The organism is Halomonas sp. LC1 (genome assembly GCF_030247125.1).
Taxonomy (GTDB): Bacteria; Pseudomonadota; Gammaproteobacteria; order Pseudomonadales; family Halomonadaceae; genus Vreelandella.
Genome location: NZ_JASSPG010000009.1, coordinates 1 through 115,343 on the forward strand (window position 1 = coordinate 1; position 115,343 = coordinate 115,343).

General features: G+C 58.1%; 104 protein-coding genes, 2 tRNA genes and 1 pseudogene (1 of these 107 running past the window's edge). 39 read left to right on the top strand and 68 right to left on the bottom strand.

Going from position 1 to position 115,343, the window contains the following annotated elements; genetic code table 11:
* Positions 1-202: 202 nt before the first annotated feature.
* The 6 genes and pseudogenes from QIT27_RS14785 to QIT27_RS14810 form a co-directional block, all read right to left on the bottom strand.
* A pseudogene (locus QIT27_RS14785) lies at positions 203-1,197 on the bottom strand (adenosine deaminase).
* Positions 1,190-2,929, bottom strand: a complete 1,740-nt coding sequence (gene cydC / locus QIT27_RS14790; RefSeq protein WP_285264248.1) for a thiol reductant ABC exporter subunit CydC — start codon at positions 2,927-2,929, stop codon at positions 1,190-1,192. The pseudogene QIT27_RS14785 and the gene cydC overlap by 8 nt, the downstream one beginning before the upstream one ends.
* Positions 2,926-4,611 carry a thiol reductant ABC exporter subunit CydD gene (gene cydD / locus QIT27_RS14795; RefSeq protein WP_285264249.1) on the bottom strand — a complete coding sequence of 562 codons (1,686 nt, stop codon included), beginning with the start codon at positions 4,609-4,611 and terminating at the stop codon, positions 2,926-2,928. Before cydD ends, cydC begins: the two co-directional genes overlap by 4 nt.
* Before the next feature lie 4 nt (positions 4,612-4,615).
* Entirely contained in the window at positions 4,616-5,617 is a 1,002-nt protein-coding gene (cydB, locus tag QIT27_RS14800) for a cytochrome d ubiquinol oxidase subunit II (RefSeq protein WP_285264250.1), read from the bottom strand.
* Between the two features lie 2 nt (positions 5,618-5,619).
* The gene (locus tag QIT27_RS14805) at positions 5,620-7,035 is read right to left on the bottom strand and encodes a cytochrome ubiquinol oxidase subunit I (protein WP_253018801.1); all 1,416 of its coding nucleotides are present in this window, start codon (positions 7,033-7,035) and stop codon (positions 5,620-5,622) included.
* A 213-nt stretch (positions 7,036-7,248) separates the two neighbouring features.
* Positions 7,249-8,223 (bottom strand): calcium/sodium antiporter, encoded by a 975-nt coding sequence (locus tag QIT27_RS14810; protein ID WP_253018802.1) that lies wholly within the window; start codon positions 8,221-8,223, stop codon positions 7,249-7,251.
* Between the two features lie 185 nt (positions 8,224-8,408).
* On the opposite strand from QIT27_RS14810, the gene QIT27_RS14815 reads away from it, so the two are divergent.
* The 8 genes from QIT27_RS14815 (at position 8,409) to QIT27_RS14850 (ending at position 16,780) form a co-directional block, all read left to right on the top strand.
* The gene (locus QIT27_RS14815) at positions 8,409-9,752 is read left to right on the top strand and encodes a paraquat-inducible protein A (protein ID WP_253018994.1); all 1,344 of its coding nucleotides are present in this window, start codon (positions 8,409-8,411) and stop codon (positions 9,750-9,752) included.
* A complete protein-coding gene (pqiB, locus tag QIT27_RS14820; RefSeq protein WP_159342008.1) occupies positions 9,745-11,427 on the top strand; it encodes an intermembrane transport protein PqiB in 1,683 nt (560 codons plus the stop codon). The genes QIT27_RS14815 and pqiB overlap by 8 nt, the downstream gene beginning before the upstream one ends.
* A gap of 15 nt (positions 11,428-11,442) precedes the next feature.
* The gene (locus tag QIT27_RS14825; RefSeq protein WP_159342007.1) at positions 11,443-12,030 is read left to right on the top strand and encodes a PqiC family protein; all 588 of its coding nucleotides are present in this window, start codon (positions 11,443-11,445) and stop codon (positions 12,028-12,030) included.
* 270 nt (positions 12,031-12,300) lie between these two features.
* The gene (locus QIT27_RS14830; RefSeq protein ID WP_159342006.1) at positions 12,301-13,554 is read left to right on the top strand and encodes a DEAD/DEAH box helicase; all 1,254 of its coding nucleotides are present in this window, start codon (positions 12,301-12,303) and stop codon (positions 13,552-13,554) included.
* A gap of 76 nt (positions 13,555-13,630) precedes the next feature.
* Complete coding sequence (locus QIT27_RS14835) at positions 13,631-14,131, top strand: hypothetical protein (RefSeq protein WP_285264252.1); 501 nt, start codon at positions 13,631-13,633, stop codon at positions 14,129-14,131.
* A 9-nt stretch (positions 14,132-14,140) separates the two neighbouring features.
* Positions 14,141-15,343, top strand: a complete 1,203-nt coding sequence (locus tag QIT27_RS14840; protein WP_285264253.1) for an MFS transporter — start codon at positions 14,141-14,143, stop codon at positions 15,341-15,343.
* A 27-nt stretch (positions 15,344-15,370) separates the two neighbouring features.
* Positions 15,371-16,441, top strand: a complete 1,071-nt coding sequence (locus QIT27_RS14845; RefSeq protein WP_285264254.1) for an asparaginase — start codon at positions 15,371-15,373, stop codon at positions 16,439-16,441.
* Between the two features lie 99 nt (positions 16,442-16,540).
* Positions 16,541-16,780, top strand: coding sequence for a DUF2789 domain-containing protein (locus QIT27_RS14850; protein ID WP_159342002.1), 240 nt, complete (start codon positions 16,541-16,543; stop codon positions 16,778-16,780).
* Positions 16,781-16,810: 30 nt separating this feature from the next.
* Here the strand turns inward: QIT27_RS14850 and QIT27_RS14855 are convergent, their stop codons facing one another.
* Positions 16,811-17,227 (bottom strand): SRPBCC family protein, encoded by a 417-nt coding sequence (locus QIT27_RS14855; RefSeq protein WP_285264255.1) that lies wholly within the window; start codon positions 17,225-17,227, stop codon positions 16,811-16,813.
* Between the two features lie 192 nt (positions 17,228-17,419).
* Between QIT27_RS14855 and queC the strand changes: the two genes are divergently transcribed.
* The 4 genes from queC to QIT27_RS14875 are packed head-to-tail and all read left to right on the top strand — an operon-like array spanning position 17,420 to position 19,897.
* Positions 17,420-18,130, top strand: a complete 711-nt coding sequence (gene queC / locus QIT27_RS14860; RefSeq protein WP_285264256.1) for a 7-cyano-7-deazaguanine synthase QueC — start codon at positions 17,420-17,422, stop codon at positions 18,128-18,130.
* Complete coding sequence (gene queE / locus QIT27_RS14865) at positions 18,130-18,792, top strand: 7-carboxy-7-deazaguanine synthase (protein ID WP_285264257.1); 663 nt, start codon at positions 18,130-18,132, stop codon at positions 18,790-18,792. Before queC ends, queE begins: the two co-directional genes overlap by 1 nt.
* Positions 18,792-19,619: a 6-carboxytetrahydropterin synthase gene (locus QIT27_RS14870; RefSeq protein WP_285264258.1), complete on the top strand. Its 828-nt coding sequence runs from the start codon at positions 18,792-18,794 to the stop codon at positions 19,617-19,619. Before queE ends, QIT27_RS14870 begins: the two co-directional genes overlap by 1 nt.
* Positions 19,616-19,897 carry a YkgJ family cysteine cluster protein gene (locus QIT27_RS14875; RefSeq protein ID WP_285264259.1) on the top strand — a complete coding sequence of 94 codons (282 nt, stop codon included), beginning with the start codon at positions 19,616-19,618 and terminating at the stop codon, positions 19,895-19,897. Before QIT27_RS14870 ends, QIT27_RS14875 begins: the two co-directional genes overlap by 4 nt.
* A gap of 3 nt (positions 19,898-19,900) precedes the next feature.
* Here the strand turns inward: QIT27_RS14875 and QIT27_RS14880 are convergent, their stop codons facing one another.
* Complete coding sequence (locus tag QIT27_RS14880) at positions 19,901-23,806, bottom strand: ATP-binding protein (RefSeq protein WP_285264260.1); 3,906 nt, start codon at positions 23,804-23,806, stop codon at positions 19,901-19,903.
* Between the two features lie 29 nt (positions 23,807-23,835).
* Complete coding sequence (locus QIT27_RS14885; RefSeq protein WP_159341995.1) at positions 23,836-24,492, bottom strand: MiaE family protein; 657 nt, start codon at positions 24,490-24,492, stop codon at positions 23,836-23,838.
* Positions 24,493-25,014: 522 nt separating this feature from the next.
* On the opposite strand from QIT27_RS14885, the gene acnB reads away from it, so the two are divergent.
* From acnB to QIT27_RS14900, 3 genes are all read left to right on the top strand, one after another.
* Positions 25,015-27,618 (top strand): bifunctional aconitate hydratase 2/2-methylisocitrate dehydratase, encoded by a 2,604-nt coding sequence (acnB, locus tag QIT27_RS14890; protein WP_253018813.1) that lies wholly within the window; start codon positions 25,015-25,017, stop codon positions 27,616-27,618.
* 151 nt (positions 27,619-27,769) lie between these two features.
* Positions 27,770-28,264: a ribonuclease E activity regulator RraA gene (gene rraA, locus QIT27_RS14895; protein ID WP_285264261.1), complete on the top strand. Its 495-nt coding sequence runs from the start codon at positions 27,770-27,772 to the stop codon at positions 28,262-28,264.
* 63 nt (positions 28,265-28,327) lie between these two features.
* Positions 28,328-30,214, top strand: coding sequence for a glycerophosphodiester phosphodiesterase family protein (locus tag QIT27_RS14900; RefSeq protein WP_285264340.1), 1,887 nt, complete (start codon positions 28,328-28,330; stop codon positions 30,212-30,214).
* A gap of 9 nt (positions 30,215-30,223) precedes the next feature.
* On the opposite strand, the gene ggt is transcribed toward QIT27_RS14900, so the two are convergent.
* Positions 30,224-32,011, bottom strand: coding sequence for a gamma-glutamyltransferase (gene ggt / locus QIT27_RS14905; protein WP_285264262.1), 1,788 nt, complete (start codon positions 32,009-32,011; stop codon positions 30,224-30,226).
* A 153-nt stretch (positions 32,012-32,164) separates the two neighbouring features.
* Complete coding sequence (gene ppsA / locus QIT27_RS14910) at positions 32,165-34,549, bottom strand: phosphoenolpyruvate synthase (RefSeq protein ID WP_285264263.1); 2,385 nt, start codon at positions 34,547-34,549, stop codon at positions 32,165-32,167.
* 234 nt (positions 34,550-34,783) lie between these two features.
* Between ppsA and ppsR the strand changes: the two genes are divergently transcribed.
* A complete protein-coding gene (ppsR, locus tag QIT27_RS14915; protein WP_253018817.1) occupies positions 34,784-35,617 on the top strand; it encodes a posphoenolpyruvate synthetase regulatory kinase/phosphorylase PpsR in 834 nt (277 codons plus the stop codon).
* 13 nt (positions 35,618-35,630) lie between these two features.
* Here ppsR and QIT27_RS14920 read toward each other — a convergent pair whose 3' ends face one another.
* From QIT27_RS14920 to QIT27_RS14935, 4 genes are all read right to left on the bottom strand, one after another.
* A complete protein-coding gene (locus QIT27_RS14920) occupies positions 35,631-36,209 on the bottom strand; it encodes a hypoxanthine-guanine phosphoribosyltransferase (RefSeq protein ID WP_159341990.1) in 579 nt (192 codons plus the stop codon).
* 43 nt (positions 36,210-36,252) lie between these two features.
* Positions 36,253-37,263, bottom strand: coding sequence for a beta-N-acetylhexosaminidase (nagZ, locus tag QIT27_RS14925; protein WP_285264264.1), 1,011 nt, complete (start codon positions 37,261-37,263; stop codon positions 36,253-36,255).
* Positions 37,264-37,348: 85 nt separating this feature from the next.
* Positions 37,349-37,864: a L,D-transpeptidase gene (locus QIT27_RS14930; RefSeq protein ID WP_285264265.1), complete on the bottom strand. Its 516-nt coding sequence runs from the start codon at positions 37,862-37,864 to the stop codon at positions 37,349-37,351.
* The gene (locus QIT27_RS14935) at positions 37,842-38,519 is read right to left on the bottom strand and encodes a TetR/AcrR family transcriptional regulator (protein WP_159341987.1); all 678 of its coding nucleotides are present in this window, start codon (positions 38,517-38,519) and stop codon (positions 37,842-37,844) included. Before QIT27_RS14935 ends, QIT27_RS14930 begins: the two co-directional genes overlap by 23 nt.
* A gap of 226 nt (positions 38,520-38,745) precedes the next feature.
* Here QIT27_RS14935 and lexA point away from each other — a divergent pair, with 226 nt between their 5' ends.
* Positions 38,746-39,426 (top strand): transcriptional repressor LexA, encoded by a 681-nt coding sequence (gene lexA, locus QIT27_RS14940; protein ID WP_159341986.1) that lies wholly within the window; start codon positions 38,746-38,748, stop codon positions 39,424-39,426.
* 33 nt (positions 39,427-39,459) lie between these two features.
* On the opposite strand, the gene QIT27_RS14945 is transcribed toward lexA, so the two are convergent.
* Both QIT27_RS14945 and purU read right to left on the bottom strand, forming a co-directional pair.
* Positions 39,460-40,131: an energy-coupling factor ABC transporter permease gene (locus tag QIT27_RS14945; protein WP_253018820.1), complete on the bottom strand. Its 672-nt coding sequence runs from the start codon at positions 40,129-40,131 to the stop codon at positions 39,460-39,462.
* Positions 40,132-40,148: 17 nt separating this feature from the next.
* On the bottom strand, positions 40,149-41,003 hold the full coding sequence (gene purU, locus QIT27_RS14950; protein WP_253018821.1) for a formyltetrahydrofolate deformylase: 855 nt from the start codon (positions 41,001-41,003) through the stop codon (positions 40,149-40,151).
* 273 nt (positions 41,004-41,276) lie between these two features.
* On the opposite strand from purU, the gene QIT27_RS14955 reads away from it, so the two are divergent.
* The gene (locus QIT27_RS14955; protein ID WP_285264341.1) at positions 41,277-42,878 is read left to right on the top strand and encodes a ribonuclease J; all 1,602 of its coding nucleotides are present in this window, start codon (positions 41,277-41,279) and stop codon (positions 42,876-42,878) included.
* 3 nt (positions 42,879-42,881) lie between these two features.
* Here the strand turns inward: QIT27_RS14955 and moaE are convergent, their stop codons facing one another.
* From moaE to QIT27_RS15005, 10 genes are all read right to left on the bottom strand, one after another.
* Positions 42,882-43,358, bottom strand: a complete 477-nt coding sequence (gene moaE / locus QIT27_RS14960; protein ID WP_285264266.1) for a molybdopterin synthase catalytic subunit MoaE — start codon at positions 43,356-43,358, stop codon at positions 42,882-42,884.
* A gap of 3 nt (positions 43,359-43,361) precedes the next feature.
* Positions 43,362-44,156, bottom strand: coding sequence for a cyclic pyranopterin monophosphate synthase MoaC (gene moaC, locus QIT27_RS14965; protein WP_285264267.1), 795 nt, complete (start codon positions 44,154-44,156; stop codon positions 43,362-43,364).
* An 18-nt stretch (positions 44,157-44,174) separates the two neighbouring features.
* A complete protein-coding gene (gene mobB, locus QIT27_RS14970; protein ID WP_159341981.1) occupies positions 44,175-44,723 on the bottom strand; it encodes a molybdopterin-guanine dinucleotide biosynthesis protein B in 549 nt (182 codons plus the stop codon).
* Positions 44,724-44,745: 22 nt separating this feature from the next.
* Positions 44,746-45,975 (bottom strand): uracil-xanthine permease family protein, encoded by a 1,230-nt coding sequence (locus tag QIT27_RS14975; RefSeq protein WP_285264268.1) that lies wholly within the window; start codon positions 45,973-45,975, stop codon positions 44,746-44,748.
* A gap of 86 nt (positions 45,976-46,061) precedes the next feature.
* Positions 46,062-46,691 carry a uracil phosphoribosyltransferase gene (gene upp, locus QIT27_RS14980; RefSeq protein WP_044628300.1) on the bottom strand — a complete coding sequence of 210 codons (630 nt, stop codon included), beginning with the start codon at positions 46,689-46,691 and terminating at the stop codon, positions 46,062-46,064.
* Between the two features lie 98 nt (positions 46,692-46,789).
* Positions 46,790-47,473 (bottom strand): uracil-DNA glycosylase, encoded by a 684-nt coding sequence (gene ung, locus QIT27_RS14985; protein ID WP_285264269.1) that lies wholly within the window; start codon positions 47,471-47,473, stop codon positions 46,790-46,792.
* A 1-nt stretch (position 47,474) separates the two neighbouring features.
* Positions 47,475-47,954 carry a xanthine phosphoribosyltransferase gene (gpt, locus tag QIT27_RS14990; protein ID WP_139528052.1) on the bottom strand — a complete coding sequence of 160 codons (480 nt, stop codon included), beginning with the start codon at positions 47,952-47,954 and terminating at the stop codon, positions 47,475-47,477.
* A 6-nt stretch (positions 47,955-47,960) separates the two neighbouring features.
* Complete coding sequence (locus QIT27_RS14995) at positions 47,961-48,506, bottom strand: adenine phosphoribosyltransferase (RefSeq protein ID WP_139528053.1); 546 nt, start codon at positions 48,504-48,506, stop codon at positions 47,961-47,963.
* 34 nt (positions 48,507-48,540) lie between these two features.
* On the bottom strand, positions 48,541-49,839 hold the full coding sequence (locus QIT27_RS15000) for an NCS2 family permease (RefSeq protein ID WP_159341978.1): 1,299 nt from the start codon (positions 49,837-49,839) through the stop codon (positions 48,541-48,543).
* 204 nt (positions 49,840-50,043) lie between these two features.
* Positions 50,044-50,673, bottom strand: coding sequence for a riboflavin synthase subunit alpha (locus QIT27_RS15005; protein WP_159341977.1), 630 nt, complete (start codon positions 50,671-50,673; stop codon positions 50,044-50,046).
* A gap of 459 nt (positions 50,674-51,132) precedes the next feature.
* On the opposite strand from QIT27_RS15005, the gene QIT27_RS15010 reads away from it, so the two are divergent.
* From QIT27_RS15010 to msrC, 4 genes are all read left to right on the top strand, one after another.
* Positions 51,133-52,176 carry a methionine ABC transporter ATP-binding protein gene (locus tag QIT27_RS15010; protein WP_159341976.1) on the top strand — a complete coding sequence of 348 codons (1,044 nt, stop codon included), beginning with the start codon at positions 51,133-51,135 and terminating at the stop codon, positions 52,174-52,176.
* A complete protein-coding gene (locus QIT27_RS15015; RefSeq protein ID WP_159341975.1) occupies positions 52,157-52,810 on the top strand; it encodes a methionine ABC transporter permease in 654 nt (217 codons plus the stop codon). The genes QIT27_RS15010 and QIT27_RS15015 overlap by 20 nt, the downstream gene beginning before the upstream one ends.
* 113 nt (positions 52,811-52,923) lie before the next feature.
* A complete protein-coding gene (locus tag QIT27_RS15020) occupies positions 52,924-53,718 on the top strand; it encodes a MetQ/NlpA family ABC transporter substrate-binding protein (RefSeq protein WP_054640841.1) in 795 nt (264 codons plus the stop codon).
* Positions 53,719-53,790: 72 nt separating this feature from the next.
* Positions 53,791-54,261, top strand: coding sequence for a free L-methionine (R)-S-oxide reductase MsrC (gene msrC / locus QIT27_RS15025; RefSeq protein WP_253018825.1), 471 nt, complete (start codon positions 53,791-53,793; stop codon positions 54,259-54,261).
* A gap of 53 nt (positions 54,262-54,314) precedes the next feature.
* On the opposite strand, the gene QIT27_RS15030 is transcribed toward msrC, so the two are convergent.
* Together QIT27_RS15030 and QIT27_RS15035 are read right to left on the bottom strand one after the other, a co-directional pair.
* A tRNA-Val gene (locus QIT27_RS15030) sits at positions 54,315-54,391 on the bottom strand.
* Between the two features lie 21 nt (positions 54,392-54,412).
* A tRNA-Val gene (locus QIT27_RS15035) sits at positions 54,413-54,489 on the bottom strand.
* Positions 54,490-54,668: 179 nt separating this feature from the next.
* On the opposite strand from QIT27_RS15035, the gene QIT27_RS15040 reads away from it, so the two are divergent.
* On the top strand, positions 54,669-55,739 hold the full coding sequence (locus tag QIT27_RS15040) for an endonuclease/exonuclease/phosphatase family protein (RefSeq protein ID WP_285264270.1): 1,071 nt from the start codon (positions 54,669-54,671) through the stop codon (positions 55,737-55,739).
* A gap of 29 nt (positions 55,740-55,768) precedes the next feature.
* On the opposite strand, the gene QIT27_RS15045 is transcribed toward QIT27_RS15040, so the two are convergent.
* The gene (locus QIT27_RS15045) at positions 55,769-57,145 is read right to left on the bottom strand and encodes a class II fumarate hydratase (RefSeq protein WP_285264271.1); all 1,377 of its coding nucleotides are present in this window, start codon (positions 57,143-57,145) and stop codon (positions 55,769-55,771) included.
* 324 nt (positions 57,146-57,469) lie between these two features.
* Here QIT27_RS15045 and QIT27_RS15050 point away from each other — a divergent pair, with 324 nt between their 5' ends.
* Positions 57,470-57,844, top strand: coding sequence for a phasin family protein (locus tag QIT27_RS15050; protein ID WP_159343734.1), 375 nt, complete (start codon positions 57,470-57,472; stop codon positions 57,842-57,844).
* A 67-nt stretch (positions 57,845-57,911) separates the two neighbouring features.
* On the opposite strand, the gene hda is transcribed toward QIT27_RS15050, so the two are convergent.
* Together hda and QIT27_RS15060 are read right to left on the bottom strand one after the other, a co-directional pair.
* Positions 57,912-58,616: a DnaA regulatory inactivator Hda gene (gene hda, locus QIT27_RS15055; protein WP_159341971.1), complete on the bottom strand. Its 705-nt coding sequence runs from the start codon at positions 58,614-58,616 to the stop codon at positions 57,912-57,914.
* Complete coding sequence (locus QIT27_RS15060) at positions 58,613-59,725, bottom strand: AI-2E family transporter (protein WP_159341970.1); 1,113 nt, start codon at positions 59,723-59,725, stop codon at positions 58,613-58,615. Before QIT27_RS15060 ends, hda begins: the two co-directional genes overlap by 4 nt.
* Positions 59,726-59,924: 199 nt before the next feature.
* Between QIT27_RS15060 and purM the strand changes: the two genes are divergently transcribed.
* Both purM and purN read left to right on the top strand, forming a co-directional pair.
* Entirely contained in the window at positions 59,925-61,004 is a 1,080-nt protein-coding gene (purM, locus tag QIT27_RS15065; protein WP_253018829.1) for a phosphoribosylformylglycinamidine cyclo-ligase, read from the top strand.
* Complete coding sequence (purN, locus tag QIT27_RS15070; protein ID WP_253018830.1) at positions 61,001-61,744, top strand: phosphoribosylglycinamide formyltransferase; 744 nt, start codon at positions 61,001-61,003, stop codon at positions 61,742-61,744. Before purM ends, purN begins: the two co-directional genes overlap by 4 nt.
* A gap of 77 nt (positions 61,745-61,821) precedes the next feature.
* Here the strand turns inward: purN and dcd are convergent, their stop codons facing one another.
* From dcd to cobA, 4 genes are all read right to left on the bottom strand, one after another.
* The gene (gene dcd / locus QIT27_RS15075) at positions 61,822-62,388 is read right to left on the bottom strand and encodes a dCTP deaminase (protein ID WP_044628317.1); all 567 of its coding nucleotides are present in this window, start codon (positions 62,386-62,388) and stop codon (positions 61,822-61,824) included.
* 11 nt (positions 62,389-62,399) lie between these two features.
* Positions 62,400-63,200: an iron-sulfur cluster carrier protein ApbC gene (gene apbC / locus QIT27_RS15080; RefSeq protein ID WP_253018831.1), complete on the bottom strand. Its 801-nt coding sequence runs from the start codon at positions 63,198-63,200 to the stop codon at positions 62,400-62,402.
* 144 nt (positions 63,201-63,344) lie between these two features.
* Positions 63,345-64,478, bottom strand: a complete 1,134-nt coding sequence (locus tag QIT27_RS15085) for a coiled-coil domain-containing protein (protein WP_285264272.1) — start codon at positions 64,476-64,478, stop codon at positions 63,345-63,347.
* Positions 64,479-64,627: 149 nt separating this feature from the next.
* Positions 64,628-65,488: a uroporphyrinogen-III C-methyltransferase gene (gene cobA / locus QIT27_RS15090; protein WP_290441499.1), complete on the bottom strand. Its 861-nt coding sequence runs from the start codon at positions 65,486-65,488 to the stop codon at positions 64,628-64,630.
* A gap of 241 nt (positions 65,489-65,729) precedes the next feature.
* On the opposite strand from cobA, the gene QIT27_RS15095 reads away from it, so the two are divergent.
* From QIT27_RS15095 to QIT27_RS15110, 4 genes are all read left to right on the top strand, one after another.
* Positions 65,730-66,641: a GGDEF domain-containing protein gene (locus QIT27_RS15095; RefSeq protein WP_285264273.1), complete on the top strand. Its 912-nt coding sequence runs from the start codon at positions 65,730-65,732 to the stop codon at positions 66,639-66,641.
* Positions 66,642-66,670: 29 nt separating this feature from the next.
* Entirely contained in the window at positions 66,671-67,009 is a 339-nt protein-coding gene (locus QIT27_RS15100) for a 4a-hydroxytetrahydrobiopterin dehydratase (RefSeq protein ID WP_285264274.1), read from the top strand.
* Positions 67,010-68,200, top strand: a complete 1,191-nt coding sequence (locus QIT27_RS15105) for an amino acid aminotransferase (protein WP_253018833.1) — start codon at positions 67,010-67,012, stop codon at positions 68,198-68,200. It begins immediately after the preceding gene.
* A gap of 239 nt (positions 68,201-68,439) precedes the next feature.
* Positions 68,440-69,924, top strand: a complete 1,485-nt coding sequence (locus QIT27_RS15110; protein ID WP_159341961.1) for an NCS2 family permease — start codon at positions 68,440-68,442, stop codon at positions 69,922-69,924.
* A gap of 1 nt (position 69,925) precedes the next feature.
* Here the strand turns inward: QIT27_RS15110 and QIT27_RS15115 are convergent, their stop codons facing one another.
* From QIT27_RS15115 to QIT27_RS15125, 3 genes are all read right to left on the bottom strand, one after another.
* Positions 69,926-71,260 (bottom strand): MATE family efflux transporter, encoded by a 1,335-nt coding sequence (locus QIT27_RS15115; RefSeq protein WP_285264275.1) that lies wholly within the window; start codon positions 71,258-71,260, stop codon positions 69,926-69,928.
* A gap of 103 nt (positions 71,261-71,363) precedes the next feature.
* Entirely contained in the window at positions 71,364-71,948 is a 585-nt protein-coding gene (locus QIT27_RS15120; protein ID WP_285264276.1) for a YceI family protein, read from the bottom strand.
* Between the two features lie 84 nt (positions 71,949-72,032).
* On the bottom strand, positions 72,033-72,590 hold the full coding sequence (locus QIT27_RS15125; RefSeq protein ID WP_285264277.1) for a cytochrome b: 558 nt from the start codon (positions 72,588-72,590) through the stop codon (positions 72,033-72,035).
* A 334-nt stretch (positions 72,591-72,924) separates the two neighbouring features.
* Here QIT27_RS15125 and QIT27_RS15130 point away from each other — a divergent pair, with 334 nt between their 5' ends.
* Positions 72,925-73,203 carry a hypothetical protein gene (locus tag QIT27_RS15130; protein ID WP_285264278.1) on the top strand — a complete coding sequence of 93 codons (279 nt, stop codon included), beginning with the start codon at positions 72,925-72,927 and terminating at the stop codon, positions 73,201-73,203.
* Between the two features lie 73 nt (positions 73,204-73,276).
* Here QIT27_RS15130 and QIT27_RS15135 read toward each other — a convergent pair whose 3' ends face one another.
* From QIT27_RS15135 to leuC, 15 genes are all read right to left on the bottom strand, one after another.
* Entirely contained in the window at positions 73,277-74,476 is a 1,200-nt protein-coding gene (locus QIT27_RS15135) for an O-succinylhomoserine sulfhydrylase (RefSeq protein ID WP_159341957.1), read from the bottom strand.
* 105 nt (positions 74,477-74,581) lie between these two features.
* The gene (purF, locus tag QIT27_RS15140) at positions 74,582-76,102 is read right to left on the bottom strand and encodes an amidophosphoribosyltransferase (RefSeq protein ID WP_159341956.1); all 1,521 of its coding nucleotides are present in this window, start codon (positions 76,100-76,102) and stop codon (positions 74,582-74,584) included.
* Between the two features lie 113 nt (positions 76,103-76,215).
* On the bottom strand, positions 76,216-76,806 hold the full coding sequence (locus QIT27_RS15145) for a CvpA family protein (protein WP_159341955.1): 591 nt from the start codon (positions 76,804-76,806) through the stop codon (positions 76,216-76,218).
* Between the two features lie 2 nt (positions 76,807-76,808).
* Complete coding sequence (locus tag QIT27_RS15150) at positions 76,809-77,507, bottom strand: SPOR domain-containing protein (protein WP_285264279.1); 699 nt, start codon at positions 77,505-77,507, stop codon at positions 76,809-76,811.
* A 17-nt stretch (positions 77,508-77,524) separates the two neighbouring features.
* The gene (folC, locus tag QIT27_RS15155) at positions 77,525-78,817 is read right to left on the bottom strand and encodes a bifunctional tetrahydrofolate synthase/dihydrofolate synthase (RefSeq protein WP_285264280.1); all 1,293 of its coding nucleotides are present in this window, start codon (positions 78,815-78,817) and stop codon (positions 77,525-77,527) included.
* Complete coding sequence (accD, locus tag QIT27_RS15160) at positions 78,810-79,820, bottom strand: acetyl-CoA carboxylase, carboxyltransferase subunit beta (protein ID WP_159341952.1); 1,011 nt, start codon at positions 79,818-79,820, stop codon at positions 78,810-78,812. The genes folC and accD overlap by 8 nt, the downstream gene beginning before the upstream one ends.
* Before the next feature lie 92 nt (positions 79,821-79,912).
* Positions 79,913-80,716, bottom strand: coding sequence for a tryptophan synthase subunit alpha (gene trpA, locus QIT27_RS15165; protein ID WP_159341951.1), 804 nt, complete (start codon positions 80,714-80,716; stop codon positions 79,913-79,915).
* Positions 80,717-80,724: 8 nt separating this feature from the next.
* Positions 80,725-81,963, bottom strand: coding sequence for a tryptophan synthase subunit beta (trpB, locus tag QIT27_RS15170; protein WP_159341950.1), 1,239 nt, complete (start codon positions 81,961-81,963; stop codon positions 80,725-80,727).
* Positions 81,964-82,064: 101 nt separating this feature from the next.
* Positions 82,065-82,700, bottom strand: coding sequence for a phosphoribosylanthranilate isomerase (locus tag QIT27_RS15175; RefSeq protein WP_159341949.1), 636 nt, complete (start codon positions 82,698-82,700; stop codon positions 82,065-82,067).
* Positions 82,697-83,635, bottom strand: a complete 939-nt coding sequence (truA, locus tag QIT27_RS15180; RefSeq protein ID WP_159341948.1) for a tRNA pseudouridine(38-40) synthase TruA — start codon at positions 83,633-83,635, stop codon at positions 82,697-82,699. The genes QIT27_RS15175 and truA overlap by 4 nt, the downstream gene beginning before the upstream one ends.
* Before the next feature lie 9 nt (positions 83,636-83,644).
* On the bottom strand, positions 83,645-85,717 hold the full coding sequence (locus tag QIT27_RS15185; RefSeq protein ID WP_285264281.1) for a FimV/HubP family polar landmark protein: 2,073 nt from the start codon (positions 85,715-85,717) through the stop codon (positions 83,645-83,647).
* Between the two features lie 245 nt (positions 85,718-85,962).
* Positions 85,963-87,075 carry an aspartate-semialdehyde dehydrogenase gene (asd, locus tag QIT27_RS15190; RefSeq protein ID WP_285264282.1) on the bottom strand — a complete coding sequence of 371 codons (1,113 nt, stop codon included), beginning with the start codon at positions 87,073-87,075 and terminating at the stop codon, positions 85,963-85,965.
* Between the two features lie 137 nt (positions 87,076-87,212).
* Positions 87,213-88,295 carry a 3-isopropylmalate dehydrogenase gene (gene leuB / locus QIT27_RS15195; RefSeq protein WP_253018842.1) on the bottom strand — a complete coding sequence of 361 codons (1,083 nt, stop codon included), beginning with the start codon at positions 88,293-88,295 and terminating at the stop codon, positions 87,213-87,215.
* 59 nt (positions 88,296-88,354) lie between these two features.
* Positions 88,355-89,002, bottom strand: a complete 648-nt coding sequence (gene leuD / locus QIT27_RS15200; protein WP_159341944.1) for a 3-isopropylmalate dehydratase small subunit — start codon at positions 89,000-89,002, stop codon at positions 88,355-88,357.
* A gap of 3 nt (positions 89,003-89,005) precedes the next feature.
* On the bottom strand, positions 89,006-90,457 hold the full coding sequence (gene leuC / locus QIT27_RS15205) for a 3-isopropylmalate dehydratase large subunit (RefSeq protein WP_159341943.1): 1,452 nt from the start codon (positions 90,455-90,457) through the stop codon (positions 89,006-89,008).
* Positions 90,458-90,613: 156 nt separating this feature from the next.
* Here leuC and QIT27_RS15210 point away from each other — a divergent pair, with 156 nt between their 5' ends.
* Positions 90,614-91,516 (top strand): LysR family transcriptional regulator, encoded by a 903-nt coding sequence (locus tag QIT27_RS15210; RefSeq protein WP_285264283.1) that lies wholly within the window; start codon positions 90,614-90,616, stop codon positions 91,514-91,516.
* On the opposite strand, the gene QIT27_RS15215 is transcribed toward QIT27_RS15210, so the two are convergent.
* The 4 genes from QIT27_RS15215 to QIT27_RS15230 all read right to left on the bottom strand — a co-directional run bounded on the left by QIT27_RS15215 (position 91,513) and on the right by QIT27_RS15230 (position 94,050).
* On the bottom strand, positions 91,513-92,202 hold the full coding sequence (locus QIT27_RS15215) for an NAD(P)H-binding protein (RefSeq protein WP_285264284.1): 690 nt from the start codon (positions 92,200-92,202) through the stop codon (positions 91,513-91,515). The genes QIT27_RS15210 and QIT27_RS15215 overlap by 4 nt on opposite strands.
* Before the next feature lie 496 nt (positions 92,203-92,698).
* Positions 92,699-93,109, bottom strand: coding sequence for a thiol-disulfide oxidoreductase DCC family protein (locus QIT27_RS15220; protein WP_285264285.1), 411 nt, complete (start codon positions 93,107-93,109; stop codon positions 92,699-92,701).
* Positions 93,110-93,207: 98 nt separating this feature from the next.
* A complete protein-coding gene (locus QIT27_RS15225; RefSeq protein WP_285264286.1) occupies positions 93,208-93,414 on the bottom strand; it encodes a Txe/YoeB family addiction module toxin in 207 nt (68 codons plus the stop codon).
* 156 nt (positions 93,415-93,570) lie between these two features.
* The gene (locus QIT27_RS15230; protein ID WP_285264287.1) at positions 93,571-94,050 is read right to left on the bottom strand and encodes a hypothetical protein; all 480 of its coding nucleotides are present in this window, start codon (positions 94,048-94,050) and stop codon (positions 93,571-93,573) included.
* A gap of 349 nt (positions 94,051-94,399) precedes the next feature.
* On the opposite strand from QIT27_RS15230, the gene QIT27_RS15235 reads away from it, so the two are divergent.
* On the top strand, positions 94,400-95,713 hold the full coding sequence (locus QIT27_RS15235) for a hypothetical protein (protein ID WP_285264288.1): 1,314 nt from the start codon (positions 94,400-94,402) through the stop codon (positions 95,711-95,713).
* 3 nt (positions 95,714-95,716) lie between these two features.
* Here QIT27_RS15235 and QIT27_RS15240 read toward each other — a convergent pair whose 3' ends face one another.
* Positions 95,717-96,235, bottom strand: a complete 519-nt coding sequence (locus QIT27_RS15240) for a zinc ribbon-containing protein (protein WP_159341934.1) — start codon at positions 96,233-96,235, stop codon at positions 95,717-95,719.
* A 162-nt stretch (positions 96,236-96,397) separates the two neighbouring features.
* Here QIT27_RS15240 and leuS point away from each other — a divergent pair, with 162 nt between their 5' ends.
* The 5 genes from leuS to QIT27_RS15265 all read left to right on the top strand — a co-directional run bounded on the left by leuS (position 96,398) and on the right by QIT27_RS15265 (position 101,984).
* A complete protein-coding gene (leuS, locus tag QIT27_RS15245; RefSeq protein WP_285264289.1) occupies positions 96,398-98,983 on the top strand; it encodes a leucine--tRNA ligase in 2,586 nt (861 codons plus the stop codon).
* A complete protein-coding gene (locus tag QIT27_RS15250; RefSeq protein WP_253018858.1) occupies positions 98,980-99,474 on the top strand; it encodes an LPS-assembly lipoprotein LptE in 495 nt (164 codons plus the stop codon). Before leuS ends, QIT27_RS15250 begins: the two co-directional genes overlap by 4 nt.
* A complete protein-coding gene (gene holA / locus QIT27_RS15255) occupies positions 99,471-100,538 on the top strand; it encodes a DNA polymerase III subunit delta (protein ID WP_285264290.1) in 1,068 nt (355 codons plus the stop codon). The genes QIT27_RS15250 and holA overlap by 4 nt, the downstream gene beginning before the upstream one ends.
* Before the next feature lie 98 nt (positions 100,539-100,636).
* The gene (locus QIT27_RS15260) at positions 100,637-101,035 is read left to right on the top strand and encodes a PA2779 family protein (protein WP_159341930.1); all 399 of its coding nucleotides are present in this window, start codon (positions 100,637-100,639) and stop codon (positions 101,033-101,035) included.
* Entirely contained in the window at positions 101,013-101,984 is a 972-nt protein-coding gene (locus QIT27_RS15265) for a PA2778 family cysteine peptidase (RefSeq protein ID WP_285264291.1), read from the top strand. Before QIT27_RS15260 ends, QIT27_RS15265 begins: the two co-directional genes overlap by 23 nt.
* Before the next feature lie 70 nt (positions 101,985-102,054).
* Here QIT27_RS15265 and sthA read toward each other — a convergent pair whose 3' ends face one another.
* The 9 genes from sthA to QIT27_RS15310 form a co-directional block, all read right to left on the bottom strand.
* A complete protein-coding gene (sthA, locus tag QIT27_RS15270; RefSeq protein WP_159341928.1) occupies positions 102,055-103,446 on the bottom strand; it encodes a Si-specific NAD(P)(+) transhydrogenase in 1,392 nt (463 codons plus the stop codon).
* 121 nt (positions 103,447-103,567) lie between these two features.
* Positions 103,568-103,822 carry a (Na+)-NQR maturation NqrM gene (gene nqrM, locus QIT27_RS15275; protein ID WP_159341927.1) on the bottom strand — a complete coding sequence of 85 codons (255 nt, stop codon included), beginning with the start codon at positions 103,820-103,822 and terminating at the stop codon, positions 103,568-103,570.
* 210 nt (positions 103,823-104,032) lie between these two features.
* The gene (nqrF, locus tag QIT27_RS15280) at positions 104,033-105,265 is read right to left on the bottom strand and encodes an NADH:ubiquinone reductase (Na(+)-transporting) subunit F (protein WP_159341926.1); all 1,233 of its coding nucleotides are present in this window, start codon (positions 105,263-105,265) and stop codon (positions 104,033-104,035) included.
* 68 nt (positions 105,266-105,333) lie between these two features.
* Entirely contained in the window at positions 105,334-105,951 is a 618-nt protein-coding gene (gene nqrE, locus QIT27_RS15285) for an NADH:ubiquinone reductase (Na(+)-transporting) subunit E (RefSeq protein ID WP_044628064.1), read from the bottom strand.
* Between the two features lies 1 nt (position 105,952).
* Complete coding sequence (locus QIT27_RS15290; RefSeq protein WP_120387062.1) at positions 105,953-106,621, bottom strand: NADH:ubiquinone reductase (Na(+)-transporting) subunit D; 669 nt, start codon at positions 106,619-106,621, stop codon at positions 105,953-105,955.
* Positions 106,622-106,623: 2 nt separating this feature from the next.
* Positions 106,624-107,445 (bottom strand): Na(+)-translocating NADH-quinone reductase subunit C, encoded by an 822-nt coding sequence (locus QIT27_RS15295; RefSeq protein ID WP_159341925.1) that lies wholly within the window; start codon positions 107,443-107,445, stop codon positions 106,624-106,626.
* The gene (locus QIT27_RS15300) at positions 107,445-108,671 is read right to left on the bottom strand and encodes an NADH:ubiquinone reductase (Na(+)-transporting) subunit B (protein WP_285264292.1); all 1,227 of its coding nucleotides are present in this window, start codon (positions 108,669-108,671) and stop codon (positions 107,445-107,447) included. The genes QIT27_RS15295 and QIT27_RS15300 overlap by 1 nt, the downstream gene beginning before the upstream one ends.
* Positions 108,671-110,020 carry a Na(+)-translocating NADH-quinone reductase subunit A gene (locus QIT27_RS15305; protein WP_159341923.1) on the bottom strand — a complete coding sequence of 450 codons (1,350 nt, stop codon included), beginning with the start codon at positions 110,018-110,020 and terminating at the stop codon, positions 108,671-108,673. Before QIT27_RS15305 ends, QIT27_RS15300 begins: the two co-directional genes overlap by 1 nt.
* Before the next feature lie 316 nt (positions 110,021-110,336).
* Complete coding sequence (locus QIT27_RS15310) at positions 110,337-111,791, bottom strand: glyceraldehyde-3-phosphate dehydrogenase (protein ID WP_159341922.1); 1,455 nt, start codon at positions 111,789-111,791, stop codon at positions 110,337-110,339.
* 243 nt (positions 111,792-112,034) lie between these two features.
* Here QIT27_RS15310 and mfd point away from each other — a divergent pair, with 243 nt between their 5' ends.
* Positions 112,035-115,343: the 5' portion of a transcription-repair coupling factor gene (gene mfd, locus QIT27_RS15315; protein WP_285264293.1), read on the top strand. 141 nt of this gene lie beyond the right edge of the window; the window shows 3,309 of its 3,450 coding nt (coding positions 1-3,309); the start codon lies at positions 112,035-112,037; its stop codon lies off the right edge, out of view.

A 115,343-nucleotide genomic window follows, 5' to 3' on the forward strand; every position in this document is an offset into this window, starting at 1 on the left:
AACGAATTCATTCATTAGGCCGAAGCCTATTTGACGAGTCGCTTGCCTTGATAATAGGTGATGATTCACCCTCATCGGCAAGCGCCCACATGAATTACCTGATCAAATTATTAAAGAGCTTTCGAATGGCGTTGCCGTTCGATGTGGTGCGTATTTTACGCATATAACGTCGCGCGTCAACACCTTTTTTTCAAAGCATCCGTTACGCAGCCGCTAATCGCTTGAGAAGCTCTTCACGACGCTGTTCGCTGACAAAAGCTTCTTCAATCGCATTACGATTGAGCATACGAAACGTGTCTTCTTTCCAACCAAACGCCTGAGCACATGCCATGTGGTTTTCCAACAGACCACCACCAAAGTAAGCAGGATCGTCGGAGCTAATGGTGACTTTCAGCCCTTCTGCCAATAGCTGGGGTAACGGATGATCACTTAATTGATCAAAACGACTTTCAAGCTGACGTTGGACAACGGGCACACCGTCAAGACCGTTTGCTGATCACGCAGGCGCTTGACTACATCGTTACTTTCCAAGCAGCGAACGCCGTGATCGATACGCTGCACGTCCAGCAGGTCGAGAGCGTCTGCGATGTATTCGGCGGGGCCCTCTTCACCGGCATGAGCAACGCGCACTAGCCCCAATTCCTTGGCACGGGCGAAAAGGGCCTGGAATTTAGCAGGAGGATGATCGCGCTCCGCGCTATCCAGCCCAATGGCGTCAAGGAACTTCCAGTAAGGAGAGGCCTGCTCGAGTACATGCAACGCCTCTTCGGCGGGACGATCACGCAAAAATGCCATGATCATTCCAACCGTCAAGTCCAGCGTAGCTTCGGCATCCTCTTTCGCACGAAGCAGGCCAGCCATGACGACTTCTAGCGGGACGCCACGCTGTAGGTGCGCCTGTGGGTCGAAATGCATGTCGATATGCATGACACCTTCGCTACGGGCGCGCTTGAAATAATCTATAGCAAGGTCATAAAAGTCCTGTTCGTTACGCAGCACGTTCATGCCTTGATAGTACAGATCTAAAAACCCCTGAAGATCTTGAAAGTCGTAAGCAGCTTTTGCTTCCTCGACAGAGGCATAAGGGAGCTCGATACCGTTACGAGCCGCCAAGGTAAACATGAGCTCAGGCTCAAGGGAACCTTCGATATGCAAGTGGAGCTCGACTTTGGGAAGTTGGCGTAAAAACTCATTCATACTGCGCTCCTGCTTGCGGATAGGTTGACGAGGTAGTATCGATAAATAGCCGCCCTCCATCAAGGTGCCAGCACGCTTCCACCCCTGGTAAAAGCGCGGCGTCATCTACTTGATGGACAAAGAAAATCACCGTCCGACCTACGAGCCAGTGATCTAACGCCGTCGCCAAATGCCTGGCGGTGCGCGCATCCACGCCCGCAAACGGTTCATCCAATAGCACAACCGACGGGTCACGTAGCAGTAACCTGGCTAACGCCACTCTTCGCGCTTGACCGCCAGAAAGCTGCTGACCTTTCTCTCCTACGTGGGTCAACAATCCTTTGGGCTGCTGCCTCACCCAATCCTCCAGGGCAACCATAGCCAGCACATGCCACAACTCATCATCGGTTGCGCTGGGTTTCGCCATACGCAAATTCGCTTCTAACGTGCCATCGAATAGATCCGTTTGCTGGGTTAAAAGAGCGAAATGCTCTGCCCTGCTCTCTACGGAAACACGATGAGGGGAGATACCGGCCATACTGACCGTACCTTGCGTCGGGGCTATGCGCCCCATCAACATGCTGGCTAACGTCGACTTACCGGACCCCGACACGCCGGTAATCACAACACGCGATTGTGGGCGAAGTGTGGCATGGACGCCCGACAGCGCGGGATAGGCCGCGCCAGGGTAAACGTAATGCACTGAGTCGAGCTGGATGGCGTACTCGCCAGCATTTGATGGCAAACGCTGCACGCCCTGCCCAGGCGCCTCCTTTTTGAGCGCATTTAAACGCTGAACAGCAGCATAACTCGCGCCGAGCTTCAAGAACGCAGAAGGAAGCAGTGCAAACACTTCGTTAATGCCTAGTACGGCAATAACTGCCATCACGGCAATAGGCCCAACGACCGCTTCTGCTGAGAGTGCTAGGCTGCCCAGCCACAGCGTCGCTATGAGTAAAAGACCAGTGACCGCGGAAACAAATGCATTACCCAGGGCTGATTTCAAGACGAGACGGCGCTGATTCGTCATGGCCTCCACTTCATGCGAGTGCACTTTCTGACGGTGCCAAGCGACCGTCTGATAACTCAGCAGCTCCGCAGATGCTTGTATCTGATCCAGTACCAGCCGGCGCAGCTCTTCCTGATCACTGACTTGCTGGTAACTATTGGCGAAGCCGAGCCAACCAAAGCCAAAAGTCCCCCCCCCCCAAAGAAGCGTCAATACGAACGCTATCGCGATGCCGGCAGCGGGCAGCCATATCGCAATGAATCCCGAGACCATCAAGATCGTGAGCAGCGCGGCTACCGGTGGAATCAAGCACCGTAGGTAGAGATTGTCGAGCTGATCGATATCAGCCGTGAGGCGACTCAACCACTCGCTGACTCGGCGACGCTTGAGGGTTGCATCATTCAACCCCGTCAAGTCGCCAAACACGCGATAGCGCAAATCAGCCAGCAGCGTAAGCACGGTGTTATGGTTATGAAGCCGCTCGATGTAGCGCGCCACGGTTCTCAGCAACGCAAAAAAACGAATACCCCCACCAGGGACGTAGACATCCAACGACGAGGGCAGGCCCGCTGCCAAAGCGATGCCCGCTAGGGCACAGGAGACAATGAACCACCCGGAAAGCCCTAGCAGCGACAACCCCGCGAGCAAGGTAATCCATACCAGCAGCGCCCCCAGCCAAAACGCCTGACGACGGCGAAGCAGCAGGCTGAGCCAGGGCGCAACGTCACGATACAGTTGCTTCATGGAGTCACCTCCACTAGCTGACCAGAGCGGCACACAAAATGACGATTGGCCACTGACACCACTGCGGGATGATGCGTCGCCATGACCAGCGTACGCCCCTCTTTTGCCCACTCCAGCAGCGCCCGAATGACTGCGCCTTCCGTTTCTGCATCCAAACTCGCTGTCGGCTCATCGAGCAAAATGAGCTGGGCATGGCTAAGATAAACACGCGCCAGCGCAAGCCGTTGCGCTTGACCACCGGAAAGGCCAACGCCGCGCTCACCCACCGTGGTAGCCAGGCCATGGGGCAAGCTAGCCAAGAGATCACCAAGCCCGGCCCGCTCTAACGCTTCGATGAGTCGAGCATCGTCTGCATCAGGCGAGGCCATGCGTAGATTATCCGCCAGGGAACCTTGCAAAATGCAGGGTGATTGGTCCAGCCAAGCAATGGGTATCGAAGTGTCGATACGGCACTCCCCACGATCTGGTGCCATGAACCCCGCCATGAGCGCCAGCAACGAGGACTTACCGCTCCCCGACTCACCGGTCAATACCGCCACGTCGCCAGCCCGCAGCGTCATGCTGACACGGCTTAAAACCGTCGAACGTTCTACATAACGAATATCGACACCCTCGAGCGCCACAATCACCCCCACCTCTGTAGGCGGCTTCGACGGTGATGCGACGCGACTAGGTTCGTTTAGGATGGCCACCAAACTTTCGGCTGAACCGAGGGCAGCAGCACGATCGTGATAATGCTGTGAAAGCGTTCTCAAGGGCTGAAAAAACTCTGGCGCTAGAAGAAGCACCGCCAACCCGCTGAAGAGTGTCAACTGGGGCGACGGCCCGTAATCGATATACCCCAGCAGACCGAAGCCGACGTACATGGCCACGACGGCAATGGCCACGGAAGCAAAAAACTCCAGCACGGCCGATGACAAGAACGCCAAACGCAGCGTCCGCATACTGAGCCTTCGGTAGTGATCGGTGGCGTACCATACGTCTTGCTGGGCCGCCTTGGTATGCCCGAACAGCTGAAGCGTTGTCATTCCACGCACACGGTCGATGAAGTGCGCCGATAGACGAGAAACGGCCATGAATTGATCGCGATTCATACGCTCGGCCCCCATACCGACCAACGCCATGAACAGCGGGATCAGCGGTGCAGATAGCAATAAGAAAGCGGCGACCAAGTAATCCAGCCCAACGACGACCCCTAGGATAATCAGTGGCAAAACCACCACGATTCTTAGCTGCGGGTAGAAACGGGCGAAGTAGCCATCCAAGGCCTCGATATGCTCAACCGACTGAGTAGCCAACGCACCGCTTTGCTGACGCGTCAGACACACCGGACCAAGCGCCGAGATTTTATCGAGAAGGGTTTGCCTGGCGTACTGGCGAATGCGAAGGCTTGCTTTGGCGCTGCACATTTCCTGCAGCGCCTGGAACAAAGAGCGAAGTAAGACAACGGCCACGAGGCCTGCCAATGGGGTGATCAGTGACCAAGGGGAGCGGCCTGCAATGACCAATTGATCGATAAGCCAAGCAAGCCCCACCACCAGCAGGACCGTTTGTACGCCTGCCAACACTCCCCACATTGCCGCCCACGTCAGTTGATTCCGCTCGCGCTTGGCAAGCTGATTGAGCCAATGGCGCGGCGTCATGACCTCCACCGTTTCTACTTCGGGAGGATGGTCTGTCATAGCGTTAGTGGTACCCCTCGCCAACACGCACCTTGCCGCGGAACACCCAATAGGTCCATGCGGTGTAGGCCAGGATGATCGGAATGACGAACAGCACGCCAATTAGCAAAAATAGCTGTGATTCTGGCGCTGACGCAGCATCCCAAAGCGTGTAATTGGGCGGCACGATGACCGGCCACTTACTGACGATCAGCCCCAAGTAGGTAAACACGTAGATACCGATCGTCGCGACGAAAGGAATGCCCTCATCACGGCGTTTGACGGACCGATACACCATAAAGGCCGAAAAGAGCGCAAGCGCCGGGAAAATCCAGATCAGTTGAAGGTTGCCAAACCAACGCTCCCACACCACCGGATTCACAAACGGCGTCCAAATGCTAATGATCGCGAACACACCCAGCACCAGCGCCAGCAGCATAGGAGTGATCTTATAGGCCCAATCTTGAATGTGCCCTTCCGACTTAAGGATCAACCAGGTCGCACCAAGCAGCGCATAGCCCGCCATCAAACCCAGTCCCGTGAGCACTGAGAACGGCGTCAACCAGTCGAAAGCACCACCCACGAAGGCAAAGTTTTCGACGCGGAAGCCTTGAATGTACGCCCCTACGACGGCCCCTTGGGCAAACGCCGCCACGCCAGACCCCCAGCTGAAGGCACGGTTCCACCAGCGGCGGTTACGACGCGACTTGAAGCGAAACTCAAATGCGACGCCGCGAAAAATCAGCCCGGCCAGCATCAAGAAAACACCGATATAGAGCGCTGGCAAAAAGACCGAATACACCAGCGGGAAGGCGCCGAGCAGGCCAGCGCCCCCCAGTACTAGCCACGTTTCGTTGCCGTCCCATACGGGGGCCACCGAGTTCATCATGACATCACGAGAATCTTCATCCGGGGCGAAGGGGAACAGTATCCCCAAGCCCAGATCGAAACCATCCATCAACACGTACATCATGATGCCGAAGCCAATGATGCCCGCCCAAATTAGCGTTAAATCAAACATTTCCATGTTTAGCTCCTTACCGGATCGACATCATCGTCAAAAGGCGTATGCGCAGCAGAGAACGGACGCATGGGACGCTTGAAGTTCTCGCTGGTAGTGTCTTGTTCCTCTTCGGGCAGCATGCCGTTGCGCACCACACGCGTGAGGTAGTAGATACCGGCGTAAAACACGACCGCGTATACCGCCACGTAACCAATCAGAGTGAACAGTGCCATCGGCCCGGTTAGCGAAGGCGTCAGACCTTCGGCATGGGTCATCATGCCGTAAACCAACCACGGTGCACGGCCAGATTCAGTGACGATCCAACCTGCCAACACGGCGGCAAACGGCATCGGAATCATGCACACCAGCGCTTTCAAGTAACCATTATGTTCATACACCTTGCCTTTGCGCCGCATCAATAAACCGACGAAGGCCGTGGCAATCATCAATAAGCCGATCCCCACCATCACACGGAAAGCCCAGAAAACGATGATCACCGGCGGCTGCTCGTCGGGCGCTGCTTCGCTGACACCTGGAATCACACCATCGGGGGAGTGAGTCAGGATCATGCTCGCCAAATTCGGGATACCAATCTCAAAATGGTTGGTTTGTGCCTCTTGGTCGGGAATGGCAAACAGCAGCAACGGGACGTTGCCAGACGTTTCCCAATGCCCTTCCATTGCTGCCACCTTAGTGGGCTGATGCTCCAGCGTGTTGAGGCCATGGAAGTCCCCCACCACTGCTTGAGCAGGCGCCAGGAACAGCAACAGCCACAAACACATGGAGAGCGCGCGACGGTTGGCTTCCGGGTCGCGTCCACGCAGCAGGAACCAAGCGCTGACCCCGGCCACCACGAAACCACCGGTCAAGAACGACGCCATGGCCATGTGAGCAAAGCGGTACGGGAAAGAAGGGTTGAAGATGGCCTCAGACCAAGAGAGCACGTGGAAGCGATTATCGATCAGCTCCACGCCTGCCGGGGTATGCATCCAGCTGTTAGCGGACAAAATCCAGAAGGAAGAGATAAACGTGCCAACAGCCACCATGATAGCCGCAAACAAGTGCACTCCTTGCGGGACCTTACCGCGACCAAAGAGAAGCACACCAAGGAAGGCCGCTTCCAAGAAGAACGCGGTCACGACTTCATAGCTCAGCACTGGCCCCAAGAAGTTGGAGGCGGCCTGAGAGAAATTGCTCCAGTTGGTGCCGAACTGGAAGGACATTACGATGCCCGAGACGACGCCCATACCGAAGACCACGGCAAACACCTTGGTCCAGAACAGCGATAGGCGGTCCCACGCAGGATTGCCGGTCTTGAAGTACAGCCCGTGGAGCAGCGCAATGTAAGACGCTAGGCCAATGGTAAAGACTGGAAAGATCGCATGAAACGATACAACGAAGGCGAACTGTATTCGCGATAGTACTAAGGGGTCGAGTTCCATCACACTCTCCTAAGACCTGAGTTGGTATCCCGTCAATGGGTGTCACAAGCTTAGTTGAGCCTTAATGGCGCTGCATTTTAGTTATAAGCACTAAGCTTATTCTTTACATGAGTTGTAGTTTACCGCTTCGACCATCGTTATACAGCGATAGTTTGCCTGAAAAGCTGTGTCGCATTGACGCACACTCTCCAGGCAACTTCCGTTATTCGACACTTAAGACATGACTACGACGCTGACCATATAGGCGGTGTAGGCAATGAACATGGAAAACAGCACACCTCCCTCAACACGATTGATGCGCCGCGGGCGACCACGCCAAGAGAACGCAAACAGCACCATGATGAGCGTCATGACCGTCATCACGCCCCAATCACGCACCAGCACTTCCCGCCCCGCTTCGATCGGTACGATGACCCCTGCCAAGCCGACCACAGCCATACTGTTGAACAGGTTCGAGCCCACTACGTTACCCAACACCATATCGTGTTCGTTACGGCGCAGCGCACTGATTGACGAGGCCAGCTCCGGTAGCGATGTACCCACCGCGACGACGGTCAAACCGATGATCAAATCACTGACCCCAAACCCTACCGCGATTTCGACGGCGCCCCACACCAGCAGGCGAGAGCTGGCAATCAACAGCACCAAACCAATCAGCGTCCACATGATGGATTTACCACGGGACATCGGTTTGCTATCCAGGCTTTCGGTCACTTCTGCCATCAGCGGGTCATCCTGCTGACCGCGCGAGCTGATGATGCTGGCCGTGATGAAGACGCCCAACCCCACTAGCAGCAAGGCCGCTTCGATGCGCGATATCCAGCCGTCCAGCAGCATGTAACCCGTTACCAGCATGACGATGACGAGTAGCGGCATCTCTTTGCGAATAACGCTCGAATGAACGGCCAAAGGTGCCATCAGCGCGACGAAACCGAGTACCAGCCCCATATTGGCAATGTTGGAACCGTAAGCATTACCCACCGCCAAGCCCGGGTTGCCTTGCATGGCCGCCAACACCGACACCATCATTTCCGGTGCCGACGTACCAAAGCCGATCACTAGCATGCCTATCAGCAGAGGCGATAACCCCAACCAGCGAGACGTCGCCGCAGCGCCATCGATGAATTTCTCTGCACTCCATATCAGCAGGACCAAGCCCGCGACCACAGCAAGAAAGGCGAGTAACATTTCAGTTCCTTAATGTCATAATGTTAGGCACTATCGCGGCTGCATCCTTGTCTAACTAGCCTCTTCGGTCAAGCGCTGTTTACATGCGCCCTTCCCGTTTCCTAGGTTGACATAAGCAACGCCCCATCGTATTGGTTCTAACCGCATTATGCACAGAGAGTTTGCTGTTGCCCCATTACTCCTTTATAAAACGGCCATCGCTGCCGGTTAAGACGCCCGAGGTGGATTGTTTCCCGCCTGAGACCCGCACTCAGCGACGGCGTCTGCGCGCTTGTCATGAGTGTGACTGGGTGTCTGCCCTGCCGCCGCTCAATTCGGGTGAGAAAGCTACCTGCCCGCGCTGCTCGCATGTATTGGTCAAGCGTCACCGCTATCCCGCCCAGCGCAGCATGGCGCTGGCGTTGGCCTCATTGATCGCACTGATGGTGGCGATCTCGTTTCCATTCGTCAGCTTCAGTGTCAGCGGAGTAGGCAATCGAATCGAACTGTCGCAAACCGCCACGACGCTCATCGAATTTCACCAACCCATCGTCGCCATCGCGGTGATGATGACGATCATCGTCCTGCCCGCCGTCTATCTGGTGGGGGTGGTATGGTTACAGTTTGGCCTTTTGCGGGCACGCCCCATGCCGTTTAGCCGCGACATCGCCCGCTCATTGGCTCACCTGAACCCGTGGATGATGGCGGATGTTTTCATCATTGGCGCATTGGTCAGTCTGATCAAAGTAGCGGGCATGGCGCAAATCGAGCTGGGCATTTCGTTTTGGGCGTTCTGTCTGTTTGGAATTTTGCTGTTGATGACGGTGCAGTCCATCGATGGCGATTGGATGTGGTTCTCCCTCGAAGGTGAGCCACTCGCCCCCGAGGGAACGCTAACTGGTACGACCGCTGCCAGCCAAGGCGTCACTGGCTGCCCCACCTGTGGTTTGATCAATCGCACCGAACACGGTAAGAAGCGCTGTTTGCGCTGCCATGAAAAACTGCATACGCGGTTGCCTCACAGCTTGCAGCGCACGTGGGCACTGCTGTTCGCTGCCACGGTCATGTATCTGCCGGCTAACCTGTACCCCATCATGACCACCACGAGCTTGGGTAACGCCACGCCGTCCACGATCATCGGCGGGGTGGTACAACTCATCCAAATGGGGTCATGGCCGGTGGCCGCTGTCATATTCGTGGCCAGCGTCATCGTTCCAGTGGGCAAACTGGTGGCTCTGGCTTGGCTCTGCCTGATGCTGAAACGCAGCAATGACCTCAATGCCCAGAGCCGCACCCGTCTTTACCGATTGACGGAATTCATTGGACGCTGGTCTATGGTTGACGTATTTGTCGTAGCCATTTTGGTTGCCCTCATTCGTGCCGGGTCGTTGATGTCGATTACGCCAGGGCCTGCTGCCCTTGCGTTTGGTGCAGTCGTCGTGCTCACGATGCTGGCGGCCATGACGTTCGACCCCCGTTTGATATGGGACACTCATACTCCACGCCCTCTTCGCCGTAAAACGGCCACCAAGGAACCTGTTGATGGCTAACGATTCAACGCCTCAGAACACACCTGACACCGACAATGGCGAATTACACAAAGCGAAATCCTCGCCACAAACGCGCCTATCCCCCATTTGGATCGTGCCGCTGGTCGCCGTCATCATCGGCCTATGGCTGGTGTACGATAATTACTCGAGTCGCGGCACGCTGGTCACACTTACCATGGAAAGTGCCGAAGGAATCGAAGCGGGCAGCACCCTCATCCGCAGTCGAAACGTGGAAATCGGTCGCGTGCAAAGCGTCCGTCTCTCCGACGACCTTTCGCATGCGGTCATGGTGGCGCGCATTCAGCCCGAAGCGGAAGCCATGTTGAGGGAAGATAGTCGCTTTTGGGTCGTCAAACCGCGTATTGGCCGTGAAGGCATCAGCGGCTTGGGCACGGTACTGTCGGGGGCGTACATTCAACTGGAACCCGGCCAATCCGACGAACCGAAACGCGAATTTGAAGTCAGCGATGTCCCTCCCGTTGCGCCCGCCGGTCAAGCAGGCCTGCAAATCAACCTGGTAAGCCAGCTGGGTAACTCGCTGCGCATTGGCGATCCGGTCTCTTATCAGGGCTACACGGTAGGTCGCGTCGAAGACACGCGCTTCGAGCCAGAAACCCGCACCATGCACCATCAAGTCTTCATCGAAGAGCCCTACGCCCAGCTCGTCACCGACAGCACCCGGTTTTGGACGGCCAGCGGCATCGACTTCCGCCTGGATGCCGATGGCGTACGGGTGAACGTAGAGTCTCTCGAAGCGCTGCTTGGCGGCGGCGTCACCTTTGGCGTACCGGAAGACCTCCCCATGGGCAAGCCGGTTGAAGCCAATACGCGCTTTAACCTCTATGCCGATGAAGACACCGCCCGGGAAGGCACCTTCAATCGCTACCTGGAGTATGTCCTGCTGGTGGATGACACGGTGCGTGGCTTGTCTCGGGGCGCACCGGTGGAGTTTCGCGGCGTAAGAATCGGCACCGTAGCCGCCGTCCCCTGGAACTTCACGGCGCCGCAGCCGGATTCACGCGCGCGTTTCGCGATTCCAGTCCTCATTCGCATCGAGCCTCAGCGCCTGGGCATCGAAAATACCGATATCGATTTGGAGGAGTGGGATAACCGCTTCAAGCGCATGTTCGGCCTGGGCCTGCGCGCGTCGCTCAAAAACGGTAGCCTGCTGACAGGGGCACTGTTCGTCGATCTTAACTTCCAGCGCGATTTGGCCGACGAATACGTGGCAGAGAGGTTTGCCGATCGAACCGTTTTCCCAACGGTGGCCGGTGGGTTTGCACAGATACAGGCGCAGGTAACGAGCCTATTGGAAAAACTCAACGACCTCGAAGTGGAGCCACTGCTGGCGGGATTGGATCGTAACCTGCAAGCCTCTGAAAGCGTGCTCAACGAAGTGCGCGAGGTCAGCGCATCCATCAATCAGCTGCTGAACGATCCCGACACCCAAGCGATCGGTGGCAACCTGAACGGCACATTGGAAGAGCTGCGCAGCACGCTGGAAGGCGTATCGCCCTCTTCGCCGGCGTATCAGGAACTGACCGGCGCTATCGAGCGCTTGGACAGGCTGATGCGTGACCTTCAGCCGCTCACCCGAACGCTCAACGAGAACCCTCGGGCGCTGCTGTTCGACAATTTGGATACCCAGGACCCGATTCCTCGCGCTCCTCGCTAATTAAGGATGACCGTTATGCTACGTCGATTACCCTTGTTATGGCTGGCAGCTGCCATGAGCCTGCTCTTGTCCGCCTGTGCCAGCAGCGTCTCTCCGCCCACGCGCTACATGTTGCCTGCAAGCCCGGCAGTCAGCGCATCCAGCAGCGCCGAGGCGACGCTTCAAGTCAGCGCGCCCCGCCTCGCCCACTATTTAGACGTGGATGGCATCGTGATGCAGTTAGACGACATCACCTTGAATGAAGCCCGCGAACATCAATGGGCAGAGAGCATCGGCCGCCAGCTAGAGCGTGCATTACGTGCTGAATTAGCTGACCAGCTCCCCAGCGTGCAAGTCGTGCGGGCAGAGGGAAGCCGTCCCGGTACCCTGACGCTCTCCATGGAAGTGGATCAATTCCAGGGTCGCTACGATGGCGTCGCCGTGGCCAGCGGCCAGTGGCAACTGCGCGATAGCGACGGCGAGATGCTCGCCCTCAAGAGCTTTACCGCTGAAACGACCCTCGACCAGGATGGCTACCCTGCCCTGGTGCGCTCGTTGGGAGAGAGCTGGCAGGCAGTGGCCGAGCAAATTGCCGACCAGCTGCGCCAAGGCGGCCACTTGTAATCCTCTAAGCATGATCGCTACGGGTAGCGCGTTGACGTGAGACTTTCGTGTTACACTCACGGCCACTAACGACGTCACTGTCAGCGCCACCCTGTCTCCCTCTTGTGACACCCTGAGGTATCACAAGACGTTTTAACGCCCGTCGCGGCACAGCGTGCTATCTGTCAAACTTCGCTGCCGCGACGGTGTACTATCCTCGCTTTTTGAACATGACGCCTAGCAGCGCCGCCCAGTTGGTGGCGCCGACTGCTATGCGACTGCGGAGAACGCATGAGCTTTTCTGATCTTGGTCTGCACGACGATTTACTGCGCGCGGTGAATGCGCAGGGCTACACACAGCCGACGCCTATTCAACAAAAGGCCATTCCCGTCGTTCTAGAAGGACGCGATCTTCTTGCCAGCGCGCAAACCGGTACGGGCAAAACGGCAGGCTTCACGCTGCCGATGCTACAGCGCCTGGCAAACGGCAAACGCCCGGGCAAACGTCAGGTGCGTGCACTCGTTCTTACCCCCACCCGTGAGCTGGCGGCTCAAGTGGGTGAGAGCGTTGCCGCTTACGGACAACACCTATCGCTGCGCTCTCACATTATTTTTGGCGGCGTCGGCCAACAGCCCCAAGTCGATGCCCTGCGGCATGGCCTGGATGTCCTGGTAGCGACCCCTGGGCGGCTGCTCGACCTGCACCAGCAAGGGCATGTCGACCTGGCCGCCGTTGAGATTCTGGTTCTGGATGAAGCCGACCGCATGCTCGACATGGGGTTCATTCACGATATCAAGCGACTGCTGCGTCTAGTACCCAAGCAGCGGCAGAACCTGCTGTTTTCGGCCACGTTCTCCAACGAGATCCAGACCCTGGCCAAACAACTGCTCAACGACCCTGCGCTGATTGAAGTCGCCCCGCGTAACACCACAGCAGAAAAGATCGAACAGGCTATCTACCGTGTGGACCGTGATAAGAAACGCGACTTGTTGGCGCATCTGATTCTGCGGCACAACTGGTTCCAAGTACTGGTATTCACACGCACCAAGCATGGCGCTAACCGGCTAGCCGAGCAGCTCTCGAAACAAGACATACCGGCCATGGCGATCCATGGCAACAAAAGCCAAGGCGCACGCACCCGAGCGCTGGGCGCGTTCAAGAGCGGCGACCTGCAGGTGCTAGTGGCCACCGATATTGCCGCGCGTGGCCTGGACATCAACGAACTGCCCCACGTGGTGAATTTCGACCTACCCAATGTGGCTGAAGATTACGTTCACCGCATTGGCCGTACGGGTCGCGCGGGCAGCAATGGTGAAGCCGTCTCGTTGGTATGCGTCGATGAGCATGGCTTGCTCAAAAACATCGAGCGACTGATCAATCAGACGCTGCCCAAGCACATCGAACCTGGCTTCGAACCTGACCCGAATGCCAAACCAGAGCCCATCGAAAATGGCCGCCGCGGCCAGCGTTCACCGCGCCAGCGCAAGCCGGAAGGACAGGCAGCCAACGCCGGTGGCGAGCGCCGTCGTCGTAGCCGCCGCTAGCCCGAATGCCCGGAATATGCGAAGGTAGCGCCTCGCCTATTCCGGCGTTTTTGCTGAATTAATTCATGGAGTGACTATGGCGTCTTCACAACTCATGGCCGATTACCGCCAATGGCTGACCTTTCAGCGTCAGGAGCAACTCAGCCGCGAACATCAGGGCATTGCGCAACGCCTAGAGGACGCCCGCGCCTCGGCCAATCAAGTCGTCCAGGCATATCGCAGCATGGCCGAAAAAGCGTCCACCGAAGGGGCCTGCTACCGTACGCTCTTTCTTCGTGAGCGCGACAATGCGTCTTTGCCCTGTGAAGGCTGGCTGTTCGTGCGCCGCGTCTTGAGCGAAGGCAACAGCACCCGTGTACGCGTCACTCTGCTGGAAACCTTTACCCTGAAAGAGGGCATCATTGCCCCAGGGGATAAGCCCGCTAGCAAATTGACGCTCGAGATTTACGACAAGCTCGATATCAACAAGGGCATGCGAACTCAAGTACGTGTCGACTGCCTGGACACCCCTCAAGACTTCCACTTCATTACCTTGCTCGACGCGGTCCGCGGCGACCTTCGCCCTCACCTGAAATAAGCTCGCGTCATGGTCTCACGCCACGCTTGTCGCTTCATTGTGCTGATGTTCATGGTAGGGCTCAATTTACGCCCTGCCATGTCATCGGTAGCCCCGCTACTTAATCGGCTGCAAGAGAACGCGGGGCTGTCTGCTTCTGCGGCTGGAGTATTGACTACCCTTCCCGTGCTGTTTTTGGGCTTGACGGCCCCACTGGCCCCCATGATCGGGCGCCGCATTGGAAGCGAACGTGCACTAAGCGCTGCCCTGCTGCTGCTGGCCACCGGCTTATGGGTGCGAGTGTTACCGTTTCCAGGATTGCTCTACGTCGGTACCGCCATGGCTGGCAGTGCCATCGGGCTGGCTGGCACGCTGTTGCCCGCCCTGGTCAAGCGCGAGCTTCCCGCCAGTGCCGACCTGCTGACGGGCCTATATACCATGGCGCTCTGCTTGGGTGGTGCTCTAGGTGCAGGGCTCAGCGTCCCTTTCATGCAGTGGCTGGGGGACTGGCAAGCCAGTCTAGTGAGCTGGGCACTCTTGGCGCTCACCACGCTCATCGTGTGGATGCGCTATGCGCCTGCCCCAAACAACGCAAGCGTTCTTCAACGGCCCGCTGTGCAGCCTCTTAGTGCATTACTTAAGCAGCCACTAACGTGGCAGGTGATGCTCTTCATGGGCATCCAATCTTCCATGGCCTATATCGTTTTTGGCTGGCTACCGACGCTGCTCATCGCGCGGGGTTACACCGAGGCCACCGCAGGCTGGACGATGGCCGTTTCCATCATGTGCCAACTGATCTCCGCGTTGAGCGCCCCCTGGTTCGCACGCTTATACCGAGATCAGCGACCGGCGCTCTTACTGGTCTTACTATGCACTGCACTGGGGCTCGTCTTCCTGCTGGCGGCCCCCTTGGGCTGGCGTTGGCCTGGCGCTGTCCTGCTTGGGTTCGGGCAAGGCGGAAGCTTTAGCCTTGCGTTAAGCTTGTTGGTGCTACGTACCGCCAACGAGCGTTTGGCAGGCCAACTCTCCGGTCTGGTACAAGGAGGTGGTTATACGCTGGCCGCCCTGGGCCCCTTCGGCGTCGGTCTGCTGCTGCAAGCTGGCGCCAGCACGCAGCATATCGCTTGGCTGCTGCTCGGCCTGATTGGCATTTGCTGTGGCTTTGCGCTCTTGGCAGGACGCCAGCGGCAACTCGACGACCACAATGGCCAACTGCAGGTCCACCACCGATAACCCTTTTAGCTCTCACAGGATACAGCGATGAGCCAAGCTCCTCTCCTTGCCGACACACCCCATAGCCATGAGCGGCTTCTGGTCATTTACACCGGCGGCACGATAGGCATGCAGCCCCAGGCCAACGGCTTAGCACCGGCCGGGGATTTTGCTGAACGCTTGGCCAAGGCGTTAAGCCAGCTTCCGTTGCGGGATCAGCCGCTGCTCCCAGCGTACGACATCATCAGCTATTCGCCGCTGATCGACTCCAGCGCAGCAACGCCCCTAACATGGCAGCAGCTGGCCACCGACATCGCCGAGCGCTTCGATCAATATCGCGGTTTCGTCGTGATCCATGGAACCGACACGTTGAGCTGGACTGCCGCCAGCCTGGCATATCAGCTACAGGGCTTGGATCGTCCCGTCGTCTTGACGGGTGCGATGGCGCCGCTCGAAGCACCCAACAGCGACGCCTTGGACAACCTCTATGGCGCGTTGCGGTTTGCCGCCCATCCAGCGCTGCAGGAAGTGGCCATTTATTTTGCCAACCGGTTATTGCGGGGCACGCGTGCCATCAAGCAGCACAGTGAAGCCGCAGATGCCTTCACCTCACCGAACTATCCCTACTTGGGAGAGCGCATTGGAGACGATTTCATTCTGTTTCCAAGCCGTGGATTAGCGTATCAGCAGCGCGGTGCGCCGCGTTTCGAACGAGTGGATTATCGGCCCGTGGCCCAGGGCGAGGTGGTCCGCATTACTCTTTGGCCAGGAATGGCCGCTTGGCAGTTGGACGCATGGCTTAGCCACCCAAGCATCAAAGGAGCCCTGTTACAGCTCTGGGGAGCGGGCAATCTGCCTGACGACCCCGCCCTGCTTGCCGTCATTGCCAAAGCGAGCGGTGAAGGCAAGCTGATCGCTGCCATCAGCCAATGCTCACAGGGGCGGGTGCACATGGGTGCTTACGCGGCGGGAGACGGCCTAACCGACGCAGGAGTGCTCTCAGGCGATGACATGACGCCCGAGGCCGCCTACACCAAGCTGGTCCACCTCATCGCTCAACCCATTTCTCTCGAGGACCGGCGGCGGCGCTTTTTGATGCCACTTGTGGGCGAGCGATAACGCAGCACCCGCTCCTGGACTGGCGTACTGGCTGATAACCGCTATGGTTAAACAACGCATTTAACATGTATTGACCACCGACGGGATAGGACGCCATCTATGGATCAGCCGGTACATCACTTTAGTGAACTGTTCGAGCAGCTTGGCTTACGTTCGGATGCGGATTCTATCGAGCGCTTCATTCAGCGCCATTCTCCGCTCCCCAAAGAGATGCCGCTGGCAGACGCTCCCTGCTGGAACGAGGGTCAAGCGGATTTTCTCAGAGAGGCCGTACAGGAAGACGCCGATTGGGCGGAAGTGGTCGACCACCTCGATGCCTCCATGCACAAAACGACTTGACCGAAGAAGCGCCGCTCTGAAGAGCGGCGCTTAGCCATTCAGGCGCGCCTCGACCCGTTCGAGAATTTGTCGGCTAACTTTGCCCACCAAGGGTTTTGCGGCTTTATTGACGGCTTTTTCCATCAGACGATTACGAATGTCGTACTGCAACTTCAAGGCCACCTCCGTGCCTTCGGGCACCGCGCGAAGCTGGTAACGCCCTTGATTTTTGACGCCTTCCAACGACTCCCAAGCCAGCACGTGGGGCGGCTGAATCTCGGTGACCGCAACATCGAATGCCCAATCCATTCCCACCGCGCGAACGTGCCAGCGGTAGCGATTCTCCCCCAAACTATCGATGGAACGGATAAGATCCGAGTAATCGGCAAAATCTTCGACTCGGCGCAGAAGATCGAACACTCGCTCCGGGGAGGCTTTAACGATTTCACTATGTTCTATCGTGGCCATACGTGTCTTCCTAACGGCTTGGACGATAAGCTTAACATGGCAAACCGCTCCCACACACCGAATGAAACGTCAGCCGGTGCTGGTCAGATTCCTTGCTATTGCGTAAACTGCCGCCCTTCCGGACCGGACCCCGGAACACTGTCTTGCCAACCTGGCAAGGACGCATAAATTCTCCGACGATGAGCATTTCGTATGTCCCCTATCGCTTCATCTGACGCTAACGCGTCAGCCACCGTCGTGATTTACTCCGGCGGTATGGACTCCTTCACGGTCTTGCACCGCGCCATTCGTGAAGGGCTGACGGTCCACGCACTCTCCTTCGATTATGGTCAGCGCCACCGCCGAGAACTCGACACCGCCCGCCAAGTATGTGGCTCTCTTGATATTCCTCACCAAGTCGTCGATATTCGCGCAATCCATGGGTTGATCGATAATTCGGCGCTGACCAACAGCGCCATCGACATGCCCACCGGCGACTATGACGCGAACAATCTGAGCGCGACGGTGGTGCCTAATCGCAATATGATTTTGCTGTCATTGGCCATCGCCAAAGCGGTCAACATTGGCGCCGAACGCGTGGATTACGGCGCGCACGGTGGCGACCACATCCTTTACCCAGACTGTCGCCCCGAGTTCGTCGATGCCATGAACCACGTCGCAGGCATTGCCAACTTCGAGCCGGTGGCACTGCATGCCCCATACTTGCACGCTCGGAAAGAGGACATCCTGCGTGATGGTTTAGCCATGGGCTTGGACTATCGCCAGACATGGACCTGCTATGAAGGCCGCGAGCTTGCCTGCGGCCAGTGCGGCAGCTGCCGTGAGCGGTTAGCCGCCTTCGCAGCCAACCAGAGTGTCGACCCTCTCGACTATGCCATCGACACGGCACAAGGTGGCCGCTGATGTATCACGTCAAAGAGGCTTTCTACACTCTGCAAGGGGAAGGCGCCCAGGCAGGACGCGCCAGCGTCTTCTGTCGCTTTGCGGGCTGCAACCTGTGGTCAGGACGAGAGGCGGATCGCGAAAGCGCCAAATGCACCTTTTGCGATACCGACTTCATCGGCACGAACGGCATCAACGGCGGTCGGTTCGATACCGCTCAAGCGCTGGCCGACCACATCACAGCGCTGTGGCCCCAAGGAGCCAACCATGCCGTGCCGTATGTGGTATTTACCGGTGGCGAACCGCTGTTACAGCTCGATAGCGATCTGATTGCCGCGCTACACAGCAAAGGCTTTGAAGTGGCAGTCGAGACCAATGGCACGGTGCCCGCCCCTGAAGGTATCGATTGGCTCTGCGTGAGCCCGAAGGGCAACAACCCGCTTGCGATCACCCAGGGCGATGAGCTGAAACTGGTCTACCCCCAACCCGATGCACCACCGGAACGGTTCGCTCACCTCGCCTTTCGCCACTTTTTCTTACAGCCGATGGATCTCAGTGCCGTGGCGATAAAGCACATTGCCACCGATGGCGCAGAGACGGTGAACGCCACGACGGCCTATTGCATGGCCCACCCTCAGTGGCGATTGTCACTACAAACGCACAAAATCGCAGGATTCGAGTAATGGCACTATTCGTTAACCATCTGACCCACATCGACGTTTCCCTCTGGTGCCCCACGAAGGGTCTGGTTGGCTGTAGCTGGCAGGTAGATGCCCAACTCGAGGGGGAATTGGGTGAAGATGGTATGCTATTTGATTTCGGTGAAGTGAAGCCGTGGATCAAACGTACTTTGGACAACGGTCTGGATCACACGCTGCTGGTGCCCACTCAGGCGCCAGGGGTGGAGGTCAGTGAGTGCGAAGAGGGCCTCTGCCTTCGTACCACCACGCCTTATGCCATGGAGGTTCGCGGGCCAAAAGAAGCCTTTACGCTCCTCCCCTGGGAATCGATCACGCTACAGCGCGTGACCCGTCATCTCAGCGATCAGCTCACCGAGCAGCGGCCAGTCAATGTGGAGCGCGTCACGCTGCTACTCAGCGATGAACACATTGATGGTGCGGCCTACGGCTACAGCCATGGGCTGAAGCGCCATGCTGGGAACTGCCAGCGAATTGCCCATGGGCACCGCTCCCGCTTACATATTTTCCAGGAGCAGCAGAGACAGCCGCAGCTTGAGCAGACATGGAGCGCGTGGCTGGACAATCGGTATCTGCTGGAAGAGGCGGATATTGCCGAGCTGAGTGACACGCGGCTGACCTGCCGATATGAGGCGGCCCAAGGACGCTTCTCGATCACCCTGCCCGCCGAGCGCTGCAGCGTGCTCCCTAAACCGACTACGGTCGAAAACATCGCCCAGTGGCTAGCCGACCAAATTGCCCAGCAAACGGCCACCGCAACCACCGTCCACGCGTTCGAAGGCATCGACAAAGGTGCCACGGCACACGCATGAGCGACTTGATCACCAGCGACACGTCAGGGGGCTGCCGAGCAGGCTGCGGCGCTTGCTGCATAGCACCGTCCATCAGCTCCCCTATTCCAGGTATGCCTAACGGCAAACCCGCAGGCGAGCGCTGCGTCCAGCTCGATGCCAATAACTTGTGCAAACTGTTTGGCAGCCCTCAGCGCCCCCGGGTGTGCGGGCAGTTCGATTACGACCCGTTGGTGTGTGGCGAGTACCGAGATGAGGCGCTCGCCACGCTGACGTGGCTAGAAGAGAACACACGCTAACGCTCAAACCTCGCTTTCGACACTCAATGAGTGAGGTAAACGGCGGTCCAGCAGGCTCACCCAGCGGACCAAGACCGGCGCATCACTGTGGCTCACCTCGCTCAACAGCCGACGGAAGGCCTCTTTGGCCGCCTGATCGTTGGGCGCAATTCGGGTTAGCCAAAGCTCCAGGGCCGCCAGCTCCTGATGGCGATTACCATGTTCCCGTGACTGGACGATCGCCATCTCGGCCAATGCCCTCACTTCACTGGCGGGGTGCCCCAGCAAATCACGCACTCTCGCCAATTGAGTCGCCAGCTCGGGTAAAAAGAGCGTGGTGCGCTCGCGGGCTATGACCAGACACTGATCCAGATACTCCTCGGCAGCCTTTAGTTCGCCCAGTTCGATACAGGCGTCCGAGTACCATAGGACAGGGCGCTGGAAGCGGTCTCGCCCGTTTAACTCGGCCATTTGATCCAGGCTGTCTCTCAACTGCACCAGCCCTGCGTGATCCCCTGCCATGGCCTTCTGCCAACCCAGCACGCCCTGGGCAGAAATTTGCCATAGCTGTAGATCCGGGGTGCCGGTCATGGCGGCAGCACGCTCGGCGTGACGCGCCGCGAGATGCACGTGCCCCAACTGACGATACAGGGCAGCGGCAAACATCAGCGCCATGGCCAGCGTGCCCGGATGACCGATTTTCTCGGCCAGCCGAATGGCTGACGATACGTGTCGCTCGGCGCGCTGGTAGTCGCCACGCAAACAGAGCGCCCAGCCCTGGAAACAGGCCGCCGTGACCTGGGGATGATCCGAGAACGGCAGCCATTCGATCATCATTTGTGCATTGAGCGGATCGATCTCATCCAGATGATCGTGAGCCTGCTGAATGCGCCCGGCCCAGTACTCACAGTGCGCTCGCGCGTAGTCAGCCAAGCGACGATAGCGAGGGTCTTCCAGGCGCTCGGCGATGTCCGCCAGCGTCGACGCGAGGGCAAAAGCATCCGCATGGGCGTACCGCTGGCTGCGGCCGACCCATAGCCCCCACTTCACGAGGAAAATTTGCTCCAAATCTTCCGGGTCGTCCAGGGTGTCACCTCCGGACTGACGCAAAAGCTCCCGCGCGCGCACGAAGCTCTCGTGAGCGGTGGGCGAACCGTGGCCTTCCAGCGCAAAAGCCGCTTGGCCTCGCACAGTCAGCAAGCTGACTTCGCGCTCTACCTCATGTTCGACATGGCGCAGGCTCGCCAAACCGAAGTCGGCCATTCGCAGCGCTGTACGGTTGGCACTCACTTTCAGAGCCTCACGGGCAGACAGCTCGAAATAGCGCGCCCCCCGGGCGTAATGACCGCTGCGGCGTAGGTGCGTCGCGAAATCGCCAGGATGGCGGCTGATCCACACCGGGAAACGCTCTTCGATCAAGGTGACGACCTGCTGGTGCAACTTCACCCGCACGTCTCGTGGGCAGGAGAGGTACGCCGCTTCTTGCAGAAGCTGATGGCTGAACTGGTACTCATGCTCACCACTCTCTTTGTCCACCGGCTCGATGATCTCCAAAAGGCGCATATGCTCCACCGCCTGGGAGAGCCGCGTCTTATCCCATCCGCTACACTCGGCCAAGAAATCCAGACGGAAGCGCTTGCCCAGCACGGCAGCGATATGGGCGATCTCGCGATCTCCTTCCAACTGATCGATACGGCTGGCCAGTAGACCCAGCAACCCTTTCGGCAACTCATCGAACTGAACGCTGCGCCCTTCGCGGCGATCCATGTCTAGACGGCGACAAATCTCCTGCATATAGAGCGGCACACCGTCGCATCGCTCGATGATTTGGTTGCGCAAACGGGGGCTCAAATGCATTCGATACCGGCGGGAGAGTTGTGACAGCAGTCGCGACGACTGCAGCGCATCGAGTTTACCCAAGGTAATTTGCTGATCCCAATGCAGCTTCACCGGCAGCGATTCACGACCATGATGGCTCGCGACCAGCATGAATGCAGTATTGATGGGCAGACGCGCTTGTAACCCGGCAAGGACTTTGAAGGAGGGCTCGTCCAGCCACTGCAAATCATCGACCATCAAGACGAGGGTTTGGGTGCCTGCGCGCTGGTCGATCAGACGGTGCAGCAGTTTCACGACCAGCTCTACCGCTTCTCCGTTTTGTGTGAGCTGGGTGATTTCCTGAACGTCTCTAACGCCCAGCGCCTCTTCTAACAGCTGCTGTCGCGCATCGTCCAATGGCGTCTCGCCCAGCGATGACTGCAACTGATGCAGCGCTGCCAGCGTCGGCGTTGTATCGAGATGCCAAGCTAAGAGCGTGCGCGCGACGCCATACGGCTCTAACACCGATAGGCGTGTGGTGGGCTGCCAGCAGATGGCGGCATCGCGACTCAGTTCAAGCTGACGAAACCCCACCATCAACGCCGATTTCCCCATCCCAGACGCCCCGCGTACCAAAACGCTTTGGCGTAAACCAATGCCGGCCCTTGCCAGGGCATCCCGCAGGGTACGCAGCGACGTTTCGCGGCCGACCAGACTCGGCGGCAGCGCGTCACGGCCACCCTCGTTCTGACCCAATACCAGTGCGCGCAAGCGAACGCGACCGTCGCTGGCCACTAGCCGCGAGACCAAGCGCGGCTGCAGATCCAGTGCGGGGGGCATGTGCTGGCTGGCTTCTTGCGAAATCACCAGTTCACTGCCTTCGGCAGCGCTCATCAATTCAAGCGATACCTGGGTGACTTGGCCCAGCGGGTCCGCCAACTGGCGCTCGGGCAGATAAACTACGCGGCCACTGTTGAGCCCCGCCGCCAGTTCAAAGGAGGGAGCCTCGCCGTCGCCGCTCCAGTGGCGCTGGGTTTCCTGGGGGAGCGCTTGGCGACAATGTTCGTAAAGCGCGACCAGCTCGGCGAGCTGGTGTGCTGGGCCATGCGTACCAAAGCATGCCAAGCCCAAGCCGCCGGTCGCCCCTGGAAGCCAGAAACCGCCCAAATGGTGGCATTGCTGTTCCAGCCAGCGCATCAGCTCTAGTTGAAGCGCAAGACAGTTGCGGGTAGCGGCGCGATCTTGCCAATCCCCCTTCAAACGCAAACGAATCGCCATGACCGATAACTGGCGCAGCTCGATTTCATCTTCACGCAGCGGCTTGCTATCGGCGGCCAACGCGCGAGAAAAGGCCCCTTGGGGTGACATGGCGCGCGGGTCGTGGTGGCCGTCTGACCAGTAGCTCGCCAGCTGCAAAAAGCTGGGTTCCGGCTGCTGACCCGACAGCGCCAACAGCTGTAAATAGCTGTTGTACTGTTCGTGAGCGGCGGCCATTTGGTTCTTTTCTGCCAGTTGACGCACCAGCCGCTCATGGAAAGGCCCGTACCCTGAAAAGCGACTGACCAGCCCTTCCAGCATGCCGTCCGGCGTTTCGTCATGGGTCTCCAGCACCTGCTCGGCAAAGCGGATCACCCGTTGGCGCCACTCGTTGCGCACCTGAACGAGCCAGCGTTGGAATTCACTGCAGCTGGCGAGTTGAAGCTCTTCGATGAGATCGCCTTGGTAGCAGGCCATGACGTCTTCGAGAGTGTCTAGATCCTTAGGGCCTTCCAGTAGCTGCTGCAGATCGTGTAGATCGACCTGCCAGTGGGCCGGCAAGTGAAACGCAATCGTCTGACGAGAGACATTCAGCACTTGGTCGGCGTTGTCACCCATGGACTGGCGCAGGCAGTGCAAGGCGTGGCGCAAGTTGGTGCGCCCCGACGATAGCCCCTGGTCTGGCCAAAGCAACTCCGCCAGCGCTGCCCGATTGACCGGCTGGCGATGCAACAGCAGATACACCAACAGGGCTTTCACTTTGTCGTAACTGAAATGAGTGAGTACGTCCTCCCCCTGCGTTAAGGAGAAGTGACCAAACAAGGTCAGTTGATCTGTCTGTTGAGCATCGCGCATGGAATACATCCTGCCTGGCTAGCGGCGGCTTAGGCGGGCACGCCGCTATGAAAACGAAACGCCGTATCGGGAGTCGTGATCAACTCCGCTTCACGTGCAACGAAGAAGGCAATGCGATCGTCGATCGGCTCATCGGTCTGTTGGCGGGCCAACAGCAGATAATCTTCGAAATGGCGTCCCTCTGACTTCACCAGCGTGCGGTAAAACTTTGCCAACTCTTCGTCTAGGTAAGGAATGAGCCGAGCAAAGCGCTCACAGCTTCGCGCTTCGATCAAAGCACCGATGATCAGCACATCGATCAAACGCTCGGGGTCATTGCTGCGTAAGTGTTGGCGCAGTCCTTCGGCATAGCGCGATGCCGTCAGGTGATGGTACGCCACCCCGCGCTTCTCCATGAGGCCGACGACCTGCTCAAAGTGGAGCAGCTCTTCACGAGCAAGCTGTGACATTTTACTGAGCAACAGCGGCTGATCTACGTAGCGATATAACAAGCTCATGGCCGTGGACGCCGCTTTTTTCTCGCACTGGGCATGATCGATCAGCAGTGTTTCAGGATTGGCAAGCGCCCATTGAAGCCAGGTATCCGGCGTGGGGCAGGCAAGAAATTGATGAAGACTTTCAGGCAGCAGATCGTCCGCTTGAAGGGAGTGCTCTGCCGTTTTGAGTTCGACTAATTGTATAGACATAATACCGCTACCGAGCGTTTATCACACTATTGTACAATATATAAACGCCGTTGGCGTTTGTTCCCTAATAACCGAAGGCCGCTTATTAAATGACGGCTCAATTCTCATATAGCATATCGCTAATATATAAGCCCGATTTATTTGGTGCTCCACACACCCCATAAACCGTGTAATGACGCGCGATCCATCGTTATAAATCAGTGGCTATGGTAACGCGGCATCACAATAATCACACCCGCCCTTACCGTAAAACACCCCGATTGGTAAAAAACTTTCAGATATAAGGCACATTAACGAAAAAAACGGCTTGGAAGGAGCCGAATATCAGCGCCTCAACATAAAGTACAAGCAAGCACTTAGCTTGGCTTCTTAACATTGTCGACAGTTTCCCGTAGAATCTCGCTCATCCACCAGACGCTGTTTGTCAAGCGTATGTCACGTGTCCGAACGCCTCACCCACCGTGCTAGCAGTCGTTCGGCACCACTGAGTCATCACTACCAAGAAGATGAGAGGGCCCCAACGTGCTTGAAGCTTACCGCCAACATGTCGAGGAACGCGCCGCAGAGGGCGTCCCACCCAAGCCCCTGACTGCCGAGCAAGTCGCGGCCTTGATCGAATTGCTCAAAGCGCCCCCGGCCGGTGAAGAGGAGTTCATCCTCGACTTGATCACCAACCGCGTGCCCCCCGGTGTCGACGAAGCGGCTTACGTCAAAGCCGGCTTTTTGACCGCAATTGCCAAAGGGGAAGCAACCTCTCCTCTGATCGACAAAATTCACGCCGTCAAGCTGCTCGGCACCATGCAGGGCGGTTACAACATCGTCTCTATGGTGGAGCTGTTGGATAACGAAGAACTGGCCCGCGAAGCCGGTGAACAGCTCAAGCACACTCTGCTGATGTTCGATGCTTTCCACGATGTGGAAGAGCGCGCCAAACAAGGCAATGCCGTCGCCAAAGACGTGATCCAATCCTGGGCCGATGCCGAGTGGTTCCTCTCCAAGCCGGCGCTGGAAGAGAAAATCACCCTCACCGTATTCAAAGTACCCGGTGAAACCAACACCGACGATCTCTCACCCGCCCCGGACGCTTGGTCACGCCCCGATATCCCGCTGCATGCCAACGCCATGCTCAAAAACGAGCGCGAAGGCATCGAGCCTGAAGTACCGGGTACCACGGGCCCGCTCAAGCAGATCGAAGACGTCAAAGCCAAAGGCTTTCCAGTGGCCTATGTCGGCGACGTCGTCGGCACCGGCTCTTCACGTAAATCCGCCACCAACTCCGTACTGTGGTTCTTCGGTGACGACATTCCTTATGTCCCGAACAAGCGTGCTGGCGGTTTCTGCTTTGGCGGCAAAATCGCACCGATCTTTTTCAACACCATGGAAGACTCCGGTGCACTGCCCGTAGAAATGGACGTTTCCAAACTGGAAATGGGCGACGTCATCGACGTTTACCCCTATGAAGGCAAAGTGTGCAAACACGGCACCGATGACGTGCTGACCACCTTCGAACTGAAAACTCAGCTCATTCTTGATGAGGTGCGTGCTGGCGGCCGCATTCCGTTGATCATTGGCCGAGGCCTGACCGGCAAAGCGCGTGAGTCGTTGGGCTTAGCGCCCTCTGATGTCTTCCGCCTGCCAGATCAGCCGGCCGATACCGGCAAAGGCTTTACGCTAGCGCAGAAGATGGTGGGTAAGGCTTGCGGCATGGACGGCGTTCGTCCCGGCATGTACTGCGAACCGAAGATGACCACTGTGGGCTCCCAGGATACCACGGGGCCGATGACCCGTGACGAGCTGAAAGATCTGGCATGTCTTGGTTTCCAAGCCGATCTGGTCATGCAGTCGTTCTGCCACACGGCGGCATATCCGAAGCCGGTGGACGTGGACACTCACCACACCCTGCCGGACTTCATCATGAACCGTGGTGGCGTTTCGCTGCGCCCCGGCGACGGCATCATCCACAGCTGGCTCAACCGCATGCTGCTGCCGGACACCGTGGGCACTGGCGGTGACTCCCACACCCGCTTCCCCCTGGGCATCTCGTTCCCTGCCGGTTCTGGCCTGGTGGCCTTCGCCGCCGCGACCGGCGTCATGCCGCTGGACATGCCGGAATCCGTGCTGGTGCGCTTCAAAGGCAAGCGCCAGCCGGGCGTCACGCTGCGCGACCTAGTTCATGCCATTCCGCTGTACGCCATCAAGCAGGGCCTGCTGACCGTCGAGAAATCCGGCAAGAAAAACGCCTTCTCCGGTCGCGTGCTGGAGATCGAAGGCCTGGAAGACCTCACCGTCGAGCAGGCATTCGAGCTTTCCGACGCCTCCGCTGAGCGCAGCGCCGCTGGCTGTACCATCACGCTGTCCGAAGAGAGCGTGACCGAGTACCTGAAATCCAACATCACGCTGCTGAAGTGGATGATTGCCAACGGTTACGGTGATGAGCGTACTATTAGCCGCCGTATCGAAGGCATGGAAGCATGGCTGGCGAACCCGAGCCTGATGCGTGCCGACAAAGACGCCGAATACGCCGAAGTTATCGAGATCGATCTCTCTGACATCAAAGAGCCGGTTCTTTGCGCCCCGAACGACCCGGACGACGCCCGCTTACTGTCTGACGTTGCCGGCGAAAAAATCGACGAGGTGTTTATCGGTTCGTGCATGACCAACATTGGTCACTTCCGCGCGGCAGGTAAATTGCTCGAGAAACAGCCTGCGGGCAGTCTGAAAACCCGTCTGTGGCTCGCGCCGCCGACCAAAATGGATCAGCACCAGCTGACCGAAGAGGGTTACTACGGCATCTACGGCCGTGCAGGCGCTCGCATGGAAATGCCGGGATGTTCACTGTGTATGGGTAACCAGGCACGCGTTGCCGCGAAGAGCACCGTGGTGTCCACGTCTACACGTAACTTCCCGAACCGCCTGGGCGATGGTGCCAATGTCTACCTCGCCTCAGCAGAGCTGGCAGCGGTTGCCGCTGTAGAAGGTCGCCTGCCCACCGTTGATGAGTATCAGCGTTACATGGGCGAGTTTGACGCCATGGCAGGCGAGATCTATCGTTACATGAACTTCCACGAAATCGAGGAGTATCAAAAAATCGCCTCGAACGTGATTCCGGTTGCTCAAGAAGCGTAAATGCTTCGTGGCACCGACCCATCGCCGATGCTCGCAACATCGCAGCCAGGGTAATGCCTCGCTGAGCCGATGACAGAACGCCCCTTCCTTTCAAGGACGGGGCGTTTTTTATGCCGCTGTGAACATAGTGCCGTCAACACAGGAGTCAACGATGACAACGACAACTCAAGTGGTTACCCCCGATCTGTGCGACGCTTACCCCGATGTCGAGGTGCTCGAGCCTCTCTTTACGAACTTCGGCGGTGTCGACAGCTTTTATGGTCCCATTCGTACGGTAAAGTGCTTCGAAGACAACTCCCTAGTGAAGCAGGCCGTGGCGGAGCCCGGTGAAGGCGCCGTGCTGGTAGTGGATGCTGGTGGGTCGCATCGCTGCGCCATGCTCGGCGACATGCTAGCGGAGCAGGCCGCACAAAACGGCTGGGCCGGGGTCGTCATGTATGGCTGTGTCCGAGATGTCGATATCCTGGCCACCCTTCCACTAGGTGTCCAGGCACTGGGCAGCCACCCACGTAAGAGTGATAAACGCGGCGAGGGCCAGCGAGACGTTGCGGTCACGTTTGCGGGTGTCACGCTGCGCGTTGGTCAATGGCTCTATGCCGACAACAACGGCATTCTCATAGCCGAGCAGCCGTTAAAGCTCTCTTGAACCCACTTGCCAGGGGTGGCAGAGAGTGCCACCCTGAGGCTTCACTCTGACACTTTTGTGACCATGCAGCCGCTCACCTCATTAGGCCATGCCCTCCTTCGCACCCTGCGAGACCATCTCCGTCCACTGATTGCTTATCACCTGCTGTTTACCCTGCTGGCCTCTGCCTTATTGCTTCCAGCCGTTGCTTGGCTGTTCCAGCGCTTGCTAGCGCAGCTCAATCGCACGGTGGTTACGACGGACGCGCTCTTGGCGCTGCTTTTCAGCCCTACAGGGTTACTGGTCATGCTGGTCGGCCTTGGCCTGACGTTTTTACTGATCTACTGGCAGCAGGCGGGCATGTTGCACGTTGCGGTGAGGCCGAAAGACCACCACTACCGACTGGCATTCGAGGCGTTGTGGCTAAGCACTCGACGACTTCCGGCGCTGGCGCTGCTGGTCATCCTGCAAGTGGGCAGCCACCTGCTGCTCATGGCCCCCTTTATGTTGGCGCTGACGTGGCTGTATGAGCTGTGGCTGAGCGGCATCGATCCTTACTATCTTCAGCGCGTCCGCCCACCGGTGCTGTGGTATTTTCTGGCGTGCGCGCTTCCGCTCGTCACGCTGTGGATGCTGCTAGCCGCATGGCTGTACTTACGCTGGCTGTTGGCACTGCCGCTCGTGGCTTTGGAAACCTGCTCGCCTTTACAAGCGCTAAAACGAAGCGTTCGCTTGACCCGCGGCTGGCATCGTTCGATTGGCGGCGCGGTACTTACTCTGTTAGTGATCATCATCAGCCTACCCATCGTCATTACATGGCTGTTCGACAGCATAGTCACGCCGCTACTGTGGTGGCTCCCCGAGCATAACGCCTTGTTGATACCGGCGATGCTGGCCTACTTGACTGGCTACGTATTAATCACCCTGACCCTCACCTTTCTGGGTATTGCCACTAACGCTCTGCTGTCGGCTTGTCTATACGTACAACTGGCCCATCAAGAACCCCGCCCAGCGCCACCGTCGGCCGATGCACACTCTGGACGCATGGCATGGGCACTGGAGCTCAGTGTCCTGCTTTTGGCAGGTCTGCAAGCATGGTGGATTCTCAACAGCTTCGAGATCCGCGACAGCGTAACCATCATTGCCCATCGCGGCAGCTCCATGGTGGCACCGGAGAATACGCTGGCGGCCGTCTCGCAGGCACTGGAAGATGGAGCCCACGCCGTTGAGCTGGATGTTCGTTTGAGCGCCGATCAACAGGTCATGCTGTATCACGACCGCACGCTTGCTCGGCTCACCGGCGATCCACGGGAATTTGGTGACCTAACACGTCGAGAGTTGAACGACATCGATGTAGGCAGTTGGTTTGGCGACGCGTTCCAGAACGAGCGCATCGCTGGGCTGGATGACGCCTTGCGCACCGTTCGCGGTCGGGCGTCACTGATGATCGATATGAAAGCGCTACCGGGCCAAGAGCAAGCGCTCGCACACGCGGTCATCGAGACGCTGAATCAGGAGAGTGACATGCGCTATCGCTGCTGGGCGACGCAGCAGAGCGCACTGACCGGCATGGCCGCTTGCGGTTTTCCCAATGCGCTGATGGAGATGCGCATGGCGACCATGTCACCTGACTTGGTACGCTTCATCAAAGCGCAGGCGCCCGAACTACGGGTGACACTGCTGGCGCAGCTAATACTGCCGGGCACGCTGGATCGTCGCCGGTTTGACGCGCTGGGGCTGCGTCATAACCGTATTAGCGGACAGGAAGTTCGTTTGGCGGCTCGTTTTGGGTACGAAATTCATGCCTGGACGGTCAATGACCGAGCACGCATGTCGGCGCTGATCGACTTAGGGGTCGATGCCATCATCACCGACTACCCAGATCGGCTGCGTGCTCTCATCGAAGACCGCCGTGCTCTCAGCGACGGCGGCCTCATGTTGGTCAAGCTACGTAACTGGCTACGCCAGTGACAGCGAGTCTTACTCGCCCATGACGACGCCTTCGCGACGAGGGTCGGCACCGCCGTACAGGGTGCCATCTTCCAAACGCTGGATGGCTTGCAAGCCGCTCGTCAACTCACGCTCACTGACGGTATGGCCACGCTCACGCAGTGATTCGATCGTCGATTCGGGAAAACGCCCCTCTTCCAGGTAAACATCCCCCCCTAGGGTAATCGCGTGGGGGAGATTCAACGCCTCTTGAGCGTTCAACCCCCAATCGCGCATGGCCGCCAGCGTGCGCGCCGTGTAGTGAATGATGGCCGCTCCCCCCGGGGAGCCTAGGCTCGCCACCAGGTCACCGGTTTCCTGGTCGAACACCAAGGTCGGGCTCATGCTAGAGCGGGGTCGCTTACCCGGCTCGACGCGGTTGGCCACTGGCTGGCCATCGATCTCTGGGGTAAACGAGAAATCCGTTAGCTCATTGTTGAGCAAGTAACCGCCGGGCAGGTCGGTCCCGCCGTCCGCCAGCAGTCGCGATCCAAAGGCCTGTTCGATCGTCGTGGTCATAGCGATGGCATTGCCGTCGGCATCAACGATGCTGATGTGGCTCGTGCCATACTCGGGCTGCTCCGGCTGGCTGGCAAAGCTAACGGTGAGTTCGCCTGGGTTACCAGGCTCGGCGCTTTCTCCCATGCTCTCGTCGCCGATGAGCTGGCTACGCTTGTCCAGGTAATCGGGCGCCAGCATCAGAGACCAGTCGCCGCCGGGTGCATCGACGAAGTCAGGATCGGCGATGTAGCGACCACGGTCAGCAAAGGCCAGTCGAGAGGCTTCCAAGAACTGATGCAACCAACCGCTGCTGGTCACGCCATCCTCCAGCGGCGCTTCGAGCAGCGGCTGCTGGTCCATCATGCCTAGAATCTGCATGACGGTAAGATGACCCGACGAGGGGGGAGGAAAACCACACACCTCCCACTGCTGCCAGGAAGTACACAGCGGCTCACGCTCTAACGACTGATAACCGCTGATATCCTCCAGCGTGATGGTACCTGGCCGGACGGGGTGTGACTGCACTTGCTCGACCAAATCCTCCGCGACCGCTCCTTCATAAAATGCGGCGCTGCCTTCCTCCGCGATAAGGCGCAAAATGGCAGCCAACGCAGGATTTTTTAGGGAGGAACCCACCTCAAGCGGTTCGCCATCGGCTGTGTAGTAAAATGCCCGGGCACGCTCGTTCTGACGCAAGGCCTCGTCGTTGGCAAGGCTGGTATGCAGTCGCTGACTGACGGCAAACCCCTCCTCTGCCAACGTGATCGCAGGCTCGAAGAGCGCTTCCCAAGGGAGCTGTCCGTGCTCGGCGTGGGCTTGCTCCAACATGCGTACCGTACCGGGCACACCCACTGAGAGACCGCTGGCCACGGCATCCATAAAGGGCAGCGGCTCACCGTTTTCCATGAACAGCTCCCCAGTGGCTGCGGCAGGCGCCGTTTCGCGGCCATCGTAGGCTTGCACCTTCGCTCCGTCGAAGTGCATTAAAAAAGCGCCACCGCCGATACCGCTGGACTGCGGTTCGACCAGCGTCAATACCATTTGTACGGCTACTGCCGCATCGATGGCATTGCCACCCGCTTTGAGCACTTGGTAGCCTGCATCGGTGGCTAGCGGGTTCGCTGCCGCCACGGCAAAGGTGTCAGCCGCCCAACCGGGCTTCTCTTCGAAACCTGATCCCACTTCCGGTGTAATGGAGGGTGTCTCGTAACTAAACCCCCAGCTCACCATTGGCACCAGCAGTAAACCAGTCAGTGAGAGTGCCCTTGTTGGCCGCATCGCTTTTCTCCTTGAAACCTTCGCGCTGACGTTAACATCCTAGGCGGAATCGCCCGGTCGTCGTTCAAACAACAGCGTAGCCTATAAAACGACTGCGCCCGACACAATGGTCGGGCGCAAAATAGCAAGCACGCTAAGCGTATGAACAATGCGTTAGGCGATGGTTTCACCTGCCAGCATGAACCAAGTTTCCAGGACCGCATCAGGGTTGAGCGACACCGAATCGATACCCTGCTCCATCAACCACTTAGCAAGATCCGGGTGGTCGGACGGCCCCTGGCCGCAAATGCCCACGTACTTACCCTTCTCTTTACAGGCTTTGATCGCCATGGCGAGCAGCTTTTTCACTGCGGGATTACGTTCATCGAACAGATGCGCCACGATGCCGGAATCCCGATCCAAGCCCAGCGTTAGCTGGGTAAGATCGTTCGACCCGATCGAGAAGCCGTCGAAGTGCTCGAGGAACTCATCCGCCAGCAGCGCATTGGCTGGCAGCTCGCACATCATGATGACTTTCAAGCCGTCTGGATGTTCGTCCCCGCCACGCGGCAAGCCGTTAGCGGCTAGCAGGTCCACTACTTCGCGTGCCTCGTCGGTGGTGCGAACGAATGGCACCATGATTTCGACGTTCGTGAAGCCCATCTCGTCACGCACGCGCTTCAACGCGCGACACTCGAGCTCGAAGCAAGGGCGAAATGCGTCCGAAATATAGCGGGAAGCACCACGGAAGCCCAGCATCGGGTTCTCTTCGCCCGGCTCATAGAGTTTGCCGCCAATCAGGTTTTCATACTCGTTGGATTTGAAATCCGACAGGCGGACGATCACTCGTTGCGGGTAGAATGCTGCTGCCAGCGTGGAGATCCCTTCGACCAGCTTATCGACGTAGAAGCTCACCGGGTCGGCATAGCCAGCAGTACGCAGGTCGATCACCTGTTGAAGATCGGCAGGCAGCGTATCGTATTCCAGCAGCGCTTTCGGGTGCACACCGATCATACGGTTGATGATGAACTCCAGTCGCGCGAGGCCAACCCCAGCATGGGGTAAGCTTGCAAAGCCGAACGCACGATCTGGGTTACCCACGTTCATCATGATTTTAAAGGGGATTTCCGGCATCGAATCGACGCTGGACACGTTGCAGTCAAAGGCCAATAGCCCTTCATACACGTGACCAGTGTCGCCTTCTGCACAGGACACCGTTACGTCGGTACCTTCCTGAAGCTGCGTTGTGGCATCGCCACAGCCCACCACCGCCGGAATACCCAGCTCACGGGCAATGATGGCCGCGTGGCAGGTGCGGCCACCACGGTTCGTCACGATGGCCGAAGCGCGCTTCATGATCGGCTCCCAGTCGGGGTCCGTCATATCGGTGACCAGGATGTCGCCTTCCTGAATGTTGTCCATTTCATCGGGACTCAAGACGATCTTGACCGCTCCACGTCCAATACGCTGACCGATGGCGCGACCGGTAATCAGGGTGCGGCCCTTTTCGCGTAGCTGGAAGCGTTCGAGCTTCCCGCCCTCCTGCTGAGACACCACGGTTTCCGGACGCGCCTGTACGATGTAGAGCTTGCCATCGTCGCCATCCAGCGCCCACTCGATGTCCATCGGGCGCTGGTAGTGTTGCTCGATGGTCACCGCCTGACGGGCGAGGTCCATCACCTGCTCATCGTTGATACAGAAGCGACCGCGATCTTTGAAAGGCACATCGACGGTGTCGACGGACTTACCGGCGCTAGCATCTTGCCCATAAACCATCTTGATCAGCTTGGACCCCAGCGTGCGGCGAAGCACCGCCGGGCGACCTGCGGCCAAGGTGGGCTTGTGCACATAGAACTCGTCGGGATTGACAGCCCCCTGTACCACGGTTTCACCCAACCCCCATGAGGCCGTGACGAAGACGGCATCGCGGTAGCCTGACTCCGTATCGAGGGTAAACATTACGCCGGAAGCACCGGTTTCAGAGCGCACCATCTTCTGGACGCCTGCTGATAGCGCCACGTTTTCGTGAGCGTAGCCACGGTGAACGCGGTAGGAAATGGCGCGATCGTTGAACAGCGAAGCAAACACTTCATGCACGGCGTGTTTGATATTGGCAAACCCTTCGATGTTCAAGAAGGTCTCTTGCTGCCCTGCAAAAGAGGCATCCGGCAGATCTTCTGCAGTGGCAGAGCTGCGAACGGCGACTTTCAGACTGGGGTGCTGAGCCTGGAGCTTTTCGTAAGCATCGCGCAGCGCGGCCTCGAAAGCGGGTGGCAGTGGCGTATCGATGATCCACTGACGAATCGTCTTACCGGCTTCGGCCAGGGCTTTGACATCGTCAACGTCCAAGCGAGCGAGCGTGTCATTAATGCGATCGTTCAGCCCCTCATGGGAGAGAAACTCGCGATACGCGTGGGCAGTGGTCGCGAAGCCGCCGGGCACCGTCACGCCAACCCCCGACAGATTGGAAATCATCTCGCCCAGCGAGGCGTTTTTACCACCCACGCGTTCGACGTCTGCCATACCTAGCTGATCGAACCACAGAATGTACTCTTCCACGCAACCCCCTCGCTTTCAGACTTTGTTGCAACCCCATAGGGCGACACTGTTAGACGCTGTCACCCTAGCACCACGCGCTCCTATTCGCCATTGGTCTAACAGCGAAGGGAGTGGAGGATTTTTACAACAACTCACTGATATAGCCGTTTTATGTAGTGACGGTGAAGCGTTGTGCTGACGGCAGACGCAGCCCACAATAGACGCATCATGCACCCTTAGCTGGCGGAACAGTCTATGAAGCGAACGGCCTTTTTCATTTCCGATGGTACCGGCATCACTGCAGAGAGTTTGGGACGCAGCCTGCTGGCCCAATTCAGCGATGTCGAGATCAACATGCTGACCAAACCCTATATCGATACGGTGGAGAAAGCCCAAGCACTGGCCGAGATCATCGAGTCCACCGCTATCCGCGACGGTCACCGCCCCATCATCATCGATACCATCGTGGATCAAAACATCCGGAACGTCATTCGTCAGGCATCAGGATTCAAAGTGGATATTTTTTCGACGTTCCTGGAGCCGCTCGAACAGGAGCTGGAAACCCACTCCTCCTACAGCGTCGGTCGCACTCACTCCATCGGGAGTGACGATGTCTACATGGATCGCATCCATTCGGTCCACTTTGCACTGGATAACGACGATGGTGCACGCACGCACCAATACGACAAAGCCGACATCATTCTGGTAGGCGTTTCTCGCTGCGGAAAAACCCCCACGTCGCTGTATCTCGCGCTGCAATTCGGTATTCGTGCAGCCAACTACCCGCTGACCGAGGACGATCTGGACGAAGACGGCCACCTCAAGCTGCCCAAAGCATTGGCACCCCATCGACACAAGCTGTTTGGTTTGACCATCGATGCCCGTCGGCTATCGGCCATTCGCAATGAGCGCAGACCCAACAGCCGCTATAGCTCGATGGATCAATGCTTGCAGGAGGTAGAGCAGGCGGAATCGCTGTATCGAACGATGCACATTCCTTACATCGATACGACGCGGTTTTCCGTGGAGGAGATTTCGACCCGCATGATCGCGGAGACGGGCCTAGCGAGGCGCTTCTCTCCCCGCTAGACAACGCTTTGTATTACATGCCCTTAGGCGCAAAAATCCCTGGGGCGTTACGCCAATAGCCTTTGTAATCCATACCAAAACCGAAAACGTAACGGTCGGCCACTTCCAGACTGCAGTAGTCGGCCTTCAGACCCGGCACTGCTTTACGGTCGTGCTGCTTGTCGACCAGTACGGCGGTCGTGACACTGGCGGCCTGCGCCTCTTTGCAGTATTCGAGGATGGCGGCCAGCGTCGCCCCTTCGTCCAGAATGTCATCGACGATGACCACATGACGTCCCGCCATGGGCACTTCAGGCGAGACGCGCCAGAAAAGCTCACCACCGCGCAGTTCGTTCCGATACCGCGTGGCGTGCAGGTAATCGACCTCTAGCGGGAACCCCAGACGTGTCAACAAGTGCCCCGTCGTGATGAGCCCACCGTTCATGACGCAATAAAACACCGGCAGCTTGTCGCCCAAGTCACGCGTGATCTCCTCTGCCATGCGATCCAGCGCCCGCTCTACCTGTTCTTGCGAAATCAGGCAGTCGGCGTTATCCATCAACTCACGCATGGAATCCAGCGATTCAAGCGCTTCTGTATCCAACTTGGACATGCTACTTCTCCACAAAGCCTTCAAAAAGATAACGGTATAAAAATCAGTGTGCCAACGCGTCGAGTTTGGCATGGGTGCGCCGCCAGCGACCAAGCGCAGCCAAAGCATCGAGCTCTGGCCTTGCGCGACCGTAACGTAATTTGGCAGGACGTTTGTTCAACACCCCGTCACAGGCGTGAACGACTTCAAGAGCCGCCGCACGATCATTACATATCAGCAGCATGTCACAGCCAGCCGCCAGGGCTGCCTTGGCGCGCTCCGCGGGGCCACCGGCTTCGTGCGCACCGGCCATGCTCAAATCATCCGAGAAAATACACCCTTTGAACCCGAGCGATTCACGCAGCATGCCCAGCCATGTTGGCGAAAATCCGGCGGGACGTTTGTCAAAAGCCGAATAGATCACATGGGCCGGCATGACGCCATTCAAGACGCTCGCCAACTCGCGAAACGGCACGAGGTCGCGGGCTTTCAATTCCGCCAGCGTTCGGTCATCAACGGGTAGCGCCACGTGGGAGTCTGCCGCCACGCCCCCATGGCCGGGAAAGTGCTTACCCACGGCGGCCATGCCGGCATCATGCAAGCCCTCGACAAACGCATGGCCAAGTTTGGCCACGTGAAGCGGGTCACTGCTGAAGCTGCGCTCACCAATCACGCTGGACACGCCACTTTCCACGTCCAATACGGGAGCGAAGCTAATATCCAGACCGCAGGCGGCCATTTCCATGCCTAACAGCCAGCCGGTATCTTTGGCGAGGTTCAAACCTGCTACTGGGTCGCTGGAGAACAGCTCTCCAAGACGCGCCATGGCGGGCAACCGGGTAACGCCCTGCTTAATTCGCTGGACACGTCCCCCCTCTTGATCGATCCCCAGTAGCAAATCGCCTCTCACACGACGAATGCTCTCGCACAGCTTGCGAACTTGATACGCGTCTTCGACGTTACGGGCAAATAGAATCACACCGCCCACGGCGGGATCTTTTAACAGGCGCTTTTCCGCGTTGGATAACTGTGGCCCTTCTAGGTCAAGCATGACCGGGCCGATGGGTTGCGTCATGGTGGTGAGTCCAACAAAAAAGGGCGCCATTCTAGACTAACCGCTTAGCGTGTCAAAATTCTGGCAGGACGCCGCATCAATGGGCTTAATGAAGCCAAACCGGCGTACCGGGCTGGGCATGGTCGAATAAGAAGTGTAAATCGTCATTGCGCAGGCGTATGCAACCGTGAGAAGCGGCCTCGCCCATGGGCTGGTCCTCGGGAGTACCGTGCAGATAAATATAGCGCCGCTGGGAATCCACGCTCCCTCCGCGGTTCACACCCCGCTCCAACCCGCACAGCCATAGAATGCGCGTCAAAATCCAGTCGCGCGAGGGGTGCGCGGCCGCAAGCTCTGGCGAAAAGACTTCGCCTGTCCAGCGGCGACCACGAAACACGGCATTATCCGGACAACCGCGGCCAATCGACGCTCGCACATAGTGCCAGCCAAGCGGTGTTTGACCGCTACCCTCTTCCTGCCCCACGCCTGCCAGCCCCGTCGAAATCGCACACTCATGCTGAATGTCGTTCCCTTGCCACCAGCACAGCCTCTGGCGCTGGGTATCGATCTCTATCCAACCCCCGCTTGTCGGCGGCAGCTCAGCTAGCTTGGGCGTTACCATGGTGACCCTCTTCAACCACAGCGGGTAACGGTGCATTCATGGCCGCCACTACGACAGGACGCAGCCGTCGCACCAAATCACGCACCGTGACCTGCTCTTGATAATCCTTGGCAGCAATATCGCGCAGTGCATCCAGCCCTGACAGCGTGAATATTACCGTTCCTAACATAAAGTGTAGCCGCCAGAAGCGCTCGGCGTCCGGCAGATCCGGCGTCGCTTTGCGCACTAGCTCCGTAAAACGGGTGAACACATCACCATACTGCTGCTGGATGTAACGCCGCAAATGTCCCTGCGCTTGGCTGTAGGCCAACCCTAGCAGTCGCATGAACACTTTTAAGCTATTGCGCTCGGCTGGAACGGCGAGCACCGTGGTCGCCATGGTTTCCAGCAACACTTCTAGGGGAATCGGCTGGCCCTGGTAGCGCGCCTCTAGTTCATCCAGTGCGGTATGAAAGCGCGCCGAGAACGGATCAAGATAGCGGGCGAACACCGCTTGAATCAGCGCCTTTTTGGACCCAAAGTGGTAATTCACGGCGGCCAAATTGACCCGCGCCTTGCTAGTGATATTGCGCAGCGACGTCTCGGCAAAGCCTCGCTCTGCAAATAGCACCTCTGCCGTATCCAAAATACGCGTTACCGTATCCGACTGGGCCATAACGCCCTCCAAAAAACAGGTGTTTTAAACAACGCTGAATACTATGCCATTCGCTTTGCTGGCTCAATCTCTTATCCAATTCGTGCCTAGTCATTGACGGGTTTCATGTTTGTCTAGCTTTCGTGGTCCTCGCCATGTACTGGACAGAGCAACATACTGTATACTTAACCACATACTGATTAAGCCGACATGTAGCTACTGTCTTTTCACTGTTTTGGAGTTTGGTATGTCGCGTCCACTCACAGCACGTCAGCAGCACGTATTTGATTTCATCGTTAAGACCATGGGTGAGCTGGGTTATCCGCCAACGCGCGCCGAAATCGCCAAAGCGCTTGGCTTCCGCTCTCCCAATGCAGCGGAAGAGCACCTGCGCGCGTTAGAGCGCAAGGGGGCCATTCGCATTATTCGTAATACGTCCCGTGGGATCCGTCTGCCTAATCAAGAGCCGCTGGAACCTGCCGATACGCCAGCCCCTGCCACAGCATCGGTCGCCGCTGACCCTCTCCCCAACGGATTGCCCGTGATTGGTGAAGTGGCCGCTGGCAGCCCGATTCTGGCCGCCGAGCACATTGACCGTTACTGCCCGTTGCCTGCCGAGTACTTCACGCCCAAGGCCGATTATTTATTGCGGGTACGCGGCCTCTCCATGAAAGATGTCGGCATTTTGGAAGGCGACTTACTGGCCGTTCACCGTACCGACCGCGTGCGGGATGGTCAGATCGTGGTAGCACGACTAGAAGACGAAGTCACGGTCAAGCGTTTTAAACGCCAGGGGCATCAAGTGACGTTGATTGCCGAGAACGCCGACTTTGCCCCCATCGAGATCGATCTGCGCACGCAGCAACTGGATATCGAAGGCGTCGGCGTTGGGGTAATTCGTGGAGGCAACGGTCAGGCACTGGGCTGATCCTCACCGACGCTCTGCACACACTCGCCTGCGTTACTGGGAGTCGATATAACGGTGGTCATTGAACGTGGCCACCCAGTTCGGATGGTAGACCAGCAGGATGCTGAGCAGCATCCCCGTAATGAAGGCCTCGGAAGGCATCAGCAGCGGTAAAAAGCGGGCATACTCTTGAGCCAGATACACGGCTTCAGGGTCAGTGCCCGCCATGAGGATGAGCGCCACCGCCGACAGTCCCCCCCCCAATGTCGACAGCGCCGCACCAAAAAAGCCGCAGGCAAACAGAAAGACCATCAAATTATCCGGCAGCCGGCGATCAACCAGCCGCCACACTACGCCTGTCACCATGGCAGGTACGATGCCGGTGACCAGCACGTTTGCCCCCAGCAGGGCCCAGTCGTTTCGTCCAATCGCCACCATGGCAACGTTGATCATCAGGTTGCTGATGAGCGCTAACGGCATTTTGAATACCAGCGTCATCAGCACCGTAAAGACCAAATGCAGCGTCAGCCAATCCACCGCTTGCGCGCGTAGCTGCCAAAACAGCATGACGATCAGGGTTGCGGCCAGCCAGCGGTGCTGAAGCGCCGGATCATCCAGAAGAGGTTGCCAGGGGCGCAGCCAAACGCACCAGCCCATCACACCCAGTGACAACAACCCACTCATCACGAGCGCCCACGGTGCCAATACGCTTTGTGCAAAGGACATAGCGCCCCCAGAATCGATTAACTAAAGACGACCGTCTTATTGCCGTGGATGAGTACGCGATCTTCCAAGTGCCAACGCAAGCCGCGAGCCAGCACCGCTTTCTCCACGTCGCGACCAAACCGAACGAGGTCGGTAGGCGTATGACAGTGGCTGACCCGATGAATGTCTTGCTCGATGATCGGCCCGGCGTCCAGCTCTTCGGTCACGTAGTGGCATGTCGCACCAATCAGCTTCACGCCCCGCTCATAGGCTTGATGGTAGGGCTTGGCACCGGCAAACGACGGCAGGAAGCTGTGGTGGATGTTGATGACTCGACCTGCATAGCGCTCGCACAGCGAGGGCGGCAGTATTTGCATATAGCGGGCCAGCACAACACAGTCTGCACGGGCCGCGTCGATCCGCTCTTGCACCTGATCGAACGCCAGCTGTTTGTTGGCAGGATCGACCGGCACATGATGGTAGGGAATACCGTACCACTCGGTGAGCGAACGCATATCGTCATGGTTGGAAATCACGCCGACGATATCGCAATCCAACTCCCCTGCCTGCCAGCGGTAGAGCAAGTCGACCAAACAGTGAGACTCTCGGGATACCATCAACACCACGCGGCGGCGTTTCTCGGTATCCACCAGCGACCACTGCATATCGAACTCCGCAGCGACGGGTTCGAACGCGGTACGCAGCGCCTCTGCCGACATGCCGAGTGAGTCCGCCAGAATTTCATAACGCATGAAAAAGCGGCCAGTCTCTAAATCCGAGTGCTGGCTTGCCTCGGTAATGGAACCACCCTGCTGAGCAATAAAGCTTGAGACACGCGCCACAATGCCCACTTGGTCTGGGCAGGAAACAACTAACCGGTAATAATGAGACATCACAAACACTCTTAACGTATTTAACGGCACGCTCGCCAAGCACCTGCCGGGCGGCAGGTAAACTCTGTAGCGACCTTAGTGTAACGTAAGCCGGATGATGAAGCACCGTGGTCAGGTGCCGCGATGATTGTTACCCGCCCCCCGCATCCCGTATAGTTAAGGGATTACTTTCTAGGCTTTTCATAACTGATGCATCCATCACGCGTTCAACTTCGTCCCCGTCGCCGCCCGCCTCTGCGCCTACTGCCGCTAGGTGGCTGTGGCGAAATTGGAATGAACCTTACGCTGTATGGATACGACGATCAGTGGATCGCCGTCGATTGCGGCATGATGATTCGCCAAGACCTGCCTAACTCCCCGCTTCAAGTACCCAACACGGATACCTTGGAAGCGCTCAAGATCGTACCTAAGGCGCTGTTCATTACGCACGGCCATGAAGACCATATCGGTGCCGTAGCGTGGCTGTGGCCTAAATGGGGCTGCCCGATCTTTGCCACGCCACTGGCGGCGGGACTACTTCGCTACAAGTTTGCCGAACACCAGCTCAGTAGCGCAGCGATTCAGATCATCGAACCAGGGGACGCGGTGGAGAGCGGTCCATTCACCCTTCGCTATCTCAGCGTTACCCACTCCATCCCCGAAAGCTGCGCCATCATGATGCAAGCGGGAGATTACCGCATCCTGCACACGGGAGACTGGAAACTCGATCCAACGCCGCTCATCGGTGCGCCGGTCAGTGCGGCACAGTTTCGAGCCTTGGCGCCGGTGGATCTGGTGGTGGGTGACTCTACCAATGCCCCCATGCCGGGACAGTCGGCGAGCGAAGGAGACGTCGCCAAGGCACTGGCCACCACGCTGAAAGCCTGCAAAGGCCGCGTAGTGGTGTCCTGCTTTGCCAGTAATTTGGCGCGGGTGTTGGCCATCGGCTTAGCGGCCCAGGCATGTGGCCGCCGGGTTAGCCTGATGGGCCGCTCGATGGAGCGCATGGTCAGTGTGGCCCGAGGCCTTGGCTACTTGGACGACTTTCCGCCCCTAGTGCCCGCCCACGACCTGGGTTACCTCCCCCCCGAAGAGGTCGTGATCATTGCCACCGGCAGCCAGGGCGAACCGCGCGCCGCTTTACAGCGTTTGGCCCAGCGACGCCATCCGTTCGTCGACTTGGAGCCAGGCGATAGCGTCATTTTTTCTGCCAAAGCCATTCCGGGCAATGAGCGCCCCATTGAGCAGCTTAAAAAACGTTTGTTGCAACTCGATGTCACGCTCTTCGATGAAACGAATCATCCCGAGCTTCACGCCACCGGCCACCCCGCTCAGGAAGAGCTCAAAAAGCTCTATCAGTGGGTCAGACCCAAAATGCTACTGCCGGTGCACGGCGAGGCTCGCCACCAAGCGGCGCATCAGGCGCTGGCCGAGGAGCTAGGTATTCAAGCACCGCTGGCACCCGTAAATGGCGACATGCTCATGCTCGACCACCAGGGATTGCGCTGCGAGACGCGCTATCCGCAGCCCCCTTGCATCGTCAATCAAAATAGCGTGGTGCCCCACCCCGGCTTGGATATTGGCCAGCCCTCTTCCCGCCGGGGCAGCCTCTTTCTGGCTCTGCCGGTCGCTGCCACAGAGACCGGCTGGTGCCGGATCGGGCGCTTGATGCTAGATGCCAGCGGCGCCAGCCCCATGGACGAAGATAGCTTCAGCGAGTGGCTGGATGACCAGCTCGACGAGATCCCGGCAGATACGTTGGCCGATTTGCGTCATGCGCTTCAGCCAAGGCTGGTGCACTGGCTAGCGAACCACTTACAGCATATGCCGGACGTGCACCTGCAGATCATGGCCGCCGAAATGCCGACCATCGAAGAGCTGAACGACGAGCCTTGAGTACTACCACCGAGCAGCATCCTGCTGGTCGGTGTCGCGCTCTTTCACCCAGTAAGCTCCCTGTTTAGAGTGCTCTTTCTTCCAAAAGGGTGCCTGCGTTTTCAAATAATCCATGATGAAATCACACGCCTCGAACGCATCACGGCGGTGCGCGCTGGCGACCAGTACCCGCACGATGGGATCCCCAGGGGACAAATCACCCACCCGGTGAATGACCCGCACCGCTTGCAGTGACCAGCGCTGCCAAGCTTGCTCGGCAATCTGTGTCAAGGTGCGCTCGGTCATGCCTGGGTAGTGTTCCAGGGTCAAGCCGGTGACATCAGGCGTTTCGTTGAAATCTCGCACTAACCCGGTAAAGGTAACGATCGCGCCAATATCAGTACGCTGGCGCAACGCACTTTCATAGCCATAATCCATGGAAAATGGCGCGGGCTGTACCGCTACCGCAATGTCTGGCGCTGTCGGTTCGTGAACGGACACGGCTTAGCCTCCGGTGACCGGCGGAAAAAAGGCCACTTCGTCTTCATCGGTAATGCGTGCGCTGTCATTAGCCATTACCTGGTTGATGGCACATAGCGTCCGCTGATCGGCAAGTACGGCAAAACGCGTGTCTTGAGCGCTGAGCGCCGCTTTCAAGCCAGCGACATCGCGACTTGGCAGCTTGTCCAAGCCAATGGCCAGATCGCTCTCACCGATACGCTCACGCAGCTCGGCCAGAAACTTGACCCGCACACAGGGGGAGGCGCAGCGCTCGCCGAGACTCACCTCGCCCGCAGTCCCTTCACCGGTGACGATGGGCGCGGTCATTTCCCGGCGGTAATCGCCGCGCTGACCGCCCTGCTTGCTATCCAGCTGTATTGCCTCGATACGCATCTCTTTGTCGACCGCTTTACACATGTCATATAGCGTCAAACATGCGACCGACACCGCGGTCAGCGCTTCCATTTCGACGCCAGTGCGGCCGTTCAAGCGGCACATGGCCGACACGTTCACACACCCTTGGTCATGGTCGATATCGAACGCTACCGCCACTTTGGATAGCGCCAGTGAGTGGCAAAGCGGAATGAGCTCATGGGTTCGCTTGGCCGCTTGGATACCGGCGATGCGCGCCGTGGCCAGCACATCGCCTTTAGGCAGCGCCCCATCACTCAGCAACTTCAAGGTGGCGGGCTGCATGACGATACGCCCGGAGGCGACCGCCTCTCGACGGGTTTCTTGCTTATCGCCGACGTCAACCATATTTGCTTCGCCGTGCGCATTCAGGTGGGTTAACTGCATGGTGTCACCTTTTCATCATCAAGCCAAAGAGCGGCGTTGTTGGTCGACCCACTCGCTTACCCAGCGAGCAATCTCTTCATGTTGATTCAAATTCAAGCGCGTAACGGAGGGCGCCAGCGCCACGGGCGGCTCACCGCTCAGCGCGACGGCCTGGGCCCACGGATCGGACAAAATCGCCGGATCACCGATACCGTCGCGGTAGAGCACCAGTTTGGGAATGGGCCAAGCCTTGAACCCTTCCACTATCACCAAATCAGGCGCGTGGGGGGTCATCAACGTCAACAGGTAGGCAAGATCGGGCTCCTCTTGCCCGGGCGTTTCCTGCATGAGCGCAAAACGCTGGCGCGATGCAATCAGCATGGGCGCTGCGCCAGCACTGCGCAATTTGTAGCTATCTTTCCCGGGCTGATCCACATCGAACTGGTGATGGGCGTGTTTGATCACCGCCACCGAAAGGCCCTGTTCACGCAGCTTAGGCAAAAGCTTCTCTAGCAGCGTGGTTTTGCCGGTTCCGCTCCAGGCTGCCACCCCCAATACGGGAAACGGGCAGTGTAGGGTATCACTCATAATTCACCATTAGCGCCACGGGTCATTCACCCTCTTTTTCAGCAGGCAACAGCCAGTTTAACGCAATGCCCACCAGCGCCGCCAAGCTGACACCCTGGAGCGTGAACTGCCCACCGCCAAACTGCATGCCGCCAATCCCGAACACCAAGATCAGCGACACCACCACCAAGTTACGCGCCGCCGTCAACGACTGCCCCGCGCGCACCAGGGTGTTCATTCCCACCACGGCAATCGAACCAAACAGCAGCGTCATGATGCCCCCCATGACCGGGCCAGGAATGGTTTGCAGCAGCGCCCCTAGCTTACCCACGAACGCCAGCACGATCGCGATGACCGCCGCTACCATCATGTAGGCGGGATTGAACGCTTTGGTCAGCGTCACGGCGCCGGTCACTTCCGAGTAAGTCGTGTTGGGCGGCCCGCCAAATAGCGCCGCAGCCGTGGTGGCCAAACCGTCGCCCAGCAGCGTTCGGTGCAAGCCGGGCTTTTCCAGGTAGTTGGTGCGCGTGACCGAACCAATGGCCACCATGTCCCCAATGTGCTCGACGGCGGGTGCAATCGCTACAGGAATCATGAAGAGAATGGCCGCCCAATGAAAACTAGGGGCCGTAAAATTGGGTAACGAGAGCCAGGCAGCCTCCCGCACCGGCGTGAAGTCGATCACTCCCATGATGAGTGCCAGGGCATAGCCTGTCGCGATGCCCCCCATGATAGGCACCAGGCGCAGAATGCCGCGCCCAAACACCGCTAGCACTAGAGTGACCAGCAGGCTCGCCATGGAAAGAAAAATCGCCTGACCGTAGCCAATCTGGTCACTGGTTTCCCCGGTGGCCATGCTGACGGCGACCGGCGCGAGGGCTAAGCCGATCACCATGATAACGGGACCAACCACCACGGCAGGCAGCAAGCGATGCAGCCAAGCAGTGCCTTTCAACCGCACCGCCTGGGAAATCGCCACATACACCAGGCCTGCTGCCATCAATCCACCCAAGGTGGCCGACACGCCAAAGCTGGCAATGGAACCCTGTATCGGGGCAATGAAGGCAAACGATGAGGCCAAAAAGACCGGCACGCTCTGCTTGGTCACACCATGGAACACCAGCGTACCTAGCCCGGCGGTAAAGAGCGCAACGCTGGGATCTAGCCCGGTCAATAGAGGCACCAGCACCAGCGCACCGAAGGCGACGAATAGCATCTGCGCGCCGGTCAGCAGCATTTTTGGCCAAGACTCTTGTCTCGCACTCGTTGTCATCACACCACTCCTGGGTCTGTTATTCATCACGGAGGCAAAAAAATGCCCCCAACGCGATGCGTAAGGGGCCTTTAGAGGCGGAGCGCTTAACGCGTTCCGAAAATCTTATCGCCGGCATCTCCCAAGCCGGGGACGATGTAGCCGTTCTCATCGAGTCGGTCATCCACCGACGCGGTGTAGATTTCTACATCAGGATAAGCATCTTGCACCCGTTTAATCCCTTCAGGGGCAGCCACCAAAACGATGACTTTCATATGCTCACAGCCGCGCTCACGCAGCATGTCCAACGTGGCCACCATGGAACCGCCGGTCGCCAGCATCGGGTCTATCACGATCGCCATCCGCTCTTCGATGTCGTTGGCGAACTTCGCAAAATACGGCACCGGCTGCAGTGTCTCTTCGTCGCGGTACAAGCCGACGACGCTCACGCGCGCGCTGGGAATCAAATCCGTCACGCCTTCGAGCATGCCCAAGCCTGCACGCAGAATCGGGACGATGGTGACCTTCTTACCTTTCAGACGACGCGTCGCAATGGGCTCGCCGTTCCAGCCTTGAATCTCATGATCCTCAAGCTCCAGACCTTTGGTGGCTTCGTAGGTCAGAAGCTTAGCCACTTCACCTGCCAGTTCACGAAAGCTCTTGGTGCTCAAATCAGCTTCGCGCATCAGTCCCAGCTTATGTTGAACAAGCGGATGGTTAATGGCGTAGACACTCATGGGACTTCCTCACTGCAGGGGATTCAGGATGGCGACATAGGCCGCCATCGACATGCTTACAAAATTGCGCGCCATTCTACCCGCAACTGACCATCAGGTTAAGGGGTTTCCGGTAATTGCCACGCAATTGGTGCACGCCCCTGTGCTTCCAAGAACTGGTTCGCCTTGGAAAAGTGACGATTGCCAAAAAAACCGCGGTGAGCCGATAGCGGCGAGGGGTGTGGCGACTCCAACACCAAATGGCGAGAAGTATCGATCAGCGACTTCTTTTGACGCGCATGGCTACCCCACAGAAGAAACACACTAGGTTCGGCGTGTCGGCTTACGGTCTCAATGGCCCGATCGGTGAAATGCTCCCACCCTTTACCACGATGCGACGCGGCATTGCCCTGCTCTACCGTCAGCGCCGTGTTCAATAGCAGCACCCCTTGCTTGGCCCACGACTCCAAAAAACCGTGACGCACCGGAGTAAAACCCACGTCGCTCGCCAACTCCTTATAAATGTTGACGAGCGACGGGGGCACCGGCACCCCCGGCTGTACCGAAAAGCAGAGCCCGTGCGCTTGGTTAGGCCCGTGATAGGGGTCTTGCCCCAGAATCACCACTTTCACCGAAGCGAGAGGCGTAAGCTCGAAAGCACGAAACCAGTTCGACGAGTGAGGGTAGATAACTTTCTTGGCCGCTTTTTCATCGGCCAAAAACGCCTTCAGGGCGTACATGTACTCCGCCTGAAACTCTTGCCCTAGCCACTGGCTCCAATCATCGGGTAGCGGGTTAGCCATATTACTTCTTCATTTGATCGGCGAGTGGCTCGACGTAAGCAATGCCCATATCCCAAGGGAACTGGATCCAGCACTGCTGAGCCACTTCGGTCAGGTATTGATCCACCAAAGGACGCCCCTCTGGTTTGGCGTAGATCGTGACAAAATGTGCTTTAGGCAGCATTTCACGCACGGCACGGGCCGTTTTGCCGGTATCGACGAGATCGTCGACCAACAGCCAGCCATCACCATCGTGGTCGACGCCTTTCATGATGTCCAAGCCGCCCTGCTCCATGTGGTCATAGCTTTTGATGCACACGGTGTCGATCAGGCGAATGTTCAGCTCGCGGGCAATCAGGGCCGCCGGAATCAGGCCGCCACGGGTAATCGCCACGATGCCTTTGAAATCCCGCTCGATGAGCAGGTGGCACAGCTGGCGCACGTCGCGATGAATTTGGTCCCAAGAAACGGTGAAGTGTTGATGATAGCGTTCGCTGCTCATGGGACGTTACTCGTCTTCGTTGAAGGAACAGACCGCGAATACGCTGTAACCCGCATCGCGAATTTTCTGAGAACCACCCAGTTCGGGCAGATCGATGATCGTTGCTGTCTCGACGACGTGACCACCGCAGCGCTGAATCAGGTTGGCCGCTGCCAGCATCGTGCCGCCCGTGGCGATCAGATCATCCATGAGCAAAATCCGATCACCTTCCTGGAACGCATCGGCATGAAGCTCGACTTCCGAATGACCGTACTCCAGCGTGTAGGTTTCGCTGATGGTTTTGAACGGCAGCTTGCCCTTCTTACGCACGGGAACGAAGCTGCAGCCCAGCTCGTACGCCAACGGTGCGCCGATGATAAAGCCACGGGCATCGATGGCCGCGATGGCATCCAGATTCATTTCCTGGTAGCGGTGCACGAAACTGTCGATCAGCTTACGAAAGGCAGCGCTGTTTTGCAGCAAGGGAGTAATGTCACGGAAATTCACCCCCTGCTCTGGCCAGTCAGGAACCGTGCGAATAACGGACTTAATGTAATCGCCGTAGATGCTCATCGCGTCTCTCATTGATTAGTCGAAGATTGGGTGGTTAACCCATGAATAGAAACTTTGCTGCAAATAGCAGCGCTAACACCACTACCGCCGGGTTGAGGTCCGCAAAGCGGCCCGACAGCGTTTTGATCGCAACGTAGCTGATGAAGCCCAGGGCGATACCTTCCGCAATGGAGAAAGTCAGCGGCATGGCGATCGCCGCAATGAGGACCGGGGCAGCGTCGGTGGGATCTTCCCAATTCGCATGCGCCAAACTTCCCGCCATCAATACAGCGACATAGAGAAGTGCACCGGCGGTCGCATAGGCAGGGATAGAGCCTGCCAGCGGCGCGAAAAACAGGCTGATCAAGAACAGCACACCAACCACGACTGCCGTCAGCCCCGTGCGCCCACCGGAAACGATGCCCGCCGTGGATTCAATATAGCTGGTGGTGGTGGAGGTACCCAGCGCGGCACCGGCCATCGACGCCGTACTATCGGCCATCATGGCGCGACCGATGCGCGGCAGCTTGCCATCTTCGTCCAGCAGCTTGCCTCGGTGGGCCACCCCTACCAGCGTGCCGGACGTATCGAACAGGTCGACGAACAGGAAGGCGAAGATGACGCTGAGCATGGCCACGTCCAGCGCGCCCATCAGATCCATGGCCATAAAAGTTGGCGCAATGGAGGGCGGCATGGACATGATGCCACCGTACTGGTTATGCCCCAGCACCATGGCCAAGACGGTCACCCCGATAATGCCGATCATGACTGCGCCAGTCACGCGCAGGTAGGCCAAGGCCGTGATCACGAAGAAGCCCAGCAGTGCATAAAGAGGAGCTGGCTCGGACAAGTCTCCAAGAGAGACGAACGTTGCCGGGTTAGCGACCACGATGCCTGCGTTTTTTAAAGCAATCATCGCCAGAAACAGGCCGATCCCCGCAGCAATACCCAAACGTAGCGAAAGCGGAATGGAGTTGATGATCCATTCGCGGATTTTGAAAATACTCAGCAAGAAAAACGTCAAACCGGAGAAGAAGACGGCCCCTAGCGCCGCTTCCCAGGTATAGCCCATGCCCAGCACGACGCCATAGGTAAAGAAGGCGTTCAGCCCCATGCCGGGTGCTTGTGCAATAGGGTAGTTCGCCCATAGCCCCATGACGAAACAGCCAATGGCCGCAGCCACGCAGGTGGCAACAAAGACAGCGCCGTAATCCATTCCCGCTTCCGAGAGGATGCTCGGATTGACGAAGATGATGTAGGCCATGGTTAAGAACGTCGTGACCCCAGCGATCACTTCCGTCTTGACGTTGGTCTTCTGCTCTGTGAGCTTGAAGTAGTTGTCCAGAAATTTCATGTAGTTTTTATCCTTCGCGCTTACGCCGAATGCGTCCCTTGGTGCGAGAAAAGCCGCACATACTACCGAAAGGCACCGCGTGATGCGAGTGCCTCACGTGCAGCCGTTGATCGAGGGCATGTCCCCTCACCTACTGTTTAGCAAACTTTAGGCCATCAGCTAACCGATCGGTCAACAAAAACCCAAAACGATACCGTCACATGGCTACATGGACCGGCTCGCCAACACCCGCTCTACCGTCTCCACAATGACCTGTGTTTGCGGATCGATCTCGATATTGACCCAGTCGCCCATTAAGCGACTACCCAATACCGTACGGGACAGCGTCTCGGGAATCAGGTTAACACTGAACTCGGCCCCTGCCCCATCCGCCGAAGGACGCACGTCACCCACGGTGAGACTAATCCCATCAACGCCAATGTAGCCTTTTTCAAATACGAACTTGGCGGCTTTTTCGGGTAGCGCGAACCAGAGACGGCGATTATTGGGCGCCTCCTCGATGGCGACTACCTGCGCCATACAAATGATGTGACCGGACATGGAGTGCCCACCGATCTCGTCCCCGAAGCGGGCCGCACGCTCTATGTTGACGCATTGCCCTGGCGTAATTGCACCAAGATTGGTCAGCCGGAGCGTTTCTCGCATCAGGTCGAAACTGACACGCTCGCCCTCGATGGCCGTCACCGTCAAGCACACACCGTTATGCGCGACGGACGCGCCTATCTCCAGTCCGCTACGCAGACTCTCTGGCAAGGCCACCACATGCGTGCGGAACTCCTCTAGCTCGCGCACTTCGACAACCTCAGCAGTACCTTGAACGATACCCGTAAACATGATCCCTTCCTTTCAAAACAGGTGAACAGGGTGGCGTAGGCCATAAAAACTTGCGCAAGCTTACTACTAATGACCCAACCTTGTGCAGCCAGTCGGCAACCCCGCGTGATCGATCATGGTTTTTTGCTACCAACACCCAGCCAAACCCGCCGCCAACAGCAATAACCACCAAATAAAAACACTTAAAAAGTAAATCACCCTGTTTAACAACTTAAAAACATGAAATAGAACGGTTTTCGTTGACAACACCCTGGCCGCTCTTTAGACTTTCGCCGCAAATGTAATGACGCCGATTTGTACCCAGATTGCGGGCGTCCACCTGGCCTTTGGCGGGGTGAAGTGCAGCTAAAAGGGTGTGTCCAGCGTTGATGGCCACCCGCAAGGGTGGCCTTTTTTTGTTCCCCGCCCTACGCTTGCCCCCTCGCACTCCGTCTTCGGCCTACCATTAAGGCAGACGCTATGATTGAACTTAGCAACGTTAGTAAAACCTATGGCAACGGCGACAGTGCCGTTCACGCCCTTCAAAATGTCAATTTAACGATCCCCAAAGGCACCATCCACGGGGTCATCGGCCTCTCAGGCGCGGGCAAATCCACGCTCATCCGTTGCGTCAATCTGCTCGAGCGCCCTACGAGCGGCAGCGTCGTTGTGGACGGGCAGGAAATGACCGAGCTTGGCCGCAACGAGCTCAACCAAGCTCGTCACCGTATCGGCATGATTTTTCAACACTTCAACCTGCTTACCACGCGGACCGTTTTTGACAATGTCGCCCTCCCCCTGGAACTCATGGGTGAGAAGCGCAGCGCGATCAAAAACCGCGTACTGCCACTGCTAGAGATGGTCGGCCTCGCCGATAAAGCGAAGCAGTATCCCGCTCAGCTCTCCGGCGGCCAGAAACAGCGTGTCGCCATTGCCCGCGCCCTTGCCAGCAAACCCAACGTGCTGCTATGCGACGAAGCGACCTCGGCACTGGACCCACAGACGACCAGCTCGATCCTTGAGCTGCTGCGGGACATCAACCACCAATTGGGCATTACCATCTTGCTCATAACCCATGAAATGGAAGTAGTGAAATCGATCTGCCATCGGGTCAGCTTGATTTCTGACGGCAAGCTGGTGGAAGACGCGGAAGTGGGCGACTTCTTTACCGCGCCCGCAACGCAGCTTGGCCGCGACTTTTTGAACGACTTCTTACAGCTCAGCCCCCCGAAAGAGCTACTGGAGCGTCTGCAAGAGAGCCCCAGTGAACATACGCACCCGGTGGTGCGCCTGACGTTTTCGGGCGACGCCGTCTCCACGCCGCTCATCTCTCGTCTAGCGCGAGAGTGCAGCGTGGATGTCAGCATCCTGCAAGCCAAAGTCGAGTCCATTCAAGACCGCACGCTGGGCCTGATGATTGCCGAGCTGCTGGGCAGCCACGAGCAAACCCAGCAAGCCATGTCCTATCTAGAAGCGCATCAACTACAGGTGGAGGTACTTGGTCATGTCCAGCGCAATGTTTGATCTCATTTTACAGGCCACGCTGGATACCCTTTATATGGTGGCCGTGTCGGGCGTGATCGCCACCCTACTGGGACTCCCCCTGGGCGTGATGCTTTACGTGACCCGCCCGCGGCAAATCATGGCGATGCCCGTCCTCAACCAGGCACTGGGCATCATCACCAATATCGGGCGTTCGATTCCGTTCATCATTTTGATGGTCGCCATTATCCCCTTCACCCGCATGCTGGTCGGGACCTCCATCGGCATCAACGCTGCATCGGTCCCGCTGACAATTGCTGCGATTCCATTCGTGGCACGCCTTATCGAGGGCGCGCTGAACGAGATCTCGCCAGGGCTGATCGAATCTGCACAATCCATGGGGGCGACACCCTGGCAAATCATTACCAAGGTGCTGATTCCTGAAGCGCGCGGCGGCATCATTACGGGCCTCACCATTACGCTCGTCACCCTAGTGAGCTATTCGGCCATGGCGGGCGCCGTAGGCGGTGGCGGACTGGGCGACCTGGGTATTCGCTACGGCTACAACCGCTTCAACCCCACGATCATGCTGATCACCGTGGTGATCCTGGTCGTACTGGTACAGGGGTTTCAAAGCCTGGGCGACTACTTGGTGCGCAAAAGCGACCGCAAATAGTCATAGCCAGCCTTTGTTATGGGCATAGCTAAATATAACAAAAACGCATTAGACTTGCGCTTCTTATTCCCGCATCATTGCAACACGATGCACAACGACACTGGAGTAACGCCATGCAAAAAGTCATTATCGGCAGCCTGACCGCACTGGCTCTGGCCATCAACGTGGCCAATGCGGAAACCCGTACCATCAAAATGGGCACCGTCGCCGGCCCCGAAACCGAAGTCATGGAAGTGGCCGCGCGCATTGCCAAAGAAGAGTACGACCTGAACGTCGAAATCATTGAGTTCACCGACTACGTCACACCGAACGCAGCGCTGGCCGATGGCAGCTTGGATGCCAACGCCTACCAGCACGAGCCCTATATGCAGGCGATGGTCAATGACCGTGGCTACGACTTCGCCATTGCTGGCTACACCTTCGTTTACCCCATCGGCGCGTATTCTGAGAAGTACGATAGCATTGATGAGCTGCCGGACGGCGCACAAATCGCCCTGCCCAACGACCCTTCCAACGAAGGGCGTGCGCTGATTCTGATGCACAACGAAGGCCTGATCACGCTCAACGATCCGACGTTCCTGGAAGCCACGCCGATCGATATCGCAGAAAACCCGCGCGGCTTCCGCTTCCGTGAAATCGAAGCGGCGCAGCTGCCCCGCGTACTGCCTGACGTAGACATGGCCTTCATCAACAACACTTTCGCCCAACCGGCTGGCCTGAGCCTGGACGATGCGCTGATCAAGGAAGGCCCTGAGTCTCCCTACGTCAACCTGATCGCAGTTCGCGGTGGCGATGAAGATCGCGAAGAGATTCGCCAGTTGGTCGACGCTTATCAGCGTGACGAAGTGATCGAGAAAGCCGACGAGCTGTTCAAAGGCGCGGCGGTACCGGGCTGGACCGACGAGTAACTCTCATCCGTTCGTCATTCATTATCAGGCCAGCCGAAAGGCTGGCCTGATGCGTTTCACCAAGGAGATGGTATGTCGACCACCGATTACACCCTGCTCAACCGCCAGCTAGAGGCCTTGCTAGACACACGCGACTGGCTGACCAACAGCGCCCAAACCTGCGCCTTCATTCAGCAAACGCTAGAAGCGCTGAACTGGGTTGGCTTTTATTTGCAGCGCGAACCGCAGCTACTGTGCCTTGGGCCATTCCAGGGCAAACCCGCCTGCCACCCCATCCCTTTTAGCAAAGGCGTTTGTGGGGCTGCGGCCCGTGAACAGGCAACGCAACGGGTCGATGACGTTCACGCGGTGGCTGACCACATCGCTTGCGACGCCGATTCACGTTCCGAGCTGGTCGTCCCCATCGTACACGACGGTTTCGTATGGGGCGTTCTGGATATCGACAGCCCCCAGCACGCGCGCTTTAGCCAAGCAGACCAGGCTGGCATCGAGGCGCTGGTGGCCACTTTCGTGCGGCAAACAGACCTTCCCCGCTTCGTTTGATGGCGCATTAAACAACAAAAAGCCCCGCTCAATGAGCGGGGCTTTTTAGAATCTGGTAGGACCAGGCGGATTTGAACCGCCGACCTCCACGATGTCAACGTGGCGCTCTAACCAACTGAGCTATGGTCCTAAACATGTACACCAACAAACTTGGTAGGACCAGGCGGATTTGAACCGCCGACCTCCACGATGTCAACGTGGCGCTCTAACCAACTGAGCTATGGTCCTGCTGTGCAACGGATGCGTATTCTACGGCTTCATGGCTGAATTGCAAGTCATTTTTGCGTCTTCCGCTACATTAGCGCCTTCCTCTGCCCGCTACCGCAAATTACATCGACACTTATCAAAGCTAACGGCTAAGCTGCACATAGATTAATCATAATCGCTTGCGGATAAGGAGGTAAATTTTGCTAGGGCCTTTGCTGGGATGCGTCGCCGGTTTGTTATTACTATCAACGCTCATCGCGCGGGTAAGACTCCGCTGGTGGTGGGTACGCAGTTTTGAGTTTCCCCGCCTGCAAATTGCGGTACTTGCGGGGCTCTGCGCCGCCGTTGGCATACTGCTTTTGGAACCCAGCGGATGGCAAACAGCGACGATAGGGCTTGCGCTACTCACCTGCATACTTCAGCTGCGCTACGTTCTTCCCTGGACACGGCTGTGGCCCGTACAAGTGCAATCGTCTCACGACGCGCCAGACGACCAAAAAATCACGCTGCTGATTGCCAACGTACTTACCCCCAACCGCAAGGCAGACACGCTGCTGGCCATGATAGAGCAGCACCAGCCCGACATCGTGATCACGTTAGAGTCCGACCAGTGGTGGCAAGATCAGCTCGATCAGGCCCTTGCGGACCGCTGGCCGCACAATGTAAAAATCCCACTCGATAACCTCTACGGCATGCATCTGTACTCTCGACTTACGCTCAGTGAGACGGAAGTAAAATGGTTGATCCAGGATGACATTCCCTCCATCCACACCTATGTCACTCTGGCAAGCGGCGACAATATTCGCCTACACGCGCTGCACCCTCGCCCCCCGGCTCCCAGTGAAAGCGAAAAATCGCTATGGCGAGACGCCGAACTGCTCTTGGTGGGTAAAGAGATACATCAAAACCCATCGGCCACGCTCGTCGCAGGTGACCTCAACGATGTCGCCTGGTCACGCACCACGCGTCGATTTTGCCGTATCAGCGGCATGCTCGACCCTCGCCGCGGGCGCGGTATGTTTAGTACGTTTCATGCAAATTATCCGTTTCTGCGCTGGCCACTGGATCACGTATTCGTGAGCGAACACTTTACGCTGGACAGCATGCAACGCCTGGACGCCTTCGGCTCCGACCACTTCCCGATCCTCGCGACGCTCTGCTATCGCCCCTCCCGTCAAGATGAGCACGACAACCCAGAGGCGAGCCGAGAGGAGCGCCAAGAAGCCAGCGAAACCATTCAAAAAGGCAAAACGGAACGTCAAGAAACGTAGCCATTTTGCCCGTGCATCGAGGCGCCCCGTTACTCTGGGACGCCGCCCTTCGTCAATACCGTGGGATCGAGCAGCCGCTCCAAGGTCGCTCGGTCCAGCTCGGTCTCTTCTTCCGCCACATCGATGATTGGTCGGCCTGCTTGGTAGGCCTTTTTGGCAATCGCGGCGGCGGCGTTGTAGCCAATCACGCTATTGAGTGCGGTGACGAGAATAGGATTGCGCGCTAGCGGGCCTTGCAGATTGTCTTCACGGACTTTGAAGGTGGCGATGGCACGCTCGCCCAGCAGCTTGGCGGTACTGCTCATCAAAGTGATTGAGGTGAGCAGGTTCGAGGCCACGAGGGGCAACATGACATTGAGCTGGAAATTGCCGCTTTGCCCGGCCACCGTGATGGCAGCATCCAAGCCAATCACTTGAGCGGCCGCTTGCGCCGCCGACTCGGGGATGACGGGATTGACCTTACCCGGCATGATCGAGCTGCCCGGCTGCAGCGCCTCCAGTTCGATTTCCCCCAACCCCGCCAGCGGGCCCGAGTTCATCCAGCGCAGGTCGTTGGCAATCTTCATGACGACACATGCCAACCCCTTCAACTGACCAGATAGTTCTACCGCGGCATCCTGCGACGCCAAGCTAGCAAAGAAGCTGTCGTTAGGCGCAAAGGAGAGGCCCGTTTGCTGGCTTAGATCGTTGGCCATCAAGTCGGCAAACTCTGGCGGCGCATTGATGCCTGTGCCCACGGCGGTACCGCCTTGGGCGAGGCGGCATAGCCGCGTCATGGCACTGTCGAATCGTTCGATGGCTTGCCCCACCTGACTGGACCACGCGCCTAGCTCTTGGTCCATACGGAGCGGCATGGCGTCCATCAAGTGGGTACGGCCGGTTTTGACGATATGGCTAAGCTCACTGGCACGGCGATCAATCGTTGCCTTGAGCTCGATTAGCGCCGGGCGTAGCGACTCATGCACGGCAATGGCGGCGGAGAGGTGGATCGCCGTGGGGATTACATCGTTACTGGATTGCCCCATATTGACGTGATCGTTGGGTGTGACGTCAACGCCCTCACGGCTGGCCAGCGTCGCCAACACCTCGTTCACGTTCATATTGGTGGACGTGCCCGACCCCGTCTGAAAAACATCGATAGGAAAGTGCTCGTCGTGCTGGCCATCGATCACCGCTTGTGCGGCTTTTTCGATCGCCTGGGCACGCTCGGCATCCAATAACCCTAACTGATGATTACTGCGCGCCGCTGCCAGCTTGATACGAGCAACCGCATGAACGAACGCCACCGGCATAGGCGTGCCCGATACGGGAAAGTTGTTGATGGCACGCTGGGTCTGTGCGCCGTAGAGCGCCGTGGCAGGCACCTCCAACTCCCCCATGCTATCCCGCTCAATACGCGTTTCCATACTACCCTCCTGGTGATTCATCGGCGGGAGGGCATTCCCTCTCCGCTGCTTGATAACGATTCTCTCTATAATTCAGCCTAGCGGCCCCACTCTCTTTGGTAAACCCGTGCTTTGCCAACCCCGTGCGTTGCACCATTGACACAAACGCTAGACTAGGTTTATTTGCCAGCAATGTTGCACTGCACAAAAGCGCTTGCTATGCTGCAATGCAAGATATCTCATCAGTGACGGTGCATTCCTTGACTCGCCGACGCTGATTAACGAACCGTCCTGGGCGCAGCTTAGCAGCCCACGACCTTAGCAAATGGCACAGGAGTGTTGATGATGCGTACGTTTAACACCAACGAAATGACCCAGCAGTTCGATAATCTGTTCATGGCACCGGCCCGCGCCTACATGAGCTTGAGCATCGATTACTCCGAAAAACTGATGAACGCTCAGTTAGACGCGAACAAAGCCTATGTCGATACCGGCATTGCGCAAATGCGCCAGCTGATGAGCGTCAAAGATGCCGACGGCCTCCGCAGCTACATGGAAGGCCAGCAAAAAGTGGCGAAAGAGTTGGCAGAGCGTGTCAAAGGCGATGCAGACAAAGTCGTGTCGTTACAGCAGGACTTCCTGCAGAAGAGTCAAAAGCTGACTGAAGAGAACGTGAAGCAGGCACAAGCCGCTGCCACCAAGATGAGCAAGACCGCCTAACGCACCTGATAGATCGCGCAATAGAGCCGTCTTCCAACGCCCTTGCCAGTTGACTGGCAGGGGCGTTTTACCAATTGAGCGCCGACTTGACGAAGGGAATCGTTAGTTTTCGCTTTGCTGATAGCGACGCTTGATCCAACGTTTCCAAGGCGCGGCAAAGTTCACCCAGCTCCCGCGGCCCGCGGTGCATGATATAGCGCCCCACGTCATCCGGCAGCTGCATGCCACGCACATTGGCACGCAGCTTCAGTGCAGCCAATCGGTCATTATCGTCCATCGGGTGAAGATGGAACGTCACGCCCCAGGCCAACCGTGACGCCAAGTCCGGCAGTACCACCTGCAAATGGCGCGGCGGTTTGTTGGCCGCAATCAGCAGCGCTTTGCCCTCATCTCGCAAACGGTTGAAGGCATGAAATAGCGCCTCTTCCCAGCGCTTGCGTCCAATGACGTACTCCAGGTCATCGATGGCCACCAGATCGAGCCGCTCGATATCTTCCAACATGAGTGGCGGAAAGTGACCAAGATCTGCAAGCGGCAAATAGAGGGCCCGCTTGTCTTGGTCGGAAGCCGCATGGCAGGCCGCTTGCAATAAATGGCTGCGCCCACTACCCGGGGCGCCCCATACGTAAAGAAACGGCTCTGAGCCAGGCGTAAGCTGATGACTGAGGTGATCGACCAACGACGCATTCGCACGGGACGCATAGTAGTTATCGAACGTGGCATCGTCGCGCAGCCCCACCCCAAGCGGCAGCTGTGCCGGTAATCGGCTCATGATGACTCCCTTTTGTCGTCGCGACCCCGTGCATCATCCGGAGTATGCGCTTCTGGGGTTTCTAAGTGTGCGTCGTAGAGCGCACTATTTTTATATCGGTCTTTCACTTCACGTAGCAGCACCATGATCACCGCTGCGGCCGGTAGCGCCAATAGCACGCCCGTGAGGCCAAAAAGATGCCCGCCCGCGAGCACCGCAAAGATGACCGCCACCGGATGCAAGCCAATCTTATCGCCTAATAGCTTGGGTTGCAGTACGACGCTCTCCGCCACCTGTCCCAAACCAAAAACAGCCACAACGCCTAACAGCGCCCACCACGTATCGAACTGGAACAGTGCCACCACCAACGCGATCACTAGCCCGACAATGAAGCCTAAAAACGGCACGATGCTGACCAGCCCCGAGAGCGCGCCGATCAGCAGGCCAAAATTGAGGCCTAGCAGTGTCAACCCTGCGGCATAAATGATGCCCAAGCACAGCATGACGAGCAGCTGGCCGCGTAAAAACGACGCCAACACTTCATCGCAGCGGCGCGCTAGGCGAAACGTATCGTCTGCCCACTGGCGCGGCACCAAGTTTCCCAGGTTGTCGAGCATACGATCCCAGTCCAGCAGCAAATAGAACGTCACTACGGGAATGAGCGCGACATACGTCACCCAAGAGACGAACGCCATGCCCGAGCGACCAATCTGGCCCAGAGCCTGCGCTACGTAACTACCCGCGTCCCGCCAGTTTTCGATCAAGGTTTCGCGAACGTTGCCAAGCTCTGTGGCAAGGTCATAACCGGTCCACTCCTGAACCTGGGGAGCCAGTACACTTTCTACCCAGTTGAGCACGCCCGGCAGGGCCTCTCCCAGTTGCTTGATCTGCTGTACCACGAGGGGAATGAGAATCAGCAGGCTCAGCGCCAGCACGAACATCAACACCAAGAACACGCTGCTGACCGCCCAGGTGCGCCGCATGCCCAGACGCTGAAAATAGTCGGTTAGCGGGTCCGCGAGGTAGGCCAAAATCAACCCTGCAATGAAGGGCATTAGCACGGCATCAAGAAAATACACCGTTCCCACCAGCGCAACGACCAGCGCGATTCCCCACCATGAATGTCTCATTCCCTGCTCCTTCCTGGATATACGGTCAGCGGTAGTGCTTGAATAGTAACAAAAGTTGGCCGCCACGCACCTGATAACGCGTCACATCGATGCGACTTACGTCGCTGGGTGATACAATCGCACCCCGTTATTGCTCCGGCACTGGCTACTTGCCAGCACAATCGCATTGCAGCATTGCATAGGCTTCACAGGACCTGTCATGACCGAGACTTCTCCCTCCCAGGCTACGCCCTCTCTCAGCTATAAAGACGCAGGTGTCGATATCGATGCCGGCAACGCTCTTGTCGATCGTATCAAGCACGTTGCCAAGCGCACGTCACGCCCTGAAGTGATGGGTGGCCTTGGCGGTTTCGGCGCGCTGTGCGAGCTGCCCGCAGGCTACAAACAGCCGGTTCTCGTCTCAGGTACCGACGGTGTCGGCACCAAGTTGCGTCTGGCCATGGACCTTGGCAAGCATGACACTATCGGCATCGACCTGGTAGCCATGTGCGTGAATGACCTGATCGTGGCCGGTGCCGAGCCGCTGCTCTTTCTCGATTACTACGCCACGGGCAAGCTGGATGTCGACATTGCCGCCGACGTCGTGACCGGTATCGGCACAGGCTGCGAGCTGGCGGGCTGTGCGCTGGTCGGTGGCGAAACCGCTGAAATGCCCGGCATGTACGAAGGCAGCGACTATGATTTGGCTGGCTTCTGCGTGGGCGTTGTGGAGAAGTCCGAGATTCTCGACGGCAGCAAGGTCGCCGAAGGCGACGTGCTGTTAGGCCTGGCGTCTTCTGGTCCGCACTCCAACGGCTATTCACTGATCCGCAAAATTCTGGAAGTCAGCAATGCGTCCTTGGAGGAGAGCGTCGATGGCCAGCCGTTGGGTGACGCACTGATGGCTCCCACGCGTATTTACGTGAAGTCACTGCTATCGATGATGCGCGGCACCGATATCCCGGTTCATGCGCTTTCCCACATTACTGGCGGCGGCTTGCTGGAAAACATTCCCCGCGTACTGCCAGACACGCTGGCAGCCCGTATCGACTTGACCAGTTGGCAGCGCCCGGAAGTGTTCAACTGGCTACAGGCGAAAGGTAACGTCAACGAGACCGAGATGCATCGCGTGCTGAACTGCGGCATTGGTATGGTCGTGGTCGTGCCCGCCACTCAGGCCGCGAACGCCAAAGCACATCTGGAAGCCCAAGGCGAGACCGTTTACCAGATCGGCCAGATCGTTCAACGCCAGGAAGAGGCCGTCGTCCTCGACCACGGCGAAGCGAGCTCACAAGCATGAGCAATACCGACTACAGCAGCGATACCCTCAACGGCATGACGCCTGAACCCATGGGCGCCCGCCGCGTGGTGGTACTGATCTCTGGCAGTGGCAGCAACCTCCAAGCGCTCATCGACGCCCAGCAGCATGATCGTCTGGGCGGCGAGATTGTCGCGGTCATCTCCAACGAACCCGACGCCTATGGTTTGAAGCGGGCTCATGAAGCCGGCATCGAAGCGGTGGTTCTCCCTCACCGCGAGTACGATAGCCGCGACGCCTACGACGGCGCGCTGATCAAAGTCATCGAGCGACACGAGCCGGATGTGATCGTACTCGCAGGCTTCATGCGAATTCTCACCCCGCGCTTCGTGCAGCGCTTCCTGGGGCGGATGCTCAACATCCACCCTTCGCTACTGCCCGCGTACCAAGGCTTGAACACTCATGCCCGTGCGCTGGCCGACGGTGCTTCGCATCACGGCTGCAGCGTGCACTTCGTCACCGAAGAGCTGGATGGTGGCCCCGTGGTGCTGCAAGCGGAGCTTCAGGTGAGTGCAGATGACACGGTGGAGACACTAAAAGAGAAGGTTCACGCCCGCGAGCATCTGATCTTCCCGATTGCAGTACAGTGGTTTCTAGAAGGACGCCTGCAGTACGCGGCCGAGGGCGCCACGATGGACGGCCACCCGCTTCCACCATACGGCATGCGCCTTTCTCACGCGGATGCCGCCGAAGAGCTGGATGAAGAGATCGACGACGCCTAACTTGCTAATACCGGCGTTAAAAAGCCTTGCCGCAGTGATGCGGCAAGGCTTTTTTGTAGCACGAGCGAAGCAACGTCTCAGGTGCGCGGCAGCGTTACGCCACGTTGCCCCATGTACTTGCCCCCACGATCTTTATAGGAGGTCTCGCACACCTCGTCGGATTCCAGGAAAAGCATCTGGGCGACGCCTTCATGGGCATAGATTTTCGCAGGCAAGTTGGTGGTGTTGGAGAACTCCAGCGTCACGTGCCCTTCCCACTCAGGCTCCAACGGCGTCACGTTGACGATGATACCGCAGCGTGCGTAGGTGGATTTACCCAGACAAATGGTCAGTACGTTACGCGGGATGCGGAAATACTCCACCGTCCGCGCCAGCGCAAACGAGTTCGGCGGGATGATACAAACATCGCCTTTCACATCCACGAAACTTTTATCGTCGAACGCTTTAGGGTCCACGATGGCCGAGTGGATATTGGTAAATACCTTGAACTCGTCGGCACAGCGCACGTCGTAGCCGTAGCTGGACGTGCCGTAGGAGATGACCCGCTGATCGTTCACATAGCGCACCTGCTCTGCCTCGAAAGGCTCGATCATGGCATCGCTCTGCGCCATCCGGCGAATCCATTTGTCTGATTTAATGCTCATCGGTTACTTCATCACTCGCTAAAAGAAATCGTAGGGCCGCCACTGTGGCTAGCGCTGACGGACTGCGCGACCTGGCTGGCAATCTCGGCGAAGGTGCGGCTGACCGCGCTCTCTGGCTCGGACACGACACTGGGGCGTCCAGAATCGGCCAGCTCGCGAATCGACAGCGTAAGCGGCAGACGGCCCAGCACCTGGGTGTCATACTCTTGTGCAATACGATCACCGCCGCCCGTCCCGAAAATCGCGGCTTCATGGCCGCACTTCTCACAGTGGTAGAGGCTCATGTTCTCTACCACGCCCAGCACCGGCACGTTGACTTTGCGGAACATCTCGATGCCTTTGCGGGCATCCAGCAGCGCAATGTCCTGCGGCGTCGTGACGATCACCGCACCGGATACCGGCACCTTCTGCGCCAACGTCAGCTGGATGTCCCCCGTGCCCGGCGGCATATCGATCAGCAGAAAGTCCAGGTCATCCCACTGGGTTTGAGTCAGCATCTGCTGGAACGCTCCCACCACCATCGGTCCACGCCACACCATCGCGTCGCGGGTGTTGACCATGAACGCCATCGACATAGCTTGAATGCCGTGGGCCTCCAGCGGCAGAAACTTATTGTCTGCCGCCGCCTGAGGACGGACGCCTTCTTCCACACCCAGCATTTGTGCCTGGCTCGGGCCATAAATATCGGCATCCAACACGCCAACGCGGTAGCCCTGGGCAGATAGCGCCAGCGCCAAATTAACGGTTACGGTGGATTTACCAACGCCACCCTTGCCGGATGCCACTGCCACAATATGCTTTACACCATCCATCAATGGCACTCCCGTGGGTTATCGATTGTGAACATGGCGTGAATGATACTCCTCAGCGCCCTATTTCTAAACCAGCAAAGAAAAAGCGGATGTGGGAACACCACATCCGCTCGAGCTCAGCACGCAAAGACGGCTGGTCTCCGATTAGTTGCTGCTCTGCTGGCTCGTCTCGTCCGCTTGGGCGTCTTCACCTTCTTCGCCACTGTCAGCATCCGCATTTTCTTGCTGATTCTGCTGCTCCCCCGTGAGGTCAGGCACGTCACCCGAAGCAGGATTCTCGACATGCAGGCGCTCATCGAGCGTCGACAGCTCGTCGCGCCACTCGCTTAGCTGCGTTTCCAACCGGGCGAGCTGCTCTTGCCGTGCTTCGATGTCGTTTTCGACTTTCGCCACTTCATCGCGGCCAATGTCCAGGGCCACCATCAGGTCGTCCATTTCGGTGCGCACCTGCTCTAGGCTCTGCTGCTCCTCTTCACGTAGCTGCGTCAGCGAATCCACCTCGGACTGCAGCGAATCACGCTCGCTCATCACGCTGTCGCGCTCTTCCTGGAGGGATTGCAGCTCGCTCTCCTGAGCAGAGATCTCCTCCTCGAGTGAGGCCAATCGCTCGTTGGCCTCGCTGACCTGGCGCTCTATCTCACCGAGCTCGGTCTCTGCGGTACCTAGCGCTTCCACGGCTTGTTGGCGCTGCTCTTCTGCTTCCTGACGCGCGGACTCGGCCTGCTGGCGCGCCTCTTCTGCGCTTTGACGCGCTTCTTCTACTTGCTGCAGAGAAGCTTGGGCCTCGTCACGCTCACTGACGACCTGATCACGCTCTTCGCGTAGCGTCTGCAGGTCACCCTCGGCGCTTGCCAGCTGCTCTTCCAGCGCCGTGATGTCTTGCTGCAAACTGTCACGCTGGCTCGTTAGCTCTTCCAGCTGCGCTTCGACACTGCTGACATCTTCCTGCGCCGACTCGAGGTTAGCCGTGGCGTCCGCTTGCTGCTGCTCTAAAGAGGCCATTTCATCGCGCATCGCGGTCAGGTCAGCTTCCGCCTGCTCAACTTCCGAAAGCCGCTGGCTCAATTCAGCGTTCTCTTGCTCGACACTGGCCAGCTGACCTTCCAAGGTCTCGACGCGTTCTTGATGCGTGCCTGAGTTGGATTGCGCCATGATGGCCCATATCACGGCAATCGCCGCGATCCCGGCGATACCCTTCACGCGGTTATCCTGAAAGAGCGTTTTCATGTCCGGCTTGTGGGCAGGCGTGTTCGAATCGGAGTGGTTAGCTTCTGACATGCTGCGTCCCTCTTTTCGCTGGGCTGCTGACATCAGCAGCGTTAGTGACAAGTAGCACGATGGTGATCAGGTCGTCGCTTTATGAATCTGTTCGTTACTAGCATACACAGCGCAGGTCATAACGCCACCCGACAAAGCGCTCCCCTCGCCTAGTCCCGCGTCAACCAAGCATGTTTTCCCGGCGAGAACCCTGCCGATGTGCCACGGTCGCACTCGAACCACGATAGCGTCTGATGAAGAGAGACCACGCTACCGATGATCAACAGCGCAGGCGGCTTGATATCGCCGCGATGAGCGCTATCGGGCAGTGAGTGCAGGGTTCCTACGTGAGTTTGCTGCTGCTGTGTCGTGCCTTGCTCGATCAGCGCCAGCGGCGTCGAGGGCGTCATGCCATGGGCCATTAAAGCATCGCAAATGGAGGCCAAATTGCTCAACCCCATATAAAACACCAGCGTTTGCCCCGGCTGCGCCAGCGTCGCCCAATCCAGCGAAAATTCCCCGTCTTGTAAATGCCCCGTCACGAAGCGTACCGACTGCGCATGATCTCGGTGGGTCAGCGGAATGCCCGCATAAGCAGCACAGCCAGACGCCGCCGTAATGCCGGGAATCACTTCGACAGGCACACCCGCCGCCACCAGTGTTTCGAGCTCCTCCCCCCCACGTCCGAAGATGAACGGGTCACCTCCTTTGAGGCGAATGACCTGCTTACCCTGCTGAGCCCAAGTCACCAGCGATTGGTTGATCTCCTCCTGCGGTACGCTATGGGAAGAGCGTGCCTTGCCCACGTAATAGCGCTCGGTCTTAGCCGGTAACAGTGCCAAAATTTCATCGCTCACCAGGCGGTCGTACAGCACCACTTCGGCGTTGATGAGTCGCTTGTAAGCCTTCAGCGTCAACAGATCGGGGTCGCCAGGGCCTGCGCCAATCAAGCTGACACGCCCAAGCGGCGCTTGAGGCTCCTCTGGCACGCCCGCGTCGGCATGAACCGTGTGTGATCGTTGCGTATCCAAAGCCACCACCCATGGGAAATTCAAGTCTAATGATAGTTCAGAAAAGAATGAAAACGGCCACTCTTTACACAATCGACCATTTTCGCGGTACATCTGATAAAATGGAATATACAACAGATTTTTAATGACCAAAAAGTATTAAAAACCGCAAAATTGTCAGCAAAAGCTTACATATTGTTTACGCTTTTACCGCTAATCTTCACGGCTAACTTACAACAGGCATAAAACCGGAGATTCACGCATGCCCGTGAATGACCTACCCGCACCTTCTATCGGCATACCCGCCAGTGCCGATAGTCTCGTACCCCGTATTCCTGGGGTCATTTTTCAGTTCTACCGCTCCCATAGCGGCCATATGAACTTTCCCTATCTTGAGGGTGGCGGCATGGCGTTAGCGTACGTAGATAGGCAGCAGCTCGCCGAAGATGCCAGCCTACTGCTAGAACAACTCACCGGTCACGACCACCCTAAGGTGATGTCGGCCATCGAGCGCTCTGCGCGCTGGATGCTGCCGCTCAACACGCGCTTTCGGCTGCCCTTTCCTAAAGAGAAGCCACACTGGATTGCGGTGAGCGCCAACCCGGAACCCATCGAATTCGGGGTACGTTGGAATGGGCTGATGATGGACATTACCGATCAGGTCATCGAGGAGCAGCGGCTTCGCAAACTGTGCGACACCGACCCGCTCACCAACCTGCCTAACCGGCGCAAGCTGATGGGTCAGCTCAACCATCTGAGTTCGATGAGCACTCGCCACGGCACGCCGCTGTCGATCATGATGATCGATATCGACCATTTCAAACAGCTCAACGACCGCTGGGGACATTTACAAGGGGATAGCGTGCTCAAACAGCTGGCCACCCTGGCGCAGTCGCTGCTGCGCTGCGAAGACATGATTGCCCGGCTAGGAGGCGAAGAGTTTATGGTAGTGCTGCCGCTCACTTCGCTACAGCAATGCCATAAGCTTGCCGACCGCTTACGTCAGACCATCGCCGAGCACGATTTCGGTATCGGCCAGGGCAGTGTCACGCTGAGTATCGGCGTGGCGGAGTACCGCTTGGGTGAACCGCTGGTGAGTCTCATCGAGCGGGCCGATCGCGCGCTCTACAGCGCCAAAGAGGTTGGTCGCGACTGCGTATGCCTTCTACCCTGAAGAGAGGACTTCAACGCGAAGGTACTCCCATGACATCGCTAGCGCAATTACAGTGCGAACCTTGCAGCGGCAACGCCATGCCGCTCACTCATGACGCATGCCAAGCGCACCTCAAGGCACTTCCAGAGTGGCAGATTATCGAACACGATGGCATCATGAAGCTGTCGAGACAATTCACGTTTCGTAACTTTGCCGACGCGCTAGCGTTTAGCCAGCGGGTGGGCGATGTCGCAGAGCAGGCGGGTCATCATCCTGTATTGGTCACCGAATGGGGCAAAACCACCGTCACTTGGTGGTCCCATGAAATCAACGGCCTGCATCTTAACGACTTCATTCTTGCCGCCAGAACCGACGAGGTAGCCGAATAAATGTTTGAGCAAATTGAGCGAGTCCCTGGAGACGCGATTCTCGGGCTGATCGAAGCTTTCAAAAAAGATACCAACCCGCAGAAAGTCGACCTGGGTGTCGGTGTTTATCGAGACGCTGCTGGCAACACGCCGGTCATGCGTGCCGTCAAGGAAGCAGAAGCTCGCCTGCTCAAGAATGAAACCACCAAGACTTACATCGGCTCCCACGGCGCTCCCGCCTATGGCGACGCCGTGCTGCCCATGGTACTGGGGGCAAACTCTCCGGTGCTCGACGCCAAGCGAGCCAGCGCCACTCAATCACCGGGCGGCACCGGCGCCCTGCGCCTGGCGGCCGACTTCGTGGCCAGCCAGCTGCCGGGCAAAGGCATCTGGGTGAGCGACCCCACTTGGCCGAACCACCACGGCATTTTCACGTCAGCGGGTATCGAGCTGCATAAGTATCCCTACGTCGATGCGGACAACCGTCTGGACTTCGAAGGCATGCTGGCCGCGCTGAAAAAGATCCCTGAAGGCGATGTCGTGGTGCTGCACGCCTGCTGCCACAACCCCACCGGCTTCGATCTTTCTCAGTCGCAGTGGCAAGAGGTCATGGCCGTGCTGAAAGAGCGTCAGCTGCTGCCGTTGATCGACTTTGCCTACCAAGGTTTCGGAGAAGGTCTGGACGAAGACGCATACGGCGTTCGCCTACTGGCCGAGAATCTGGATGAGGTGATCATCACCAGTTCTTGCTCCAAAAACTTCGGTATTTACTGCGAGCGCACAGGCTGCTTGATCCTGGTCGCCAAAAACACTGAGCAGATGGAGAACGTGCGCTCTCAGGTGGCTATCGTAGCGCGTGAAAACTACTCCAACCCGCCCGCTCATGGCGGTGCGATCGTCAGCGAGATTCTGCACGATGCCGAGCTTTCCGCCCTGTGGCGTGAAGAGCTGACCGAAATGCGCGACCGCATCAACACGCTGCGCCGCGACTTCGTCGAAGCCTTGAAGCCCTACGGCTTGGATGAAAAGTACGCTTGCGTGGCCGAACAGCGCGGCATGTTCTCCTACACCGGCTTGACGCCGGAACAGGTCGACCGTCTGCGTGACGAGTTCGGCATCTACATGGTTCGCTCTGGTCGTGCCAACGTGGCGGGCTTCTCCCACGAGAACCTTCCCTACCTCGCCAAAGCAATTGCGGCAGTTAACGACTAATACATCGCATGCCGTCACAGCGCCCAGGCCATCGCCTGGGCGTTTTTTTTGGTCACCCACAAGAAAAGCCATAAGGTTATCAACCCTTTGGCCAAGGTTGTGTACAATTGCGCCTTCGCCGCCAGAGCCTGGGGCGCCCGTGCGGCGTCCGATACAACGCAGCGCTTGACCGATCAGTCAAACTTTCGGCACACTCAGCGTAGCCTTGTATACAACACACCATAACCAAGAGGCATATCATGGCGGCTGCCGGCACTCACTACCCGTGGTACAAAAAGGAAGATACCGACGCATTCTTTGCGCTCTTTCAAAACAATATCGCTAACTTCGTCATCATCGCGATTACGATGTTAGGGATGGGTTTTCCCACGTCGATCGTCTATGGTCAGGTGCTGCCCGGCGCCGCCGTCGCGGTGATGGTCGGTAACTTCTACTACGCCTGGAGCGCCGCCAGGCTCGCACGCAAAGAGAACCGCAGCGACGTCACCGCCCTCTCCTACGGCATTTCGACCCCCGTCATGTTTGTGTTTCTGTTTGGCGTTCTCCTGCCTGCCAAACAGCTCACCGGCGATGCGGAACTCGCATGGAAAGTCGCCGTAGCGGCCTGCTTCATCAGCGGCGCCATCGAAGCGGTGATTAGCGTCATCGGCCGCTGGGTACAGTATCACCTACCCCGTGCCGCCATGCTGGGCGCCGTCGCAGGCGTAGCCTTGACCTTCATTGCCGGTGAAATGCTGTTCAAAACGTTGGAAATGCCGGTCATTGGCCTGCTGGTGCTAGGGATCATCATCGTTGGCTTGGTGGCCCGCGTCAGCATGCCTTTCAAACTACCGACATCGCTGTTCGCCATCGTGGTGGGAACGGCCATGGCCTATCTGATCGGCGACGCTGGCAGTGAACGCTTCAGCGATGCGTTCACGCATCTCGGCTTTTATCCGCTACTCCCCAACCTTGCTTGGTTCGAAGGGCTAGGCCTGCTGTTCACCGGCATGCTGGCCGTGTTGACCGTGGTACTGCCCATCACGCTCTATAACGCCATCGAGACGATGAACAACGTCGAAGCCATGGAGGCCGCTGGCGACAAGTACGACGTGCGCGAGTGCCAGGCAGTGGATGGTGCAGGCACCATGATCGGCGCGTTGTTTGGCGGCGTGTTTCCTACGACGGTATATATCGCCACGGTGGGCGCGAAATGGATGGGCGCAGGGCGCGGCTACAGCCTGCTCAACGGGGCGGTTTACGCACTAGCGACCATGTTCGGGCTCATTGCTGCGCTGGCCGCCATCATCCCCGTCTCCGTCGTCGCTCCGATTTTGGTATTCGTCGGCATGTCGATGATTGCAACGGCGTTCCAAGCCAACGACACGCGCTACTACCCAGCCATTGCGCTGGCCATGCTGCCCTACTTCGCCAACTACGTCATGACCCGTTTCAACCGAGGAGCGGGCGAAGTGGTGAGCGACATTTCCAGTGCCATCGTCGTAATGGGCCAAGGCGCCATGTTCATGGCCATCTTCCTGGGTGCCATGACCGTTTCGGTGATCGACCATCAATTTCGCCGAGCAGCGGCCTTCGCCGTAATTGCCGCAGGCTTCTCGTTCGTCGGTTTGATGCATGCCCCCAAACTGGCCTTCAACGCCGCGCCGGAGTTCGTCATGGGCTATTTGGCGATGGCGTTACTGTTCGTCTACTTCTCGTTTCAAGAAGCCCCTCATAAGCGCTGATTCAATGCGAAACTCCCGCCTGCCGATGCGGGCGGGAGAGAATGCGCTTCAACACGAACCACGCCGTCAGCCCAGCCAGCAAATTACCTATGGCAGCGCCTGCGGCCAGGCCTGTCCAGCCAAATAGCTGCGCGCCCAACCATAGGCAGGGCAAGTAGCAGATGAACAGCCGTGCGCTCGACAGCAGCATGGCCCGCAGCGGCCAGCCCAGCGCATTACCTGCCGACACCACCAGCATGCACACTCCCAGTGCTGCGTAGCTGGGCAGCAGGAAACGGATCAGCAGCGCTAGCTCACTCTGCACCTCGGGATTACCCGCCAGCGCCATCGCCACCCAAGGCGATGCCAATGCAAGCAGGACTCCCAGGCTCAACTGCCAAATCACGGCCACTTTCAGCGCCAAACGAAGCAGCCGTTGAATTTGCCCCCAGTCGCCCGCGCCGTAGCAGCGCCCCAACCAGGGTGGCAGCGACATGGTCATGGCAAGAATCACCATCAGTGACAGCGTCTCAAGACGACTCGCCAACCCCCATGCCGCTACTTGGGTATCCCCTAAGCCCGCTACGGCGGCAATCGCCAGCATGGCGGCCAAAGGTGGCATCAATTGGCTGACCATGGCCGGCGCCGCAATACCCATGAACGGTCGCCACGAGCGTTTCGCTTCCCGGCCAATGCCGTCGGTGGTGGCCCACTGACTTCGATGCAGCTTTCGCCCCGTCAGCAGCAACCCCACAGAAAATGCCACTGCAGTCGCCCAAGCCGCGCCTGGCAGGCCCCAGCCGTCCCAACTACCTACACCAAAAATGAATAGCGGATCCAGTGCCAGGTTGACGAGGCTACTGACGACCATCATCTTCCCCGGCATACGGGTATCCCCATGAGCACGGAAGACGCTGTACATGAAATAGAGCACGGCACCTAGCCACGCAGCTAAAAGCTGTGGCCCCCAGTAAGCGCGAATGTAGGCCAACGCCGTGTCGTCCGCGCCTAGCAATTGAAACAGCGGCACCTGTAACCACCATAACACGAGACCTAAACACGCAATGACCGCCCCACCGGCCATGAGCACTAGGCAGGAGAGCCGTTTGGCTCTGGCGTGCTCCTCTGCGCCCAGCGCTCTAGAGATCAGCGCGGCAATGGCGATCCCCATTCCCACCTGGATGCCGATAATCAAAAACGATAGCGGAAACGTAAACGACTGAGCCGCCAGCGGCGCAGTGCCCAAACGTGCGATAAACGCACTGTCCACAAGCTGAAAACCCAATAGCGCCAGCACACCAATGGCCATTGGCCACGTTTGCCGCCATAGGGTTATCGCCAACTCGCGTTGTTGCATGACAGCTGCCAAAAACGGACTCCTTAGCGTCACAAAACTAGAAAGACTAAACGCAAAAAACGCCACCACCCGTGAAGGTGGCGGCGTTCTGGACCGGTATCGCTTACTGGCGAATACCTTCGAACGTCACGTAGAGCTCGACTTCATGCATGGCTTCCGGAAAATCGCTCATGTCGATACCGAAATCGCCCAAGGTCAGCATCGTGCTGCCCTCGAAGCCTGCGCGGTAATTGCCCCAGGGGTCTTCACCTTCGCCCATTAGCGTGACCGGCATCTCGATCTCTTGCGTTTGGCCGTGCAGCGTCAACTCACCCGTGACGACGCCTTCGTTGTCGCCCGTTGGTTCGAAACCGGTCGACGTGAAGGTCGCCGTGGGATATTCGCTGGCGTTCAGGAAATCACCGCTCAGGATGTGACGATCGCGCTCTGCATGGTTGCTGTTCAGGCTATCTACCTGTACTTCCATCTCAACGGAAGATGCGGCTAGGTCGTCAGCGTCGTAGGAGAACTGGCCGTCGAACTCTTCGAAGCTGCCTAGAATGTAGGAAAAGCCTAGGTGGTTAATTTTGAATTGAACGAAGGCGTGCTGGCCTTCCGTATCAATTTGATAATCAGCGGCCTGTGCTTGGCTCAGGGGAACCAGCGCAGCTGCCGCGACCGCTGCTGCCATTACGCTTCTCTTCATCATAATGTCCATCTCCTTTCTTTCCTTATGGGCACTGCCAGCAAAGTCACTTCATGCCGTAACAGCGTTCAAAAAGTGTCGAATATCTCAATGATCTGTCTTGCTATAACGCGGATTCATCATCCTGCGTAACGTAGCATGGCGATAACGGTAGTGATGCACCAATGCGATCACCGCATGACCACCCGCTAGCACCATGAGTGCAAGCGCGCTGTACCAATGAACCTCACCGGCCAAACTGGCTTGGTTGGGCAAGTCGTATAGCACTGCAGGTACTTCAAACCAGTCGAATACGCTGATGCCGCGCCCGTTGGCGGTGGAAATCAAATAGCCGCTGGTCAAAACCAGCAGTAATAAAACGTAGAGCGCGATATGCCCCAGATGGGCGGCCAGCCGTTCAAAACGACGACCCTCTGCCGCAGGCGTGGGTTGCGCGAAACGCCACGCCAATCGGCCTATGGTCGCCAGTAGTAACAAAATACCGATCGAGCGGTGAACCCATGGCCCTTGGTTGTACCACGGGTCGTAGTAACCCAACCCGGTCATCCACCAGCCCAGTATGAACAATCCAATGATCGTCAGGGCGCTGAGCCAGTGAAAAAGAATACTAATGACACCCCAACCGCTGCGCGTGTTCCGCAACATCCTTGATTCCCCGTGTAAAACTGCTCGCAAGTGGCTGCCCGCTCGTTTCGTTAAGAGCATACCGTCTCACCGGCCAAAACTCTGCTGAAAAAAGCAGAATACATCGTTCGTAAAAACCATTGGTTACGTCGCTAACGGCTTGCCCCCTTCCTCACGAAAGCGCATCGATACGCCAACATTTTGCACCTTAGACGAAAGTTTAAAAAATCGAACAAAACCAGCAATTTTAATCAATTTTACAATTTGTTTAGCGCGCTTATTATTAGCGCACGTTCTGACACGACACGTCACCACGTCAAAGAACACGTTCCATTATCTATAGAGAGTATGACACATGAAAAAATTGACCCTTATTTCTGCCATTGCCATGACGTTGACCTCCACTGCCGCGCTCGCTGAGCAAGGCTCTGCGGAACTCAATGAGATCGTTCATGCTAGCTCCGCGGTCCATCACAGCGCTGACAGCCTGAAGATGACGCCTGCAGACCTGACACTGGTAAACGGCGACGCTGCCAAAAACCGTGTCTCTGAGCCTCACTCCGAAGCGACGTCTGCCAACCGTGGCGACAGTCAAATCGCACAGTCTGACCTGCCGCATCGCAATGCTTCCTAAGCATCGCTTAGGTAATTAGGTAAAAAAAACCCACCGGCAGGTGGGTTTTTTTATTGAGACGCGCCTTGCAAACTCAGCGCGCCGCTAGCGCATCCAAGCCACGAGCCAAGTCCCGTTGGATGTCCTCTTGGCTCTCTAGTCCTACCGCTACGCGAATGAGCCCCGGCGCAATGCCTGCTGCCTCTTTCTGTGCGTCTGAAAGACGGCCATGGGTGGTCGTCGCCGGATGGGTAATGGTGGTTTTGACATCACCCAGGTTACCCGTGATGGAAAGCATACGGGTGGCATCAATGACCTGCCACGCACCCTCTTGCCCTCCTGTGACTTCGAACCCCAACACCGCGCCAAAGCCCTGCTGCTGCTGTTTCGCCAGCGCATGCTGAGGATGGGCTTCCAACCCACTGTAATAGACGCGGTTCACCGCCGGATGTTGATCGAGCCAGCGCGCAAGCGTCAGTGCATTGTCACAGTGCGCTTTCATACGCAGCGACAACGTTTCCAACCCTTTGGTGAAAATCCACGCGTTGAACGGACTCATGCAGGGCCCGCAGGTACGCACCACCCCGAAGACTTCCTCTAACACATCGTGCTTACCGACGACCGCGCCACCCACGGCGCGCCCCTGTCCGTCCAGGTACTTAGTCGCAGAGTGAATGACCAAATCGGCACCCAGCGCGATTGGCTGCTGCAGAGCGGGGGTCAAAAAGCAGTTATCAATGGCAAGCAGCGCACCACTGCGTTTGGCAAGCGCTGCTAGGGCCGGGATATCTGCCACTTCAGAAAGCGGGTTAGAGGGGGTTTCGGCAAACATCAGCTTGGTCTTGGGGCTGATTGCCTCCTCCCAAGCAGCAAGATTGGATAGTTCCACATAGCGTGTGGTGATTCCGAACTTACCCAAATACTTATCGAACAGGCTGACCGTAGAGCCAAAGAGAGAGCGGGAAGCTACGATTTCATCTCCCGCCGATAGCAACGCCAGCGCCGTCGAAAGAATCGCCGACATACCGGAGCTGGTGGCCACACAGCGCTCGCCGCCTTCCAGTGCTGCTAAACGACGCTCAAAGGTGTGAACGGTCGGGTTGGTGAAGCGTGAATACACGTTGCCTGGCTCTTTTCCGCCAAACTTGCGCGCCGCCTCGGCAGCACTTTCATACACAAAGCTCGACGTGGGGAAAATCGGCTCCGCGTGTTCTTGCTCGAACGTGCGGTGATGCCCCGCCCGAATGGCGAGCGTTTCCAGCGACCACTCATCCTGATGGCTATCGTCGTGCATGGCAGAGCCCCTTATTCCAACCGCGATATCAAAAAGCTGCACATTCAATGTGCAAAAAACTTAGGCATAACGCCTGCGGGCGAACCGCACCGCAGGCGTCGACGCTCAATCGTCCAGATCATCGTCTTGATTATGCATATCGACCAAGGCGTGGTCACCCGCGCTCTGATCTTTTGCCGCATCGTTACGGCTCGCCTCTAGAACGGCGAGATACGCGTCGTCGATGTCGCCCGTCACGTAGTTACCATCGAACACCGAGCAGTCGAAGGCCTCCATGTCTGGGTTGACTTCCCGACAGGCGTCTTTCAAGTCTTCTAGATCTTGATAGAAAATGCGGTCTGCACCAATCAACTGCCCCACTTCGTCCTCGGTACGACCATGGGCAATCAGCTCGGAAGCTGCTGGCATGTCGATCCCATACACGTTGGGATAGCGCACGGGCGGCGCAGCGGAGGCAAAGTAGACCTTACGCGCACCGGCATCCCGCGCCATCTGAATGATCTGCTTGCAGGTGGTGCCGCGCACGATGGAGTCGTCCACTAGCAGAACGTTCTTCCCCTTGAACTCCACATCAATGGCGTTCAGCTTTTGGCGCACCGACTTTTTACGCTGAGTCTGGCCCGGCATGATGAAGGTACGGCCAATGTAGCGGTTCTTCATAAAGCCTTCGCGGTAGGTCACGCCGAGATGTTGCGCCATCTCCAGTGCCGAGGTTCGCGAGGTATCGGGGATGGGAATAACCACATCGATATCGTGGTCCGGCCACTCGTTCAAAATACGGTCACCCAGCTTGCGACCCATCTGCATTCGGGTGCCGTACACGTAGGCACCGTCCAGAATGGAGTCGGGACGGGCGAGATACACGTGCTCGAAAATGCACGAGCGCAGCTGCGGGCGATCCGCACACACCTGGGTGTGCACTTGCCCCTGCATATCGACGAAAATCGCCTCGCCGGGAGCCAGATCGCGTTCGAGTTCGAAGCCACCGACATCCAACGCCACGGATTCAGAAGCAATCATGACCTCTTGGCCATCGGCGTCTTGACGGGTACCGAAGACCACCGGACGGATACCGTGGGGATCACGGAACGCTACCATGCCAAAGCCATTGATGATCGCGACCGCCGCGTAGCCGCCTTTGCAGCGCCGGTGCACTCTACGAACCGCATCGAAGATATCTTCTGCTTCCAGGTGCAGCCCCTGCTTGCCCAGTTCGTGGGCAAACACGTTCAGCAGCACCTCGGAATCAGAGCTGGTATTGATATGACGAAGGTCGGTGGAGAACAGCTCCTGCTTCAACTGCTCGGAGTTGGTCAGGTTGCCGTTGTGAGCCAGCGCGATGCCGTAAGGCGAGTTGACGTAGAAAGGCTGCGACTCCGCCTCACTGGAGGAACCAGCCGTGGGATAACGAACGTGCCCAATCCCTAAATTGCCCTTGAGGCGTGCCATGTGGCGAGTGTGGAAGACGTCACGGACCAAGCCGTTACTCTTGCGCAGTAGGAAGCGTCCCTCGCTCCAAGTCATCATGCCGGCAGCGTCCTGGCCCCGATGCTGAAGTACGGTCAGGGCATCGTAGATTCCCTGATTTACCGCCTGCTTGGCCAGAAGGCCTACTATACCGCACATTCCAGTTACCTCGCTTTGATACCATGGCTTACGGACGCAAGCCCGTACGTTCATCTAACTGACAAACACTGGCGCCGTGACCCGGCGCCAGCGAAGAATTTTCAAGCAACGCCCTACTGCGCGTCCGTCTCCACCTCCGGAGCGCCACTGGTGGGTAGCGTTGGCTGCGCACGGCGCAGCTCGGGCAGCGAAATATCGCGCAGTGACTCTGGGGGCGTTGGTAATTCACGCTCCCACTGGTCGAGCTGACTAACCGCCCAGTCGCGTAGCTCGACGAAGGTAGGCCTCAGCGAGGCCTGTTGCCACGCCTGGAGTTCCGCCAGGGGCGTCAAGGTAATCAGGACCGTCGCTACCAGAAGAATGACCGCCCCTCGTGCGATACCAAACGCAGCGCCCGCAAACCGGTTCAACAACCCCATGCCGACCCACTCGACGGCCGCATGCACCACGCGAATGACGATGCCACATAACAAGATGACGGCAAAAATCACCAGGACGAACGCCAACACCAAGCGGGCATCGAAGCTATCGATAAAGCCACTCATTAGCTCGGCGACGGGCTCAGCCAGCACACGAGCTACCATCAGCGCCACCACCCAAGCGGCCAGCCCCAGCGATTCGCGCACGAAACCACGCACGAACCCGGCCAGCATGGACAGCCCCAGAACCGCTAGAAACAGTGCATCAATCCAGGTCAAGGCCATGGTCAATCTCTAACTCGCACAAGCAGGCCCTGGACATTGATCCGCTGCTTGATCAGGGCCATGGCTGCCTCGCCATCTTCGGAGGTGGCATAAGGGCCAACGAGTACGGTAGTCAGGTTGTTGTCTCTGGCCCGCTGAAAGACACTGAATCCTTCGCCACTGAGCTGGTCGCTGATGCGTTGGGCATTGGCGGTATCGCCAAAGCTGCCTACCTGAACGGCCCACTCCCCTTGCTGCTGAGCGGCCGGACCGGAAGAAGCACTACTGCTGCTATTGCCGCTGCTGCTATTACGACTCTCATTGGCGGCCACCAGCGCAGCGATGGGGTCGTCTTGCGGTGGAGAGGCAGGTTCCGGCGCTGGTGACGAGGACATCGATTCGGAAGGAGCCTCTTGAGTCGACGACGCTTCGGCGCGCACGACCTGATCGGTTTGCGGTGCACGAGGCATCTCGTCAATCGGCTCTTCGAGCTCTTCGTCTGTCTCGACGGGGTCGGAGGGAGCGGGCGTCGAAATGGATTCGGGCATTTCCGGTGCGGGCACGTCCTGACGGACGACATCCACGGGCTGCTCGATGACAAAGGTTGGCTGAGGGCGCTCTTCACGCGGCGCAGGATCACTCATTAGCCATGGAACAACAATGGCCAGCAGCGCCAGCAGTATCACGATGCCACTAATGCGTTCCGTTTTACCGTATTTCATATCCCTCTCCATCAAGCTTAGCGCGCTCGCAACGTGGCTTGCGGCAGCGGCATCGCCAGCAACTCAGCGACCGTAAAGAACGAGCCAGTGGCCAGCACGCGGTCCTCGGGGGTGAGCTGCTTGGCCAGCTTGGCAGCTCCCGCCGCGGGGGAGTCGGCGCAATCATACACGTGTCCGCCGAGCGACGTAATACGTTCGGCTAACTCCGCTGCGGTGCGGCCACGCTCCCCGTCAAGGCTCACGCACACCCAGTCGGTCACTCTGGGCAATAGGGCTTGAATGACGCCGTCGGCATCCTTGTCATTCAACATGCCGATGAGCGCCCACTGCCGACCGCCCTTGGGCGGTGCCGGTAAGCGCCTAGCGACATACTGCGCGGCATGAGGGTTATGGCCCACGTCCAGACACCACTGGCCCACCCACTGCATGCGCCCGGATAGCGTGACCGTGCGAAGCGACTTGCGCACGGTATCGACCTTGAGAACGATACCGGCCAGCGACAGCGCTTGCAGCGCCGTGGCGGCATTATCGATCGGCAAACCTGGGTCTGGCAGGCCATCCAACGAGAGCGTAGCGCCATCTGCCGCCAATCCATGCCAACACCAGGTCGCGCCTGCCACGTCGCCAGCGCTGTGGCTAAACGCGGCTCCCAGCGCATAGGTTTGAGCTGCGATACCAATCGCGGAATCCAATACGCTGGCAGGTAGCGCCTGACTTCCGAGCACTGCCGGTTTGAGCGGGCGAAAAATCCCCGCTTTCTCACGGCCAATCTGCTCGATATCAGTACCGAGAAAGTTGGCATGATCCAAGGCAATGGTTGTGACGATCGCCACGTCTGCATCGATGATATTCACCGCGTCCAGACGACCGCCCAGCCCCACTTCCAGCACGGCCAGGTCCAACTCGGCCTGAGCCAAGCACCACAACGCACAGAGCGTACCGGCTTCGAAGTAAGTCAAGCTGACGACAGGCGCTTGCAGGCGGGCGTTTTCTACCTGCTGAAAGCCCTCTACCAAGCGTTTATCGCTGGCTTCACGACCTTCGAGCGTGACGCGCTCGTTGTAGCGCAACAGATGAGGAGAGGTGTAGGTGCCCGTACGCCAGCCGTGTGCACGCGCCAGCGAATCGATCATGGCAAGGGTCGAACCCTTGCCATTGGTACCCGCCACCGTGATGACCCGTTTGGCAATGGGGCGATCCAGCAGCCCCATGCGTTTGGCCACTAAAGAGACGCGCTCCAACCCCATATCGATCCCTACGGGATGCAGGGTTTCCAGGTGATGAAGCCATTCCGCTAACGTGTTAGGCATTGCGAGACGCGTCATCGCTCGGTGCAGCGCGTACGTCCGCTTTGGCCCCACCGCTAGCCGGTGACTCGAACGCGTCTGCCAACGGTTCTTCGTTGACGACCGGCTCGATAACCTCGGCGTCCGGCTGCTCGCCTTTCGAGGGGTTAGCGCTGTGGTGCGTCAATTTACGCAGCACACCGCCTACTCGCTCACGCATGTCATGACGATGAACGATCATGTCGACCGTGCCATGCTCCAGCAAGAACTCGCTGCGCTGGAAACCTTCTGGCAGGGTTTCACGGACGGTCTGCTCGATGACTCGGGGGCCCGCGAAACCAATCAGCGCATTGGGCTCGGCAATGTTCAAGTCGCCCAGCATCGCCAAAGAGGCCGATACGCCGCCAAATACAGGATCGGTCAAGACTGAAATATAAGGAACGCCTGCCTGCTTGAGCTTCTCGAGCGCCGCCGACGTTTTTGCCATCTGCATCAGCGAGAACAGCGCTTCTTGCATGCGCGCGCCGCCTGACGCTGCAAAGCAGACCAGCGGAATGCCCTCTTCCAATGCGATGGTCGCCGCGCGAACGAATTTCTCGCCCACGACGGCGCCCATGGAGCCGCCCATGAAGGTGAACTCGAACGCCACGGCAACGACCGGCAACCCATCCAGCTCGCCACGCATTGCTACCAGCGCGTCTTTTTCGCCGGTCTCTTTTTGCGCCGCCGTCAGACGATCCTTGTACTTCTTAGAGTCGCGGAACTTGAGGCGATCGTTCGGCTCGATCTCTGCCGCGATCTCTTCGCGCCCCTGTTTATCCAGGAACCAGTCCAAGCGTTTGCGCGCCGTCAGGCGTAAGTGGTGCTCACATTTGGGGCATACGCTGTGATGCTTCTCTAATTCAGGCAGGTAGAGAACGGCTTCACACTTGGGACATTTACGCCAGAGACCGTCGGGCACGCTGGCACGACGGTCTTTACGCTGGATACGCCCCATGGAGGGCACGATCTTGTCTAACCAGCTCATATCAAAAAGGCTTCCGTGTACGTCAAGGCTTGGCCACGCCAAGCCTGATGAGTGTCGTCAATCAAATCAGTGTAGACGATGAGGGAACGCGCTTAGGCGTCCATCGCGGTGCGCATTTCTGCCAGCACGCTTTTTAACTGCCCGGCAATCGTTTCAGGGGCGTCGACGCTATCAGCAATACGGTTCACCAATGCACTGCCCACGATCACGCCGTCGGCGACTTTCGCCACCTCGGCAGCCGTCACACCGTCGCGAATACCAAACCCAACGCAAAGCGGTAAATCGGTCATATCCCGCAGCGGCGCAAGGTGCTCGGCCACGTCTTCAGCGTTCAACGTGGCCGCACCGGTGACACCTTTCAGCGAAACATAGTAAAGGTAGCCCTCACCGTGGGCGCATATTGTAGCGGCACGGGCGTGGGAAGTGGTAGGCGCAACCAGGAAAATCGCAGCCAAGTCCCGGGCTTTCAACAGCGGACCGAACTCTTCGGCCTCTTCAGGCGGCATATCCACTACCAGCACGCCATCCACCCCAACGCTTGCGGCCTTGTCGGCAAACACTTCGTAACCGATGCGCTCGATGGGGTTGAGATAGCCCATCAAGACGATGGGCGTCGTGGTGTCGGTCTGGCGGAATTCGGCCACCATGTCCAGCAGATCGACTAATCGGGTGCCCTGTTTCAGCGCCCGCTCGCAGGCTTTCTGAATCACCGGGCCATCGGCCATGGGGTCGGAGAACGGCACGCCTAGCTCGATCACGTCGGCACCCGCCTCGACCAGGGCATGCATGAAGCCCACTGTGTACTGCGGTGCTGGATCGCCTGCGGTGATGTAAGGAATCAGGGCTTTGCGGCCCTGCTGCTTCAATTCTGAAAAACGCTGGTCAATACGATTCATGCTCGCCCTTAAAACTCGATGCCGTCGATTTTCGCAACGGTCATGATGTCTTTATCACCACGACCCGAGAGGTTCACCACGATATGCTGATCCGGACGCATGGTGGGAGCCAGCACCTTGGCATGGGCCAACGCATGGGCCGACTCCAGCGCGGGCATGATGCCCTCCATGTGGGTCAATTCCCGGAACGCTTCCAGCACTTCTTTATCGTTGGCGGCAACGTAGTGCACCCGGCCCACGTCTTTCCACAGCGAGTGCTCGGGGCCAACGCCAGGATAATCCAGGCCCGCCGAAATGGAGTGAGTGTCCGAGACCTGCCCGGCTTCGTCGGACATCAAATACGTCCGATTGCCGTGCAGCACGCCGCGCGGCGCGTTCGATGACAGCGGCGCGGCGTGACGGCCCGTCTCGACCCCATCGCCACCGGCTTCCACGCCGTACATCGCCACGGCGTCATCCTCGACGAACGGGTAGAACAGCCCCAGCGCATTGGAACCACCGCCAACACAGGCGATCAGCGCATCGGGTAAGCGGCCGATTTGTTCCAGCGACTGACGGCGCGCTTCGCGGCCCACCACGGCGTTGAAATCGCGCACCAGCTGCGGATACGGGTGCGGCCCCGCCACGGTGCCAATGATGTAAAAGGTGTTGTCGACGTTCGTCACCCAGTCACGCAGGGCTTCGTTCATCGCGTCTTTGAGCGTCCGCGTCCCCGACTCCACCGGAATGACCCGTGCACCCAGCAGGCGCATACGGTAAACGTTGAGCTTCTGACGCTGCACGTCTTCCGCCCCCATGTACACGTCACACTCCAGGCCGAGGCGCGCGGCGACGGTGGCGGTAGCCACGCCGTGCTGACCTGCACCGGTCTCTGCGATGACGCGAGGCTTACCGGTTTTTTTCGCCAACAGCGCCTGACCAATGGTGTTGTTTACCTTGTGAGCGCCGGTGTGGTTGAGGTCTTCGCGCTTCAGCCAAATTTGCGCGCCACCCAGCGACGCTGACCAGCGTTTGGCGTGATACAGCGGCGACGGTCGACCCACGTAGTAAGCCAGGTCACGGTCGAACTCGGCTTGGAAATCCGGATCGTCGCGCAAGCTGAGGTAAATCTGCTCCAGCTCTTCCAGGGCAAAGCTAAGGGTTTCTGACACGAACCGGCCGCCGTAGGGCCCAAAATGACCACGGGCATCCGGCATTCGGGTCAGGTCGCTGAACTTGGTTTCAGTTGCTGAGACGGTCACAGGCATACCTCACAAGATCGCCAGAAAAGGCAAATGAATGAATAAGTGTCTGGCCCGCCCACGCCAAGGTGGGCGGCGCATCGAACAGGGCGTGCACGCAGGCGCGTCTAACGGATGGAGGCCTGCGTCACGTTGCGAACAAAAGCGGCCATCGACTCGGCCGCTTTCACACCGGGGGATGCCTCGATACCACCTGACACATCAACCGCATACGGTGCAACTTGGGTCACTGCAGCCGCGATGTTGTCGGCGGTCAGCCCACCCGCGAGAATAACAGGTTTTGCCAGGGTTGCGGGGATTCTAGACCAATCAAAGGTCTCGCCAGTTCCGCCCGGCACGCCAGGTCGATAGGCATCCAATAGCAGCGCTTGTGCACCGTCATAGATCGTGGCGGCGTCGTGTAAATCAAGCCCGTCGCGCATTCGCAGTGCTTTGATCCAGGGCCGTCCAAACTGCTCGCAGAATGCCGGCGACTCATCGCCATGAAACTGGATCAGATCCAAGTGCGGCAGGCACTGCTCGATGAACTCGACGGGTTGGTCGACGAAGAGCCCGACTCGCGTCACGAAGGCAGGCACCTGGGCGGCCAGCGCTGCCAGGGTGTCCGGCGTGACGCTGCGGCGGCTGTTGGGCCACATGACGAAGCCCAGCGCATCGACCCCCAGCGCGACGGCTTGAGCCACATCCCCTTGTCGCGTTAGCCCGCAAAACTTGATGCGTGTGCGCGTCACGTTAGGCGTCATGAAGACGTCTCCTGCTGCTGGGGGTTGGCTTGTTTAGAGAAGGTGAGCTGCCGACGTGCGGTCACTCGAGGGCTGTCGGGCAGCACGCGCTCGCCGGTCCACTCGCCGGTAAAGGCCAGCAAGTTCGGGCCTAGCGGCTCTTTGGGCAGCTCGAAACGCTCGTCGTAAAGAGAGTCGACGAAATGCAGACCGCAAGCGGGCGCGGTGACATCCCCTTTACGGCGATTTTTCAGCGCCAGCAGGCGCGCGATGTGGCCTTCATCCTGCACACCACGGCCCACACTGGCCAGAGCACCAGCGATGTTGCGAATCATATGGTGCAAAAAGGCGTTGCCTTGAATATCGATGACCACCAGCGGGCCGTAACGTTTCACTTCCACGAAGTGCATCTGCCGCCATGGGGTCTTCGATTGACACCCGGCCGCCCGAAAGCTGCTGAAGTCATGCTCGCCCACCAACGCTTGCGCTGCGCGGTGCATGGCGTCGGCGTCCAGCGGGTCACGGCACCAGGTCACATTGGCGCGTTCCAAGACCGGACGACTGATTTGGTTCAAGAAAATATAGCGATAGCGACGCGCCAGCGCGCCCAGGCGCGAGTGAAAGTCGTCGGATACTGGCTTTACCCAGCGTACCGCCACGTCTCTCGGCAGATTGGTGTTGGCACCAAAAATCCACGCTTTCTCAGTGCGCTGCACCGGCGGGTCGAAGTGAATCACCTGGCGGGTGGCGTGGACACCGGAGTCGGTGCGTCCGCTGGCGTGAATACGCACCGGTGCACCGGCCACTTTGGCCAGGGCATCCTCGATGGCCTGCTGAACCGAGGCCGCATGCTTTAATCGCTGGAAGCCGCAGAAGCGAGAGCCATCGTACTCCACGCCCATCGCCAAACGGCCCGCCAGCGGTTGTGTCTCATCAAAGTGGTAGAACAGCGTCATCGAGCCACGTCATTTGGAGAGTTTTGAAGGTTCGCTATTATCCCGACGTCGCGGCTCGAATGCCACCTCTTCAATCTCCCACTCCTCTTCGGGTACGCGACCTGGGCGCGCCATACTGCCCTCCTGTGTCCGGCTCGCTCCCGCGTGGCTCTCCGCTCCCTCCTCGTCGGCTGACGCCTCACTAGTCAGCGACGGCGGATGATAGTCGATGTAGTGCGCACGATCGTCATCCTGTGGCGACACCTGGGGAGACGCTGATAGCGGTGCCTCATCGCGCTCCTGCATCGGCGCGCTAAGCGACGCTTCCTCTACCGGCTCGGGCGTTTCTAGAAACGCGGCTTCCAGTGCGGCTTCGTCCTCTTCCGAGACGGCGGAGTCGTCACCCTCGTCGTCCTCGTCATGCTTGACGGCATAGTAGAAGTCGTCATTCTCATCGGCGTACCCTAGTTCCCGGTCGCCCGTCTCGTGATCACCTGCGTCATACTCATCGCTGGCGTCTTCACGCTGCGCTTCTCGTTTTGAGTCATCACGCACGGCGCTGGCGAGTTCCTCACTGTCGACGTCGTCACTCGTGTCGTCGGCTGGGGGGGGCTCGCGGCGCTCAGGCGCGCTTGTGTCTTCAGAGGGAGACGTTTCCTCGTGACTCGGCGGCACAGCACTCTCGGTGAGCGGCGGCGTATACAGCGACGCCTCGGGCGCCACCGGCTGCGCCGGTGAGGCGGCAGACGAAGACGCGCTCGGCTCGGTGCGCTTGGGGGGCGTCATCTCGGCGGCGCCCATGCCTGCGGGCGTGGGCGCATCCTCCCACTGGCGCTCACGGCGCTTACGCGACCACACCAAGGCACCAAGCAGCAGGGCCAGGGCCACGCTGGCAAGCGGCCACTGATACTGCTCCAAACGTTCGATCACGCCAGTGCTGGCGGCGTTAGAGGGCGTCTCCAAGGCGGCAGGCGCCGAGGCCGTTTGGGTGTCGATGTCGGTCGAGCTGGGGTCTGCCGTGCGGGCTTCTGCCGCCGCCAGCGCTCGTCGGGTCTCCTGCTGAGACGCATTGAGCGCCTCGGTCAATGAGGCGACTTCCTGGCGTAGCGCTGCCATCTCGGCGCGCATCGCCTCGCGCTCGTCGAGCACGGTTTGCAGCATGGCCTGACTTTCCAACAGCTGCTCGGCTAGATCGTTGAGGGTCAACCCTGCCAGCTCGCCCTCTTGCACGGTCGCCACAGGCGCGCCGTCGGAAGAGGCAGCGTCAGGCGGCGTAGATGTAGAAGCCGACACGTCGCTGGCCGTCTCTGGTGCCGGCTCAGGTGCCGAGGCATTGGTCGAGGGCTCTGCTGCAGAGGGCGCGCTAGATGACGAGCGCATCGACTGAATCGCTTGGGCGGCTTGGGCTGGCGAGCGCGCCATCAACTGCTCTCGGCTGGGCACGGCGAGTGTCTGGCCTGCACGCATGTCGTCGACGTTGCCGGTGGGGAACGCAGACGGATTCGCCTCGACCAGCGCCACCATCATCTGCTGAACGCTGACGTCCGCAGGTTTGATACGGGCTGCCACGCCCCAAAGCGTGTCACCGCTGGCCACATAGGCGATGTCACGGGCGGCGCTGGCGGGCCGGGCCGCCGCCGCTGACGGCGCAGACGAAGAGGCCGAAGAAACCGACGATGAGGACACCGCCGCAGGCGACGGGCTGGCGGCATAGTTGGGTGGGTCGAATAGAAGCGTCAGCGCTTCCGTGCGCCGCCCATCTGGCGTCGTGATGGTGATCAACAGGTCCAACCACGGCTCGTTGACGGCTTGATCGGAACGGAGTACTAGTCGCGCGCCTGAGGGCAGGCGTTGAAGCTCGGTGCGCACGCTCGCGGCGAGAGGAGTCCACTCCAATCCCAGCGCGCTGAAGGCGGAGGGGTCAGCAATGGTTACACGTACGTCGTCCAGCGACACATCGGCAGCCTCTACGAGCGGCACACTGGCATCTAAAGGCGCTTGCAGCGGTGAGTTCACGGTGGCTTGCCCCAGCCCTACGGCCAGCGCCAGCGGACTCACGGCGCTCAGCGGCAGCCACAATAACCATGCCAGCTTTTTATTCATGTCGGCCCCTACTGCCTGCGATTCCCTTGCCCCATGGCAAGATCACTCTTTCCTGCCATGAGATATGTTAGTTCGTTCTTATCATAACGTATTTACCATGACGCCATCTTCAACGCATCCCTTTGAATGAGTACGCGGCTTAGCCACTTGCATCAGCGCAAAAAAAGGGGAAGCTGCGAACAGCTTCCCCTTCTTGTCTAGCGCTCGGTCATCCGCGTCATGAGCGGCACCGATGGCGCGACGACTTACTGCTCGCGCAGAATTTTCAGCATGCGCTTGAGCGGCTCAGCGGCACCCCACAGCAGCTGGTCACCCACGCTGAACGCTGAAAGGTATTCACCGCCCATTTTCAGCTTGCGCAGGCGGCCTACCGGCACTTGCAGCGTGCCCGTGGCGGCTGCAGGCGTTAGACCCGCAATGGTGGCGTCTTTATCGTTGGGGATGAGCTTGACCCACTCGTTATGCTTGGCAATACGCTCTTCGATCTCATCCAGCGGCACGTCTTGCTTCAGCTTGATGGTGAACGCCTGGCTGTGCGAGCGCATGGCACCGATACGCACGCAAAGGCCATCGATGGGGATCGGGTTGTTTTCGAGACCCAGAATCTTGTTGGTTTCGACGCTACCTTTCCACTCTTCGCGGCTTTGGCCGTTATCCAGTTTGGTGTCGATCCACGGAAGCAGGCTGCCAGCCAGCGGCGCGGCGAAGTTATCGGTGGGGAAGTCGCCTCCGCGCATGGCCGCCGTCACTTTGCGGTCGATGTCCAGAATCGCGCTCGCCGGGTCGGCCAGTTCGCTGGACACGCTGTCACGCAGTTGGCCCATCTGGTTGAGCAGCTCGCGCATGTGCTTGGCACCGGAGCCCGACGCTGCCTGATACGTCATGGAGGTCATCCACTCGACCATATCGGCTTCGAACAGGCCGCCCAACCCCATCAGCATCAAACTAACGGTGCAGTTGCCGCCCACAAATGTCTTCGCGCCTTTGGCAAGCTGCGCGTCGATCACCTTACGGTTCACCGGATCGAGGACGATGGTGGCCTCATCTTCCATGCGCAGGGTGCTGGCGGCATCGATCCAGTAGCCTTTCCAGCCGTCGTTACGCAGGTCGCCGTAGACTTTCTTGGTGTAGTCGCCGCCTTGGCAGGTCACGATGACGTCCAGGGCTTTCAAGTCGTCTAGCGCAAACGCATCTTTCAGCGGAGGCACGTCCACGCCGATGTCGGGGCCCGGCTGGCCGACTTGAGAAGTGGTGAAAAAGATCGGCTCAATGCCGTTGAAATCACCCTCTTCCTGCATGCGCTGCATCAGCACCGAGCCAACCATGCCACGCCATCCCACGAAACCGACTTTCAACATGTGAAGTCCTCCAACTAAGAATGAGACCTATATTATACACACATATCAGACACGACGTCGGCCACCCCTGAGGGCAGCCGACATGTGCTGTTCAAACAAGCATTGAGGCGAATCAATTAGTTAGCAAGCTTTCTTTGTTACTCACCGCGTACAAAGGCGGCGAGTACCGCATCGCCCATCTCCACCGTGGACACACGGCGCGTGCCTTCAGAGGCGATATCGGCGGTGCGCAGGCCGTCGTCCAGCACACTGCCTACGGCGGCTTCAATACGCTCGGCCATCGCCGTTTCATTGAGCGAGTAGCGCAGCATCATCGCCACAGAAAGCATCATGGCCAGCGGGTTCGCGATGTTCTGGCCCGCAATATCCGGCGCGCTGCCGTGGCAGGGTTCGTACATGCCCTGCCCGCTCTCGTTGAGCGAGGCAGACGGCAGCATCCCGATGGAGCCGGTGAGCATGGCGGCAGCATCAGAGAGAATGTCGCCAAACATATTGCCGGTCACCACCACATCGAACTGCTTCGGTGCGCGCACCAGCTGCATGGCGGCGTTGTCCACGTACATGTGGGAAAGCTCGACGTCCGGGTACTCCGGCGCTAAGCGCTCCATCACTTCACGCCATAGAATGGTGACTTCCAGCACGTTAGCTTTATCCACCGAGCAGAGCTTTTTGCCCCGCTTTTGAGCCATCTCGAACGCGACGCGGCCAATGCGCTCGATTTCACTTTCGGAGTAGACATAGGTGTTGAAGCCAACACGCTCCCCGTTACGCTCTTCGATACCGCGCGGCTGACCGAAATAGATACCGCCGGTCAGTTCCCGTACGATCATGATATCCAGGCCCGCCACCAGCTCCGGCTTTAGGCTGGAAGCGCTGGCCAGCTGCGGGTAGAGCATGGCCGGGCGAAGGTTGCCGAACAGGCCAAGGTTCTTACGCAGCCCCAGCAGGCCTTTTTCCGGGCGCTTGGAGAGGTCTTCGAGTTTATCCCACTTGGGGCCACCCACTGCGCCGAGCAGAATGGCGCTGGCGGCTTTGGCTTTTTCCAGAGTTTCAGCGGGCAGCGGCTCGCCGTGAACATCATAGGCGGAGCCGCCCACCAAGCCCTCTTCGACTTCAATATCCAAGCCCGCTTCTTGGCAGGCTTTCAACAAACGCGCTGCCTGGGCCGCGATTTCGGGGCCGATACCATCACCGGGCAGCAGTAACACTTTATGAGTCATGCTTAATCCTTAGCACTTATAATTTAGGCACTTATAGCCCACTACTCAGTGAGCCAACGCTACGCAGGCTGGCGGAACAGCCACGGGCGCTGCTGGCGATGCTGCTCTTCGAAGCTGCGAATGGCGTCTTCGTCTTGCAGAGTGATGCCAATATCGTCCAAGCCGTTGAGCAGACAGTGCTTGCGGAATGCGTCCACGTCGAACTCAAGAATCTCGCCACTGGGCGTAATCACCCGCTGGTGCTCAAGATCCACGTCGAGCTGGTAGCCTTCGTTAGCTTCTACTTCAGCAAACAGGCGATCTACTTCTTCTTCCGCCAGAGTGATCAGCAAAATGCCGTTCTTGAACGCGTTGTTGTAGAAGATATCGGCAAAGCTGGGGGCAATCACTACTTTGAAGCCGAAATCTTCCAACGCCCAAGGCGCGTGCTCGCGAGAACTACCACAACCGAAGTTACGGCGCGCCAGCAGTACCTCAGCGCCCTGGTAACGCGGCTGGTTCAAGACGAAATCCGGATTCAGCGGGCGCTTCGAGCAGTCTTGCCCCGGCTGGCCTTCATCCAGGTAACGCAACTCGTCAAACAGGTTGACGCCAAAGCCCGTGCGCTTGATGGACTTCAAAAACTGCTTGGGAATGATCAAGTCGGTATCGACATTAGCGCGATCCAGCGGCGCGACCACGCCTTCAAAACGTTCGAACTTTTTCATAGCTTAGGCCTCCTGCGCGTGGGTGGCGTCGTTAGCGGGTAAGGTGCGTACGTCGACGAAGTGACCGGCAATGGCGGCGGCCGCTGCCATGGCAGGACTCACCAAGTGAGTGCGACCGCCATAGCCCTGGCGCCCTTCGAAGTTACGGTTAGAGGTAGACGCACAGTGCTCGCCCGCGCCCAGCTTATCCGCGTTCATGGCCAAGCACATGGAGCAGCCCGGCTCGCGCCACTCAAAGCCCGCTTCAATGAAGATTTTGTCCAGGCCTTCCGCTTCCGCTTGGCGCTTTACCAAGCCAGAGCCCGGTACGACCATGGCCAGCTTGATGGAATCGGCCACTTTGTTGCCCTTCGCCACTTTGGCAGCTTCGCGCAGGTCTTCGATGCGCGAGTTGGTGCAGGAGCCGATAAAGACTTTATCCAGTTTGATATCGGTGATCTTCTGGTTCGCCTGCAGGCCCATGTACTCCAACGCGCGGGCATGGCTGCGCTGCACGGTTTCATCCAAAGCGGCTTTGGGGTCGGGCACTTGGCCTGAAATACCGGTGACCATTTCCGGGCTGGTGCCCCAGCTTACCTGCGGTTCGATCTCTTCGGCTTTCAGCGTCACCACTTTATCGAAGTGGGCGTCCGCATCCGATACCAGGTTGCGCCAGTCGGCCACGGCGGCTTCCCACTGCTCTGCGGTGGGCGCAAAGGGGCGTTTAGCGAGGTAGTCGATGGTGGTGTCATCCACGGCAATCAGGCCCACGCGAGCACCCGCTTCAATCGCCATGTTGCACACCGTCATGCGGCCTTCCATAGAGAGCGACTCGATGGCACTGCCCGCAAACTCGATAGCGTAGCCTGTGCCACCAGCGGTGCCGATCTTACCGATGATCGCCAACACGACGTCTTTTGCGGTCACGCCCAGGCCCAGCTCGCCTTCGACGCGCACCTGCATGTTCTTCATTTTCTGCGCCAGCAGGCACTGGGTGGCCAAGACGTGCTCGACTTCCGAGGTGCCGATACCGTGGGCCAACGCGCCAAACGCGCCGTGGGTGGCCGTGTGGGAGTCACCGCATACCACGGTCATACCCGGCAGTGTGGCGCCCTGCTCAGGACCCACCACGTGCACGATGCCCTGGCGCGGGTCATTGATCTTGAACTCTTCGATGCCGTACTCGACGCAGTTGTCGTCCAGGGTTTGCACCTGAATGAGCGAGACCGGATCTTTGATACCGCTGTTACCCTCGGCGCGCTCTTTCACCGTGGTGGGCACGTTGTGGTCCGGCGTGGCCAGGTTGGCATCCAAACGCCAGGGCTTACGGTTCGCCAAACGCAGGCCTTCGAACGCCTGAGGCGAGGTCACTTCGTGGAGCAACTGGCGGTCGATGTAGATCAGCGCCGTACCGTCGTCGCGCTGCTTCACCAAATGCTGGTTCCAGAGTTTGTCGTAAAGCGTTTGACCTGACATGTGGCTCTCCTGGGCGGTGCCCTGCTAGTTCGTTATGGCAGCCTCTGCGTGCTGCTTCTATGGCATGCAAGGAGTGTTACGCGACTCGCGCATAAAAGCAATTCATGTTATTCATACTTTAGATTCCAAACAGGAATAGTAACCAGGGAGCCGCCCGTGGATACCCAAAGCCTGCAAGCCTTTCTCGCCGTGGCGGAAACCCAAAGCTTCTCCCGCGCTGCCGAACAACTCCATCTCACACAGCCCGCGGTCAGCAAGCGCATTGCCACGCTGGAAGACCTGCTGGGCACGCGACTTTTCGACCGCATTGGGCGGCGCATCGCGCTGACCGAAGCAGGCAACGTGCTGCTTCCCAACGCCCAGCGCATTCTGTTTACCGTGGAAGATAGCCGCCGCGCGCTGGCCAATCTCTCTGGTCAAGTGGGCGGAAAATTGACGCTCGCCACCAGCCACCACATTGGCCTTCACCGCCTGCCGCCGCTGTTAAAGCAGTACACCCAGCGCCATCCCGAAGTGGCGCTGGATCTGCATTTCCTGGATTCCGAACTGGCTTACCAGGGCGTGATGGACGGCACGCTGGAAATGGCCATCGTCACCCTGGCTCCCCACCCCGTTGAACAACTACAGGTCGTGGAGCTATGGCGTGACCGACTATGCTTCGTCTGCGCCAGCGACCATCCACTCGCCGACCGCAGTCGCAACAACGGCAGGCCTCTCAGCTTGTCAGAACTGTGTGAGGTAAACTGCATATTGCCGGGGGCCAAAACCTTCACTCGCACGCTGATTGGCCAACGCTTTGAGGAAGCAGGCCTCACCTTGCCCGTGAGCATGTCGACCAACTACTTAGAAACACTCAAGATGATGTGCGGCGTAGGGCTCGGCTGGAGCCTGCTGCCGGAAAGGATGATCGACAGCGAGCTGGTAGAGCTACCCGTGGACACCACGCCCATTCATCGCCCGCTCGGCTATCTGGTGCACACCAACCGAACGCTCTCCAACGCCGCGCGCAAGATGATCGAAGAGCTGGAGCACAGCCGCCAACCCGCCCACACGCATTAACGCTGGGAGCTTTCACTCTGGTGCATGGCCGCATTCGAGAGCACGGACGACGCGCGCCCGTCGGCTGAGCCCAACGCCGCGTCGACCATTGCCGCCGCCACGACGCGCACCTCGATCGGCCGTACCGAGCGCGGCAACCAACGTGACGCCGGAGCCATCAATACACTCGCCCACTTCTCCGCCAACCGCCCATCCTCTGGCCGCCCCAATAACAGCGAAGGCCGAGCAAAGAACACGCAGGGCAACCCCAGCGACTGAACATCCCGCTCCACCTCGCCTTTCACACGGTTATAAAACACCGAAGAGCGCGCATTCGCCCCGTGCGCCGTCACCACACCTAACCTGCTAACGCCCGCCGTTTTACACGCCCGCGCAAACGCCAGCACTAAGCCATGATCCACACGTCGAAACGCCGCTTTACTCCCCGCCTGCTTTTTCGTGGTGCCCAGCCCCACAAAGGCCACGGCACCGGCGGGCATACGCTCGGCGGCCTGAGCTTCTAACTGGTCGAAATCGAGCAGTGCAGGCTGGAGCTTGGAAGCGATAGCGTCGGTAAATTCACGGGTAAGATCCAGCTCACGACGGGTCATCACGATGACGCTCTCCACCTCCTCGCGCTTCGTAAGCTGAGTAACGAGCTGCTGGCCGATAGCGCCAGTAGCACCAAGAACGATGGCGGTGAGCATGGATTAACGTTTCCTTATGGTGTTAATGGCTTAAACACAGGATCATAACGGCACTGGCAGGCATAGAATGAGGTTGTAGCGCGTGGTAACGAGCGATTAGCGAGGCACCCGCGAGGCCGAGCCACCTCAATAAATAGCATGCAAGCGCTTACCACCCCCACCAACGCCATAAGGCTCGCATCGCCCGCCAGACACTACCCAGCATAGAGGGAAACAGGTTAGGAAAAACCAACGCCAACACCGAAAAGGTGACGATACAACCGATAAAGTAGCGACTGCTTAGAAAGCCACCCACATACATCAGCTGGCTGTTGGCCCACACCCACATAAGAACAGCCGTGGGCAAGGAAAAGAATAGCGAAACGAACAGGCTGATGAGCCTAGATTCGAGGGGGCCGCCTTGGTCGTGATGTTTTGACATTGATCGCCCACCGTCATGCACACCACAGGGCTTTCATGATGGCGTGCCGGAAAATGTATCCGCGTGACGCGGGGATTATGTGTTGGTACCCAAGAACCGAGACTTCACTTCCTCTGTCGGCACCATACAAGCATCTTTCTTACCAAAAAGCGCATAACGATTCCGAGCGAATAACTTGTAAACCGCATCTCTAATCGGCCTGGGCACAATTTTGAATACATAACAGAACCGCCACGGCCCTTTCAGGTCTTTCGCTATCTCCAGAGCCGCATCTGAAAGCACGTAACACTTACCAGCCTTGATAAGCACCAAGGTATCCATGCCCACATCGGGCATGTTGAAGCGCTGCGTGAGTTCCTGCGCCAACTCGCTCTGCATTGGGGTAAATGCAAAGGTTCCCTCTGGGTCTCGCTGGATGATGAAATTCACTGCGCCGTTACAGAAGTTGCAAACACCATCGAATATGACGATATGGGGGTTGTTCATAGGCTCCTGAAAGAACTTAGCGCGAGTGGTTTAGCGATTTTGGAATCGCTAAACGATGAAAACATGGTTTGGCCACAGCAGCCAGAGGTGCGTTACTCTTAGTGATTCCATAGCCTGAGAACTTTCACCACTCGCTCTTCCTCAAACACTTGGTAGACCAAACGATGCTGAATATTGATGTAGAGTGAATAGGCTTCCGCAAGATCACCAACGCGCTTCTCAAACGGAGGCGGCTTGCGAAATGGATCTTCTGCTTCCAGCGCTAACAGCTCCTGAACGTTGGATTTGAGGCCTCTAGAGGCCAACTTCTTGGAATCTCTCTAGGCTTGCTGGGTGTAAACCAACGTCCAGTCACCAGCCCAGCTCCTCAACATATTCCCCCTTAACGAACAGACTCCATCATACCGGCAGGAACAGTGCCCCCTGAATCGCAGACCAACCGTCCTCTGATACCAAGAGAGTCATCTGTTAATTTTCTTAAATTCGATGCCTTGTAATGTCTCAACATGACCATCTTCCCCATCAGCATATGATGCATCCCCTTTTAAATATAGAGTGTCATTTTTATGATATATCTTGAGCAACAATGTCTGATAATCAATAGCATCTCCCAACACAGGAGTGACTAAAGCAAATAAAAAGCCATCCCTACAGTAACCATTAATAGAATAGCTAAGAGTTTCTAGTTTACCACCCCTATTCTCTTGATGAATTAGCGTCCCAGAAATGGAGTCTGCATCTTGCCTTAAGTTTAAAATAAATCCAATTTTATCATGCCCATTAGTATCTTCCCATCGACCTTTGACTCTAACCCCCCTATACAGTTGACTTTTAACCCAGGGCAAAAAAACACCCACATATACCTGCCTAATAAAAAGAAAAACAAACGTAGCGATCAAACTACTAACAACACCTAAAAGTATTGGAGATATTTCTTTCATAAAACCCTCTTAACATTGATGATACAACCCAACAAGCGAGCCTTACATATCTATTTAAGCCATGCTAACTAAACAGCTCTAAAGTATCAATTTATCATTAGCCACCACTAAGAGCCAGATTACATATCACTTATTATTGTGCCCGCTCACTTTACCTTACCCACCACACTCTATTCATAAAATAGGCTTAGGTCACGTGCACATCAAAATTTTTGTGGCTTGGGTAGTTTGATGGTCGTGCGTTGAAGCCACTCGCGCATCTGTCATCTCCCTTACCCCGTCACTGCTTGCTACTAGCCTTCTCTCGCAAACCCGATTAGCCTGCTAACTCAACCAGTAAGGGATTGAGATGCAAGAGACGACGACGCGGCAGCGCTTGGCGGGGGTGTTGGTGCTGCTGGGGCTTTTGGCGCAGATAGTGGGGTTTACCGGGGCGGTGCCGACCGCGCTGGCAGTGAGCTATTTGCTGTGGGCGGCGGTGGCCCTGCTGTGGCGGGATATTCCCAAGCGTTCGCGCATTCAGGCGGGGGTGTTGATTGCCCTTGGCGTGGTAATGCTGATGGTGGCGCAAACGGTGTATGGCGCGGAGGTTAACTGGCCTGCCATGCTGCAAGGCAACGTGTTTGTAGCCACCATGCTGGTGGGTGTGAGCTTTATTTCGCTGATTGGCACCCAGGGCAATAAGCGCCCGCCGGGTAAACGGGTAACGGGTGCAGATGGCGTGCTGCGTACTTGGCTGGGGGTGCATTTCCTCGGCACGATTTTGAATCTTTCCACGGTGTTTATGGTGGGCGACCGCTTGGCTCGCCGTGCGCCGTTAACCACACCGCAGCTATTGGCGCTAAACCGAGGGCTTTCTAGCGCTGCGTTGTGGTCGCCCTTCTTTGCTTCTATGGCGGTGGTGATTGCCCTGGTGCCGTCTGTGCAGTACGCCCAGATTGCCGTGGTGGGTTTTCCGATTGCCATGCTCTCAGGGCTATTGACCACGCTAGAGCTGCGGCGGCGGTTTGATTTAACCGAGGTGGATGGCTTTTCGCTTTCGCCCCGTAGCCTGCTGATGCCTGCGGGCATGGCGGCGTTGGTGATGCTGTTTCACTTTTGGATCACGCCCTCGCTCACTATCGTCAGCATTATTACTTTTTTGCTGCCGGGGGTGGCGCTGTTAAGCAACCTGCGGGAAGGCCCACGCTTTACTCTGCGGCGCATTCGCCAGCACACAGTTACCCGCCTGCCCGCCATGCGTGGTGAAATTTCGCTGTTTTTGGCAGCGGGGTTATTAACATTAGGGCTTTCGACGTTGGTGGCTGCCGCTGCGGGCGATGAGTGGACGCTGTTCGCCCGCTTTGGCACGTGGCAGGCCATGGTCAGCTTTGCTGCCATTACGCTGAGCGCGCTGGTGGGGCTGCACCCGATTATTGGCGTTTCCGTGCTGGCGTCTGTTTTGGATTTAAGCGGAGGCGAGCAAACACTATTCGCCTTTGTGGCGTTAAGCGCCTGGGCGGTGGGCACTAGCGTGGGGCCGCTTTCCGGTATTAACCTTTCCTTGCAGGGGCGTTATGGGGTGAGCGGTTATCGCATGATGAAAGATAACCTGCCCTACGCGGCGATGATGAGCCTGCTCTCGCTGGGGGCGATTGCAGGCTTGAGCGCTTGGCTAGGTTAACAATCAGGTTTCGATGATTTTATTCGGGAAGCGGTAGAAGTAGCGGTGGCCGCACTGGTGGCAGGGTTCCAGCCGAGCGACTTCGTTGAGCATCACTTGGGCATCGCAGTGGGTGCAGGCCATTAACCCTGGGGCGGCCATTTCGCCTTCACAGTAGTCGGCACGGGCAGCTTCCAAGTCGTCCTCGAAACGTTCGCGCTCGACGATGCTGCGGTCGGCAATGGAAAGCAGCGATTCCGCCACGCGGCGGGAGAGCTGGTCGATGTCGATTCCCAGCCAGCTGGCGACCTGTTTACCGGTATCCGCCATGTAGTAGCGCATATCTTTTAAGTCGCGCTCTACCCAGGCGCGCAGTAGGGCCAGCTCGTCTTTGGTGTACTCTTCAAGCTCGGCCTCGAAGGCAACGGCGTCGTCCAAATCCTTTTGCAGGTTGTCCCAGGTGAGCTCGTTGGCGCCGTCTTGCATACGCTCCAACAGGCGCTCGTAGCCTTCGCGAAGGCGGTGATCGTTATGTTTTTCCATGGGTCCTCTCCTTTTGTCGCCACAGGTGCTACCTATCATCGGCTAGCCGTTCAAGGATACACCTGCATAGGATACAATCGACGCTACTTATCTGACAGTCGTCATCTACTATTCACTTTGCGCCCTTTTTGGGCGAATGACCCCAAGGCATTGAAAACACCGATGGACGCACATTACAGCCCCCGTGATATCGAACGTGATGCTCAGCAGTACTGGGACAAACACCAGTGCTTTAAAGCCGTAGAAGACGCCAACCGCGAAAAGTTCTACTGCCTATCCATGTTCCCCTACCCCAGCGGCAAGCTGCACATGGGCCACGTGCGTAATTACACTATCGGCGACGTTGTCTCACGTTTCCAGCGCATGCAGGGTAAAAATGTCATGCAGCCCATGGGCTGGGATGCGTTCGGGATGCCGGCGGAGAATGCCGCGATTCAAAACCAGGTGCCGCCCGCCAAGTGGACCTACCAAAACATTGATTACATGCGTAACCAATTGAAGGCATTGGGCTTTGCCTACGACTGGAGCCGCGAATTCGCTACCTGCGATACCAGCTACTACCGCTGGGAGCAGTGGTTCTTCACTAAGCTGGTAGAAAAAGGCTTGGTGTACAAGAAAATGTCCACGGTGAACTGGGACCCGGTCGATCAAACCGTCCTCGCCAACGAACAGGTCATCGACGGCTGTGGCTGGCGTTCCGGCGCGCCGGTGGAGCGTAAAGAGATCCCGCTGTGGTTCTTGAAGATTACCGACTACGCCGATGAGCTGCTGGCGGACTTAGATAACGTCGAGTGGCCCGAGCAGGTCAAGACCATGCAGCGCAACTGGATTGGTAAATCCCGTGGCGTCGAGCTGAGCTTTGATATTAAAGCCGCCGATGGCAGCGCCTGCGAGCCACTGGCGGTGTACACCACTCGCCCGGATACGCTGATGGGCGTGACCTACGTGGCCGTGGCCGCTGGCCACCCGCTGGCCAAACAGGCCGCCGAGCAGAGCAGCGAGATGGCGGCGTTCTGTGAAGAGTGCGCCAAAGGCGGCACCTCTGAAGCGGAAATGGCCACCAAAGAGAAGCTGGGCATGGCCACGGGCCATAAGGCCATTCACCCGTTAAGCGGTGAAGAAGTGCCGGTATTCGTGGCTAACTTCGTGCTGATGGAGTTCGGCACTGGCGCGGTCATGGCCGTACCCGCCCACGATCAACGCGACTGGGAGTTTGCCACCAAGTACGGCGTTGAGCTGAAGCCGGTAGTGGCCGACGAGCACGGCAACACGCCGGATATCTCGGAAGGCGCTTACACCGAGCACGGCACGCTGATTAATTCCGGCGAGTTCGATGGCCTGGAATTCCAAGCCGCGTTCGATGCCATTGCCGCCAAACTGGCCGAGCTTGGCCGTGGCGAAGTGAAAACCAACTATCGCCTGCGTGATTGGGGTATTGCCCGCCAGCGTTACTGGGGCGCGCCGATTCCGGTGAAGTACGGCCCGGAAGGCCAAACCGTACCGCTCTCCGATGACGAGCTGCCCGTCGCGCTGCCCATGGAAGTCACCGTGGATGCTTCCGGCTCGCCGCTGAAGAAGATGCCGGAGTTCTCCGAGCTGGGCGATGGCTGGGTGCGTGAAACCGACACCTTCGATACCTTCATGGAGTCCTCCTGGTACTTCGCCCGTTTCTGCTGTGCGGATAACCACGAAGCCATGCTGGACGAGCGCGCCAACTACTGGCTGCCGGTGGATCTCTACATTGGCGGTATCGAGCACGCCATTCTGCACCTGCTCTACGCCCGCTTCTTCCACAAGCTGCTGCGCGATTTCGGCATGGTCGATTCCGACGAGCCGTTCCAGCAGCTGCTCACCCAAGGCATGGTGATCGCGGAAACCTTCTACCGCATTAAAGATAACGGCGGTAAAGAGTGGTTCAACCCCGCCGATGTGGAAGTGAGGCGCGATGAGAAAGGCCGCCCGCTGAGCGCCATTTTGATGAGCGACGGCCAGCCCGTTGAAATGGGCGGCATCGAGAAGATGTCCAAGTCGAAGAACAACGGCGTGGATCCACAGTCGATGATCGACAAGTTCGGTGCCGACACCGTGCGCCTGTTCATGATGTTTGCCGCCCCGCCTGAGCAGTCGCTGGAGTGGTCAGATTCTGGCGTCGAAGGCGCACACCGCTTCCTGAAGCGCATCTGGCGTCAGGTGAGCGAGCACCTGGAAGCGGGCACGCCGGGCACGCTGAACGTCGATGCACTCAACGACGATCAAAAAGCGTTGCGTCGCAAAACTCACGAAACCATCAAGAAAGCCAGCGACGACATTGGCCGCCGCACCACGTTCAACACCGCCATTGCGGCTGTGATGGAGCTTTCTAACGCGGTCGCTAAATTCGACGATACCTCTGAACTGGGCCTCGCGGTTAGCCGTGAAGCGCTGGAAGCCTGCGTGCTGCTGCTGGCTCCGATTACCCCGCACCTGTGCCACACCCTGTGGCAGCAGTTGGGCCATGAGCAGCCCGCCATTGAAGCCCAGTGGCCGAAAGTAGACGAAGCCGCCCTGACCCGCGACAGCATCGAGCTGGTGGTACAGGTGAACGGTAAACTGCGCGCCCGCCTGGAAGCCCCGGCCAGCGCCGACAAAGCCGCCATCGAGCAACTGGCGATGGAAAACGAAAACGTCCAGCGCCATTTGGAAGGCAAAACGGTTCGTAAGGTGATCGTGGTGCCCGGCAAGCTGGTTAACATCGTGGTGAGTGGATGAATCGCCGTCGCTTTTTGACCCTCAGCATCGCCGCGTCAGCGGCGGTGCTGCTCAGTGGCTGTGGGTTCCGCCTGCGCGGCTCGGAATCCATGCCACGCCTGCCCGCGCTCTCGCTAGAGGGCGATGACAACAGCGCTCTCGCTCAGCAGCTTCGCACGCGCTTACAGCAGTTAGGCACGGACGTTGAGAGCAGCGCGCCTTGGCGCGTAACGCTGGGCACACCGTCACTGCAGGAGCGGCGCATTGGCACCGATGGCCGCGCAAGCCGTGAGCATGAACTAACGCTAAGCACGTCGCTGTCGGTGCAGCAGCGGGACACCAGCGCTTACGCATTGAACAATGCCACGGTGGCGACCAGCACGCGCATTCGCGTCAGCGATGACGATCTGCTGAATCGGGAAACCCTTTTCCAGGAAGCGGAGCAGACACTGACCCGCCAGCTCGCACAGCGCATCGTAGAGCGGTTGGCCAATCTCGAGGCGTTGCGGTGAAGGTATTTGCCGATCAACTGCCTGCCGCCCTGGCCAAGAAGCTGCCGAAAGCGGTGATCGTGGCGGGTGACGAGCCGCTACAGCATCGCGATGCCTGCGATGCAGTGCGTGCCGCCGCTCGCCAGGCGGGCATCGAAGAGCGGGAAGTGCTGGACGTCGAGCCCAACTTTGCCTGGGGGCGGCTCTTGGAAACCGCCAGCAACCTCTCGCTGTTTGCCTCCAACAAGCTGTTAGAACTGCGTTTGGGCAATCAAAAACTGGGGCAGGAAGGCACCAAAGCGCTGGCGCAGTACGCAGACATGATGGACGGCAGCGATGACCTGCTGCTGGTCAGCATGGGTAAGGTGGATGCCAAACAGCAGAAGAGCGCCTGGTTCAAAGCCCTGGATAAACACGGCCTGTTTGTCCCTGTATGGCCGGTCGATGCCTCACGCCTTGGTTACTGGCTGCGGGATAGAGCCTCGCATCACGGCCTACAGATCGATCTCGAAGCGGCCCGGCTGCTGGGTGAGCGTACCGAAGGCAACCTGTTGGCAGCGGATCAAGAGCTACAGAAGCTAGCGCTGATCTACCCGGCCAACACTCGACTCAACGTCGAACACATTGCCCAAGGCGTGGAGGACAGCACCCGCTTTGACGTCTTCAATCTGGCGAATGCCTGCTTGAAGGGCGAGCCCAGCCGCGCCTCTAGGATCGTCAACGGCCTGAAAAGCGAAGGCGTGGAAGCGCCGATCGTCCTATGGGCGCTGACGCGTGAGCTGCGCACCCTACTATCGCTGCATCAGCATCTGGATCAGGGGCAGAGTTTCGAGCACGCCTGCAAAACCCAAAAGCCGATGATTTTCGATAAGCGCCGTCCGGCATATCAAAAAGCTATTGGCCGCCTTTCCATGAAGCGGCTGCACAAACTATTGCTGATGGCCCAGCGCTTGGATTTAGCGGTAAAAGGCGCCTCTGCCGTGCCGCTTTGGCCGGGGCTTCACGATCTGGCCATGACTATGGCGGGTGCAAAAGGCATTCTGGCCGAAACCCCTTGGACCTATCGCATTAGTGCAAATAATTAGCACTTTGCATTTTTGCCTTAAAACCGCATCTGTTTGTTTCTATACTACTTGCTAGGTCATTCATGGCCTGCTCCCTGATAAGTCTAAGGATGAAGACGATGAAAACAGTGCGTGCTTACCTCTCGACCCTTTTGATGATTGCGTTAGTGTTCGCCAGCCTGCCCGTCGTGGCAGCCCCGACCGCCCCGCAAGGCATGGACTTGGTATCGACGCAGTCTGTTTTAGCAGGCGACCGTGCCGGCGCTGATCGCGAGCGTATCAATGAAATCCTCGCCCGTGCCGACGTGCAGGATCAGCTGCTAAAGCAGGGTGTCAATCCTGCCGACGTCGAAGCCCGTGTGGCGGCCCTTAGCGATGCCGAAGCTCAGCAAATGGCACAACAGCTCGAACAACTGCCTGCCGGTGCCGGTGTGGTAGGAGCGCTGTTCGCGGTGTTCGTGATTCTGCTGGTAACGGATATTCTCGGTCTGACCGATGTTTACCCGTTCACTCGCTAAGTCGTCTGCAGTGATGAATCGCTCCGTCAACGCCCGCTCTGCGGGCGTTTTACTGTTAAGCCTGCTGATCGTACTGCTCACCGGCTGCGCCCGCAGCCCGGTACTGTTAGAGAGCACTAGATCGAGCCTGGCCCCGCAAACCGAGCTTACCGAGGTGCCGTTTTTCGCCCAAACCGAGTACCAGTGCGGCCCGGCGACCCTGGCTATGGTGCTCAATCACGAAGGCGTCGAGGTTAACTTAGACGAGCTAATCCCTCAGGTATTCTTGCCTGAGCGTGATGGCAGCGTGCAGCCGGAAATGTTGGCCACGGTACGCCGCTACGAACGGCTGGCAATTCCCATCCGAGGTACCATGGATGCTCTGCTCACGCATCTGGAAGCAGGCAACCCGGTCGTCGTGATGCAGAACCTCGCCCTGCCCGCCTTTCCCATGTGGCACTATGCGGTGGCCATTGGCTTTGATTTGCCCAACGAGACGCTGATACTGCGCAGCGGTGAGATCGAGCGGCATACCCTGTCGTTTAGCCGTTTTGATGCTACCTGGGCGCGCACTGAGCGCTGGGGCTTTGTGGTCAGCGAGCCGGGCAGCCTGCCGGAGGGCGTGACCGCGCGCAATGCCTTGGAAGCGATTAGCGCCTTTGAAGAGCAGCACGGCCCCGACACAACGCTGAGTAGCTGGCAGGCATTCGCCGAGCGCTTCCCGCAGAACCCGATGGGCCAGTTCGCTCTGGGCAACGCGCTTTACGCAACGCAGGAACCCGAGGCAGCGTTAGCTGCGTTTGAAAACGCCACACAGATTGACCCGAACATGGGTGCCGCGTGGTTGAACCTCGCCATCTTGCAGCTTCAGCAAGAGGACACCGCCGCCGCCAGGGAATCACTCAGCCAGGCCGCTTCATTAGAAGGCGAATGGCAGCCTCGCGCCCAGCAGCTGCTGGAATCGCTATAAAGGGTATGGTTTCGGAAGGCGATGCTTGAAAAAACACGAAGGGGGCATAGCGCCCCCTTCGTGTGGCCGATCAAAAGACGCGGTTTAAGCCATTTTGCGCCGCCACCCGGTAGGCTTCGGCCATGGTTGGGTAGTTGAAGGTCGTATTCACGAAGTACTTGAGCGTATTCGCTTCGCCCTCTTGCTGCATGATCGCTTGGCCGATATGCAGAATCTCCGAGGCTTGGTCACCAAAGCAGTGGATACCCAAAATCTCTAGCGTGTCTTGGTGGAACAAGATCTTGAGCATGCCCACGGTATCGCCGGTAATCTGCGCGCGGGCGGTATCTTTGAAGAACGCCTTGCCCACTTCGTAGGGAACTTTGGCTTCGGTCAACTCGCGCTCGTTGGGGCCAAAGGAGCTGATCTCGGGAATGGTATAGATACCGGTCGGCACATCGCTAACGAAGCGGTACTCTTTTTCCAGCAGCTCGTTACACGAGTTCAAACCCTGGTCGTAGGCGGCGCTGGCAAGGCTTGGCCAACCAATCACATCCCCTGCCGCATAAATATGCGGAATCGACGTCCGGTAGTGTTCATCGACGCTGAGCTGGCCTCGGCCGTTGGCTTCTAGTCCGATGTTCTCAAGCCCTAAACTGTCAGTGTTACCGGTCCGGCCATTGGCCCAGAGGAACGCATCGGCGCGGATTTTCTTGCCGGATTTGAGGCGTACCACGACCCCGGCCTCGTCGCCCTCGACGCTCTCGTACTCTTCGTTGTGACGAATCAATACGCCGTGCTTGCGTAGATGGTACGAGAGCGCATCGCTGATCTCGTCGTCCAAGAACGACAGCAGGCTATCGCGGTTGTTAATCAGATCGACTTTGACCCCCAGGCCCGAGAAAATGGAGGCGTACTCACAGCCGATGACACCGGCGCCAAAGATCACCAGCGTACGCGGGGTATGGGAAAGGCTTAGGATGGTATCGGAGCAGTAGATGCGCGGGTGACGGAAGTTGATATCCGCCGGGCGATAAGGGCGTGAGCCGGTGGCAATGACGATTTTTTTGGCCACTAGCTCTTCCATGCCCTCTTGGCGGTCGCGAACCACGACGGTGTGCTCGTCTTTGAAGCGCGCCACACCGTGAAAGAGATCGATGCGGTTGCGCGCATAAAAGGTGGTACGCATTTCGACCTGTTTGTCGATCGTGCCACGCGAGCGCTCCATGACTTTAGGGAAAGAGAACCAGCGCGGCTCACCGATATCGCGGAACATTCGGTTGGTGTTGAACGCCATGATCTGCTTGACCTGATGGCGCAGCGCTTTGGATGGGATAGTGCCCCAGTGGGTGCAGTTACCGCCTACTTGGGCCTGTTTCTCAATGATCGCCACCCGCATACCGTGTTTGGCAGCATTGATGGCAGCGCTTTCTCCGGCGGGGCCGGTACCGATAACCACGACATCGTAATTGTGAACCGCCATACGGTTTGGATCTCCTTGTTCCCTTACATTTTCGTCAGCGCATACGTAAACGCCCGCGATTAAGCGAGCGTTCGACGTATGTGTGCGCGTATATCATGAGTGAATAACGGCACGATGGGGCTTAACGGCGCGTGACATCGTAGCCCAGGTCTGCCCCGCGACTTTCGTCGCTACGACGGCGCAGACTACCGCGTTTGCGGTTCTCTTCTTCGCAAACATCGTCTTTGCCACCGCAGATATCGCAGCCATCTTTCATACCAATTTGGTTCAACCCGCCGCAGGAACCTGCGATGGGTTTACGCCCCATCAGTACACCGACGGCCATGGCCCCCATGATCAGCGCCATAAAACCAAATACCAGTAGCCAAATTGCCATGTGGTCCTCCCAGCATTGCGTTAAGTGCCTTACCTGCCGACAGTCATTGCGCCGATAAGTGCCTTAAAAGTTACCGCCTATTGTACCCTAGCCGATGCAAAATGATCAGGCATTCGAGGCAATTTCCACACGATGTGCGTTCCCATCACCTCAAAACAAACGGGGCTAGCCCTAAGGCTAGCCCCGTTTCTAACGCACGCTGACGCGACATTAGCCGCCGAAGTCATCCAACAGGATGTTTTCCGGCTCGACCCCCATATCCAGCAGCAGCTTGATAACGGAAGCGTTCATCATGGGCGGCCCACACATGTAGTACTCACAATCTTCAGGCGCCGGGTGGTCCTTCAGATAGTTTTCGTACAGCACGTTGTGGATGAAGCCCGTCGGGCCTTCCCAGTTGTCTTCCGGCTGCGGATCGGACAGCGCCAGATGCCACTCGAAGTTCGGGAACTCTTCTGCCAGCTGATCGTACTCTTCGTTGTAGAAGGTTTCACGCCAGGAGCGCGCACCGTACCAGAACGAGATCTTACGATCCGACTTCAAACGCTTGAGCTGGTCGAAGATGTGGCTACGCATCGGCGCCATGCCCGCACCACCCCCGATGAAGACCATCTCGGCATCGGTGTCTTTGGCAAAGAACTCACCAAACGGCCCCATGACGGTCACTTTGTCACCCGGCTTCAGGCTGAAGACGTAAGTCGACATCAGGCCCGGCGGATGGCTGGTGCCAGGAGGCGGCGTCGCGATACGAATGTTGAACTTGAGGAGACCTTTCTCTTCCGGGTAGTTCGCCATGGAGTAGGCGCGGATGATTTCCTCGTTGTTCTTATGGGAAATGTCGAACAGGCCAAACTTTTCCCAGTCGCCACGGTACTCTTCTTCGATATCGAAGTCAGAGAACTTGATGTCGTAGGGCGGTGCAACGAGCTGAACGTAACCACCGGCGCGGAAAGCCACTTCTTCGCCTTCAGGCAGCTTTAGGTTGAGCTCCTTGATGAAGGTTGCGACGTTCGGGTTGGCCGTTACTTCGGTCTCCCACTTCTTCACACCGAAGACTTCTTCCGGCACTTCTACTTTCATGTCCTGTTTTACAGGAACCTGACAAGAGAGGCGCCAGCCTTCTTTCTTCTCACGCATGGTGAAGTGCGACTCTTCGGTCGGCAGGATAGAACCGCCGCCCTCTTCGACTCGGCACTTACACTGGGCGCAGGAACCGCCGCCGCCACAGGCAGAAGAGAGGAAGATACCGTTGGCCGCCAGGGTGTTCAGTAGCTTGCCGCCGGCTTGGGTCTTCAGGGTGTGCTCGGGGTCGCCGTTGACTTCGATCGTCACGTCCCCGCTACTCACTAGCTTGCTGCGCGCTGCCAGAATGATCGCCGTCAAACTAATGACGATGACCGTGAACATGACAACACCGAGCAAGATGACAGATGTATCAACCATGTCGGTTTCCTATTGCTGAAGGTTTTCTGTACCTCGGCAGCCTGGGCTGCCGAGAAAACCGGCTCCGATTAAAGCTGAATGCCAGAGAAGGACATAAAGCCCAGTGACATCAAGCCAACGGTGATAAACGTAATGCCAAGGCCCTGCAGACCGCCCGGCACGTCGCTGTACTTCAGCTTTTCACGAATACCCGCCAGGGCCGCAATCGCTAGCGCCCAACCGGTACCCGCACCGAAGCCATAAACCACGGCTTCGCCAAAGTTGTAGCTACGCTCCACCATGAACAGTACGCCACCGAGGATGGCGCAGTTAACGGTAATCAGCGGCAGGAAGACACCCAGTGCGTTGTAGAGCGACGGCACGTACTTATCAAGGAACATTTCCATGATCTGTACCAGCGCCGCGATGACACCGATGTACGAGAGCAGACCCAGGAATGACAGGTCGATGTTTTCAGCACCGCTAATGCCGGTCCAGGTCAGCGCGCCTTCTTGCAACAGGTACGTGAATACCAGGTTATTGACCGGTACCGTGATCGTCAGTACGACGATAACGGCGATGCCGAGGCCAATGGCAGAAGACACCTTCTTGGATACCGCTAGGAACGTACACATGCCCAGGAAGAAGGCAAGTGCCATGTTCTCGACGAATACCGAAGCAACGAAAAGGCTCAGATAGTGTTCCATGTTACACGGCCTCCTTCGGCTTGGTGTTGTGCTTCATCTTGAACTCGTTCTCTTCTACCTGCTCGGGGTTGACGGAGCGCAGTACCCAGATCAACAGACCGATGATGAAGAAGGCAGAAGGCGGCAGCAGCAGCAGACCGTTCGGCACGTACCAGCCACCGTTCTGGATGGTCGGCAGGACCGTGAAGCCGAAGATGCTACCCGCACCCAGCAGCTCACGAACGAAACCAACGACCATCAGAACGAAACCGTAACCCAAACCGTTACCGATACCGTCCAGGAACGACATGCCCGGCGTGTTGGACATCGCGAAACCTTCCGCGCGGCCCATTACGATGCAGTTTGTGATGATCAGACCGACGAACACCGACAGCTGCTTAGACATTTCGTAAGCATAGGCTTTGAGGATCTGGTCGACCACGATAACGAGCGAGGCAATGATAGTCATCTGAACAATGATACGGATCGAGGACGGAATGTGGTTCCGAATCAGCGATACGAACAAGTTCGAGAAAGATGTTACGAAGATAACCGCCAGCGCCATGACCAGCGACACGCTCATGCTGGTGGTGACCGCCAGAGCAGAACAGATCCCCAGAATCTGAAGCGCAATGGGGTTGTTCTTGAAAATCGGCGCCGTCAAAACGCCTTTTGCATTTACATCCGCCATGATCAGGCCCCCTCAACGTCGTCGAAGTCAGTCTCGGTGTCTTCGGCGTCTGATGGCTCGGTTCCGCTGCGGAATTTAGCCAGGTAAGGCGCAAAGCCCTCTTCACTCAGCCAGAACTGCAGCATGTTGGTCACGCCGTTACTGGTCAGCGTGGCCCCGGAGAGCGCATCGACTTCGTGCTCGTTACTCGCACCGCCTTTGGTCAGGTGGATTTCAGGAGAGAGGTCGCCCTCTTCGCTGTAAATCTCTTTACCTTCCCATTGGGCTTGCCAGCGCGGGTTGTTCACTTCGGCACCCAGACCCGGCGTTTCCGCGTGGTCGTAGTACGTGATACTGACGATGGTGTTACCGTCACCTTCAACGGAGAGGAAGCCCATCATACGACCCCAGAGGCCCTGGCCACGAATGGGCAGAACGATCTGATCGGGGTTTTCAGCATCGCCGACCAGATACACGGTCGCGAAGTTTTCCACCTGCGTCAGGCCCGCGATGTCACGGTCGCCAGACAGCGTGCGGCCAGTGGCCGGGTCACGCGCAGCTTCGAAACCATCGAAGGTCTCGGGATCGAACTGATCGGTATAGTCACCGGTTTCGAGTTCGACGACGCGCGCAGTGATCTGGTTGCTGAACGCTTCTTCCACATCCATACCCGGCTCGTAAAGACGCGCCACGTTGAGGATGTTGGTTTTACGGTCCAGCTCCTGATTGAGCTGCTGCGCTGGGCGCAGTGCTACGGCCGCCGTCGAAACGATGACCGAGCACACGATGCACAGCGAGAACGCTACGATCAGGACTTTCTTGATGGAGTTGTTACCTTGTGCCATTAGGCAGTCTCCTCGGCCGGTACGCCAGTACGCTTGAGACGGCGCTTCACATTGGCCTGGACGAAGAAGTGGTCAATCAGCGGCGCAAACAGGTTGGCGAACAGGATGGCCAGCATGATGCCTTCCGGGAACGCCGGGTTCACCACGCGGATCAGCACGGTCATGACACCGATCAGTGCACCGAACACCAGGCGACCTTGGTTGGTCATCGCAGCCGACACGGGGTCGGTCGCCATGAACACCATACCGAAGGCAAAGCCACCGATGACGAGGTGCCAGTACCAGGGCATCGCGAACATCGGGTTGGTATCAGAACCGATCAGGTTGAACAGCGTGCTGGTGACCACCATGCCTAGGAAAACGCCCAGCATGATGCGCCAGTTGGCAATCTTGGTCCACAGCAGGACTGCAGCACCGATCAGGATCGCCAGCGTCGAGACTTCACCCACGGAACCGGGAATGAAGCCCAGGAAGGCATCCCACCAGCTGTAGGTATCGGTCAGTGCGGACATGCCATCTTGGAACGCCATGGAGAGCGCTGTCGCACCCGTGTAACCGTCGGCTGCTACCCATACCGCGTCACCGGAGATTTGCGCCGGATACGCGAAGTAGAGGAAGGCACGGCCGGTCAGCGCAGGGTTCAAGAAGTTCTTACCCGTGCCGCCGAAGATCTCTTTACCGATCACGACACCAAAGGTGATGCCCAAGGCAACCTGCCAAAGCGGAATCGTGGCCGGCAGAATCAGCGCAAACAGCACAGAGGTCACGAAGAAGCCTTCGTTGACTTCGTGGCCGCGCTTGATGGCGAACATCACTTCCCAGAAACCACCCACGGCGAAGGTCACCAAGTAGATGGGCAGGAAGTAAGTCGCGCCGAGAACGAAGTTCGCCCACAGGCTGCTCGGATCATGACCGCCCGCGAGGGTCATCATGATGGCTTCGCGCCAGCCGTTCATGGAGGCATAGCCCGCTTCGATAGCGGTGTTCGCCTGCCAGCCTGCGTTCCACATACCGAAGAACATGGCCGGGAAGGTACACATCCACACGGTGATCATGATGCGTTTCAGGTCGACGCCATCACGCACGTGCGCGGTCGTTTTGGCAACGCTGGGCGGCGAGTAGAAAATGGTGTCTACCGCTTCGTACAGCGGATAGAACTTTTCGTACTTACCACCTTTATGGAAGTGCGGCTCGAGATTATCGAGTGTTTGTCGAATACCCATCATCAGGCCTCTTTCTCGATCATGGTGAGATTGTCACGCAGGATTGGGCCGTACTCGTATTTGCCGGGGCAAACATAGGTACACAGCGCCAGATCCTCTTCGTCCAGCTCAAGACACCCAAGCTGCATGGCAACCTCAATGTCGCCCACAATCAGCGAACGCAGCAGTTGCGTTGGCATGACATCCAACGGCATGACGCGTTCGTAGTTACCCACCGGCACCATGGCACGCTCGGAACCATTTGTAGAGGTGGTCGGCGCGTAGTTGCTTAGGCCTTTAATTTTGGAGAGATAGATGCCCATCACCGAATGGCGGTTGGCACCGGGAGAGAGCCATCCCATAAAGGTGCGCTTGTTACCCTCTTCCAGCAAGCTGACTTGGTTGTGGAAACGCCCCAAGTAGGTCACCTTGCCTTCTGCGGCAGCGCCAGAGAAGACCGAGCCAGAAATCACGCGAGTGTCTTCCGGTTGGATGATTTCACCTGCCAAGAGTTCCTCGGTGCTCGCCCCGATACGGGTACGCAGCAGGCGAGGTTTCTGGGCACGCGGGCCACCCACCGCAATGATGCGGCTCATGTCCAGTTTACCTTCGGCAAACAGCTTACCGAATGCAATGACGTCCTGATAACCGATGTGCCACACTTTTTTATGTAGCGCGACGGGCGAGAGGTAGTGAATATGCGTGCCTACCAAGCCTGCCGGGTGCGGCCCAGCGAAACTTTCCGTCTTGACGCCGCTGATATCACTGCCCGGTACGGAAGCGTTAGCCCCCGTGCACAGAAAAACGTTGCCCTCGGTCAGGCGGGTTAGCACCTTGAGGCCGTCTTCGAATGCTTGAGCATTTTCATTGATGATAAAGGCAGGGTCAGCGCTCAGCGGATGGGTATCCACGGCGGTGACGAAAATATCGGCAGGAACGCTATCGATGGCTGGCGTACGTGAGAAAGGACGGGTGCGCAGCGCAGTCCACAATCCTGACTCAACGAGCTGGTCGACAACGGTTTGACGATCAAGCTGTGCTAAAGCGCCACGATCATGAGAAGCAAATGTCATCGCTTCTTCATTTTCATCGACTTTAATGACCACAGACAATAAACGTCGTTTTTCGCCACGGTTAATAGCGACTACTTCACCACCGGCAGGCGCCGTAAAACGTACGCCGTCGATTTTCTTGTCGGTGAAGAGAAGCTGGCCTAATTTGACCTTATCCCCTTCCTGAACTTCCATGGTTGGCTTCATGCCAACATAGTCAGTGCCCAGGATTGCCACGTGACGCACAGGCTGCGCATCTTCAATACGCTGCTCGGGCGCTCCCGTGATGGGGAGATCCAGGCCTTTTTTGACTTCGATCATAGTCTCGCCCAGTTGATGGATCGGATATACGAAGGTAAGGGGTTCGAATGCTTATTTTCTGTTCAGTGAATTCTTGTTTTGCTGTTCAGATCGTTACCAGTCAGGCTCAAGCACGCTTGAACCACCCCGAAAAATCTATCGCATTATAAAGATAAGCGCGGCCAATGACCACATCCCTGATGGCCTCCAAAAGTGCTATATGCCGTTCTAGGTCATTTGTTTCTGATACAAAAAACGCCACCCGAAGGTGGCGTTTGTCAAGCCAATGGCGCAACTGCCCTACATGAGTGCGTCCAGGGCATATGCCCGCAAAGACTTAGTGCGGCAGTTTCAAGAATTGCACGTTGGACATGTGCTGCAGGATACGAATGACTTGGCAGCTATAGCCAAACTCGTTGTCGTACCAGACATACACCACGGCGTGATTGCCGTTGGCGATGGTCGCTTTAGCATCGACGATGCCCGCATGACGGTTCCCGACGAAATCAGACGAGACCACTTCGGCCGAGTCGACGAAATCGATCTGCTTTTGGTAAGCGGAGTCGATGGACATACGACGCAGGTAGTCGTTGAGGGCCTCGGCGTCGGTGCCTTTGTCCAACGTCAGATTCAAAATCGCCATGGAGACGTTCGGCGTTGGCACGCGAATCGCGTTACCGGTCAGCTTGCCCTCGAGCTCCGGCAGCGCCTTGGCAACGGCTTTGGCGGCACCGGTTTCGGTCAGTACCATGTTCAGTGCCGCACTGCGGCCACGGCGGTCGCCTTTGTGGTAGTTGTCGATGAGGTTTTGGTCGTTGGTATAAGCATGGACGGTCTCCACATGGCCCGTCACCACGCCATACTCATCGTTCAACACCTTGAGCACCGGCACGATGGCATTGGTGGTGCACGAGGCCGCCGAGACGATTCGGTCACTGTCACCAATCGTCTCGTGGTTGATGCCGAACACGATGTTCTTGATGTCGCCTTTGCCCGGCGCGGTCAGTAGCGCTTTCGCAGCGCCTTTGCACTCCAAGTGCTGCCCCAAGCCCGCTTCATCGCGCCAGATACCGGTATTGTCCACGATGACCGCATTGTGGATATCGTAGGCGGTGTAATCGATCTCACTGGGGGAGTCCGCGTAGATCACCTGCACCACGTTGCCGTTGATGGTCAACGTGCGTGCATCGGCATCGACGGAAATGGTGCCGTCGAACGGGCCGTGTACGGAGTCGCGGCGTAGCAGGCTCGCCCGTTTTTCCAGATCTTTCGACACGTCGCCGCGGCCACGCACTACGATGGCACGCAAGCGCAGCAGGTTACCACCACCGGCCTTCTCGACCATGACCCGCGCCAGCAGGCGGCCAATGCGGCCAAAACCGTACAGCACGACGTCTTGCGGCTCGCCTTTGCTGCCTTCCGGCTGATAGCCGTCGATGATTTCGCTCAGCTCTTTACGCAAAAAGGCGTTCAGATCGCCGCCGCCCTGACGCTTGAAGCTGACCGCTAGCTTGCCTACGTCCACGTGCGCCGGGCCCAAGTTCATCTCACTCATCGCTTTGACGATGGGGAAGGTATCTTCCACCGACAGCTCGGTGCCCTCGATTTTGCGCACAAAACGATGATCTTTGAGAATACGAATGACCGACCGCTTGATCAGAGAGCGTCCGAACATCGTGGCCACAACATTGTTCTGGCGATAAAGCTGACCCACCAGCGGGATCATCTGCTCGGCCAGAGCTTCATTGTTTTGCCATTCCTGAAAAACGTTTTCGAGCGCTTGCTGACTCACGTGCGGCCTCATTGAGTTATGAACGGGGATGTCCGGGGCATTATCCGGGGCTTATTAGAGGGCCGCAATGAATGGATAGTCGCACAACATGTAGGGGTATTACAGAAAATGGGCATTGACTACAAACGGTAATAATGCAGTGCCTCATGGCGCTTAACCTCCGCCTTCCCCGAAGGTCTCTGCCTGACAGGGCTGATCGTGTATGATTCAGGTTCCGTTTCTGCGCAAAACGATACCTTGACTATGCCTTCTTTCTCTCTGCTCGAACCGCCCCAGCCGCAAGGGATTCGCGACACGCTCTATATGCAAGCGCCGCCGGGCAGTGCGACGGCCCTAGCGCTGGCTCAGGTAGCGTCCAGCGCCCCGCTGCTCGTGATCACCCCCAATACTGCGAGCGCACAGCGCTTGGAGCAGGATCTGGCGTTTTATAGCAGCGTACCCGTTCTCCCCTTCCCCGATTGGGAAACACTTCCCTACGACAGTTTCTCGCCACACCAGGACATCATTTCCGCCCGGCTGAGAACGCTGCGCTTACTGCAGGATGGCGTCCGGGGGATCGTGCTCGTACCGATCAACACGCTGATGCAGCGCCTACCCCCGGTTTCCTACATCGCGGGCCGCGTGATGACACTAAAGGCTGGGGCCACACTCAACCGCGAAACGTTCCGCGAATCGCTCTCCCGAGCAGGCTATCGTGCGGTCGAGACCGTTTACGAGCCGGGTGAGTACGCCATGCGCGGTGCCATCATCGATCTGTTTGCCATGGGCATGGACGAACCCATCCGCATCGACCTCTTCGATGACGAGATCGATACGTTGCGCCACTTCGATCCGGGCAGCCAGCGCTCCACGGACAAAGTGGATACCATCGAGCTGCTGCCCGCCCACGAATATTCGCTGAGTCGCGGTGCTATTGCCTGCTTCCGCGAGCAGTTTGAAACGCTCTTCGACGTCGACCCGCGCCAGTGTCCGCTCTATAACGATGCGCTGAAAGCGATCCCCTCGCCCGGGCTAGAGCAGTACCTACCGCTGTTCTTCGATGAGACGGCCTCTCTGTTCGAGCACCTGACCGATGACACCCGCATTGCCCTGCTACCCGGGGTATTTCACGCGGCCGAACAGCATTGGCAGGCCATCGAGTCGCGCTACGTCAACCTCGGTGTTGATCCAACACGCCCTCTTCTGCCGCCCCATCGGGCCTTTTTCCCGGTCAACGAGGTGTTCTCGGCCATCAAAGCGCGACCGCGCCTGGAGCTCACCGAGGACGAGGCCCAGCGCCACGCGCTGACCCCACTGGCGCAAGCGCTGCCTACTCTCTCGATCAATGCGCGGGCCAAGCAGCCGTTGAGCGAGCTGGCGAACTTCCTGGAGCAACATCCCCGCACTCGGGTACTGTTCGTGGCGGAGTCTCGCGGGCGTCGGGAAGCACTGGAAGACGTGCTCTCCCCGCTAAGACTCTCGCTACCCCATAGCGAGAGTTTCCAGGCATTTCTGGCGGGCACCGAGCGCATGGCGATCACCGAAAGTCTGGTTGGCAGCGGCCTGTGGCTCACCGATCCCGATGTCGCGGTGATCAGTGAAACCGAACTGTTTGGTGACGTGGTGCGACAAAGCCGCCGGCGCGAAAAAGCAACCGACGACAACGAACTGGCGGTTCGTCACTTATCCGAGCTGCGCGAAGGCGCCCCGGTGGTTCACCAAGCCCACGGCGTGGGCCGCTACCTGGGGCTGGAAACCCTGGAGGCAGGCGGCCAAGCGAATGAGTTTCTCGCGCTCTCCTACGCCGATGGCGCCAAGCTGTACGTCCCGGTGGACAGTCTGCATCTCATCTCACGCTACAGCGGCGCCGACGACGAACTCGCTCCGCTGCACAAACTGGGCTCCGATCAGTGGGAGAAAGCCCGTCGCAAGGCCGCCGAAAAGATTCGCGATACCGCCGCCGAGCTGCTCGACATCTATGCGCGCCGCGAAGCCCAACAGGGCGTAGTCTACGAAACGCCCGGGGAAGAGTACGTGCGCTTTGCCGCCAGCTTCCCTTTCGAGGAAACCCCCGATCAGCAAGCCGCCATCGAAGCGGTGATCGGCGACATGGTGTCGCCACAGCCGATGGATCGCGTCGTGTGCGGCGACGTGGGGTTTGGCAAAACCGAAGTGGCCATGCGCGCGGCCTTTCTCGCCGTTCAATCGGGTCGGCAGGTCGTGGTGCTCGTACCAACGACCCTGTTGGCGCGGCAACACTTCGAGAACTTCCGTGATCGCTTCGCCGATACCGCCGTCAATATTAGCCTGATCTCGCGCTTCACCGGCGGCAAGGAGATGACGCAGACTCTAGACGGTATCAAAAGCGGCCAGACCGACATCGTCATCGGCACCCATAAGCTGCTGTCGAAGAGCGTCGAGCTGCCCAAAATGGGCCTGCTGATTATCGACGAAGAGCACCGTTTCGGCGTTGCCCAGAAAGAGAAGCTCAAAACCCTGCGCGCGGAAATCGACATTCTCACGCTGACGGCCACGCCGATTCCGCGCACGCTCAACATGGCCATGAGCGGCATCCGCGATCTTTCCATCATCGCCACCCCACCGGCTCGGCGCCTATCGGTCAAAACCTTCGTACAGCAGCGGGACAGCAGCGTCATCAAAGAGGCGCTGCTGCGGGAGATTCTGCGTGGCGGCCAGGTGTACTTCTTGCACAACGAAGTCAAAACTATCGAAAACGCCGCCGAACAGATTCGCGAGCTGGTGCCGGAAGCCCGTGTCGCCGTCGCCCACGGCCAGCTACCGGAGCGCAGCCTGGAGCGCGTGATGTCCGATTTTTACCACCGCCGCTTCAACGTGCTGGTGTGCTCGACCATCATCGAAACGGGCATCGACGTTCCCAGCGCCAATACCATTTTGATCGAACGGGCGGACAAATTTGGTTTGGCGCAGCTACACCAGCTGCGCGGCCGTGTGGGGCGCAGCCACCATCAGGCTTACGCTTACTTGCTGACTCCGCCGCCTAAAGCCATGACCCGGGACGCGGTCAAACGCCTGGAAGCCATCAGCGCCTCCGACGATCTCGGCGCAGGCTTCACCCTGGCGAGCCACGACATGGAGATTCGCGGCGCAGGGGAGCTGTTGGGCGATGAGCAGAGTGGCCAGATGGAAACCATCGGCTACACCCTTTATATGGAGATGCTGGACCGCGCGGTGAAAGCGATACGCGCAGGCAAAACGCCCAACATCGACGCCCCCTTCAATACCGGCGTCGAGATTAGCCTGAATTTGCCCGCCCTGATCCCCGATGATTACTTGCACGACGTGCAGCAGCGCCTGGTCATGTACAAGCGCATTGCCAACACCCAGTCCGATGCCGAACTGAAAGAGCTTCAGGTGGAGCTGATCGACCGCTTCGGCTTGCTGCCTCAGCCGTTGAAGAACTTGATACGTCAAACCAAGCTACGCCACCGGGCCGAACAGCTCGGCGTCGCCCGTATCGAGGCGGGCGAGCAGCGCGGCCGAGTGATCTTCAATAGCAGTACCCAAGTAGACCCGCTGACGCTGGTCACTCTG

Bases quoted from the DNA above. Each gene is read 5' to 3' on its own strand.
- dcd (WP_044628317.1), bottom strand. From the start codon at position 62,388: ATGAGCATTAAATCAGACAAATGGATTCGCCGGATGGCGCAGAGCGAT.
- QIT27_RS15115 (WP_285264275.1), bottom strand. From the start codon at position 71,260: ATGCAACAACGCGAGTTGGCGATAACCCTATGGCGGCAAACGTGGCCA.
- purN (WP_253018830.1), top strand. From the start codon at position 61,001: ATGAGCAATACCGACTACAGCAGCGATACCCTCAACGGCATGACGCCT.
- cydD (WP_285264249.1), bottom strand. From the start codon at position 4,611: ATGACAGACCATCCTCCCGAAGTAGAAACGGTGGAGGTCATGACGCCG.
- QIT27_RS15215 (WP_285264284.1), bottom strand. From the start codon at position 92,202: ATGCTCACCGCCATCGTTCTTGGTGCTACTGGCGCTATCGGCCAGCAG.
- QIT27_RS15260 (WP_159341930.1), top strand. From the start codon at position 100,637: ATGAAAACAGTGCGTGCTTACCTCTCGACCCTTTTGATGATTGCGTTA.
- leuC (WP_159341943.1), bottom strand. From the start codon at position 90,457: ATGTCAGGTCAAACGCTTTACGACAAACTCTGGAACCAGCATTTGGTG.
- sthA (WP_159341928.1), bottom strand. From the start codon at position 103,446: ATGGCGGTTCACAATTACGATGTCGTGGTTATCGGTACCGGCCCCGCC.
- purU (WP_253018821.1), bottom strand. From the start codon at position 41,003: ATGTCTCATTATTACCGGTTAGTTGTTTCCTGCCCAGACCAAGTGGGC.
- ggt (WP_285264262.1), bottom strand. From the start codon at position 32,011: ATGCGGCCAACAAGGGCACTCTCACTGACTGGTTTACTGCTGGTGCCA.
- QIT27_RS14810 (WP_253018802.1), bottom strand. From the start codon at position 8,223: ATGTTACTCGCCTTTCTTGCTGTGGTCGCGGGCTTGGTCCTGCTGATA.
- QIT27_RS15085 (WP_285264272.1), bottom strand. From the start codon at position 64,478: ATGTCAGAAGCTAACCACTCCGATTCGAACACGCCTGCCCACAAGCCG.
- QIT27_RS15265 (WP_285264291.1), top strand. From the start codon at position 101,013: ATGTTTACCCGTTCACTCGCTAAGTCGTCTGCAGTGATGAATCGCTCC.
- QIT27_RS15235 (WP_285264288.1), top strand. From the start codon at position 94,400: ATGCAAGAGACGACGACGCGGCAGCGCTTGGCGGGGGTGTTGGTGCTG.
- gpt (WP_139528052.1), bottom strand. From the start codon at position 47,954: ATGAGCAGCGAACGCTATCATCAACACTTCACCGTTTCTTGGGACCAA.
- ppsR (WP_253018817.1), top strand. From the start codon at position 34,784: ATGAAGCGAACGGCCTTTTTCATTTCCGATGGTACCGGCATCACTGCA.
- QIT27_RS14845 (WP_285264254.1), top strand. From the start codon at position 15,371: ATGAGCCAAGCTCCTCTCCTTGCCGACACACCCCATAGCCATGAGCGG.
- msrC (WP_253018825.1), top strand. From the start codon at position 53,791: ATGTCGACCACCGATTACACCCTGCTCAACCGCCAGCTAGAGGCCTTG.
- purF (WP_159341956.1), bottom strand. From the start codon at position 76,102: ATGTGCGGTATAGTAGGCCTTCTGGCCAAGCAGGCGGTAAATCAGGGA.
- lexA (WP_159341986.1), top strand. From the start codon at position 38,746: ATGTCGCGTCCACTCACAGCACGTCAGCAGCACGTATTTGATTTCATC.
- QIT27_RS15135 (WP_159341957.1), bottom strand. From the start codon at position 74,476: ATGCACGACGATAGCCATCAGGATGAGTGGTCGCTGGAAACGCTCGCC.
- pqiB (WP_159342008.1), top strand. From the start codon at position 9,745: ATGGCTAACGATTCAACGCCTCAGAACACACCTGACACCGACAATGGC.
- hda (WP_159341971.1), bottom strand. From the start codon at position 58,616: ATGAGCCGATTACCGGCACAGCTGCCGCTTGGGGTGGGGCTGCGCGAC.
- QIT27_RS14875 (WP_285264259.1), top strand. From the start codon at position 19,616: ATGAGCGACTTGATCACCAGCGACACGTCAGGGGGCTGCCGAGCAGGC.
- purM (WP_253018829.1), top strand. From the start codon at position 59,925: ATGACCGAGACTTCTCCCTCCCAGGCTACGCCCTCTCTCAGCTATAAA.
- QIT27_RS14840 (WP_285264253.1), top strand. From the start codon at position 14,141: ATGGTCTCACGCCACGCTTGTCGCTTCATTGTGCTGATGTTCATGGTA.
- QIT27_RS14955 (WP_285264341.1), top strand. From the start codon at position 41,277: ATGAACCTTACGCTGTATGGATACGACGATCAGTGGATCGCCGTCGAT.
- moaC (WP_285264267.1), bottom strand. From the start codon at position 44,156: ATGCAGTTAACCCACCTGAATGCGCACGGCGAAGCAAATATGGTTGAC.
- QIT27_RS14885 (WP_159341995.1), bottom strand. From the start codon at position 24,492: ATGTCTATACAATTAGTCGAACTCAAAACGGCAGAGCACTCCCTTCAA.
- QIT27_RS15120 (WP_285264276.1), bottom strand. From the start codon at position 71,948: ATGATGAAGAGAAGCGTAATGGCAGCAGCGGTCGCGGCAGCTGCGCTG.
- QIT27_RS15000 (WP_159341978.1), bottom strand. From the start codon at position 49,839: ATGAAATTTCTGGACAACTACTTCAAGCTCACAGAGCAGAAGACCAAC.
- QIT27_RS15145 (WP_159341955.1), bottom strand. From the start codon at position 76,806: ATGGCCTTGACCTGGATTGATGCACTGTTTCTAGCGGTTCTGGGGCTG.
- QIT27_RS14975 (WP_285264268.1), bottom strand. From the start codon at position 45,975: ATGACAACGAGTGCGAGACAAGAGTCTTGGCCAAAAATGCTGCTGACC.
- QIT27_RS14880 (WP_285264260.1), bottom strand. From the start codon at position 23,806: ATGCGCGATGCTCAACAGACAGATCAACTGACCTTGTTTGGTCACTTC.
- asd (WP_285264282.1), bottom strand. From the start codon at position 87,075: ATGTTGAAAGTCGGTTTCGTGGGATGGCGTGGCATGGTTGGCTCGGTG.
- QIT27_RS15060 (WP_159341970.1), bottom strand. From the start codon at position 59,725: ATGAGACATTCATGGTGGGGAATCGCGCTGGTCGTTGCGCTGGTGGGA.
- QIT27_RS14855 (WP_285264255.1), bottom strand. From the start codon at position 17,227: ATGGCCACGATAGAACATAGTGAAATCGTTAAAGCCTCCCCGGAGCGA.
- QIT27_RS15045 (WP_285264271.1), bottom strand. From the start codon at position 57,145: ATGGAAACGCGTATTGAGCGGGATAGCATGGGGGAGTTGGAGGTGCCT.
- rraA (WP_285264261.1), top strand. From the start codon at position 27,770: ATGACAACGACAACTCAAGTGGTTACCCCCGATCTGTGCGACGCTTAC.
- cydC (WP_285264248.1), bottom strand. From the start codon at position 2,929: ATGAAGCAACTGTATCGTGACGTTGCGCCCTGGCTCAGCCTGCTGCTT.
- leuS (WP_285264289.1), top strand. From the start codon at position 96,398: ATGGACGCACATTACAGCCCCCGTGATATCGAACGTGATGCTCAGCAG.
- nqrM (WP_159341927.1), bottom strand. From the start codon at position 103,822: ATGGCAATTTGGCTACTGGTATTTGGTTTTATGGCGCTGATCATGGGG.
- QIT27_RS14995 (WP_139528053.1), bottom strand. From the start codon at position 48,506: ATGAGCATCTACGGCGATTACATTAAGTCCGTTATTCGCACGGTTCCT.
- leuD (WP_159341944.1), bottom strand. From the start codon at position 89,002: ATGAAAAAGTTCGAACGTTTTGAAGGCGTGGTCGCGCCGCTGGATCGC.
- QIT27_RS15105 (WP_253018833.1), top strand. From the start codon at position 67,010: ATGTTTGAGCAAATTGAGCGAGTCCCTGGAGACGCGATTCTCGGGCTG.
- QIT27_RS15125 (WP_285264277.1), bottom strand. From the start codon at position 72,590: ATGTTGCGGAACACGCGCAGCGGTTGGGGTGTCATTAGTATTCTTTTT.
- QIT27_RS14835 (WP_285264252.1), top strand. From the start codon at position 13,631: ATGGCGTCTTCACAACTCATGGCCGATTACCGCCAATGGCTGACCTTT.
- QIT27_RS14850 (WP_159342002.1), top strand. From the start codon at position 16,541: ATGGATCAGCCGGTACATCACTTTAGTGAACTGTTCGAGCAGCTTGGC.
- truA (WP_159341948.1), bottom strand. From the start codon at position 83,635: ATGACGCTGTTCTACCACTTTGATGAGACACAACCGCTGGCGGGCCGT.
- QIT27_RS14870 (WP_285264258.1), top strand. From the start codon at position 18,792: ATGGCACTATTCGTTAACCATCTGACCCACATCGACGTTTCCCTCTGG.
- QIT27_RS15290 (WP_120387062.1), bottom strand. From the start codon at position 106,621: ATGGCGGATGTAAATGCAAAAGGCGTTTTGACGGCGCCGATTTTCAAG.
- trpB (WP_159341950.1), bottom strand. From the start codon at position 81,963: ATGCCTGTGACCGTCTCAGCAACTGAAACCAAGTTCAGCGACCTGACC.
- QIT27_RS15050 (WP_159343734.1), top strand. From the start codon at position 57,470: ATGCGTACGTTTAACACCAACGAAATGACCCAGCAGTTCGATAATCTG.
- QIT27_RS15110 (WP_159341961.1), top strand. From the start codon at position 68,440: ATGGCGGCTGCCGGCACTCACTACCCGTGGTACAAAAAGGAAGATACC.
- QIT27_RS14805 (WP_253018801.1), bottom strand. From the start codon at position 7,035: ATGGAACTCGACCCCTTAGTACTATCGCGAATACAGTTCGCCTTCGTT.
- QIT27_RS14825 (WP_159342007.1), top strand. From the start codon at position 11,443: ATGCTACGTCGATTACCCTTGTTATGGCTGGCAGCTGCCATGAGCCTG.
- QIT27_RS15095 (WP_285264273.1), top strand. From the start codon at position 65,730: ATGCCCGTGAATGACCTACCCGCACCTTCTATCGGCATACCCGCCAGT.
- QIT27_RS15100 (WP_285264274.1), top strand. From the start codon at position 66,671: ATGACATCGCTAGCGCAATTACAGTGCGAACCTTGCAGCGGCAACGCC.
- QIT27_RS15185 (WP_285264281.1), bottom strand. From the start codon at position 85,717: ATGAATAAAAAGCTGGCATGGTTATTGTGGCTGCCGCTGAGCGCCGTG.
- QIT27_RS14930 (WP_285264265.1), bottom strand. From the start codon at position 37,864: ATGGTAACGCCCAAGCTAGCTGAGCTGCCGCCGACAAGCGGGGGTTGG.
- mobB (WP_159341981.1), bottom strand. From the start codon at position 44,723: ATGAGTGATACCCTACACTGCCCGTTTCCCGTATTGGGGGTGGCAGCC.
- ung (WP_285264269.1), bottom strand. From the start codon at position 47,473: ATGGCTAACCCGCTACCCGATGATTGGAGCCAGTGGCTAGGGCAAGAG.
- apbC (WP_253018831.1), bottom strand. From the start codon at position 63,200: ATGGATGGTGTAAAGCATATTGTGGCAGTGGCATCCGGCAAGGGTGGC.
- QIT27_RS15175 (WP_159341949.1), bottom strand. From the start codon at position 82,700: ATGACGCCTAACGTGACGCGCACACGCATCAAGTTTTGCGGGCTAACG.
- QIT27_RS15130 (WP_285264278.1), top strand. From the start codon at position 72,925: ATGAAAAAATTGACCCTTATTTCTGCCATTGCCATGACGTTGACCTCC.
- QIT27_RS15015 (WP_159341975.1), top strand. From the start codon at position 52,157: ATGTCCAGCGCAATGTTTGATCTCATTTTACAGGCCACGCTGGATACC.
- QIT27_RS15240 (WP_159341934.1), bottom strand. From the start codon at position 96,235: ATGGAAAAACATAACGATCACCGCCTTCGCGAAGGCTACGAGCGCCTG.
- leuB (WP_253018842.1), bottom strand. From the start codon at position 88,295: ATGACTCATAAAGTGTTACTGCTGCCCGGTGATGGTATCGGCCCCGAA.
- nagZ (WP_285264264.1), bottom strand. From the start codon at position 37,263: ATGACGCAACCCATCGGCCCGGTCATGCTTGACCTAGAAGGGCCACAG.
- accD (WP_159341952.1), bottom strand. From the start codon at position 79,820: ATGAGCTGGTTAGACAAGATCGTGCCCTCCATGGGGCGTATCCAGCGT.
- QIT27_RS15150 (WP_285264279.1), bottom strand. From the start codon at position 77,507: ATGAAATACGGTAAAACGGAACGCATTAGTGGCATCGTGATACTGCTG.
- upp (WP_044628300.1), bottom strand. From the start codon at position 46,691: ATGAGTGTCTACGCCATTAACCATCCGCTTGTTCAACATAAGCTGGGA.
- nqrF (WP_159341926.1), bottom strand. From the start codon at position 105,265: ATGGTTGATACATCTGTCATCTTGCTCGGTGTTGTCATGTTCACGGTC.
- QIT27_RS15295 (WP_159341925.1), bottom strand. From the start codon at position 107,445: ATGGCACAAGGTAACAACTCCATCAAGAAAGTCCTGATCGTAGCGTTC.
- trpA (WP_159341951.1), bottom strand. From the start codon at position 80,716: ATGAATCGTATTGACCAGCGTTTTTCAGAATTGAAGCAGCAGGGCCGC.
- QIT27_RS14935 (WP_159341987.1), bottom strand. From the start codon at position 38,519: ATGGCCCAGTCGGATACGGTAACGCGTATTTTGGATACGGCAGAGGTG.
- QIT27_RS15220 (WP_285264285.1), bottom strand. From the start codon at position 93,109: ATGAACAACCCCCATATCGTCATATTCGATGGTGTTTGCAACTTCTGT.
- QIT27_RS14830 (WP_159342006.1), top strand. From the start codon at position 12,301: ATGAGCTTTTCTGATCTTGGTCTGCACGACGATTTACTGCGCGCGGTG.
- QIT27_RS14920 (WP_159341990.1), bottom strand. From the start codon at position 36,209: ATGTCCAAGTTGGATACAGAAGCGCTTGAATCGCTGGATTCCATGCGT.
- QIT27_RS15300 (WP_285264292.1), bottom strand. From the start codon at position 108,671: ATGATGGGTATTCGACAAACACTCGATAATCTCGAGCCGCACTTCCAT.
- QIT27_RS15230 (WP_285264287.1), bottom strand. From the start codon at position 94,050: ATGAAAGAAATATCTCCAATACTTTTAGGTGTTGTTAGTAGTTTGATC.
- QIT27_RS15305 (WP_159341923.1), bottom strand. From the start codon at position 110,020: ATGATCGAAGTCAAAAAAGGCCTGGATCTCCCCATCACGGGAGCGCCC.
- queC (WP_285264256.1), top strand. From the start codon at position 17,420: ATGTCCCCTATCGCTTCATCTGACGCTAACGCGTCAGCCACCGTCGTG.
- QIT27_RS15010 (WP_159341976.1), top strand. From the start codon at position 51,133: ATGATTGAACTTAGCAACGTTAGTAAAACCTATGGCAACGGCGACAGT.
- nqrE (WP_044628064.1), bottom strand. From the start codon at position 105,951: ATGGAACACTATCTGAGCCTTTTCGTTGCTTCGGTATTCGTCGAGAAC.
- queE (WP_285264257.1), top strand. From the start codon at position 18,130: ATGTATCACGTCAAAGAGGCTTTCTACACTCTGCAAGGGGAAGGCGCC.
- QIT27_RS15005 (WP_159341977.1), bottom strand. From the start codon at position 50,673: ATGTTTACGGGTATCGTTCAAGGTACTGCTGAGGTTGTCGAAGTGCGC.
- QIT27_RS14945 (WP_253018820.1), bottom strand. From the start codon at position 40,131: ATGTCCTTTGCACAAAGCGTATTGGCACCGTGGGCGCTCGTGATGAGT.
- QIT27_RS15020 (WP_054640841.1), top strand. From the start codon at position 52,924: ATGCAAAAAGTCATTATCGGCAGCCTGACCGCACTGGCTCTGGCCATC.
- cydB (WP_285264250.1), bottom strand. From the start codon at position 5,617: ATGGAAATGTTTGATTTAACGCTAATTTGGGCGGGCATCATTGGCTTC.
- QIT27_RS14900 (WP_285264340.1), top strand. From the start codon at position 28,328: ATGCAGCCGCTCACCTCATTAGGCCATGCCCTCCTTCGCACCCTGCGA.
- QIT27_RS15250 (WP_253018858.1), top strand. From the start codon at position 98,980: ATGAATCGCCGTCGCTTTTTGACCCTCAGCATCGCCGCGTCAGCGGCG.
- folC (WP_285264280.1), bottom strand. From the start codon at position 78,817: ATGCCTAACACGTTAGCGGAATGGCTTCATCACCTGGAAACCCTGCAT.